111 protein-coding genes and 1 pseudogene (2 of these 112 running past the window's edge) are annotated in these 112692 nt (G+C 59.6%); 62 read left to right on the forward strand and 50 right to left on the reverse strand.

Annotated features, from left to right (window positions below; genetic code table 11):
• Window positions 1-660 carry the 5' portion of an SDR family oxidoreductase gene (locus tag BK665_RS27585; RefSeq protein WP_123409684.1) on the reverse strand. Its footprint begins 279 nt before the window's first position, so the window shows 660 of its 939 coding nt (coding positions 1-660); the start codon lies at window positions 658-660; its stop codon lies off the left edge, out of view.
• A gap of 372 nt (window positions 661-1032) precedes the next feature.
• Here BK665_RS27585 and BK665_RS27590 point away from each other — a divergent pair, with 372 nt between their 5' ends.
• The 4 genes from BK665_RS27590 (at window position 1033) to arsH (ending at window position 4102) form a co-directional block, all read left to right on the forward strand.
• The gene (locus BK665_RS27590; RefSeq protein ID WP_123409685.1) at window positions 1033-1485 is read left to right on the forward strand and encodes a winged helix-turn-helix transcriptional regulator; all 453 of its coding nucleotides are present in this window, start codon (window positions 1033-1035) and stop codon (window positions 1483-1485) included.
• A 999-nt stretch (window positions 1486-2484) separates the two neighbouring features.
• Window positions 2485-2832: a metalloregulator ArsR/SmtB family transcription factor gene (locus BK665_RS27600; RefSeq protein ID WP_123409687.1), complete on the forward strand. Its 348-nt coding sequence runs from the start codon at window positions 2485-2487 to the stop codon at window positions 2830-2832.
• A gap of 91 nt (window positions 2833-2923) precedes the next feature.
• Complete coding sequence (locus BK665_RS27605) at window positions 2924-3394, forward strand: arsenate reductase ArsC (RefSeq protein WP_123409688.1); 471 nt, start codon at window positions 2924-2926, stop codon at window positions 3392-3394.
• Window positions 3395-3403: 9 nt separating this feature from the next.
• Window positions 3404-4102 carry an arsenical resistance protein ArsH gene (gene arsH, locus BK665_RS27610; RefSeq protein WP_123409689.1) on the forward strand — a complete coding sequence of 233 codons (699 nt, stop codon included), beginning with the start codon at window positions 3404-3406 and terminating at the stop codon, window positions 4100-4102.
• A gap of 197 nt (window positions 4103-4299) precedes the next feature.
• Here arsH and BK665_RS27615 read toward each other — a convergent pair whose 3' ends face one another.
• Entirely contained in the window at window positions 4300-4710 is a 411-nt protein-coding gene (locus BK665_RS27615) for a hypothetical protein (protein WP_123409690.1), read from the reverse strand.
• A 164-nt stretch (window positions 4711-4874) separates the two neighbouring features.
• Here BK665_RS27615 and BK665_RS27620 point away from each other — a divergent pair, with 164 nt between their 5' ends.
• Entirely contained in the window at window positions 4875-5036 is a 162-nt protein-coding gene (locus BK665_RS27620; protein ID WP_123409691.1) for a DUF2986 domain-containing protein, read from the forward strand.
• 72 nt (window positions 5037-5108) lie between these two features.
• Here the strand turns inward: BK665_RS27620 and BK665_RS27625 are convergent, their stop codons facing one another.
• From BK665_RS27625 to BK665_RS27640, 4 genes are all read right to left on the reverse strand, one after another.
• Window positions 5109-6197, reverse strand: a complete 1089-nt coding sequence (locus tag BK665_RS27625; protein ID WP_123409692.1) for an SDR family oxidoreductase — start codon at window positions 6195-6197, stop codon at window positions 5109-5111.
• Between the two features lie 28 nt (window positions 6198-6225).
• Window positions 6226-6555, reverse strand: a complete 330-nt coding sequence (locus tag BK665_RS27630) for a YciI family protein (RefSeq protein ID WP_123409693.1) — start codon at window positions 6553-6555, stop codon at window positions 6226-6228.
• Between the two features lie 47 nt (window positions 6556-6602).
• Window positions 6603-7520, reverse strand: a complete 918-nt coding sequence (locus tag BK665_RS27635) for an EthD domain-containing protein (protein WP_123409694.1) — start codon at window positions 7518-7520, stop codon at window positions 6603-6605.
• Between the two features lie 138 nt (window positions 7521-7658).
• Complete coding sequence (locus tag BK665_RS27640; RefSeq protein WP_123409695.1) at window positions 7659-8408, reverse strand: SDR family NAD(P)-dependent oxidoreductase; 750 nt, start codon at window positions 8406-8408, stop codon at window positions 7659-7661.
• Window positions 8409-8624: 216 nt separating this feature from the next.
• On the opposite strand from BK665_RS27640, the gene BK665_RS27645 reads away from it, so the two are divergent.
• The 3 genes from BK665_RS27645 to BK665_RS27660 all read left to right on the forward strand — a co-directional run bounded on the left by BK665_RS27645 (window position 8625) and on the right by BK665_RS27660 (window position 11450).
• Entirely contained in the window at window positions 8625-9266 is a 642-nt protein-coding gene (locus BK665_RS27645; RefSeq protein ID WP_221179274.1) for a TetR/AcrR family transcriptional regulator, read from the forward strand.
• A complete protein-coding gene (locus tag BK665_RS27650) occupies window positions 9263-10150 on the forward strand; it encodes a hypothetical protein (protein ID WP_123409696.1) in 888 nt (295 codons plus the stop codon). Before BK665_RS27645 ends, BK665_RS27650 begins: the two co-directional genes overlap by 4 nt.
• A 373-nt stretch (window positions 10151-10523) precedes the next feature.
• Window positions 10524-11450 (forward strand): AraC family transcriptional regulator, encoded by a 927-nt coding sequence (locus BK665_RS27660; RefSeq protein ID WP_375538954.1) that lies wholly within the window; start codon window positions 10524-10526, stop codon window positions 11448-11450.
• A 496-nt stretch (window positions 11451-11946) separates the two neighbouring features.
• On the opposite strand, the gene BK665_RS27680 is transcribed toward BK665_RS27660, so the two are convergent.
• Window positions 11947-13866, reverse strand: a complete 1920-nt coding sequence (locus tag BK665_RS27680; RefSeq protein ID WP_123409699.1) for a tyrosine-protein phosphatase — start codon at window positions 13864-13866, stop codon at window positions 11947-11949.
• 195 nt (window positions 13867-14061) lie between these two features.
• Window positions 14062-14910 carry a LysR family transcriptional regulator gene (locus BK665_RS27685; protein WP_123409700.1) on the reverse strand — a complete coding sequence of 283 codons (849 nt, stop codon included), beginning with the start codon at window positions 14908-14910 and terminating at the stop codon, window positions 14062-14064.
• Between the two features lie 74 nt (window positions 14911-14984).
• Between BK665_RS27685 and BK665_RS27690 the strand changes: the two genes are divergently transcribed.
• The gene (locus BK665_RS27690; protein WP_123409701.1) at window positions 14985-15962 is read left to right on the forward strand and encodes a DMT family transporter; all 978 of its coding nucleotides are present in this window, start codon (window positions 14985-14987) and stop codon (window positions 15960-15962) included.
• On the opposite strand, the gene BK665_RS27695 is transcribed toward BK665_RS27690, so the two are convergent.
• Entirely contained in the window at window positions 15934-16368 is a 435-nt protein-coding gene (locus BK665_RS27695) for a GNAT family N-acetyltransferase (protein WP_123409702.1), read from the reverse strand. The genes BK665_RS27690 and BK665_RS27695 overlap by 29 nt on opposite strands.
• Before the next feature lie 117 nt (window positions 16369-16485).
• Here BK665_RS27695 and BK665_RS27700 point away from each other — a divergent pair, with 117 nt between their 5' ends.
• Window positions 16486-16863, forward strand: a complete 378-nt coding sequence (locus BK665_RS27700) for a hypothetical protein (protein WP_123409703.1) — start codon at window positions 16486-16488, stop codon at window positions 16861-16863.
• A 36-nt stretch (window positions 16864-16899) separates the two neighbouring features.
• On the opposite strand, the gene BK665_RS27705 is transcribed toward BK665_RS27700, so the two are convergent.
• Window positions 16900-18273, reverse strand: coding sequence for a hypothetical protein (locus BK665_RS27705; RefSeq protein WP_259699667.1), 1374 nt, complete (start codon window positions 18271-18273; stop codon window positions 16900-16902).
• A 371-nt stretch (window positions 18274-18644) separates the two neighbouring features.
• Here BK665_RS27705 and BK665_RS27710 point away from each other — a divergent pair, with 371 nt between their 5' ends.
• Complete coding sequence (locus tag BK665_RS27710) at window positions 18645-19106, forward strand: hypothetical protein (RefSeq protein WP_123409705.1); 462 nt, start codon at window positions 18645-18647, stop codon at window positions 19104-19106.
• Between the two features lie 169 nt (window positions 19107-19275).
• Complete coding sequence (proP, locus tag BK665_RS27715; protein ID WP_123409706.1) at window positions 19276-20778, forward strand: glycine betaine/L-proline transporter ProP; 1503 nt, start codon at window positions 19276-19278, stop codon at window positions 20776-20778.
• Between the two features lie 12 nt (window positions 20779-20790).
• On the opposite strand, the gene BK665_RS27720 is transcribed toward proP, so the two are convergent.
• Complete coding sequence (locus BK665_RS27720; protein WP_123409707.1) at window positions 20791-23694, reverse strand: sensor domain-containing phosphodiesterase; 2904 nt, start codon at window positions 23692-23694, stop codon at window positions 20791-20793.
• A gap of 299 nt (window positions 23695-23993) precedes the next feature.
• On the opposite strand from BK665_RS27720, the gene BK665_RS27725 reads away from it, so the two are divergent.
• From BK665_RS27725 to BK665_RS27770, 10 genes are all read left to right on the forward strand, one after another.
• Window positions 23994-26432 carry a hypothetical protein gene (locus tag BK665_RS27725; RefSeq protein ID WP_259699668.1) on the forward strand — a complete coding sequence of 813 codons (2439 nt, stop codon included), beginning with the start codon at window positions 23994-23996 and terminating at the stop codon, window positions 26430-26432.
• 143 nt (window positions 26433-26575) lie between these two features.
• On the forward strand, window positions 26576-26809 hold the full coding sequence (locus BK665_RS27730) for a hypothetical protein (protein ID WP_123409709.1): 234 nt from the start codon (window positions 26576-26578) through the stop codon (window positions 26807-26809).
• Between the two features lie 264 nt (window positions 26810-27073).
• Window positions 27074-28240, forward strand: coding sequence for a GGDEF domain-containing protein (locus tag BK665_RS27735; RefSeq protein WP_123409710.1), 1167 nt, complete (start codon window positions 27074-27076; stop codon window positions 28238-28240).
• Between the two features lie 58 nt (window positions 28241-28298).
• Window positions 28299-28793 (forward strand): PaaI family thioesterase, encoded by a 495-nt coding sequence (locus tag BK665_RS27740; protein ID WP_123409711.1) that lies wholly within the window; start codon window positions 28299-28301, stop codon window positions 28791-28793.
• Between the two features lie 106 nt (window positions 28794-28899).
• Window positions 28900-30594, forward strand: coding sequence for an amidase (locus tag BK665_RS27745; protein ID WP_123409712.1), 1695 nt, complete (start codon window positions 28900-28902; stop codon window positions 30592-30594).
• Window positions 30595-30801: 207 nt separating this feature from the next.
• On the forward strand, window positions 30802-31002 hold the full coding sequence (locus BK665_RS27750; RefSeq protein ID WP_123409713.1) for a PLD nuclease N-terminal domain-containing protein: 201 nt from the start codon (window positions 30802-30804) through the stop codon (window positions 31000-31002).
• A gap of 629 nt (window positions 31003-31631) precedes the next feature.
• Window positions 31632-31925: a fructose-bisphosphate aldolase gene (locus BK665_RS27755; RefSeq protein ID WP_123409714.1), complete on the forward strand. Its 294-nt coding sequence runs from the start codon at window positions 31632-31634 to the stop codon at window positions 31923-31925.
• A 223-nt stretch (window positions 31926-32148) separates the two neighbouring features.
• Complete coding sequence (locus BK665_RS27760; RefSeq protein WP_123409715.1) at window positions 32149-32676, forward strand: hypothetical protein; 528 nt, start codon at window positions 32149-32151, stop codon at window positions 32674-32676.
• 281 nt (window positions 32677-32957) lie between these two features.
• Window positions 32958-33458 (forward strand): Hcp family type VI secretion system effector, encoded by a 501-nt coding sequence (locus tag BK665_RS27765; protein WP_123409716.1) that lies wholly within the window; start codon window positions 32958-32960, stop codon window positions 33456-33458.
• Window positions 33445-34137 (forward strand): DUF4225 domain-containing protein, encoded by a 693-nt coding sequence (locus tag BK665_RS27770; protein WP_259699669.1) that lies wholly within the window; start codon window positions 33445-33447, stop codon window positions 34135-34137. The genes BK665_RS27765 and BK665_RS27770 overlap by 14 nt, the downstream gene beginning before the upstream one ends.
• Before the next feature lie 16 nt (window positions 34138-34153).
• On the opposite strand, the gene BK665_RS27775 is transcribed toward BK665_RS27770, so the two are convergent.
• The 5 genes from BK665_RS27775 to BK665_RS27795 all read right to left on the reverse strand — a co-directional run bounded on the left by BK665_RS27775 (window position 34154) and on the right by BK665_RS27795 (window position 40298).
• Window positions 34154-34576 (reverse strand): hypothetical protein, encoded by a 423-nt coding sequence (locus tag BK665_RS27775; protein ID WP_123409717.1) that lies wholly within the window; start codon window positions 34574-34576, stop codon window positions 34154-34156.
• A 345-nt stretch (window positions 34577-34921) separates the two neighbouring features.
• Entirely contained in the window at window positions 34922-35470 is a 549-nt protein-coding gene (locus BK665_RS27780) for a cupin domain-containing protein (RefSeq protein WP_028623608.1), read from the reverse strand.
• Window positions 35471-35895: 425 nt separating this feature from the next.
• Window positions 35896-37182: an NAD(P)/FAD-dependent oxidoreductase gene (locus BK665_RS27785; protein WP_123409718.1), complete on the reverse strand. Its 1287-nt coding sequence runs from the start codon at window positions 37180-37182 to the stop codon at window positions 35896-35898.
• Window positions 37183-37232: 50 nt separating this feature from the next.
• Entirely contained in the window at window positions 37233-38723 is a 1491-nt protein-coding gene (locus BK665_RS27790) for an aldehyde dehydrogenase (protein ID WP_123409719.1), read from the reverse strand.
• Between the two features lie 198 nt (window positions 38724-38921).
• Window positions 38922-40298 (reverse strand): glutamine synthetase family protein, encoded by a 1377-nt coding sequence (locus tag BK665_RS27795; RefSeq protein WP_123409720.1) that lies wholly within the window; start codon window positions 40296-40298, stop codon window positions 38922-38924.
• 280 nt (window positions 40299-40578) lie between these two features.
• Here BK665_RS27795 and BK665_RS27800 point away from each other — a divergent pair, with 280 nt between their 5' ends.
• From BK665_RS27800 to BK665_RS27820, 5 genes are all read left to right on the forward strand, one after another.
• A complete protein-coding gene (locus BK665_RS27800) occupies window positions 40579-41340 on the forward strand; it encodes a gamma-glutamyl-gamma-aminobutyrate hydrolase family protein (RefSeq protein ID WP_123409721.1) in 762 nt (253 codons plus the stop codon).
• Window positions 41341-41716: 376 nt separating this feature from the next.
• Window positions 41717-42859 carry a polyamine ABC transporter ATP-binding protein gene (potA, locus tag BK665_RS27805; protein WP_123409722.1) on the forward strand — a complete coding sequence of 381 codons (1143 nt, stop codon included), beginning with the start codon at window positions 41717-41719 and terminating at the stop codon, window positions 42857-42859.
• Entirely contained in the window at window positions 42856-43770 is a 915-nt protein-coding gene (locus BK665_RS27810; RefSeq protein WP_123409723.1) for an ABC transporter permease subunit, read from the forward strand. The genes potA and BK665_RS27810 overlap by 4 nt, the downstream gene beginning before the upstream one ends.
• Window positions 43767-44651, forward strand: coding sequence for an ABC transporter permease subunit (locus BK665_RS27815; RefSeq protein WP_123409724.1), 885 nt, complete (start codon window positions 43767-43769; stop codon window positions 44649-44651). Before BK665_RS27810 ends, BK665_RS27815 begins: the two co-directional genes overlap by 4 nt.
• Before the next feature lie 180 nt (window positions 44652-44831).
• Entirely contained in the window at window positions 44832-45929 is a 1098-nt protein-coding gene (locus BK665_RS27820) for a polyamine ABC transporter substrate-binding protein (RefSeq protein ID WP_123409725.1), read from the forward strand.
• 294 nt (window positions 45930-46223) lie between these two features.
• Here BK665_RS27820 and thpR read toward each other — a convergent pair whose 3' ends face one another.
• On the reverse strand, window positions 46224-46790 hold the full coding sequence (thpR, locus tag BK665_RS27825; protein ID WP_123409726.1) for an RNA 2',3'-cyclic phosphodiesterase: 567 nt from the start codon (window positions 46788-46790) through the stop codon (window positions 46224-46226).
• A gap of 60 nt (window positions 46791-46850) precedes the next feature.
• Here thpR and BK665_RS27830 point away from each other — a divergent pair, with 60 nt between their 5' ends.
• Entirely contained in the window at window positions 46851-47045 is a 195-nt protein-coding gene (locus BK665_RS27830) for a hypothetical protein (protein ID WP_123409727.1), read from the forward strand.
• A 14-nt stretch (window positions 47046-47059) separates the two neighbouring features.
• On the opposite strand, the gene BK665_RS27835 is transcribed toward BK665_RS27830, so the two are convergent.
• Window positions 47060-47413 (reverse strand): DUF1428 domain-containing protein, encoded by a 354-nt coding sequence (locus BK665_RS27835; RefSeq protein ID WP_054614290.1) that lies wholly within the window; start codon window positions 47411-47413, stop codon window positions 47060-47062.
• A gap of 2 nt (window positions 47414-47415) precedes the next feature.
• Window positions 47416-48501, reverse strand: a complete 1086-nt coding sequence (locus tag BK665_RS27840; protein WP_123409728.1) for a hypothetical protein — start codon at window positions 48499-48501, stop codon at window positions 47416-47418.
• A 454-nt stretch (window positions 48502-48955) separates the two neighbouring features.
• Here BK665_RS27840 and BK665_RS27850 point away from each other — a divergent pair, with 454 nt between their 5' ends.
• Window positions 48956-49216 (forward strand): hypothetical protein, encoded by a 261-nt coding sequence (locus BK665_RS27850; RefSeq protein ID WP_123409730.1) that lies wholly within the window; start codon window positions 48956-48958, stop codon window positions 49214-49216.
• Between the two features lie 6 nt (window positions 49217-49222).
• Here BK665_RS27850 and BK665_RS27855 read toward each other — a convergent pair whose 3' ends face one another.
• Entirely contained in the window at window positions 49223-49477 is a 255-nt protein-coding gene (locus tag BK665_RS27855) for a hypothetical protein (RefSeq protein ID WP_123409731.1), read from the reverse strand.
• A 307-nt stretch (window positions 49478-49784) separates the two neighbouring features.
• Between BK665_RS27855 and BK665_RS27860 the strand changes: the two genes are divergently transcribed.
• A complete protein-coding gene (locus tag BK665_RS27860) occupies window positions 49785-51548 on the forward strand; it encodes an L-lactate permease (protein ID WP_123409732.1) in 1764 nt (587 codons plus the stop codon).
• A gap of 330 nt (window positions 51549-51878) precedes the next feature.
• Complete coding sequence (locus tag BK665_RS27865) at window positions 51879-56021, forward strand: CheR family methyltransferase (RefSeq protein WP_123409733.1); 4143 nt, start codon at window positions 51879-51881, stop codon at window positions 56019-56021.
• A gap of 403 nt (window positions 56022-56424) precedes the next feature.
• Here BK665_RS27865 and BK665_RS27880 read toward each other — a convergent pair whose 3' ends face one another.
• The 4 genes from BK665_RS27880 to BK665_RS27895 all read right to left on the reverse strand — a co-directional run bounded on the left by BK665_RS27880 (window position 56425) and on the right by BK665_RS27895 (window position 60766).
• Window positions 56425-57003 (reverse strand): DUF4337 domain-containing protein, encoded by a 579-nt coding sequence (locus BK665_RS27880; RefSeq protein WP_123409736.1) that lies wholly within the window; start codon window positions 57001-57003, stop codon window positions 56425-56427.
• Window positions 57004-57092: 89 nt separating this feature from the next.
• On the reverse strand, window positions 57093-58109 hold the full coding sequence (locus tag BK665_RS27885) for a DUF2955 domain-containing protein (protein ID WP_123409737.1): 1017 nt from the start codon (window positions 58107-58109) through the stop codon (window positions 57093-57095).
• On the reverse strand, window positions 58099-59238 hold the full coding sequence (locus tag BK665_RS27890; protein ID WP_123409738.1) for an HlyD family secretion protein: 1140 nt from the start codon (window positions 59236-59238) through the stop codon (window positions 58099-58101). Before BK665_RS27890 ends, BK665_RS27885 begins: the two co-directional genes overlap by 11 nt.
• Complete coding sequence (locus BK665_RS27895; protein WP_123409839.1) at window positions 59231-60766, reverse strand: efflux transporter outer membrane subunit; 1536 nt, start codon at window positions 60764-60766, stop codon at window positions 59231-59233. The genes BK665_RS27890 and BK665_RS27895 overlap by 8 nt, the downstream gene beginning before the upstream one ends.
• 169 nt (window positions 60767-60935) lie before the next feature.
• Between BK665_RS27895 and BK665_RS27900 the strand changes: the two genes are divergently transcribed.
• From BK665_RS27900 to BK665_RS27950, 7 genes are all read left to right on the forward strand, one after another.
• On the forward strand, window positions 60936-61436 hold the full coding sequence (locus tag BK665_RS27900; protein WP_123409739.1) for a transporter suffix domain-containing protein: 501 nt from the start codon (window positions 60936-60938) through the stop codon (window positions 61434-61436).
• 24 nt (window positions 61437-61460) lie between these two features.
• The gene (yghX, locus tag BK665_RS27905; protein ID WP_123409740.1) at window positions 61461-62348 is read left to right on the forward strand and encodes a YghX family hydrolase; all 888 of its coding nucleotides are present in this window, start codon (window positions 61461-61463) and stop codon (window positions 62346-62348) included.
• 294 nt (window positions 62349-62642) lie between these two features.
• Window positions 62643-62831, forward strand: a complete 189-nt coding sequence (locus BK665_RS27910; RefSeq protein WP_123409741.1) for a DUF1843 domain-containing protein — start codon at window positions 62643-62645, stop codon at window positions 62829-62831.
• A 37-nt stretch (window positions 62832-62868) separates the two neighbouring features.
• Window positions 62869-63510: a DUF1842 domain-containing protein gene (locus BK665_RS27915; RefSeq protein WP_123409742.1), complete on the forward strand. Its 642-nt coding sequence runs from the start codon at window positions 62869-62871 to the stop codon at window positions 63508-63510.
• A 54-nt stretch (window positions 63511-63564) separates the two neighbouring features.
• Window positions 63565-64152: a DUF1842 domain-containing protein gene (locus BK665_RS27920; protein WP_123409743.1), complete on the forward strand. Its 588-nt coding sequence runs from the start codon at window positions 63565-63567 to the stop codon at window positions 64150-64152.
• A 102-nt stretch (window positions 64153-64254) separates the two neighbouring features.
• On the forward strand, window positions 64255-65718 hold the full coding sequence (locus tag BK665_RS27925; protein ID WP_123409744.1) for a GDL motif peptide-associated radical SAM/SPASM maturase: 1464 nt from the start codon (window positions 64255-64257) through the stop codon (window positions 65716-65718).
• A gap of 820 nt (window positions 65719-66538) precedes the next feature.
• Window positions 66539-67327 (forward strand): alpha/beta hydrolase, encoded by a 789-nt coding sequence (locus BK665_RS27950; protein ID WP_123409746.1) that lies wholly within the window; start codon window positions 66539-66541, stop codon window positions 67325-67327.
• Window positions 67328-67460: 133 nt separating this feature from the next.
• On the opposite strand, the gene BK665_RS27960 is transcribed toward BK665_RS27950, so the two are convergent.
• Complete coding sequence (locus BK665_RS27960) at window positions 67461-68090, reverse strand: Vgb family protein (RefSeq protein WP_123409748.1); 630 nt, start codon at window positions 68088-68090, stop codon at window positions 67461-67463.
• Window positions 68091-68124: 34 nt separating this feature from the next.
• Window positions 68125-69336: a winged helix-turn-helix domain-containing protein gene (locus BK665_RS27965; RefSeq protein ID WP_123409749.1), complete on the reverse strand. Its 1212-nt coding sequence runs from the start codon at window positions 69334-69336 to the stop codon at window positions 68125-68127.
• Between the two features lie 374 nt (window positions 69337-69710).
• Between BK665_RS27965 and BK665_RS27970 the strand changes: the two genes are divergently transcribed.
• Both BK665_RS27970 and BK665_RS27975 read left to right on the forward strand, forming a co-directional pair.
• Complete coding sequence (locus BK665_RS27970) at window positions 69711-70733, forward strand: AbrB family protein (RefSeq protein ID WP_123409750.1); 1023 nt, start codon at window positions 69711-69713, stop codon at window positions 70731-70733.
• A 60-nt stretch (window positions 70734-70793) separates the two neighbouring features.
• A complete protein-coding gene (locus BK665_RS27975) occupies window positions 70794-71000 on the forward strand; it encodes a hypothetical protein (protein ID WP_123409751.1) in 207 nt (68 codons plus the stop codon).
• Window positions 71001-71495: 495 nt separating this feature from the next.
• Here BK665_RS27975 and katG read toward each other — a convergent pair whose 3' ends face one another.
• Both katG and BK665_RS27985 read right to left on the reverse strand, forming a co-directional pair.
• Window positions 71496-73751 (reverse strand): catalase/peroxidase HPI, encoded by a 2256-nt coding sequence (gene katG, locus BK665_RS27980; protein WP_123409752.1) that lies wholly within the window; start codon window positions 73749-73751, stop codon window positions 71496-71498.
• Between the two features lie 359 nt (window positions 73752-74110).
• Window positions 74111-75178 carry an NAD(P)-dependent alcohol dehydrogenase gene (locus tag BK665_RS27985; RefSeq protein ID WP_123409753.1) on the reverse strand — a complete coding sequence of 356 codons (1068 nt, stop codon included), beginning with the start codon at window positions 75176-75178 and terminating at the stop codon, window positions 74111-74113.
• Between the two features lie 392 nt (window positions 75179-75570).
• On the opposite strand from BK665_RS27985, the gene BK665_RS27990 reads away from it, so the two are divergent.
• Complete coding sequence (locus tag BK665_RS27990; protein WP_185076666.1) at window positions 75571-76152, forward strand: hypothetical protein; 582 nt, start codon at window positions 75571-75573, stop codon at window positions 76150-76152.
• 159 nt (window positions 76153-76311) lie between these two features.
• Here BK665_RS27990 and mqo read toward each other — a convergent pair whose 3' ends face one another.
• Together mqo and BK665_RS28000 are read right to left on the reverse strand one after the other, a co-directional pair.
• Window positions 76312-77964: a malate dehydrogenase (quinone) gene (gene mqo / locus BK665_RS27995; RefSeq protein WP_123409754.1), complete on the reverse strand. Its 1653-nt coding sequence runs from the start codon at window positions 77962-77964 to the stop codon at window positions 76312-76314.
• A 396-nt stretch (window positions 77965-78360) separates the two neighbouring features.
• Window positions 78361-78930 carry a nucleotidyltransferase family protein gene (locus BK665_RS28000; protein WP_123409755.1) on the reverse strand — a complete coding sequence of 190 codons (570 nt, stop codon included), beginning with the start codon at window positions 78928-78930 and terminating at the stop codon, window positions 78361-78363.
• 120 nt (window positions 78931-79050) lie between these two features.
• On the opposite strand from BK665_RS28000, the gene BK665_RS28005 reads away from it, so the two are divergent.
• Window positions 79051-79482 carry a lysozyme inhibitor LprI family protein gene (locus BK665_RS28005; protein WP_123409756.1) on the forward strand — a complete coding sequence of 144 codons (432 nt, stop codon included), beginning with the start codon at window positions 79051-79053 and terminating at the stop codon, window positions 79480-79482.
• A gap of 26 nt (window positions 79483-79508) precedes the next feature.
• Here the strand turns inward: BK665_RS28005 and BK665_RS28010 are convergent, their stop codons facing one another.
• From BK665_RS28010 to BK665_RS28020, 3 genes are read right to left on the reverse strand one after another with little or no spacing between them, the layout of a single operon-like run.
• Window positions 79509-80237, reverse strand: a complete 729-nt coding sequence (locus tag BK665_RS28010; protein WP_123409757.1) for a DUF72 domain-containing protein — start codon at window positions 80235-80237, stop codon at window positions 79509-79511.
• Window positions 80234-80665, reverse strand: a complete 432-nt coding sequence (locus BK665_RS28015) for a DNA methylase (protein WP_123409758.1) — start codon at window positions 80663-80665, stop codon at window positions 80234-80236. Before BK665_RS28015 ends, BK665_RS28010 begins: the two co-directional genes overlap by 4 nt.
• Window positions 80665-80886, reverse strand: a complete 222-nt coding sequence (locus BK665_RS28020) for a hypothetical protein (protein WP_123409759.1) — start codon at window positions 80884-80886, stop codon at window positions 80665-80667. The genes BK665_RS28015 and BK665_RS28020 overlap by 1 nt, the downstream gene beginning before the upstream one ends.
• 184 nt (window positions 80887-81070) lie before the next feature.
• Here BK665_RS28020 and BK665_RS28025 point away from each other — a divergent pair, with 184 nt between their 5' ends.
• Window positions 81071-81502, forward strand: coding sequence for a nuclear transport factor 2 family protein (locus BK665_RS28025; protein WP_123409760.1), 432 nt, complete (start codon window positions 81071-81073; stop codon window positions 81500-81502).
• A 124-nt stretch (window positions 81503-81626) separates the two neighbouring features.
• Here BK665_RS28025 and BK665_RS28030 read toward each other — a convergent pair whose 3' ends face one another.
• The 3 genes and pseudogenes from BK665_RS28030 to BK665_RS35435 form a co-directional block, all read right to left on the reverse strand.
• A complete protein-coding gene (locus BK665_RS28030; RefSeq protein ID WP_123409761.1) occupies window positions 81627-82292 on the reverse strand; it encodes a polysaccharide lyase family 7 protein in 666 nt (221 codons plus the stop codon).
• A gap of 66 nt (window positions 82293-82358) precedes the next feature.
• A complete protein-coding gene (locus BK665_RS35430; RefSeq protein ID WP_375538955.1) occupies window positions 82359-83222 on the reverse strand; it encodes a methyl-accepting chemotaxis protein in 864 nt (287 codons plus the stop codon).
• A pseudogene (locus tag BK665_RS35435) lies at window positions 83217-83972 on the reverse strand (HAMP domain-containing protein); the annotation flags it as partial. The pseudogene BK665_RS35435 and the gene BK665_RS35430, both read right to left, overlap by 6 nt.
• 225 nt (window positions 83973-84197) lie before the next feature.
• Here BK665_RS35435 and BK665_RS28040 point away from each other — a divergent pair.
• Together BK665_RS28040 and BK665_RS28045 are read left to right on the forward strand one after the other, a co-directional pair.
• Window positions 84198-84512 carry a DUF2388 domain-containing protein gene (locus tag BK665_RS28040; protein WP_123409763.1) on the forward strand — a complete coding sequence of 105 codons (315 nt, stop codon included), beginning with the start codon at window positions 84198-84200 and terminating at the stop codon, window positions 84510-84512.
• 99 nt (window positions 84513-84611) lie between these two features.
• Window positions 84612-85013 carry a hypothetical protein gene (locus BK665_RS28045; protein WP_123409764.1) on the forward strand — a complete coding sequence of 134 codons (402 nt, stop codon included), beginning with the start codon at window positions 84612-84614 and terminating at the stop codon, window positions 85011-85013.
• A 104-nt stretch (window positions 85014-85117) separates the two neighbouring features.
• Here the strand turns inward: BK665_RS28045 and BK665_RS28050 are convergent, their stop codons facing one another.
• A complete protein-coding gene (locus BK665_RS28050; RefSeq protein WP_123409765.1) occupies window positions 85118-86188 on the reverse strand; it encodes a hypothetical protein in 1071 nt (356 codons plus the stop codon).
• 143 nt (window positions 86189-86331) lie between these two features.
• On the opposite strand from BK665_RS28050, the gene BK665_RS28055 reads away from it, so the two are divergent.
• Entirely contained in the window at window positions 86332-87006 is a 675-nt protein-coding gene (locus tag BK665_RS28055) for a DUF3313 domain-containing protein (RefSeq protein ID WP_123409766.1), read from the forward strand.
• A gap of 335 nt (window positions 87007-87341) precedes the next feature.
• Here the strand turns inward: BK665_RS28055 and BK665_RS28060 are convergent, their stop codons facing one another.
• The 3 genes from BK665_RS28060 to BK665_RS28070 form a co-directional block, all read right to left on the reverse strand.
• On the reverse strand, window positions 87342-87833 hold the full coding sequence (locus BK665_RS28060) for a DUF2269 family protein (protein ID WP_123409767.1): 492 nt from the start codon (window positions 87831-87833) through the stop codon (window positions 87342-87344).
• Between the two features lie 2 nt (window positions 87834-87835).
• Window positions 87836-88963, reverse strand: coding sequence for a saccharopine dehydrogenase family protein (locus tag BK665_RS28065; RefSeq protein WP_123409768.1), 1128 nt, complete (start codon window positions 88961-88963; stop codon window positions 87836-87838).
• 309 nt (window positions 88964-89272) lie between these two features.
• The gene (locus tag BK665_RS28070; RefSeq protein ID WP_123409769.1) at window positions 89273-89998 is read right to left on the reverse strand and encodes a tellurite resistance TerB family protein; all 726 of its coding nucleotides are present in this window, start codon (window positions 89996-89998) and stop codon (window positions 89273-89275) included.
• A gap of 162 nt (window positions 89999-90160) precedes the next feature.
• Between BK665_RS28070 and BK665_RS28075 the strand changes: the two genes are divergently transcribed.
• The 4 genes from BK665_RS28075 (at window position 90161) to BK665_RS28090 (ending at window position 92563) form a co-directional block, all read left to right on the forward strand.
• Complete coding sequence (locus BK665_RS28075; RefSeq protein ID WP_123409770.1) at window positions 90161-90526, forward strand: VOC family protein; 366 nt, start codon at window positions 90161-90163, stop codon at window positions 90524-90526.
• A gap of 320 nt (window positions 90527-90846) precedes the next feature.
• Entirely contained in the window at window positions 90847-91569 is a 723-nt protein-coding gene (gene pcsA, locus BK665_RS28080; RefSeq protein ID WP_123409771.1) for a phosphatidylcholine synthase, read from the forward strand.
• A gap of 5 nt (window positions 91570-91574) precedes the next feature.
• On the forward strand, window positions 91575-91961 hold the full coding sequence (locus tag BK665_RS28085) for a DUF488 domain-containing protein (protein ID WP_123409772.1): 387 nt from the start codon (window positions 91575-91577) through the stop codon (window positions 91959-91961).
• Between the two features lie 143 nt (window positions 91962-92104).
• A complete protein-coding gene (locus tag BK665_RS28090; RefSeq protein WP_123409773.1) occupies window positions 92105-92563 on the forward strand; it encodes a GNAT family N-acetyltransferase in 459 nt (152 codons plus the stop codon).
• A gap of 112 nt (window positions 92564-92675) precedes the next feature.
• Here the strand turns inward: BK665_RS28090 and BK665_RS28095 are convergent, their stop codons facing one another.
• Together BK665_RS28095 and BK665_RS28100 are read right to left on the reverse strand one after the other, a co-directional pair.
• Complete coding sequence (locus tag BK665_RS28095) at window positions 92676-93488, reverse strand: class I SAM-dependent methyltransferase (RefSeq protein ID WP_123409774.1); 813 nt, start codon at window positions 93486-93488, stop codon at window positions 92676-92678.
• A 33-nt stretch (window positions 93489-93521) separates the two neighbouring features.
• On the reverse strand, window positions 93522-93809 hold the full coding sequence (locus BK665_RS28100; RefSeq protein WP_123409775.1) for a DUF4242 domain-containing protein: 288 nt from the start codon (window positions 93807-93809) through the stop codon (window positions 93522-93524).
• A 181-nt stretch (window positions 93810-93990) separates the two neighbouring features.
• Here BK665_RS28100 and BK665_RS28105 point away from each other — a divergent pair, with 181 nt between their 5' ends.
• Window positions 93991-94989 carry an AraC family transcriptional regulator gene (locus BK665_RS28105; protein ID WP_123409776.1) on the forward strand — a complete coding sequence of 333 codons (999 nt, stop codon included), beginning with the start codon at window positions 93991-93993 and terminating at the stop codon, window positions 94987-94989.
• A 4-nt stretch (window positions 94990-94993) separates the two neighbouring features.
• Here BK665_RS28105 and BK665_RS28110 read toward each other — a convergent pair whose 3' ends face one another.
• From BK665_RS28110 to BK665_RS28120, 3 genes are read right to left on the reverse strand one after another with little or no spacing between them, the layout of a single operon-like run.
• On the reverse strand, window positions 94994-96205 hold the full coding sequence (locus BK665_RS28110; protein WP_123409777.1) for a cytochrome c biogenesis protein DipZ: 1212 nt from the start codon (window positions 96203-96205) through the stop codon (window positions 94994-94996).
• A gap of 42 nt (window positions 96206-96247) precedes the next feature.
• Window positions 96248-96502 carry a hypothetical protein gene (locus BK665_RS28115; protein WP_123409778.1) on the reverse strand — a complete coding sequence of 85 codons (255 nt, stop codon included), beginning with the start codon at window positions 96500-96502 and terminating at the stop codon, window positions 96248-96250.
• A gap of 39 nt (window positions 96503-96541) precedes the next feature.
• Window positions 96542-96805, reverse strand: coding sequence for a DUF2790 domain-containing protein (locus BK665_RS28120; RefSeq protein ID WP_123409779.1), 264 nt, complete (start codon window positions 96803-96805; stop codon window positions 96542-96544).
• Between the two features lie 296 nt (window positions 96806-97101).
• Here BK665_RS28120 and BK665_RS28125 point away from each other — a divergent pair, with 296 nt between their 5' ends.
• Entirely contained in the window at window positions 97102-97842 is a 741-nt protein-coding gene (locus tag BK665_RS28125) for a response regulator (RefSeq protein WP_123409780.1), read from the forward strand.
• Window positions 97839-99137, forward strand: coding sequence for an ATP-binding protein (locus BK665_RS28130; RefSeq protein ID WP_123409781.1), 1299 nt, complete (start codon window positions 97839-97841; stop codon window positions 99135-99137). Before BK665_RS28125 ends, BK665_RS28130 begins: the two co-directional genes overlap by 4 nt.
• A gap of 136 nt (window positions 99138-99273) precedes the next feature.
• On the opposite strand, the gene BK665_RS28135 is transcribed toward BK665_RS28130, so the two are convergent.
• From BK665_RS28135 to BK665_RS28145, 3 genes are all read right to left on the reverse strand, one after another.
• Window positions 99274-100032, reverse strand: coding sequence for an HvfC family RiPP maturation protein (locus BK665_RS28135; protein ID WP_123409782.1), 759 nt, complete (start codon window positions 100030-100032; stop codon window positions 99274-99276).
• Window positions 100025-100864, reverse strand: a complete 840-nt coding sequence (locus BK665_RS28140) for an HvfB family MNIO-type RiPP peptide maturase (RefSeq protein WP_123409783.1) — start codon at window positions 100862-100864, stop codon at window positions 100025-100027. Before BK665_RS28140 ends, BK665_RS28135 begins: the two co-directional genes overlap by 8 nt.
• A 61-nt stretch (window positions 100865-100925) precedes the next feature.
• Window positions 100926-101129, reverse strand: a complete 204-nt coding sequence (locus BK665_RS28145) for an HvfA family oxazolone/thioamide-modified RiPP metallophore (RefSeq protein ID WP_123409784.1) — start codon at window positions 101127-101129, stop codon at window positions 100926-100928.
• A gap of 456 nt (window positions 101130-101585) precedes the next feature.
• On the opposite strand from BK665_RS28145, the gene BK665_RS28150 reads away from it, so the two are divergent.
• From BK665_RS28150 to BK665_RS28165, 5 genes are all read left to right on the forward strand, one after another.
• The gene (locus BK665_RS28150; protein ID WP_123409785.1) at window positions 101586-102632 is read left to right on the forward strand and encodes a class I SAM-dependent methyltransferase; all 1047 of its coding nucleotides are present in this window, start codon (window positions 101586-101588) and stop codon (window positions 102630-102632) included.
• Window positions 102633-102757: 125 nt separating this feature from the next.
• The gene (locus tag BK665_RS28155) at window positions 102758-103600 is read left to right on the forward strand and encodes an NAD-dependent protein deacetylase (RefSeq protein ID WP_123409786.1); all 843 of its coding nucleotides are present in this window, start codon (window positions 102758-102760) and stop codon (window positions 103598-103600) included.
• 282 nt (window positions 103601-103882) lie between these two features.
• Window positions 103883-104989 carry an AAA family ATPase gene (locus tag BK665_RS28160; RefSeq protein WP_123409841.1) on the forward strand — a complete coding sequence of 369 codons (1107 nt, stop codon included), beginning with the start codon at window positions 103883-103885 and terminating at the stop codon, window positions 104987-104989.
• A gap of 3 nt (window positions 104990-104992) precedes the next feature.
• A complete protein-coding gene (locus BK665_RS34650; RefSeq protein WP_221179276.1) occupies window positions 104993-105202 on the forward strand; it encodes a hypothetical protein in 210 nt (69 codons plus the stop codon).
• A gap of 8 nt (window positions 105203-105210) precedes the next feature.
• Window positions 105211-107253: a S8 family serine peptidase gene (locus BK665_RS28165; protein ID WP_221179277.1), complete on the forward strand. Its 2043-nt coding sequence runs from the start codon at window positions 105211-105213 to the stop codon at window positions 107251-107253.
• Window positions 107254-107415: 162 nt separating this feature from the next.
• Here BK665_RS28165 and BK665_RS28170 read toward each other — a convergent pair whose 3' ends face one another.
• Window positions 107416-108306, reverse strand: a complete 891-nt coding sequence (locus tag BK665_RS28170) for a LysR family transcriptional regulator (protein ID WP_123409787.1) — start codon at window positions 108304-108306, stop codon at window positions 107416-107418.
• A 250-nt stretch (window positions 108307-108556) separates the two neighbouring features.
• On the opposite strand from BK665_RS28170, the gene BK665_RS28180 reads away from it, so the two are divergent.
• From BK665_RS28180 to BK665_RS28190, 3 genes are read left to right on the forward strand one after another with little or no spacing between them, the layout of a single operon-like run.
• A complete protein-coding gene (locus BK665_RS28180) occupies window positions 108557-109255 on the forward strand; it encodes a CoA transferase subunit A (RefSeq protein ID WP_123409789.1) in 699 nt (232 codons plus the stop codon).
• 36 nt (window positions 109256-109291) lie between these two features.
• Complete coding sequence (locus tag BK665_RS28185; RefSeq protein ID WP_123409790.1) at window positions 109292-109957, forward strand: CoA transferase subunit B; 666 nt, start codon at window positions 109292-109294, stop codon at window positions 109955-109957.
• A gap of 11 nt (window positions 109958-109968) precedes the next feature.
• The gene (locus BK665_RS28190; protein ID WP_123409791.1) at window positions 109969-111150 is read left to right on the forward strand and encodes an acetyl-CoA C-acetyltransferase; all 1182 of its coding nucleotides are present in this window, start codon (window positions 109969-109971) and stop codon (window positions 111148-111150) included.
• A 208-nt stretch (window positions 111151-111358) separates the two neighbouring features.
• Here the strand turns inward: BK665_RS28190 and BK665_RS28195 are convergent, their stop codons facing one another.
• A complete protein-coding gene (locus BK665_RS28195; protein ID WP_123409792.1) occupies window positions 111359-111961 on the reverse strand; it encodes an NADPH-dependent F420 reductase in 603 nt (200 codons plus the stop codon).
• A gap of 113 nt (window positions 111962-112074) precedes the next feature.
• Between BK665_RS28195 and BK665_RS28200 the strand changes: the two genes are divergently transcribed.
• Window positions 112075-112692 carry the 5' portion of a LysR family transcriptional regulator gene (locus BK665_RS28200; RefSeq protein ID WP_123409793.1) on the forward strand. It continues 276 nt past the right edge of the window, so 618 of the gene's 894 nt are visible here — the first part of the coding sequence; the start codon lies at window positions 112075-112077; the stop codon falls past the right edge of the window.

Below are 112692 nucleotides of genomic sequence, written 5' to 3' on the forward strand. Positions count from 1 at the left end.
CAGCGCCAGGCGGAACAAGACGGCGAGGTCACGGGCGTGCACGGCCGGCCACAGGTTCGCGCCTTCTCCCGGATAACCGATGACGCCCTTTTCCTTCGCCAGCCCGATCAACAATGGAAGGAAGGCGACATCGGTCGTGCTGTGCGCGATCGTAGGAATCCGCACGATCGACGACCGCACGCCCCGCTCTGCGAGGCCGATCACGGTGGTTTCAACGATGTTGCGAACCCGCAAGGTTCCCTTGTACGCATCGCCGCCGGGAAGTGACGGGTCTTCCTCGGTGGCGGGTCGGCCCAGGTTTTCCCACCCGGGCGCGCCGATGCTCCCCGACACGATCAGCGGCTTGCCGCTTCCAGCCAGTGCCTCGCCGTACGCGAGCATGATCTGGAGTTCCGCTGCGGCCACGGCGTCGATCCCGCCAGTGGGAAGCAGGTCTTGCCGGTGCGCGACGTGGATAACGCCCTCCGACTCCGACGCTGCCGCCTTGAGCCCGTCGAGGTCGGAAATATCCCCGCGACGCACCTTGGCGCCGAGTGCGGCCAGCGCAGCCGCGGACTTGTCGGACCGTGCCAGGCCGGTGACCTCGTGGCCGGCGGCGATGAGCTCGGGAATGATGTACGAACCGATATGGCCGGTTCCGCCAGTGACTAAAACGTGCATGTTATGGCTCCAAATAAGAGATGTGATTCGAGAAATGGCGATACGGGAAGGCCCAGTCGAGATGGCTGGCGCCGATTGAGAAGTGGGTGTGCTCGACGGAGTGGGCAATGAGGCCTAGCGGCAGCAGGCAGACGTGCGAGCCAGAAACATTGGGTCAAGGCCGCCGATCGCTGCGGCCATGTCACCTGAGCCAATAATGCTGATAGTGCTCATGCGCAGTTTCCTTGCAGGTAGGGGGTTGATCATTCCAAGGCTGCTGGTGCGATCCGGCGAACTCACTCAACGCAAGATCCATGCTGGTCGATTCACTTGCAAAAAGCAAGTTACCAATCGATTTTACTTGCGACATGCAAGCGATGCTAAGATCCAGCCATGAAAACATCTCTTAAAGAAGACTTTCGATCCCACTGCGCGGTGAACTACGGCGTGGAGATTTTCGGTGACCGATGGTCGCTCTTGATCATTCGCGACATCGTTTTTGTTGGAAAGAAAACGTATGGCGATTTCCTGAAATCGGAGGAGAGAATCGCGACCAATGTGCTTGCTTCCCGACTGGCCTTTCTTGAGGAGCAAGGCGTTCTCTCGAAGGCGCCCAGCCCCGACGACAGGCGCAAGGACTTTTACACGTTGACCGAGAAGGGCCTGGACCTCATTCCCATCGTGATCAATATTGTGCTCTGGAGCGCGAAGCATGATCCGAAGTCATACGTGCGGCGCCGCGAGGAGTTTGTTGCCCGATTAAGTCAAAACCCCATGCAGGTGAGCGAGGAAGTGAAGGCGCTGGTGCGTAATGGCGGGTGCATCTTTCCTGAGGGTGGGGGATGAACACGGGATAATGGGACAGATGTATTTTTCATGGGCGGGAAGGCTTTTTTATCGGCTACTCGCTCAAAACAAAACGCCCCAAACCAGCCGGGGCTGTTCCAGGCTGACTGGAACGCGCCGCGCACATCTTCAGGATTTTTCATTTTGGTCATGTGGGGCCAGCCGGTAGGTGGATTGCACCAACCCTGAATGAAAGCAGCGGGGGCGGCGCATCGGCCACTGCTTGTGTTGACTGAAACGCCCTCATCGCCAGCAAGCTCGCTCCCACATTTGCTTGGTGTTGTTCGCGAGATTTGAGTCTGGCACAGGTCCCCATGTGGGAGCGGGCTTGCTCGCGAAGGCGGCGGCACAGTCAAAAACACTGTCGCCTGACACACCGCTTTCGCGGGCAAGCCCGCTCCCACATTGGTTCGGTGTTGTTCGCGGAATTTGTGGCCAGCGCCCGGCCCTGTAGGAGCAAAGCTTGCTCGCGAAGGCGGCGGCACAGTCAAAAACACTGTCGCCTGCCACACCGCTTTCGCGAGCAAGCCCGCTCCCACATTGGTTCGGTGTTGTTCGCAGAATTTGTGGCCAGCGCCCGGCCCTGTAGGAGCAAAGCTTGCTCGCGAAGGCGGCGGCACAGTCAAAAACACTGTCGCCTGCCACACCGCTTTCGCGAGCAAGCCCGCTCCCACATTGGTTCGGTGTTGTTCGCGGAATTTGTGGCCAGCGCCCGGCCCTGTAGGAGCAAAGCTTGCTCGCGAAGGCGGCGGCACAGTCAAAAACACTGTCGCCTGACACACCGCTTTCGCGGGCAAGCCTCGCTCCTACACTTGTTTTACGTCGTTCACAAAATTTGCAGCCGACACCATTTCGTCTCTTTATTACCCGGATAAGGGACAGATCTATTTTTCGCGCCCCCCTTTTGCCAAATGACCAGAAGCAAACATTTGATTCTTTGCTTGCCCAATACATATGGGCATCCGTATATTCGGCCAACCATATGTACGGCAGCCCCCTATGATCACTCCCCCCGAGGTTTTCAAGAATCTGGCGGACGAGACCCGCGCCCGCGCCACCCTGCTCATCGCCAACCTGGGTGAGCTTTGTGTCTGCGAGCTGATGTGTGCCCTCGACGACAGCCAGCCGAAGATAAGTCGCCATCTCGCTCAGCTGCGCAGCAGCGGTTTGCTGCTGGATCGCCGGCAGGGTCAATGGGTTTATTACCGCCTCAATCCTGACCTGCCAGCCTGGGTACATGAGCTTTTGCAGGTCACGTTGCGGGCCAACGCCGATTGGCTGCAGAACAACACTTCCCGCCTGCTCAACATGGACGCACGCCCCATCCGTGACGCTGTCTGCTGCTGAGCCTTACGGTTCTGTTGATCAGCCTCTCGGCCCTGGCGTTGCGCCTGAGCCTGAACCCTTGATGTCCGCCCGCAGCGGCAGGAGCAAACCCATGCGAGTCCTGTTCATGTGCACCGCCAATAGTTGCCGCAGCATTCTTTCAGAAGCCATGTTCAATCACTTGGCGCCGCCCGGATTCGAAGCGGTGAGTGCCGGGAGTTTTCCCAAGGGGCAAGTGCTGCCGCGCAGTCTCACCACACTGCAGCGGGCTGGTATCTCCATCGATGGCTTGAACAGCAAGGGCAACGACGCCTTCGAAGGCAACCCGCCGGATATCGTCATTACCGTGTGTGACAAGGCGGCGGGCGAAACCTGCCCGGTGTACTTCGGCCCGGCCCTGAAATCCCATTGGGGCCTGGAAGATCCGTCTGACGTCATGGGTGACGAAGCGGCGGTTGACCTCGCCTTCCGCTCCACGCTGGCGCGCATCGAACAACGCTGCAAAGCCTTCCTCGACCTTCCCCTCAACAGCCTCAGTCGCGACCAACTCAAACACGAGATTGATCGAATCGGCACTCTCTAAGGAGGACTTATGTCAGAGCACCTGCCCAACCTCGATCCAACTCTGTTCGAAAGCCTGAAAGGGTCAATTTCGGACAATCATAAACCGCGCATTCTGTTGTTGTATGGCTCGACCCGCGAACGCTCTTTCAGCCGGTTGCTGGTAGAGGAGTCAGCGCGCCTGCTGGAGCACTTCGGTGCCGAGGTACGAATTTTCAATCCATCCGGCTTGCCACTGCCCGACGATGTCCCGGTTGAGCATCCGAAGGTGCAAGAGTTGCGCGACCTGATGCTGTGGTCGGAAGGTCAGGTCTGGTGTTCGCCAGAACGGCATGGCGCAATGTCGGCCGTGTTCAAGGCGCAGATCGACTGGATCCCCCTGGAGCTGGGGGCGGTTCGCCCGACTCAGGGCAAAACCCTGGCAGTGATGCAGGTCTGCGGCGGCTCCCAGTCCTTCAACGTGGTCAATCAACTGCGCGTGTTGGGACGCTGGATGCGTATGTTCACCATCCCCAACCAGTCCTCGGTGCCGAAGGCCTACATGGAGTTCGATGAGGCCGGCAGGATGAAGCCGTCGGCGTATTACGACCGCGTCGTCGACGTGATGGAAGAACTGGTCAAGTTCACCGTACTGCTGCGGGACCGCCAGGCATTCCTGGTGGATCGTTACTCGGAACGCAAAGAAACCGCTGAGCAGCTTACCGCCCGGGTAAACCAGCGCTCCATTTGAGATCGCCATCCATAAGAGATGGTTAACAGGATTTGTGGCCAGCGCCCGGCCCTGTAGGAGCGAAGCTTGCTCGCGAAAGCGGCGGCACAGTCAAAAACACTGTCGCCTGACACACCGCTTTCGCGAGCAAGCCTCGCTCCTACACTTGTTTTTGCGTCGTTCACAAAATTTGCATCGTCTCTTTTATTACGAAGTAATCAGAGATCGGCTTTCTTCACTGCCGGGTCGAACTTGGAGAAGGTGGTCGCGTTACTGATCACTATCTGCATCGTGGGGTTATTGGTTTGGGTGTTTATCATCTGGTTAGAGACGGCGAGGTCCGTTGCCGCGTTGCTCACACTGCCAGAGACCCGAGAATCCGACGGCCAGGTCCATATGGGGGTGATGCTGCCGCCAGCGGCGGGCATCAGTAAAATCTGACCGCCAAGAGACGAGAGCGTATTGGTCACACCGTTCACGTAGCTTCGCTGCTGGGTTGAGCAAATTACCGAGCCGGGAATCGGCGGGCTCGTCCACTCTCCCCCCGTCAACAGGGCATAGTTGACAGTAATGTCAGCAGCGCTTGCATTAAAAATTTCGACAGTAAGGGATCGTACGAACGTGCTCATCCTTGGCCTTCCATTTGATTATTCGCGCATGACATACGCGACCTCAGAGTAGTAGCAAAGGATTTTTCAACAACGTTTTTTTTGGATAACGGCACAGATCTATTAAATAAATCTGTCCCCCATTTCGGCTATCATTCGCGGGTTTTCAAGCTCGGTAGAACGTTATGAATCGCCAAAAAAAGTTACAGCAACTGTTCAAGGCCAAAGCCAAGAAGGCAAGTGCCAAACTGGCACCGCAAAAAAAGGACAAGTACATCAGCAAGGCCGACCGCTTGAAGCTGGAGGCTGAAGCCGATCAGGGCGCCGTCAGTGCCTCTGAAAGCTGATCCAGGTGGGACAACGGGACCGACCTACGACCTCCCGGTCAATAAGTCCGCCCCTTGTTTCGCTGCCAATGCTCAAGGAACGATCCGCGCCCCTCTCAATCGGCTGACCTGAAGCTTCAGGCTTTCATGGGAGTCAATGCAGTCATGAAAGCCCGCCTGCCGGATCTTGATCGTGCTCTGCACCATGTCGTAGCCAATGCCGAATATAGCGTCCAGAAACGGCCAGGCGACGACGTCCGCCCAAGCGGTTGGCCTGAGGTTGTATTTTTGGATGATGCTGCCCCACACGGGGGCCTTGTCGGCCATCTGTTCGGTCAGTGACATCGGTTGTGGCTCAGCCAGCGGTATGTCGTACAGCGAGCCCAGCTCTGGCCACAACTGACGCCAGCGAAACTGATCACCGTTTATGACATTGAAGATCTGCCCCTTGGCCGTCTCCGCCGCCAGTGCCCACACCGTGGCGCGGCCAAGAATTCCGGCATCAGTGGATTGCGTCAGGGCGTTCCAGGCTTGATGCGTGCCGGGGAAGCGCAATGGCACGTTCAGCTCGCGACAGACGGCTGCATACACGCTCATGCCATTGATCAGATTCATCGGTGACCCCAGGCTCGGACCGAAGATGGCGTCCGGTCGCAGCACTGTCCATGGCACGCTGTTTCTGGAACCCCAGTCCTTCAGAAAGTCTTCCTGATCGTAATAGAACATCGGCCCCAAAATTCTTGGGTCACTTTCTTTGGCCGGCGTTTTGTACGCCCCCAGATGCGGGCCATACGCCTTGCCTCCGCCAAACAGGACCACGTGTCTAAGCTTTGCGCCCCGAGCAATCAATGCCTCCAGCGCGTTAGCCAGCATGGCCACGTTCGGCTCAATCGCGGTGGCGTTGCTTCCCGTCTCGACATAGGAGCAGTAAACAACATCCGTCACGTCGGCCAGGCCGGTGAAAGCGTCGGCGATGGAAGACTTGCTCAGCAGGTCGACACTGACATGCGGCGGCGCCGCCCTGCCATCGATCAAACGGTCTGGCGCGGCGCGGCGACTGGCGGTCACCACGGGCCACGAGGCCGCCAGTGCGGCATCGACCACGGCGGAACCCGTCACGCCATATCCGCCCAGGATGAGAACTTTTCGATTGCCGGGGCTTTTCAACTGAGAATCAGACATACACAAGCTCCAGGCCGGGAAAAGTAAATCAGGTATGGAACGGCACCCAGAACATCTTCACTTCGACGTTCAGCATGCCGGATTTCACTGTCGGGTCGTCCGTGGCAATCCGGGTGGCTTCATTGAGATCAGCGGCCTTGAAGATGGTCATGCCGCCGTCCTCCAGCTCGCCATTGAGGCCACCGGCCTTCTTCATGAACGGGCCGCTGAGAACGGTCAGGCCTTTCTCCTGCAGTTGCATCATGTAGTTAACGTGGACCATGAACTCTGGTTGCTCGTTGTATTTCACACCCTGGACCCAGTTCGGGCCAGGCGTCTGGAAGGCGACAAAATAGTGAGGGCCATTTTCGTCAATCATGGTGTTCTACTCCAGTTGATGGGTTGTGAAGAGAAGTCCGAAATGCCTCAAACCAACGGTTCAAGCACGTTGTCGCCAAAGATCACCGACAGCAGGTCCCGGGACTTCTGGTTGACGGGTTCATTCAACGCCGCCAGGGTGCGAAACGCCGACAATCCCCGAAGGCCCACTTGCGTTGGCCGGCCAGCGAAAACCATCGTGTAGGTTTCAAAGTCAGGATAGGTCGCGAGGGCCGCGATGTACCGGTGGGTCTGGGTGCCGAGTTCAAGCATTTGCGCTGAGTGGGAGAAGTGCTTTGCCGACGCCTCATCGGCAAAGGCCAACTCAAGGTAAGCATCGTATTGCTGTTCGACAGACCGGCGATGATCGACGTTGGGAGTCGGCCAGGCCTGTTCGTCAAACTGTTCCAGAAGGTGCAGCCGGGTTTTGATCACGTCCGTATTTTGCGCCACGGCGTGAGCCCACTCGCTGCGCAGGAAGGTGCGGAACTCGTCGGCAGAGACATCTTGCGCCTGGCGCACGAATACGATCAGCCGATAGTCGCCGCTGACACCTTGGGGGGTTGGCACACCGGTGCGGTCTGTCAGTGTCTGTGCGTTGCCCGGCCCGGTGGAATACATGTAGGTGCCTTTGAGCACATTCTGCTCATCAACGACCATCTGCCCGACGGCTGCGCTGCTGACCAGTTTTTCGCGGTCTTCTGGGGTCAGGAACGTGATCTCGGCGAGGCCGACAATCGGATCGCCCTGCGCCGGTTGCTGATCAACGCCTTTGATGCCCTGAAAAAATTCCGGGAGCGGTGTGCCCAGGCGATGTTGAAAGTATTCAAACGCGCCTTCGGCACGCGCCGCCAAAACGCCGTGGATGTCGGCCCAATAGTCGTAGAACAGGTTAAGCGGGACATCGTCCCTTCGCGTAATCATGACCGAGGTCGAGAGACTGGATACGGCTTGATGGGTTTGCATGGGTGTCTCCTGAAATATTTTTTGCGCAGCCGAATGCGCTTCGGCCACCGCGAGTGTGATGAAGGGTTTAACCAGACTTGAAAAATTGAACGGGTGGAATGACTCAGTGGTGAGTCATCGCTCGATGCGTTTCACGGCTCAGGCGTTGTAGCCACCGTCAGCATCGATAAGGGCGCCAGTGATGTAGGAAGCCTGGGGGCTGGCGAGGAACAGAATCGGCGCAACCACTTCTTCAATGCGGGCAAACCGTGGGAAGCACAATGTCGCCAACAGCGGCTTGAGGGAGTCCCCGGCTTCGGCATTCATGTCTGTCTCCATCAGGCCTGCATGCACGACGTTGACCGTGATATTGCGGGGGGCAAGGTCCCGGGCAACGCCGCGGGCATAACCGTCGATGGCCGCTTTGACCGCGCCGTTATCCGACAGCCCGGCCATGCCGATGCGTGTTCCGAGGTTGGAGCCGATCATGATGATGCGACCGCTGTCGCTGATGACCCGGGACGCGGCGCGAACGGTGGCCATGAAGCCGGTCAGCGTCACCGCCCAGAAACGCTCGAAGGCATCGGCGTCGTAGTCCGGATCATCCACGGTGCCAAAAATATTGATCGAGGCATTGCTCACGAGGATGTCGAGGTGGCCAAACCGGGTCACCACATCGTCGATCAAGCGGGTGGCCGCCACACGGTCGCCCTGGTCAGCCTTGAACGCGGCGCTGCGAACACCGAGTGCTTCCAGCTCCCGTACGATGGCTTGGGCCTTGTCGGCAGAATTGACGTAACTGATCGCGACATCCGCCCCCTGCGCTGCCAGCGCCTTGGCCGTTGCAGCCCCGAGGCCTCGTGCGCCGCCCGTGACCAGAGCGACCTTGCCAGCCAATGATTGAGTCATGAACATGTTTCCTGTTTGAGAGATTGATGCGGCACTGCTCAACGTCGAACACCTGCGGGTATCGAGTGGCTGGTCACAGTGATGGTAAGGTCACCGAAAAATGGCGGTGTTTTTTAGCCCGCCGAGGCTGTTTTTCTTCGTGATTTGTTTTGGAGTGAATCCTCCTGTATTAAGAAGATAGGCCTTTCAGTAACGCAGTCAAGGATTATTGGAGTTATGACAACAGAAATGGTGGAGCCACCCAAACGCCGTCGCGGCCGACCCGTTGCGTTTGACCGCGCGCAGGCGATTCATGGCGCAATGACGCTGTTTTGGGAACGTGGCTATGAAGGGACGTCATTCGACGATTTGATCAACGCAATGGGGATCAGCCCATCGACGTTTTACAATTCGTTTGGCAACAAGGAGGCCCTTTACAAGGAGGCGACTGACTTCTATCTGACAGAATCCAGTGAATGGTTCCTCGCCGCCCTGGCCGATGCGCCGGATGCCAAAACCGCTTTCATGCACCTGATCGAAGCCACGGCTGCGCAGTTCACGCGCGACGACCTGCCGGCCGGTTGCATGATTTCTTTGGCGGGAACGCATCTGTCCCCGGCGCACGGATCGGTGCGCAGCATGATGTCCGCCCACCGAGCTTCGTCCGAGAGCGCTTTAGTGGCGCGTCTCAGGCAAGGCGTAGCGGCAGGTGATGTTGCACAAGACACTGATATTGAAGCGCTCGGGGCTTATTTCAGCGCTCTGTTCCGGGGCATGGCCGTGCAGGCCCGCGACGGTGCGTCCAGAGAGCGTGTGTTGGCGATTGGTCACCTTGGCATGCGGGCGTGGCCGGAGCCGACAAAGCCTGTCGACTTATGAGCGACGATTCCTACACGCAATACATTCGCTTTCAGACGCCCGACCCTGGCATCGCCCCACGGGAACAAGCGCCGATGCTTGCCCAGGAGCAGGCCTGGGCGTGGGAGCGTGCGGCTGGGCATCGTTTCAGTTGGATTGCGGTGTTATTGCCGCCGTTGTGCTTTGGCCCGGTTCTGCCGGGTATTTTGTTTTTAGTGGGCCTGTTGCTTTATCGATCGTTAGTCTCCCCTGAGCTGGATATCGACCAGATCGTCGGGGCCTCTTTCGGCTGGCTGGCCCTCGCGACGCTGCTGTTCATGGCCGCCTGGGGTTTACGCAATTTCCTGCGCGATACCCGCGACCCGACCAAACGTTACTGGCAATCCATGCCCGGCCAAGGGCTGGTCGAGCTTGAGCGTCATACCCTGGCATCCGGCACCAACCTGTGGTCCTCGGATTACGACCCGGACTGCAACACGATCATGCAGTGGAAAAACGACAAGCTCGAAAACGTGCAAGACAGCGGTGTATCGCAGTGGGTCGTGGCCCGGACCACGGCGGGTCAGTGGTTGGTGCTCAAGGAACAATATCCGGGCAGTTTCAGCTATGCACGGGAGGGAAAAATGCCCGCGCCGGACAAGCAACTGCAACCCGGCCAGGAAATGGCGATCGCATTTGCGCCCGGCACTAATCTGTCTCTGGGACAGCGTTTCAGCGGCGCGCCGATGCCATTGGTGAACACGTCGTATTGGCTGTCTGCCGATGAGCTCAAACGCCTGGCCGAAGTCGCCCATCACTGGACCTTTTTCCCGCCGGACCGCTACGCCGTGGTCAATCCGCAGGATGCCGAATGGGTGCAGCGGTTGGTGGACAAGGCGCAGGCGAGTGTCGAGCACCAGCCATAGAATTGCCATCGCCCCCGAACCCTGTGGGAGCGGGCTTGCTCGCGAAGGCGATGGCTCAATCAAAGTCCTTGTTGCCTGACACTCCGCTTTCGCGAGCAAGCCCGCTCCCACATGGGTCTGGTGCCGTTCGCAGAATTAGCGGTCGGTCCTGATCTCCGTGTGGGAGCAAGCCTGCTCGCGAAGGCGTCGAGCCTGACACACCGCGTTATCGTTTCGGATCGCCGCACCGCTTGACCCTACATGTCACAAACCTGTCACCCCCGCTTGATATCGTCCCCGCGCTCTCTCGCCCTGCCCCATGGCCCGACCCAAGGTATCCCTCAAGGTGTTCTCAACCTCGACCCGCCAACAAATCATCCTCCGCTCCAACGACATGCGCTGCGACGACTTCGGCGCGTTGTTTTCGAAAATGTTCGGCAACCGCTATGCCGACACGCCGCCCCCGCCGGGGCACATCATTATTGGCGGTGTGTACGGTCGGCATGAGGGCGTGAGTTTTCGGCGCATGCATTACCGGGGCGATTTCACCGTGGCGTTTCCCGATCCGGTGGATGAGATCACCTTCGTCATTCCCACTGCCGGCAAGATTGTTTTCAATCACGGGACTGAATCGGTGGGCGTTGCCCATGTGGGTTTGGCCATCGACAAGGCTGACATCCGTTCGATGCGCTTCATCGACAACCATGCGCAGCACGGGATTTCGATCAAGCGTGGGCTGATCACCGAGCGGTTGTCGACGTTGCTGGGCAAGCCGATTGTGCAGAAAGTGATTTTTGAACCCGAGGTGGACCTGAATTCTCCCGCCTTCCAGGGCATCAAGGCCTTGATCGATTTGGCCACGGGGACCGAGTTCGACTTGCTGATCAACGCCGGCACGCTGATGCCGTCGCGCCTGCGGGAGATGTTGGTGGACGCGGTGCTGGAAGCCTGGCCGCACAACTTCACCCAAGCCCTGCGCCGCCCTGCCCCGCAGATTGCGCCACGGCATGTGAAGTTGGCGGTGGAGTACATCCGGGAGCATGCGGATAATTTGATCAGCGGCACGGAGCTGGCGCGGCTGAGCAACGTCAGCCAGCGTGCGTTGCAGGATGGGTTTCGGCGGTTTGTCGGGATGTCGATTGTGGCGTATCAGCGCCAGGTGCGGTTGGAGCGGGCCTACGATGCGCTTGTAGACGACGCCGCCACCTCCGTGACCGAAGTGGCCCTGCGATATGGCTTCAGCAATGTCGGCCGGTTTTGCCAGTACTTCCAGAATGCCTACGGTGTCAGCCCGGCGGATGTCAAAAACCGTCGGCGCTGACACCGCAAAACCAATGTGGGAGCGGGCTTGCTCGCGAAGGCGTCGTGTCAGTCGACATTGATGCTGGCTGACAGTCCGCTTTCGCGAGCAAGCCCGCTCCCACAAGGGGATTGGCGCAAATCCATTGTGGGAGTGAGCCTGCTCGCGAAAGCGGTGTGTCAGGCAATGTAGTTTTTGACCGTGCCATCGCCTTCGCGAGCAGGCTCGCTCCCACAGGGGGCCGGTGTCGGGCGCACTACCCGCGAACAACACCAAACCAATGTGGGAGTGAGCTTGCTCACGATGGCGGTGTGTCAGTCGACATCAATGCTGCATGTGCCGGCCTCTTCGCGGGCAAGCCACGCTCCCACAGGGGGATTGGCGCAAAACCAATGTGGGAGCGGGCTTGCTCGCGAAGGCATCGTGTCAGTCGACATTGATACTGGCTGACAGTCCGCTTTCGCGAGCAAGCCCGCTCCCACAGGGGATGGGTGTTTGCAGGGCCATCCTGCCTCCATCAGAACAGATAGCTGGCCTTGAGCCCGCCACTGAAACCATGGCTATTGCCCCCGCCACTGGCGCCGACTTCGGCCCCCACGCTCAGCGCCCCCAGGTTGGCCATAAGGTTGACCCCACCCGTGAACTGATCGCGATTATCGAACGCCGCACGCTGTTCAATATCCAGCCCCAACAAGTGACCTTCGCTGTCGACGGTGTGATCGCCCAGCACACGCTCGTAACCCACCTCGACACCCGGCACCAGGTTCCACGCGCCCATGCCGATCGGTGCGAAAGAAGCTTTCAGGTTGGCCACGGCGCTACGACGGGTGGCCTGGATGCCATCGACATCCAGGGCCAGTTCGCTGCCCTTTTCCTGGAAGCCCGACAGGTCCAGCCGGCTGACGCGCACGCCGAGGCTCGGCTCAAGGATCATGTTACTGACCGGCATGCGATAGCCCAGCGCCAGGGTGGCGCCGGTGAGGTTGCCATGGCTGTTGCCCTTGGCTGAACCGAGTCCGCCGCCGAGGTCGCGTTTGCTGTCGTAGTCGAGCCAACCGGCGTTAACGTCCGCATCCACAAACAAGCCGCGCTCCAGACTGTCCAGCGCGTAACGTGCGCCGACGGAGAAGAACGTCAGGTCAGTATCCGCCTCGCCACCCGCCCCGCCGACGTTGCCCCGGCTGTAGCCGAAACCGGCATGGCCGCTGAGTTGTTCGGAGAAGCGCTGGGTCAGGCCGACCATCAGCCCCTGACTGTGCTCATTACTGCTGTCGGCATGGGACGAACCGTCGGTGCCCAGATAGCCCGCCAGCGCGGTGCTCCACAACCGGTATTGGCCGACCTTGAGGTCGGTGCCGCTGCTGAACGGCGCGGCGGCTTGATCAATCATCGCCCCTTGGCGCAGCAGATAACTCGCGGCATCCGCATGCACCTGCCCGCCGACGGTGGATTCGACTCCGCCGAGGGTGCCGGCATCAATGGCCGATTGCAGGTAATAGTTGTAGGCGCTGTAGGTGCCGGACAGGTTGCTGTTCTGCAATTGCTGCAACAACTGCGCACCGGCGGCGGCGTTGCCGATCAGGCCGGCCTGACCCGGAAGGCTGTTGTACTCGACCATTTTGCCGCGCAGCACGTAGAGGGTTTCCTGGGACAGACCCAGGCCTTGCTTGAGGTAGTTGTCCATGCTGCCGTACTGCGCGGCGACCTGATCCAGGCCCGCTTGCAAGTAACTGGCCTCGACCCCGAGCAACGGTGCATAGATCGCTGCCATGCTCGCCGGCATCGCCGCCAAAGTCGCCTTCATCCGCGCAGCGGTGTAGTCGTTGGTCGCCAGGTAGTTGCTCATGATCGTGGCGCTATCGACCCCGGCAATGCTCAACAACACGGCGGCGGTCCAACCGGTGCGGTCCTTGCCAGCGGTGCAATGGAACAATTGCGCGCCATCGACACTGGCCAGTTCATTGAACAACTTGGTGAACTGCCCGCGCATCCCCGCATCGCTGACGAATGCGCGGTTGGTCTGCTGCATCATGGCGATGGCATCGGCGGCGCTGGTGAATGAGACCGTGGTGATGTTCGAGCCGGACGTGGTGCTGCCGATGATGTCGATGTTCTCGTAGGTCGCGCCGGTGAGCATGGTGTCGGGGGTGCCGGCAATCTCGCTTGGCGTGCGCAGGTCGTAGACAGCCTTGATGCCGAGGCTGTTCAACGTGGCCAGGTCCGCCGCCGATGGGGTCAGCGCATTGGAGCGGTAGAACACGCCGCTGCGCATCGTGCCGTCGTTGGCGGTGGAATAGGCGGTGGTGGTGCCGGCCAGATCACGAAAATTGTCGATGCTGCGCAGGCGCGGGGTATCGAGGGGGGTGGTCTCGGCAGCCTGGGCAGCGGCGATGGACAGGCTCAAAACGGATAGCGAACACAGAAGACGTTGAAACACGGGGCAGCCTCATTGAAAACGCGTTGGGCTGCCCACTATCTGTAACGAAGTGCGACCGAATATGACAAATTGCCGTCGAGTGCAAATCCCTGCGCGATGGGTCCGTGGCGTTCGTTTTCTGTCCGTGGGACCGTTCGCGGCTGGCCGTTGACTCCGGGGCGCCAATGTACGGCAGTTCACCAAGGCGTTTTCTGACTACAACCGAAAGTACTGCTGCATCGCCTGGGCCAGCAGATTCACCGCTTCATCATCCAGGGATGACGGCGCGCGCATGAACACCACTTCATGCTCCGGTATGACCGGCAAGCCATCGAGAATCTGCATGTGCTCCGTGACCATGGCGCGGTCAATCAGGCTGATCGCCAGCCCCGCTTCCACGCACGCCTTGACCGCTTGGTTGGACGGACTTTCCAGCACCACTCGCGTCCGGCGGCCGCTCAGCTTCAGCGACTCCATCATCGCTTGCCGATAAGGGCATTGCGCCGCGTGCACGGCCAGTGGCAGCGGGTCCATCGAGGCCAGCGCTTTGCTGATCGGCCCGACCCAGACCGGGGTGGTGGCGACAAGCACTTGCGCCTCCATTTGCCCGGCGGGTTGGGCAATCACGGCAGCCTGCAATTTGCCGCGCTGAACCAGCTCGCGCAGCGCGTAGCTGGGCGCGGTCTTCAGTTCCAGTACCACGTTGGGCCATGCGGCGATGAAGGTCGGCAGGATGTCGCGGATCACATGAGTGGCGTATTCATCCGGCACACCCAGGGTAATGCGTCCCGCCAGATGGGTGCCATGCAGATCGGCCAGCACCCGGTCGTGCGTGCTCAGCAATTCGGTCGTCGACAGCAGCAGGCGCTTGCCCAGGGCGGTCAGGGAAACGGACTGATTGTCACGATTCAACAAGCGCCCGCCCGCCACCGCTTCCAGGCGCTGGATATGCACGCTCACCGCCGCCGGACTTTTATGCAACTGCTCGGCCGCCGCACTGAATTTTCCGATCCGCGCCACGGCGTGAAACGTTCGGACCAGCTCGATATCGAGGATCGCTGTCATGATTCCAACTTCGTGAAGGACTGCTGCAGTTTATTTTGATTTATTAGATTAGTCGGGTTTCGTAGCCTGTGGCAATGAACCAGCCCCTACCGATTGTCTGCCCACCACAAGCCGCACCCGATTGGCGCCGGACGATGCCCCTGCCCGTGCTCGAAGTGGCATTGCTGCTGACCTGGAGCTCAGGGTTCGTCGGCGCACGCTTCTCAATCGATTACGCCCCCGCGTTGCTGGTGGTGTTCTGGCGCTGTGTGGTGGTCACGCTCCTGCTGTTGCCCTTCGTCGCCAAGTCATTGCGCCGAGCCTCCCTGCCCACGCTGCTGAAAAATGCCGGCATCGGCCTGCTGGCCATGGCGGGTTACCTGGCCGGCGTCATCCAGGGCATCGCCCTCGGTGTACCGGCGGGCCTGGCCGCGCTGTTTGCCGACTTGTTGCCGATGGGCATGGCGTTGCTCGCAGCGGTGGTGCTCGGGCAACGATTGGCCTGGCAAGTCTGGGCCGGGCTGGTCATCGGTTTGGTCGGGGTTGTGGTGGTAACCCATGGCGCGTTGGCCTGGGGGGATGCGCCCTTATGGGCGTACGGCCTGCCATTGCTGGGCATGCTGTCGCTGGCCGTGGCGACCCTGTGGCAGAAGCGTTTGCCCGCGTCGCAATCGTTGGATCTGCTGCCCAACCTGTGGCTGCAATGCTGCGTTTCGAGTATCGCCTTCGCCATTGCCGAGGGCACTCAGGGCAGCCTCGCGCCGATCCCCAGCACCGGGTTCGCATTGAGCGTGTTGTGGACGGTGGGGTTGTCGACCCTGGGCGGGTATGGGCTCTACTGGATATGCCTGCGTCGCGCCACGGCCACCCGGGTTGCCAGCGTTTTGTACCTGAGCCCGCCGATTACCATGCTCTGGGCCTGGGCGATGTTCGACGAGCCGCTGTCGTGGCAGATGGCGCTGGGAATGCTGGTGTCCGGGATCGGGATCTGGCTGGTGGTGCGGGCCGAGGCTCGGACGGGCCAGCAGCCAAAAGCCCCCAGGGTCAAGCGTTCTCATCACCCGAGCGCGTAAACGAATACCGATCGATATCCGTCCTGAGCTGCCAACCCTGACTGCGCCAGTAATCAGCCGCCAGTGCATTGGTCTTGAAAACGTCGAGATGACATTTAAGTATCCCGTGTCGCTCAAGACTCGACAGACAGCGTTCGACCAATGCCTTGGCGATGCCTTGCCGCCGAAACTGAGGCAGCACCACCAAATGCTGCAAATACCCCCGACGCCCGTCGTGACCGCACATCACGCACCCGCCAAGCCCCGCTTCAACCTCAACGACGAAGCTCATCCCGGGGTTGCGCGCCAGGTATTTCGCGGTCGATTCACGAGAGTCGGCATCACGCAACGAGACGCCTGGCGTGCGCTTCATCAGGTCGATCACGGCATCGTAATCGTCCAGGGTCATGACACGGATATTGAACATGGGTTGAGCCCCGTTAACTCACAGAGCCGGCAGGCTAGCAGAAGCCGCAGCGTTGCTGCCATCATCGGCGGATGGCAGTGAATGCCTTCGACAGCCGCCCGCCAGGAAAGGCCAATAATGAACAATCATGCGACGCGCTACGGGCTATGGGTTTTGGCACTCTCCGCACTGAGCCAACCCGCGCAGGCCTCCACATGGCAAATTTGCAGGATGGATGTTCGCATCACTGAGGTGGTGAAACGTCCCTATCCGCAACTCCAGGCGCAGATCCTGAAAATCACTCCGGCCTCGGCCACGGTCGAATGTCCAGAGGTCGGGACGACGCTCACATTCACCCCGGAAACCACCGACTACCAGGCCCCACTCCCGCGCCGACAGTGGCCCGGGAAAGGGCAGTCGGTGCGGGTGGATTACCGGTATCTGGACGGCATCTGCAAAGGCGATGGCAATGACTATGCGTGTCGTATCAAACACTATCCGCTGGTCGATCGATAACGCTCAGTTTTACTGCGGACAACTGACCGTTCGCGATTATTGCGCCGCCTTAAGCGTGTTCACCTGAACCAAGAGCTTGGACGAATCAGAGGTTTCCACAAACAAGTCATAGGCTTCCAGATACAGGTACGTGGTCGTTGCATTCAGCCCGTTGTTGGCGAAGCACGTTACGGCGCGCGCCGTCCCTTGCAGCGAGGCGACTTTCTGTGTGGCCGGAAACGGTTCACCCACCGAACATTCGAAACGTTGCACGAACGGTTTGCCGGCGCGGTCGGTAAAGCGTTTGCTGTAAGCAATGGGATTCCCGGGTTTGAGGGTTTGCCAATTGCCATCCAGGTCAATGCCGTTGAGCGTGCTCGATTGAGCGATTTCTCCAGCGCGCTGAGCGCTGGTCGAGGCCAGTTCGATCAACCCGCGCCAGCGGATGCTCACCTGCTCGCGACCCAAGGCGCCCGTCGCTTGCTGACGCCATAAACCACGGGCCGGGCCCGGTTGCAGATACAGGTCCAATGGACTGTCCTTGATCACGGCGAGCGGCATCATGGGCGAGGACGCGCTGTACGAGAATTGCAAATGGCTGAGCGTGTGGGTGGGTTGTCCCTGGGGCAATGCGCTGACGTTTGCCAGCAGTGGTGCCGCAATCTCTGGCGTTTGCAGGGTCGGTGGCAATTTTTTCCGCTCGAGGGGTGCGGCGAGTTGCGCCAGGTTGGCGGGTTCGGCGCACACGGCCGCGATCAGACGAGTGCGTTGGTCTTTGTCCAAGGCGCTGTCCAGCGGCTGAACGGGTGGCGGCAGCAGCGCCTGGCCGTTCAGGCGATAAACCAGGCGGGTGCTGGCCTGGCGGGCCGTGCAATCGACTTCGACTCGCTCCAATTGTCGGTCGTAGGGCTTGCCTTCGGTTTCATCCAGACGGGTGCGGCCGTAGTCGATGCCCGCCCAAATCCCACGTCGAGCATTCGTGGTGCCCAGGGTGCCCGCGTCCACTAACACGCTGTCTTCACCGTCGCCCGGAAGCTGCCTCCAACTGCTGTCTTTCACCGCTTGGCACAACTGCGGGGCCATGTTCCGCGCAGAGTCTGCCGGCAGGTAATAAGCACTGGTCCATTCCTTGGCGCGACGGTACTCCATGGCCAGTTTCGCCGAATCGCAGAGGGCGAAAAGACGAACCTGGTTGGCCGGTTCGGTGCCTTGAGCCGGGACGTTCAGTGTCAGCAAGGCCGTTTGGCCGAGTTTGATCGTGGTATCCAACGGCAACGGTTGCGTTTGTATACGGGCCGTCATGGCCTGGTTCTGGACCTGATGCTCGGCAGCGACCCGCTTGTAGTAGTCGGCCATTCCATTGCCGTGCAAGGCACAACCCGACAGGGTCACAGCGAAGGCGGCGCCCGCCAGACGAGAAAGTAAATTCACAGCAAACAGCTCCTTGGCGCGCCCGCCATTCATCACGGTGGCGGGTGCGTAATTTATGGGTTAACGATGTTTAAGGTTATTGCGATGCGGCCGAGACAGTGGTTCGTTGGGCTCGACAGCCAGGCACTGTCGAGACCACTGCATTTACGGTTTTGAAGAGGGGAATTCATGGACGGTCCTTCGTCATTTTTTGAATATCAAGGCCAGTCGGATCGGCTTCACAACCAGCGCGGTCCTTTGTCTGATGCAGGCCCTATGGCATATAGTATCAATACGCCATCAACTGCGCATACCCAGGATTCGGGCAGCCATGCCCAAACCCAAACACAACAAATGCCATTGACCTTTTAGGGAAATAACAGGTTTTACTGATGAAAAAGATCTTCCTGCCGTTTGTCATTGCAGTACTCAGCCTGCAAGGTTGTGCCGAAATGCCCGCGTACTCCAACGTCGATCCCGCCAGCGCCGGTGACGAGTCGCGTTATACCGTGGTCGAAACCGATACTTATGCGGGCAGGCCCCAGCGCCACTGGGCGGATATGCAGCCGAACCTGAACATCATCAAGATCAACGACGAAAAAGTCGGCAACATCCCGTTCTCCACGTACTACTACAAGAACGACTCCCCGCAGCGTGCGGTGCTGAAGCCGGGCACTTACGTCATTCAACTGGAATACCGGTTGCCCAGTCATTTCCTGTTTGCGGACCTGAAGTTCGACGGCAAACCCGGCCAGAAAATAATGGCACGCTCAAGATACGTGGGCCTCAATCGACTGGAAGTATGGCTGGAAGATACAGCCACCGGTGATGTGGTAAGCACCCGGGAGAACTAGCCGATAAACGATAAGGAACGATAAGGGGACTGATTTATTTATCCCTTATTTATTTATCCCTAAAAAAGCCGGCGATCAGTGAATTATTCAGCGTCCCCACGTATCTGACCCAAAGAGCGCATGCCATTAAAACAAGGGCATCGACAGGATCAGGGACAGAGTAATTCGCATGAAATCAAGCAAGAAAGCCGTTAACCCCATTACCTTGAAAGACATCACCATTGTCGACGACGCGCAGATGCGCAAGGCAATCACGGCCGCTGCGCTGGGTAATGCCATGGAGTGGTTCGACTTCGGCGTTTATGGCTTTGTCGCCTATGTGCTGGGCAAGGTGTTCTTTCCCGACGCCTCGCCCAGCGTGCAAATGATCGCCGCGCTGGCGACGTTTTCGGTGCCTTTCCTGATCCGGCCCTTGGGCGGTCTGTTCTTCGGCGCACTGGGCGACAAATATGGCCGGCAGAAAGTCCTGGCGGCCACCATCGTGATCATGTCCCTGAGCACCTTCGCCATCGGGTTGATTCCATCCTATGCCTCGATTGGCATCTGGGCGCCGATCCTGCTGTTGCTGGCCAAAATGGCCCAGGGCTTCTCGGTGGGCGGCGAATACACTGGCGCCTCAATCTTCGTCGCCGAGTATGCCCCGGACCGCAAGCGTGGCTTTCTCGGGAGCTGGCTGGACTTCGGCTCAATCGCCGGTTTTGTCCTCGGCGCGGGCCTGGTGGTCTTGATTTCCGCCGTGATCGGCGAAGAAAAATTCCAGGACTGGGGCTGGCGCCTGCCGTTTTTCCTGGCCCTGCCCCTGGGCATGATCGGGCTTTACCTGCGTAACGCCCTCGAAGAGACCCCGGCCTTCCAGCAACACGTCGAAAAACTGGAACAAGGCGACCGCGAAGGCCTGGCCCGAGGCCCGAAGGTGTCCTTCAAGCAAGTCGCCACCCAGCATTGGCGCAGCCTGATGACCTGCATCGGCGTGGTGGCCGTGACCAACGTCACCTACTACATGCTGCTGACCTACATGCCGAGTTACCTCTCGCACAACCTGCACTACAGCGAAAACCGTGGGGTGCTGATCATCATCGCGATCATGGTCGGCATGTTGTTTGTGCAGCCTTTGATCGGTTTTGCCAGTGACAAGATTGGCCGCCGGCCCTTCATCCTGTTCGGCAGCATCGCGCTGTTCTGCCTGTCGATTCCGGCGTTCATGCTGATCAACAGCGGCCAGCTCGGGTTGATTTTTGCAGGCCTGCTGATCATTGCCGTCATCCTCAACTTCTTCATCGGCGTGATGGCCTCGACCCTTCCGGCGATGTTCCCCACCCACATCCGCTACAGCGCCCTGGCCGGTGCCTTCAACGTCTCGGTGCTGATCGCCGGCCTGACCCCGACCGCCGTGGCCTGGCTGGTGGAAAGCACCAACGACCTGTACATGCCGGCCTATTACCTGATGGTGATCGCCGTGGTGGGCCTGGTGACCGGCATCACCATGAAGGAAACCGCGAACAAGCCCCTGCGTGGCGCGGCCCCGGCGGCGTCGGATATTGAGGAAGCGAAAGAGTTGTTGCAGGAGCACGAAGACAATATCGAGCAGAAAATCGAAGACATCGACGCGCAAATTGCTGAACTGGAGGCCAAGCGCAAGACCCTGGTGCAACAGCACCCACGCATCAATTGACCTGACGAACCCTCAGCCCCGGCCGCCCATCAGCGGACTCGCCAGCAACGCCGCCAACCCCATCGGTTTGGCAAAGTAATAACCCTGGGCCTGCCCCGCGCCCATTTCGCGCAGCAGGTCCAGGGTCGCTTCATCCTCGACGCCTTCAGCCACCACGCTCAGGTCCAACGATTCGGCCATGCGCACAATCGCCCGGACGATCGCGCGGCTGCGGGCGCTGGCGGTCAGTTCGAGGATGAACGACTTGTCGATCTTCAAGCCGCTGAAACGGTATTGGTGCACGTAGCTCAGGGATGAAAAACCGGCGCCGAAGTCATCGAGCACTACCGACATGCCGTTGTCGGCCAGTTGCTGCATGGCCAGTCGGGCAATCGCCGGCTCGGCCACCAAGGCACCTTCGGTCAACTCCAGGCAGATCCGCGACGGTGCCACGCCGTGTCGCGCCAACAGGGCAAGTACGTCACTGGCGAAATCCGGGCGGGTCATGCTGTAGCTGGAGCAGTTGACGTGCACCGGCGGCCAATTGGCGTGCTCGGGTTGGGCGAGGATCACGGCGATGCGGGTGAGCATGTACAGGTCCAGGCGACCGATCAGGCGCAGGCCTTCGACATCCGGCAAAAACTCGCCCGGCGCGATGACCCGGCCACCCGGCTGGTGCCAGCGGATCAGCGCCTCCAGGGCCACCAGTTCGCCGCTGTCGACGCTGACAATCGGCTGGAAATACGGCAGCAATTCGTCGGTCCGCTTGAGCGCGTTACGCAACGCGCCTTCACGCTCGACCTGATCCGACACTTCACGGCGCACTTCCTGGTTGAACACCGCGTAGCTGTCGCGCCCGGCACTCTTGACCCGGTACATCGCCGCATCGGCATCACGCAGCAGGTCGGCGGGCTCGTCATGGAACTGACTGTCGGCGCTGACAATACCGATGCTGCAGGAGGAAAAAACTTCATGGCCATTGATGACAAACGGCAGGTCAAACGCCACCAGGATTCGTTCGGCGATGTCGATCACCACGTCCAGCGGCGCTTCGGGGGCGAGCACTGAAAACTCATCGCCCCCCAGGCGCGCCAGCATGTCGGTGTCGCGCAGGCAACCGCGCAGTCGCTGGGCGGCTTGCATCAACAGCAGGTCGCCGAAGTGATGACCGAGGCTGTCGTTGACCATTTTGAACCGGTCGAGGTCGATGAACATCACCGCCAGGTGCCCGCCTTCGCTGCCGAACTGCGCCCAGGCCTGGTTGAGGCGCTGTTGCAGGTAGGTGCGATTGGGTAGCCCGGTCAGTGCATCGTGGGAGTTCTCGTGTTGCAGCTTGGCGTTGGCGTGATCGAGTTCGCGGGTGCGGTTCTGCACCCGGGCTTCGAGCTTGAGGTTGGCGGCATGGATCGCTTCGGCGGCGGTGCGGCGTGACAAGGCGGTGTCGATGTGCCGCGACACGAACGTCAGCAGTTCCTGGTCGCGCAGGCTGTATCGCACCTCGGAGGTGTAGCTCTGCACCGCAAGCACGCCGCGCACCACGTCGCCATCGAACAGCGGAATGCCCAGCCAGGAATAGGATCGGTAATACACATCGGCGACTTCTATTTCGCCTTCCACGGTCAATCGTTCGGCCTCGTCAGAGTCAATCAGACACGCTCGACGCTGACGGATCACGTACTCGGTCAAACCCCGGCTGCCGCGCCGGGCTACCGGGCGGACTGTCTGGCGCTCATCGACATAGTAGGGAAAGGTCACTTCAGTGGTCGCGTCGTCGAACAGCGCAATGTAGAAGTTCTGCGCGAACAGCAAATCACCGACGATGCCATGCAAGGTTTGAAACAACTCCGCCATGTCGCCGGGTTGGCTCGACAGTTCGGCAATCTGAAATAGCGCACTCTGCAGATGTTCGGCGCGCTCGCGGTCGGCCACTTCCTGGCGCAAGGCTTGGTTGAGCTCTGAAAGCTCCAGGGTGCGACGCATCACCGTTTCTTCCAGGTCGGCCCGGTGCAGAAGCCGGTCCAGGGCCATGGCGACGTGGCGGGCCACCACCAGGAACAGCGCACGGTCTTCAGCGCTGTAAACACGAGACACTTCATAGACCTGCATCGCCAGCATGCCAAACACCTCATCCGAGGCGTTTTTCAGCGGTGCGCCCATCCAGAATTCCGGGCAGTCGCCTACGCAGTAAAACCGCCCCTCGGCCGCTGCCGCGTGAATGCCGGCGGCGTCGATCAGCAACGGCTGGCCGGTGGTCAACACCTGGGCGGTCAACGACAGATGCGAAGGGTCAAGGTATTCGTAGTTCTCGGATTCCAGGGCTTCGACATCGATGATGTCGACGTAATAGGGGTAGTCCATCTTGCCCGTGCGCGGGTCATACAGGGCGAGATAGAAGTTCTCGGCGTCGATCAGGCTGGCCAGCAGTTGGTGAACCCCCACCAGAAACACGGAGCGGTCGCGGGTGGAACTGGCCAGGTAGGTGATTTCATACAACACGCGCTGAGTAATCTGCGCCCGGGCCAGGGTATTGGCTTGCACTTCAATGCCCAGGCGCTGGGCAAACTCGGCAAGCGCCGGATCCATGGCATGGTTGATGGGCGCGAGAAGCCATCCGAGCACGCTTTCGCCCCGCCCCGTCGGCCAGCGGTGCAGGCGCCGGGTCAGGCAAAAGGTTTCAAACTCGTCATTGGCAATACTGGAAGGCCACTGCCCCTGCGGGTCGCCCTGCCCGACCAGATGCATTTGTTCGCCAGCGCGATACACCCCCCACGCGGTGGTATGAGCCCAGCGGCGCGCTGAGTCCAGCAGGTGTTCGATGGTGTCCCCGTTGCCAGCGTAGGCCATGCCGACGGTATCCAAGTTCCCTTTCAGTTGAGATGCGCCAACGTCGCGATCGTTCGATTGCCGCCGGGAGTCGATCAATGGAAGAAAACTCATCAGCCCTTCCTGAGCCAAAACTGGCCATGCTTTTTTATTGATTGCTAGCAATATGCCAGCCACCTTTCCGTTTAAAGCTTATAGCGGTTTTTTTCAATCGTTTTATTCGTTTAGTGCCAACTATGGGACGGACAACAAGTTATTCGTGCAGATGCGCCCAACCCCATGACCTGAGCAGCCCAACCCGGTCGCCACTGGATCCAATTAGTGCCAAAGTACCGAGCTTTTCAGCTTAGCCGCGTATTTGAAATCACCCACCTGATGTCGAGGTCATAGTGCCCCACTCTAGCGATCAACGTATGGACGAAAAAAGCCTGCCTCGGTTATTGCTCGATCTGCTTTGGCAACTTGCCGTGCTGTTGATCCCGATATTCCTGGTGACGGTCGTGCCGTTGCCGTTGGCCCTCGGTGTGGTCTTGGGTTGTGCGGCCCTGATGTGGCTGGCGGCGCGAGCCGGTTGGCTGCGTACCGGCCGAGGCGCGGCGCGGGTCATGACGTCGGCGGCGATAGGCTTGGGTTTTAATCTGGGCCGGGCGTTGCCGGCGTACTGGGACATCGCGGGAGCCGCGGTGGTGATGTTCTGCGGGCTGGCGTGCGTCAGTCATCTGGAACGCCGTTTTGGCCTGGCCGACACGACGAAGGCGAAGGCCAAGTCGTCGCCGCTGTCGGGTGGCCAATCTTCCGGCGGCGCCAGTGCCTGGGGTGGCGACGAGCCGCGAGTCACGCCCGAGGGCGAGCCGATCAGGGTGTTCAACTACAGCGAAATCGCCATGGGCGGGCCGGTCCTGTGCGATTACCTGCTCCCGGATGGGGTGCTGCTTCAGGGCCTTGGGGCGTCGGCGCGTTTCTCCAATGACGGGCGTTATTTCGCAGCGCCCTTGCCTTCGCGCCAGGCCTGGGGCTTGGTGGTGCTGGATCGAGAGCTGCATCAGCTCTACCACTGTTCGTGTGATGAATTCTGGGAACTGGACGCTTTTAATGGCGGCACCTTGAGTGGGCGTTACAGCCCGCTGGTCGACAATGGCGCTCGGGAAATCAGCCTGGAGCAACTGCTGGCGACGGCGGAAAAAGTCAGCCTTGTGCCGATTGCCGACCTTTGGCTTGAGCCGGGGGCCTGGCAACAATACCTAGAAGTCGAAACGCTGCGGCATACCTCCCCCGATGGCCAGCAACGCCTGGACGCCAGCCTGGTGCTGCCGACCCGTCTGCGGGACCTGCCGCAGCCTTGCGACCCGCTGCGTAACCCGGAATACCGCGTGAGCATCAACGCAGAGCCCACTGCGCTGCTGATCCGGGCCGATACCGCGATCATCTGGCATCCCGATGGCCGCGCTTTCGCTTGCCGTGCGCGGATGGCTGATGAGTCTCCCGACTACTGGCTCTGGCACCTGGACCGGGGCTGGCAAACCCTGCCTTGCCCATGGACACCTGCTGACAGCGAACCCTCGCTGGGCTGGAGCGAGCCGCTGGAGCTGGATGACCACCACCTGCGACTGTCGTCCTACTTCGACTACCCGCAGCCCGATCACGGCCGCTATGGCTACGGCTTGTACAGCATCCACAGCGACTGTGACGCGCAGATTGGCCATGCCCCGAACGGGCGGATACTCGTCGCGGAGCGGCAACTGACTCGCGTGCAATTGGCCGTGCCGCTGACCGGAGACGGACAGCGCGGCGCGACGATCGTCGAGTCATCACCCGTTCAAGGTAAAACCCGGGCGCAATTCACCTGGCAGCAGGACAACGACCAGGGGCTCGGCGGTTACACCTGCCGGATTGGCGAATGGGCAGTACCGGGTGTTTGGCAGCTCGACCATCGGGTTTCAGACGCCGGACGCTACATCGCCTTGATTCCGATCACCGCGGCTGGCCATGTGGTAGTGGCCGACGCGCAGGAGCGGCAACTGCTGAACAGCCCTGCGCTGCTGGTCGCACGATTGCTGGACTTTCGTGGCCCCACGGTGAGCGTGGCGGTGATTCGCGGTCGGCTGAACCAGGACCGCCAAAGCACCCCGCTGCAACGCTTCGATCAATCGCCACCCGAAGCGCACGACGCCGCTGACTTTTGTCAGCATCGCCCGGATTCGCGACTCTACTATGAGTGGTGCGAGCTGAACGTCAGCCCGCAAGGCCTGACCGCCCTCCCCGATTGGCGCCTGGTCAAACAACCGCAATCCGCCGTCGCCGATGGCAACTTCGTCCAACCTGCCCCGACGGATACCGATGCCGCCTGGCTGTTCGGTTGTGAAACCGAATACGCCGACAGTTGGCTGCGCGTCCAGAGCCCACGCCTGGGCGGGCATTTGCTGACGGCCTCCGGTTGCGCCATCGGCGATCTTGCGCCGTCGATGATTTGGTCCGAAGGTGCGCGCTATCTCGCCCTGACCCGACTGCATACCGACATGGACGATGAACACGGCGGCCGATCGGCATGGCAAGTCTTGCTGCTGGATGTGCAGGAGCGAACCCTACGGCGCTCACCGCAATGGCTGCACAACCGCCCCCAATTTGAAAGTTTCAAGGCTGATGCATTGAAAGTGCGTCTGTTTCTGCGCGACTGGGAGGCCGAGGATGACACAGACCGAGGCTCGATCACCGTGATCAAGTTGAGCGACCTGCTCACCCTGCCCGCCGAGGCGCTGACCCCGCACGGGGAACTCTGGCTGACCCAAGATCAACTTGGAAATGCCGAAGCATGGCAGGCACTCGACACATCGGCGTTGAGTCACTGGCGCTAGACTGAAAAGGACTGAAAAGGGGACGACTGAAAAGGGGACAGATTTATTTTCTAGTGAAATGTAAAAAGGGAACGAATTATTTGTAGAAAATAAATCTGTCCCCTTTTCAGTCCAATCACAACTTAAAAACCGCGAGGCCCGCAGTGCGAACTTTTGATCTGATCCGCGATGCCGTTTTGCCTGAATTCCGCGACCGGGTGTCCGAGTACCTGGTCGAGTACGAAACCGTGCTGCGCGAGAATGCCCCCGACTCGGAGCCCGTGCGGGCCGTCGCCCACCAGTTGCGCGGCTATTTGCGCGGGCTCAACACCACGCGAGTACTGGGCATGGCCGATTGGGAAGAGCTGGATCGGCGGATCGTGGAGTCGTGGCTGTAGCGCCGATTGCACCTGAACCAGCGCATTCGCGAGCAAGCCCGCTTCCACAGTGAGCCAGTGCCGGTCACATACCTCGCGCACGGCATCAATCTCATGTGGGAGCGGGCTTGCTCGCGAAGGCGTCGTTTCAGGCAACACAAATGTCCACTGACACCCCGCTTCGCGAGCAAGTCGCACAGCCAAACCCACAGGGACCATGGTTGGCATCGGGCCAAACGCTTACAATCGCGCTCTCTCTGTGCAACCAGTCAGGCCCGTCAGGACATGCCGCTCGACCCGCTCACGATGTTGACACTCTCGGTCGCCCTTGCCGCGGCCGCCGCGCTGTACCTGGCGATCGAATGGCGCAGTATTCGCGAGCCTTCGCTGCTGTTCTGGAGCGCCGGGTTTGCCACGATCACCGTGGGTTCGACCCTCGCCCTGCTGCGCAGCAGCGGTTTTCTGCTGATCGGTATCTGGTTCGCCAACGGCCTGCTGGTGACCGCCCATTTCCTGTTTCTGCTCGGCGTCGCACGCTTTACGCAGACGCGCCTGTCCCGTGGCTGGGCGCTGATCTTCATCGCCTGGCTGGCCATGCTGCTATTGCCGGACGGGCCGACCTGGTCGAAGGTCATGCTGCTGGTCAACTCGCTGTTGATCGCGCTGTCGACCCTGCGCGCCAGTTTCCTGCTGCGCCCCCATGGCAAGTCGTTGAGCGTGGGCGCGGTGCAGTTGCGCTATGTGCTGCTGATCCACGGCAGCTTCTATGTGGCCAAGGCACTGACCGCCGTGATTCCGGGCACGCTGATCGATCTGGCCGCGTTGCGTGGCGAGATCATCCAGATTTCCCTGGTCGAAGGGGCGATGGCGATCATGTTGATTGCCCTGTCGATGACCGGCACCGAACGCTATCGACGCGAAAAACAGATCGCCCACCTCGCCGCACGGGACCCGCTGACCGCCCTGTACAACCGCCGCGCCCTCGAAGTGCGGGCTCCGCGTCTGCTGGCGGACGTCTCGGCAACTCGCCCTGGCGCCTTGCTGCTGATCGATATCGACAACTTCAAATCGGTCAACGATTTGTACGGCCACACCGCCGGCGACCGACTGTTGATCGCGCTGAGCGAGATGATTCGCTCGGTGCTGCCCGGTGATGCACTGGCGGCCCGGCTCGGCGGCGACGAATTTGTCATCCTGCTGAACAATGCCTCAAGCGAAGCAGTGGTCAGCCTGGGCACGACCTTGCGGGGGCAGTTTCAGCAGACCGCTTCCCAGACATTCGCCACCCCCGAACCGGTGACGCTAAGCATCGGCGCCAGCCTGTTCGACCAGCCGCCCAGCGGCCTCGCGGCATTGATCGAACAAGGCGACGCCGCGCTCTACGCCTCCAAGCGTGGCGGCCGGGACAGCCTGCGTCTGGTTGATCGCACAGCACCGCTGCGCACCCTTTAATTTACGGGCAGGTTCAGCGTTAGAATCGGCCCGACCATTTGTTCAGGATGACCTCGCCATGCCCCCTATCGAAACGTCCCTGCAAGACATCGCCGCCCCCGAAGGCGTGTGCTACGGCTGCGGCGGCCGCAATCCCCATGGGCTGCACGTCAAGAGCGTGTGGGATGTGGACGGTGTGCACGTGGTCGCCCAACACATCCCCGACGCCAAATACTGCGGCTGGCCGGATCTGGTCTACGGCGGCCTGATCGCGATGCTGGTCGATTGCCACTCCAACTGGACGGCGATGGCCTATCACTACCGCGCGCAGCAGCGCGAACCGGGCAGCCTGCCGCGCATCGATTGCGTCACCGGCAACCTCGGGATCAAGTTCATCAAACCGACACCCATGGGCGTGACGCTGACGCTGCGGGCGAAAGTCGAGGGTGAGGTCGGGCGCAAGACCCGCGTCGTGTGCGAGGTCTTTGCCGGCGATGTACTCACCGCCATCGGCGACTCCGTATTCGTGCGAGTGGACACCGGGCAACTGGCAGACGCGGCGCACGGTCGTTAAGGCCATTTCACCGATGCCTCGGCGCGCCGCTTGGTGTTAAATAGCGCCCATTCGCGCCACACCGTACAACGAGAACACTCATGAACAGCCAAGTTGAGAGAACAGCATGATCGAGGTCACCGAGGTTTCCATTGCCGAGCTGCGTGCGGCGCTCGAATCGGGCCAGACCACGGCGGTTGAGCTGGTCCAGGCCTATCTGGCTCGCATCGACGCCTATGACGGCGACCTCAACGCCGTTGTCGTGCGTAACCCCGAGGCGTTGGCAGAAGCCCAAGCCAGCGACGCCCGACGCGCCAAAGGCCAGACCCTGGGGCCGCTCGATGGCATCCCCTACACTGCCAAGGACAGCTACCTGGTGAAGGGCCTGACCGCCGCCTCCGGCAGCCCGGCCTTCGCCAACCTGATCGCCTATCGCGACGCCTTCACCATCGAACGCCTGCGCGGCGCCGGGGCGATTTGCCTGGGCAAAACCAACATGCCGCCGATGGCCAATGGCGGGATGCAACGCGGGGTTTATGGCCGGGCCGAGAGCCCGTACAACGCCGACTACCTCACCGCGCCGTTCGCTTCCGGTTCCTCTAACGGGGCTGGTACGGCCACCGCCGCCAGTTTCGCCGCTTTCGGTCTGGCGGAAGAAACCTGGTCCAGCGGTCGCGGCCCGGCGTCGAACAATGGCTTGTGCGCCTACACGCCGTCCCGTGGGGTGATTTCGGTACGTGGCAACTGGCCGCTGACCCCGACCATGGACGTGGTGGTGCCGTTCGCCCGGACCATGGCTGACTTGCTTGAAGTGCTCGACGTCGTAGTCGCCGAAGACACCGACACCCGTGGCGACCTGTGGCGCCTGCAACCCTGGGTGCCGATCCCGAGCGTCGCATCGGTGCGCCCTGCGTCCTATGCCGAACTTGCCGCGAATCCACAAGCACTCGCCGGCAAACGCCTCGGCATTCCGAAGATGTACATCAATGCCGATCCCGAAGCTGGCACCTCCGAAGCACCGGGCATCGGCGGCCCAACCGGCCAACGCATCAACACCCGCGCTTCGGTGATCGAGCTGTGGAAACAGGCGCGCCAGGCACTCGAAGCGGCCGGCGCCGAAGTGATCGAAGTCGACTTCCCGCTGGTCTCCAACTGCGAAGGCGACCGCCCCGGCGCGCCGACCGTGTTCAATCGCGGCATCGTGTCCAAGGAGTTCCTGCACCATGAGTTGTGGGACCTGACGGCTTGGGCGTTTGATGATTTCTTGCAGGCGAACGGCGATCCGAAATTGAATCGTCTGGTCGATGTCGATGGCCCGCTGATCTTCCCCCACGACCCGGGCACACTCCCGAATCGCGAAGGTGACCTGGCGGCGGGCATGGATGAGTACGTGCGCATGGCCGAGCGCGGGATTACCCCGTGGGACCAGATCGCCACATTGCCGGACGGACTTCGGGGGCTTGAGCAGACTCGCCGACTCGACCTTGAACACTGGATGGACCGCCTCGGCCTCGACGCCGTGCTGTTCCCGACCGTCGCCGACGTCGGCCCGGCGGACGCGGATGTGAATCCCGCGTCGGCAGACATCGCGTGGAGCAACGGGGTTTGGGTCGCCAACGGCAACCTCGCCATCCGCCATTTGGGCGTGCCGACAGTGACAGTGCCGATGGGCGTGATGGCGGACATTGGCATGCCGGTCGGGCTGACGTTTGCGGGCCGGGCGTATGACGATTCGACGTTGCTGCGGTTGGCATCGGCGTTTGAAGCGACGGGGAGCAAGCGGCTGATTCCGCCGCGTACACCCGCGCTTACTGCTAACTAAACCCAAATCCCCTATGGGAGCGGGCTCGCTCGCGAAAGCGGTGTGTCAGTCAGCATTGATGTTGACTGATGCACCGCCTTCGCGAGCAAGCCCGCTCCCACAGGTCAACGAACCAGCCCTGCGTGCCCAGAAAGCCCTCCCCCCACAAATTTAATGAACCCTCCCCGCCGCCACCCACCTAAAGCAATGACTTTCAGGAGGTGGCTAATGCAAATCGAATACGTCTGGGTCGCACTCGCGGCAGTACTGGTGGTGATTGAATTGTGGGCGATCAACAAAGTGATCAAAAGCGGCAGCAAGGTCGACAACAAAGGCGTGTGGATCGTCGTCATCGTCTTCGTGCCCCTCATCGGCCTCATCGCCTGGGCAATGGCCGGGCCGAAACACAGCACCCATAGCGCGCAATAACCAAACCGCCGCACACTCGCTTTTTTTGTGGCGAGGGGGCTTGCCCCCGTTGGGCTGCGAAGCAGCCCCCCAGCACTTCAAAAAGCCCCGAAGATTCGGGGCTTCATCATTTCTGAACATCCCCGCAACCCACGTAGGAGCTGCCGAAGGCTGCGATCTTTGGATCTTCACGTCCGAAAACTACGTAGGAAAATACCCTTTGTGGTGAGGGACCTTATCCCCGCCGAGCAGCGAAGCACCCCCAATCCTCTGCCACCTATTTCCTCAGACATTTCCGAAGCCCCGGCGCACAAGGGTTTAACCCAGAACCCAGCAAACCCCCTTCACCACAACTGCCCAAAACGCGTCCTACACCCCGGTTGCGAGCCCAAAAATGCCCACCTATATTCGACCCGTCGCCACAGCAATTGGCGATAGGGTTTCGCAGCCCTGACCAAGATGACTACACCGTCAAATGAGAACTCTGGCAAAATTCGCCCGCGTTTCATTTCATGGCGGTTGTGCGCGGGAGACTTTCGAGTCTGCCGAGCGTGGTCTCTTCTCGGTCTGCGAACCCGCGCACAACTGCCACCCAATTGTTTCGCAGCGAAAAGGTGGCTCTTCTATTTACGCCTGTAGAGACCATCCATATGACAACTCAACACCCGCCCCGCCGCTTCACCCCCATGTCCCAATTCGCCACCGACTACCCCGTCCTCCTAATCGACAACGACGCCCCCATCCGCGAACTCCACAACTGCGTCAGCGAACGCCTGAACGCCGTCCTCAAATACCTCAACCTCATGGCCTGCACCAGCCTGCCGGACTACGCCGAAAACGACATCAACACCGTCACCAACATCGCCTTGATCCTGATCCGGGATGTGCATGATGTTTTTCGGGTGATCGAGCAGCGTGGGTTTGATACGCCACCGAATCAGTAACCCGAATCAAGTCGCAAAAAAACCGCATGTCTGCGGTTTTTTTACGTCGTCCGGAAGCTGGGCCAACAACCGACCCTGCCAATCCAGCCATGCAACCCGCGCCCCTTCCACCAATATCAACTTAATGGCACTCTGCCACCTATTTGGCATATCTCTGCGGGATTCGTTTTGCTCGAACCAGTAATCCCGCCCATTTCTCAAACCGCTACGGACAGAAACGCCCATGAAACCGCTGTACTTAAGCTCGCTACTGCTGCTAATCGCAGGTTGCTCGCCAATCCCACAATACGAAGCCCCCGCCAACGCCCCACAAGCGCAGATCCGCAGCGAAATGGACGCAATGATCAATCGTCGCAACTACCTGACCCTTAGCGCAGCGCCGACCATGGCCTGCAAGTACGGCCGATCGGTGCCCGTGACACCCGCTCGGCAACTGTTCTCGGTCTGGGGTGGCTACCCATCGACCCCCTCGAAACCCGAAGGTTTTCGAGCCATTGAAGCGGGCAAGCCGATCCATCTGTTGCTGGAGGGCGGGGCCAGCGGCAACCGCAGATGCACGGTCGATTTTGTTACCGAGTTCATGCCGGGCGCTCGCTATGTGATCAAGGGCGGCATCACCGACGGCCCTCATGTCATGAGCGGCTGCCAGATCAACATTGTCGATCTGGATTCCGGGGTTCGACTGTTTCAGGCCGAGCAGTCACCGGCCAACGGCTGTGCTCTGGATCGGCTGTCGTTGCCGATGCGTTGAGCGCGAACTGGTTGAGCGCGGGGGTCGCTAAATGTGTAATTGGGTGAAATGACGCTGGAAATAAGGTGATAGATCTTTGTTTAAATAGATCAGTCACCTTTTTTTGCTTAAAAATGAATGCACCCCGATCCTTCTGTAGGAAATTCTCCCAGTCGGCTGTAAGAAAACCCTGTTTTTCCCCAATGTTCTAACACCGAAAATAAAAGCTAATACACTCCCGGCAAAAATACCTTCGCACCCGTGGCGCGGTTTTTGAAAAGTTTAAAAAAAGGAGCTATTAAGTGGCGAATCACAGCTACATGACTGTTAATGGGAAACGACAAGGTCTAATTTCCGCTGGTTGTTCTGGGCAAAGCTCTATAGGTAACAAATGTCAATTTGGTCATGAAGACGAAATCATGGTATTGGCCTATTCCCACAACATGATTACTGGCAATGATGGCGGCGTTTCAGGTGGGCGCGGCAAGCACATGCCTATCATGATCACCAAAAATATTGATAAGTCTTCGCCATTGCTGGCTAGCGCACTTCATGCACAAGAAGAGATTGAGTGCATTATTAATCTCTACAGAACAGCCCCTACCGGCGGGCAGGATAAATATTATTCAATCCAACTGTCTGGCGCGCGCATTGCGCATATCACCCTGCAAGTTCCTCACTCTATCCATATGAACGATGCCCAACCGCAAGAGATGGTGTCCATTCGTTATCGGGATATCAGTTGGACGCATATTCAGGCAGGAACCAGTGCCTACAGCACATGGGGGAATGAAGGTGAGTGAAAAAACTTGCGATATTCACGACGTGGTTAAATCTGCATCCGACCTAGTCGCATTTGGTTGTTCTGTTGGCGCTACGCAGCTATATGATAGTTTCATGCAGATTCAATTCAGTTCTATAGTTTCTTCTTTTGCCAATGAGATCATCTTGGCCGTGGATGAAGGCATCATCAGTGCACAGCAAGGAATACAACAAATCAGAGATGAATACGCCGAATTATCGTCCAAGGCGCTTTTCTATGCCCAAAACGGTATAGGCGTTTTAGCGGGCGTTATGCAGATTCAGTCTGGCGCCTCGACAATAAAGAACACAAGAGGTATAAACACGCCCATGGGTATCCTTTATTCCGCCCACGGCGTCAATAATATTTATGAAGGCGCGGGGAATATATACAACGGGCCTAACGCACCGAGCACAGTAGGCCCGGTTCGAAAAATGTATCAGAGCCTAGCCAAGGATACTCAGGCCGGCAATATTGCCTATTACTCTGTAGACTTAGGTCTTTCAGCTTTTGGTGTCTTTAAACCCGTAAGAAAGTTTGATTCAATAGAGCTTTTCAGACACGACCCAATCAACTATGAGCGTGCTTTTCAGCAAATGGGAAGGCTGACTTTGGCCTTTGAAGCCTTGGTCGATGCAATTACGATCAAAAGTATCGGAGAAGAAACTAACTCAAAATAATCACACCTCGGCAAAATTAATCTTTACGACGCAACCTCCTAACATACAAACCAAGACTAACAAAAACCATTATAAAAATAGCCAAACTCACAACAAAAGAGAACAGTCCCTCCAGACAAAACACCTTACCTACTTCCTGAAAGATTATTGCCGCGACCAGTAAAGAACCGATGAAGACGCCAATATACACAGCACCGACAGAATGTCGCTCAACATCAACAGGGCGCCCAAGAGAAATGGCGATCAGGCTAGGAGAATAATAGCGAAAATTCAAAAACAACAAAGAAGTGAAGACAACGCTGAGTACAACCCAGTAAACACCCTCACCCAAATCCACTACTTCCTCTATCAATCCAACAAGAAAAACCGTGTACAAGACACAAACAATTACAGCTAACAAATCCGACATTAAAACCTTAAGAAAATCTCGCACCCGCATAAAATATATACACCTTAAATAATCCAAACTACGCCACCGCTGACACAGACGCAGCATAATATACAAATTTATTATAGCGTCATATTGTCATCAACAAACCAAAAAATGATACCGATCTACAATTATCGGAAAATTCTTACAAACACCTTCTTTTTATCTTACGCATGCCAAAAATTCTAAGCATAGTATCTACTAATTTTTATATAGGATATTTTTAATAAGTTAAAGTTAGACATTACGACCCAGAACTGCATTTTTCACAAAAAAATTCGACGCCTGAACAAAAGCATCGAATTTCATTAACTATCAGAAAATCTGGTTAAATTATTTCAGATGAAGTCACTGTTAAAAATTCGCCGGCGTATTCGCACTAATAATCTCCGCCTCATCCTGGCCAATATTCCTAAATCGATGCGGCAGCGTCGTCGGGAAGTAATACCCATCCCCAGCATTCAACACACTAATCTGCCCATCAACGGTGAGTTCTACCGTCCCACGCGTCACCAGCCCACACTCCTCGCCTTCCGAGTGCACGATCGGCTCTTCACCCGAACTGGCTCCAGGCGCGTACTGCTCGCGCAATAAGCGCATCTGCCGACTCGGCACGGAAGCGCCAATCAGCAGCAACCGCAGTCCATGTCGCCCGAGATCCGGCTGTTCATTCGCCCGAAACACGTATTGATGCTCACGCGGTGGCTGGTCGAAGGTGAAGAAGTCCGCCAGGGACATGGGGATGCCTTCGAGCAGTTTTTTTAGGGAGCTGACGGAGGGGCTGACGCGATTTTGTTCGATCAGGGAGATGGTGGCATTGGTGACGCCGCTACGGCGGGCCAGCTCGCGCTGGGACAGTTTGTAGCTTTCGCGTACTAATTTGAGTCGTGAGCCCGTGTCCATGACAGCCTTATGTGTGAACTACTTAAGGGGTGATGGGGGTGGATGGCGGGCGACTTTTGGCCGCGAGGAACACCGCTTCCCTGTCCCAGAAACGTGAAAGGCGGGTATTAAATCACGTTTGTTCGTGTTGCTCAGCAGGTTCGATGGGTGGTGGGGTAAAAAGGCGGGTGGGGTTGGGTTTGCTTGGGATTGTGGGGGTTGAGTTGAGGGTGATGGTGACTGGTTTGGCCTCTTCGCGAGCAAGCTTTGCTCCTACAGGGGTGGTCGCGATCGGGTACAGATTTTGTGGCAGGCCTGGATCTCCTGTGGGAGCGGGCTTGCTCGCGAAGGCGGTGGGTCAGCCACATCTTGGGTGACTGATACGCCGCTTTCGCGAGCAAGCCCGCTCCCACAGGGTTTGTGTCCTGCGGGGGATTGCGTGGTGGCTAGATACCGAACCGGTCGCGCAGTGCGTAGTACGCGGCGCCCATGGCGGTGAGGGGCGCCTGGAAGGTGCGGCCGCCGAGCATCGGCATGTGCGGCAATGATGCGAAGGCGTCGAAGCGTTCGGCGTCGCCGCGGATAATTTCGCTGATGAGTTTGCCGGCCAGGTGTGAGCAGGTGACGCCGTGGCCGCTGTAGCCTTGCATGTAGTAGGCGTTTTTCTCGATGCGGCCGAATTGCGGCATGCGTGACATGGTCAGCAGGAAGTTGCCGGTCCAGCGGTAGTCGATTTTCACGTCCTTCAGTTGCGGGAAGGTTTTGAGGATTTTCGGTTTGATCAGTTGTTCGATGTCGTCCGGTTCCCGGGCGCCGTAGACCACGCCGCCGCCGTACAGCAAGCGGTTGTCGGCGGTGAGACGGTAGTAGTCGAGCAGGTAGTTGCAGTCTTCGACGCAGTAGTTGTTTTTGATCAGGCTGCGCGCAACTTGCTCGGACAACGGTTCGGTGACGACGATTTGCGAGCCGCAGGGCATGCTTTTGCTGGTCACGCGATTGTCGAGGCCTTGCGGCAGGTAGGCGTTGCCGGCGATCAGCAGGTACTTGGCGCGGACCACGCCTTTGGCGGTGCGCACGGTGATCGGTTCGCCGTAGGTGATTTCTACCGCCGCCGATTGTTCGTAGATTTTGCCGCCCAGGCCGATGATGGCCGAGGCTTCGCCGAGGGCCAGGTTCAGTGGGTGGATGTGGCCGCCCTGCATGTCCAGCAGGCCGCCGACGTAGTTGTCGCTACCGACTTCGCGTTTGATGTCGGCGGCGTCGAGCATTTTCAGGTTTTTGTTGCCGTAGCGCTCCCAACTGCTCTTCTGCTCGGAAAGGCCTTTGAGTTGCTTTTTGTTCAGCGCGGCGAAGATGCCACCGGGCTTGTAGTCGCACTGGATGTCGTAATGCTGGATGCGCTGACGGATGATGTCGGCGCCTTCGAAGATCATGCTGCCGAGGATTTCGGCGGTCTTGTCGCCGTAGCGCTCTTCGATCACATCGACGTCGCGGCTGTAGGAGTTGACCAGTTGACCGCCGTTGCGACCGCTGGCGCCGAAGCCGACTTTGGCGGCTTCGAGCACGGTCACGCTGTAGCCCGCTTCGGCGAGGAACAGTGCCGAGGACAAACCGGTGTAGCCGGCGCCGATCACGCAGACGTCGCACTCGACCAGTTCTTCAAGCACCGGGAATTCGCCGGTGAAGTTGCGGGTGGCGGCGTAGTAGCTGTTGACATGTGTTGTTGGTTTCATACGTTTCTCCGATGGCCGCAGGCACGCCTGCGACCGCCGCTGTAAAGGTGTTAGAGCTTGATCCAGGTCGCTTTGAGTTCGGTGTATTTGTCGAACGCATGCAGCGATTTGTCCCGACCGTTACCCGACTGCTTGAACCCGCCGAACGGCGCGGTCATGTCGCCGCCGTCGTACTGGTTGATCCAGACGCTGCCGGCGCGCAAGCCGCGAGCGAAGGTGTGGGCCTTGCTCAGGTTGCTGGTCCAGACGCCGGCGGCGAGGCCGAAGATGCTGTCGTTGGCGATGGCCAGCGCTTCATCGAAGGTGTCGAAGGTGATCAGCGACAGCACCGGGCCGAAGATCTCTTCCCGGGCGATGGTCATGGCGTTGGTCACACCGTCGAAAATCGCCGGTTCCACGTACAGGCCACCGGTGCTTTCGAGGGTGCGGCTACCGCCGGCGATCAGTTGCGCGCCCTGGTCTTTGCCGACCTGGATGTAGCGCAGCACGTTGTCCAGTTGCCGTTGATCGACGAGTGCGCCGACGGTGGTGTCCGGATCGAGGGCGTGCCCCGGTTTCCAGGCTTGCAGGGCTTCCACCAGCAGTGGAATGAACTGCTCGCGAATCGAGCGTTCCACCAGCAACCGCGAGCCGGCGGTGCAGACTTCGCCCTGGTTGAAGGCAATCGCCCCCGCCGCTGCTTGTGCTGCCGCGCGCAAATCCGGCGCGTCGGCGAACACCACGTTTGGACTCTTCCCCCCAGCTTCGAGCCAAACGCGTTTCATGTTGCTTTGCCCGGCGTAGATCAGCAGTTGCTTGGCAATCGCGGTGGAGCCGGTGAAAGCCAGCACATCGACGTCCATGTGCAACGCCAGTGCCTTGCCGACGGTGTGACCATAGCCGGGCAGGACGTTGAACACACCTTTCGGGATGCCAGCATCCAGCGCCAATTGGGCGATGCGGATCGCGGTCAGTGGCGACTTTTCCGAAGGCTTGAGGATGAACGAGTTGCCGGCGGCCAGGGCCGGGGCGAACTTCCAACTGGCCATGATCAACGGGAAGTTCCACGGCACGATGGCGGCGACCACACCGGTGGGTTCACGGGTGATGAGGCCGAGTTGATCGTGGGGCGTGGCGGCGACTTCGTCGTAGATCTTGTCGATGGCTTCGGCGCTCCAGCGGATCGCGTTGGCGGTCGCCGGGATGTCGATGTTCATGGAATCGCTGATCGGCTTGCCCATGTCGAGGGTTTCAAGCAGGGCCAGTTCTTCCTGGTTCGCCAGGATCAGATCGGCGAAGCGGATCAGAATGCGTTTGCGCTCGGCCGGGGCTTGTTTGGCCCAGATGCCGGACTCGAACGTCTGCCGTGCGACGGCGACCGCCGCGTTGGCGTCGGCCTCGTCGGTACTGGCGACGTTGGCCAGGAAACGGCCGTCGACCGGGCTGATGCATTCGAAGGAATCACCGCTCAGTGCTGCGCGGTATTGCCCGTCGATAAAGGCCCGGCCTTCGATGGATAAGGACTGGAAGCGTTGTTCCCAGTCGCTGCGAGTGTTTGTCATTGTTGTGACTCGACGCAGAGGAATAAGTGATTGTTGTGGCGGTGTATCAGGGGATTGCAGGGGTGATTGGGCGGCCGTCTTCGCGGGCAAGCCTCGCTCCTACAGTCTGCGGCGTGCACATTATTTGTGCCCGACATATAACCCCTGTAGGAGCGAGGCTTGCCCGCGAAGAGGCCCTCACATCCACCACCAAATCCGTCAGACCGTGTGCAGATACCAGTTGTACTCAAGGTCCGAGATGGAGTTTTCGAACTCGGCCAGCTCGCTTTCCTTGCACGCCACGAACACGTCGATGTAGAGCGGGTCGATGTATTTGGCCATGACTTCGCTGTCGTCCAACTCGCGCAGTGCGTCGCGCAGGTTGTTCGGCAGGCTCTGTTCGTTCTGCTCGTAACTGTTGCCTTCGACCGGTGGGCCTGGCTCGATTTTGTTGGTCAAACCGTGGTGAATACCGGCCAACACCGACGCCATCAACAGGTACGGGTTGGCATCGGCGCCGGCAACACGATGCTCGATGCGCACTGAGTCCGCCGAACCGGTCGGCACACGCACCGCGACGGTACGGTTGTCGATGCCCCAGCTCGGCGAGTTCGGTACGTAGAACTGCGCGCCGAAGCGGCGGTACGAGTTGACGTTCGGGCACAGGAAGGCCATTTGCGCGGGCAGGGTCTCGAGCACACCGCCGATCGCGTGACGCAGTGCGGCGTTCTGCTCGGGATCCTCGCTGGCAAAGATGTTGTTGCCTTCTTTGTCGAGAATCGAAATGTGCACGTGCAGACCATTGCCCGCCTGACCCGGATACGGCTTGGCCATAAACGTGGTGTCCATCTCGTGGTCGTAGGCGATGTTCTTCACCAGACGCTTGAGCAACACCGCGTAGTCGCAGGCTTTGATCGGGTCGTTGACGTGATGCAGGTTGACTTCGAACTGCGCCGGGGCGCTTTCCTTGACGATGGCGTCGGCCGGGATGCCCTGCTCTTTCGCGCCTTCGAGGATGTCTTGCAGGCAATCGACGTATTCGTCGAGGTCATCGATCAAATACACCTGAGTCGACACCGGACGCTTGCCCGATACCGGCGAACGCGGAGATTGCGGACGACCGTTCACGTTGTCCTGGTCGATCAGGTAGAACTCGAGTTCGAACGCGGCACAGATCGTCAGACCCATGTCGTCGAACTTGCGCACCACATTGGCCAGCACTTCCCGTGGGTCAGCGAAAAACGGCTGGCCTTCGAGTTCGTGCATGGTCATCAGCAATTGCGCAGTTGGGCGCTTCTGCCAAGGCTCAATGCTCAGGGTGTCAGGGATGGGGTAGCAGATTCGGTCGGAGTCGCCGATGTCCAGACCCAGGCCGGTGCTTTCCACCGTTGAACCGTTGATGTCCAGGGCAAAGAGTGACGCCGGGAGGTTGATGCCTTTTTCGTAAACCTTATGAAGACTGGTGCGTTCGATGCGCTTGCCGCGCACCACACCGTTCATATCCGCAATCAGAAGGTCGACGTACAAAACCTCAGGATATTTCTTAAGGAATGCGTTTGCTTCGTTGAGTTGAACGGTACGCAGAGGGACCGACATGATGCACCTATTAGCTGTTAATTATTATGTTCACTACGGTGTTGCGAGCCCAGTCAACCCGAACGGCAAAGTGAAGTCAATAGCGAACAGTTGGCCTTTCAACCTTTATTTTCGGGCCTTTTATGGGGACGAGAGTGCCAGATAAGCCGCCAGAGCCGCGCAGATCCTCAGCATCGGACGACCGGCGTTTAGAATTTTTTACATGAGAGTTGTTAATTAAAATCAACAAGGCTAAGCTCCGGAAAAGCTCGTTCAAGTGTGAAACTTCGAGGTGATAAAAATGGCATTCAAGCCATTGATCGGCGTTACAGCGTGCGTCAAACAGATTGGCCTGCACCCCTACCACGTCAGCGGCGACAAGTACTTGCGTGCTGTCAGCGTCGCGGCTTTGGGGCTGCCAGTGGTCATTCCTTCCCTGGGCGAACTGACTGAAATCGAGGACTTGCTCGCGCAACTCGATGGTCTGTTGCTCACCGGCTCCCCGTCGAACGTGGAACCCTTCCACTATCAAGGCCCCGCCAGCGCACCCGGCACGGATCACGATCCGGCCCGGGACGCCACCACCCTTCCTTTATTGCGTGCAGCCATCGCCGCCGGTGTGCCGGTGCTGGGCATCTGTCGCGGTTTTCAGGAAATGAACGTGGCGTTTGGCGGCAGCCTGCACCAGAAGGTGCATGAACTGCCGGGCATGCTCGATCACCGTGAAGCGGACAGTCCCGAGTTGGCGGTGCAATACGCCCCGGCTCATTCGGTGACGGTGCAACCGGGTGGCGTGTTCGAAGCGCTGGAGCTGCCGGCGGAGTTCATGGTCAATTCGATTCACAGCCAGGGCATTGATCGACTGGCGCCGGGCCTGCGTTGCGAAGCGGTGGCGCCGGACGGTTTGATCGAGGCGATCTCCGTGGACCACAGCCCGACGTTTGCCGTCGGCGTGCAATGGCATCCGGAATGGCAGGTGCTTTCCAATCCTCAGTATTTAAGTATTTTCCAGGCGTTTGGCGACGCGTGCCGGCAACGGGCGGCGCTACGTAAAAAACGCTGACGACTTAATCCCTCACCCAACGATTTAACTGCCCTCGTGAACGGGCGGCTGCGCCGACGCGCGCTGCTTCTTCACGCGTAAAAAACGAAACAAGACAACAACAAGCACCACCAGGCAGCCAGGACGGCGGCGCCGAATAAGCCCGAGCGGTATGGGCCAGCGAACCAAACGCAATACCCCTGTAGGAGCGAGGCTTGCCCGCGAAAGCGGTGTGTCTGGCAATGATGATGGCGACTGACACGCCGTCTTCGCGGGCAAGCCTCGCTCCTACAAGGGACCTCGTTTGGATGGATTGGCACCGTACGACACGGGCTTGCAATCAACTATTAAGTCAGGCCGCGTTGGCCCGACGACTGAAACCTGTTGGGAGTTTCACATGGCAAATGCCTCCAGCACTTACAGGAAGGCTCTTGAAGGTCACCAGGCACCGAAAAAGGTCTTGGTGAAAATCGATCGCGTGACCAAGAAGTTCGACGAAACCACTGCCGTGGACGATGTGTCCCTGGAGATCCATCAAGGCGAAATCTTCGCCCTGCTGGGTGGTTCCGGCTCGGGCAAATCGACCCTGCTGCGCATGCTCGCCGGCTTCGAGCGCCCGACCGAAGGGCGGATCTTGCTCGACGGTGTCGACATCACCGACATGCCGCCCTACGAGCGGCCGATCAACATGATGTTCCAGTCCTACGCGCTGTTCCCGCACATGACGGTGGCGCAGAACATCGCCTTCGGCCTGAAGCAGGATCGGTTGTCCGCCAGCGAAATCGACGCCCGTGTGGAGGAGATGCTGCGCCTGGTGCACATGACCCAATACGCCAAACGCAAACCCCATCAGTTGTCCGGCGGCCAGCGTCAGCGCGTCGCCCTCGCCCGCTCCCTGGCCAAACGTCCGAAGCTGTTGCTGCTTGACGAACCCATGGGTGCGCTGGATAAAAAGCTGCGTTCGCAGATGCAACTGGAACTGGTGCAGATCATCGAACGGGTCGGCGTGACCTGCGTGATGGTGACCCACGACCAGGAAGAAGCCATGACCATGGCGGAACGCATTGCGATCATGCACCTCGGCTGGATCGCCCAGATCGGCAGCCCGGTGGACATTTACGAAGCGCCGGTCAGCCGCATGGTCTGCGAATTCATCGGCAACGTGAACGCCTTCGACGGCACCGTGGTCGAGGACCTGGAAGGTCACGCGATCATTCACAGCCCGGACCTGGAACAGAAGATTTACGTCGGTCACGGCGTCAGCACCTCAGTGCAAGACAAGTCGATCACCTACGCGATCCGCCCGGAAAAAATGCTCGTCAGCACCCTCAAGCCGGAGCAGCGCTACAACTGGTCCCAAGGCAAAGTGCATGACATCGCCTACCTCGGCGGCCACTCGGTGTTCTACGTTGAACTGCCCGGCGGCAAAGTCGTGCAGTCGTTCATGGCCAACGCCGAACGCCGGGGCGCGCGTCCGACCTGGGACGATCAGGTCTACGTGTGGTGGGAAGACGACAGCGGCGTGGTACTGCGCTCATGAAAACCTTCAATCAGCAATTCCTGAGACTGGTCCCCAGCGGGCGCAAAGTGGTGATCGGCATTCCGTTCATCTGGCTGTTCCTTTTCTTCATGCTGCCGTTTTTTCTGGTGATGAAGATCAGCTTCTCGGAAGCGGCGCTGGCGATTCCGCCGTACTCGGAGATCTACACCTTCGCCGAGCAGAAATTCCAGTTGCTGCTCAACCTCGGTAACTACTCGCTGCTGACCCAGGATGAGTTGTACATCTCGGCGTACCTCGGCTCGTTGAAAGTGGCGTTGCTCAGTACGGTGATGTGCCTGGTGATCGGTTTCCCGATGGCCTACGCGATTACCAAGGCGAAAAAGGAAACGCAAAACGTCCTGATGCTGCTGATCATGATGCCGACCTGGACCGCGATCCTGATCCGCGTCTATGCGTGGATGGGCATCCTCAGCAACAACGGTTTGCTCAACGCGTTCCTGATGTGGACCGGGCTGACCTCGGCACCGATCGAGATCCTCAACACCAACACGGCGGTGTACATCGGCGTGGTTTACGCCTACCTGCCATTTATGGTGTTGCCGCTGTACGCCAACCTGGTCAAGCACGATGAAAGCCTGTTGGAAGCCGCGTCGGACCTGGGTTCGAGCAACTTCAACAACTTCTGGAAAATCACCGTGCCGCTGGCCAAGAACGGGATCATCGCCGGTTGCATGCTGGTGTTCATTCCGGTGGTCGGCGAGTTCGTGATTCCGGAACTGCTGGGCGGCCCGGAGACGCTGATGATCGGCCGTGTGTTGTGGCAAGAGTTCTTCAATAACCGCGACTGGCCGGTGGCGTCCGCCCTGGCGGTGGTGATGCTGTTGATCCTGATTGTGCCGATTCTGCTGTTCAACCGCAGCCAGGCCAAAGAGATGGAGGCACGGGGATGAAACGCTTCGGATTTTCAAAGTTCATGCTGATTTTCGGCCTGTCGTTTATCTACTTGCCGATGCTGATCCTGGTGATCTACTCGTTCAACGCCTCGAAACTGGTGACGGTGTGGGGCGGCTGGTCGGTGAAGTGGTACGTCGGCTTGCTCGACAACACGCAACTGATGGGCTCAGTGGTGCGCTCGCTGGAGATTGCCTGCTACACCGCGATTGCAGCCGTGGCGCTGGGGACCTTGGCGGCGTTTGTGCTGACTCGCGTCACGCGCTTCAAGGGCCGCACGCTGTTCGGTGGTTTGGTGACGGCGCCGTTGGTGATGCCGGAAGTGATCACCGGTCTGTCGCTGTTGCTGCTGTTTGTGGCCATGGCGCAGTTGATCGGCTGGCCGCAGGAACGCGGTTTGGTGACGATCTGGATTGCGCACACGACGTTCTGCGCGGCGTATGTGGCGGTGGTGGTGTCGGCGCGGTTGCGTGAGCTGGACCTGTCGATTGAAGAAGCGGCGATGGATTTGGGTGCGCGGCCGTTGAAGGTGTTCTTCCTGATCACCATTCCGATGATTGCGCCATCGTTGGCGGCGGGCGGGATGATGTCCTTCGCGCTGTCGCTGGATGACCTGGTGTTGGCGAGTTTCGTCTCGGGTCCGGGGTCGACGACCTTGCCGATGGAAGTGTTCTCGGCGGTGCGTCTTGGGGTTAAACCTGAAATCAACGCCGTGGCCAGTTTGATTCTGTTGGCGGTTTCGATTGTGACCTTCATGGTTTGGTACTTCAGCCGCCGCGCCGAAGCCACCCGCAAACGCGCGATTCAGGAAGCGATGGATCAGACCGCCAACGAATCGTGGCAGCAACCTAAAAAGCAAATGGCCGGAGCCACCGCCTAATGTAGGAGCTGCCGCAGGCTGCGATCTTTTGATCTTGCTTCAAAAAATCAAAAGATCGCAGCCTCGTTTCACTCGGCAGCTCCTACAGGGGGATGGGTTCTCCTCCTTCGCCAAAGGGTTTTATGTTCATTGCAATTTTGATTTGCGTATTTGAATAAAAAAAGAAATGGAGTTGTACCGATGAAAATGTTTGGCAGGACTCTGCTGACACTGTCCTTATTGGGCGCGATCACTACCGGCGCCCAGGCCAACGACAAGGTTCTGCGCGTCTATAACTGGTCGGATTACATCGCCCCGGACACGGTCAAGAAGTTCGAAGACGAGACCGGCATCCGCGTGACCTACGATGTGTTCGACAGCAATGAAACCCTTGAGGCACGCCTGCTCGCGGGTAAATCCGGCTACGACATCGTGGTGCCGTCCAACAGTTTCCTGGCCAAGCAGGTCAAGGCTGGGGTCTATCAGACCCTGGACAAATCGAAGCTGCCGAACTGGAAAAACCTCAACCCGGTGCTGCTGAAAAACGCCTCGGCCAGCGACCCGGAAAACGCTCACGCCTTCCCGTACATGTGGGGCTCGATCGGCATCGGCTTTAACCCGGCCAAGGTCAAGGAAGTGCTCGGGGCCAACGCGCCGACCAACTCCTGGGACCTGCTGTTCAAACCGGAAAACGCAGAAAAACTCAAAGCCTGCGGCATCAGTTTCCTCGATTCGCCAACGGAAATGCTGCCGGCCGCCCTGCACTATCTGGGCTACCCGGTGAATTCCCAGGACAAGGCGCAAATCGCTGAAGCCGAAGCGCTGTTCATGAAGATTCGGCCGTCGGTGGCGTACTTCCATTCCTCGAAGTACATCTCCGACCTGGCCAACGGCAACATCTGCGTGGCCGTCGGTTATTCCGGCGACGTGTTGCAGGCCAAAGCCCGGGCCAAAGAGGCCGGCGACCTGGTGAAGATCGACTACAGCATCCCGAAGGAAGGCGCCGGCAGCTTCTACGACATGGTCGCCATCCCACGGGACGCGGCGAACGTCGACAACGCCTACCTGTTCATGAACTTCCTGATGCGCCCGGACATCATCGCCGAGATCACCAACAACATCGGCTACAGCAACGCCAACGCCGCGGCGACACCGTTGGTGGATGAAGCGATTCGTGATGATCCGGGGTCGTACCCGTCCCTGGCCGTCATGGCGACGTTGTATGCGATACCGGACATGCCGATTGGCGTGCAGCGCGTCATGACCCGAGGCTGGACCCGCGTGAAACTCGGCAAATAACCCACACTCGGCAGATCCCCTGTGGGAGCGGGCTGCTCGCGAAGACGGCGGCACATTCAGCATCAATGTGCCTGACCTATCGCTTTCGCGAGCAAGCCCGCTCCCACAGGGGTCCGGGGTGAAACACAGACTTGTGAATGACAACAACCCGCTGTGGGAGTGAGCCTGCTCGCGAAGAGGCCCTGACAGCCAACATCAATTTCAGCTTTCCTTTTACCGTTCAAGCAGCGCCTTACCACCGCTGCGTTGCTCTGCGCAGAACGGCCTCACCTGGCTCCTCGGTTAAGGTGAACTTCAGGCGCCCTCGGGCGCCTTTTTTTGGTCTGGTGATCTCAGCGGCCATTCGGCCAACGCCCGATAGTGGCCCTTGTGGGATTCGAACAGCGTGAAGTGCTCCGCCCGCAGGATAAATTCGGGCGGTGTGGAGGACTCAGGCACCGGCAATCGATAGTCGCGCATCAAGGTCAGATGCGGCCGAAATTCCTTCGGCGAATCCTCAAACCCGAACGGCAACATTGCCTGCTCCAAACCGTAGACCAGCCGCAGCAACTCCGGTGACGCCTGCTCGGTGGCGAGCACCATCACACCATGCCTGCGCCACACCTCCACTCGATCCAGCACCACCCGCAACGCCACGCCCGGCACGCGGACCTGCGCCGCCGCCGTGCAGATATCGGCTATCTGCGCCACGCTCACCGCGCCCAAAAACATCAGCGTCAGGTGAAAGTTTTCCGCCGGCACCGACCGACCGCTGCGCAGTTGCAGAGCACGGCGCCACTGCGCAATCGCCCGGCGCTGCTCGGGGGCGCAGTCCAACGCGAAAAACAGCCGTTTAAGCGGTTCATGGGATTCGTCGCTCACACCTGGCACCTCCTGGCATGCACGTTATAGTTGAACCAACCGAATCAACCGGAGGGCGCCATGCGCGAGATCATCAGCAAAGAGCCATGGTGGGCGATGCCGCCGCAGCCCGGTCAGGACGAGGCCGAGCTGGAATGGGGCTGGCTGGTTCACTATAGCGAAGGTGAGCCGCGTTTCGAGTTCGTGCGGGAGCGGCCGACGGACAACGAGATCCGCAACCGCAAGAGTTGCAGGATCACCCCGGCACATGAGTGATCCTGCGACGACCGTTACGCTTGCAACACAACGTTGAAGCCGCCAAAGACCATGCGCTGACCATCGAACGGCATCGGATTGACGTCCTGTTGCATGCGCGGGTCGACCATGACTTTCTGCATCCCGGCATCGCGGGTGGCCTTGTCGGGCCAGACGATCCAGGAAAAAATCACGGTTTCGTCTTCCTTGAGCTTCACGGCCATCGGAAACGACGTGACCTTGCCGTCGGGCACGTCATCGCCCCAGCATTCGGTGATGCTTAGGGCGCCCGCCTCTTTGAAGATTTTGGCGGCAATCTCGGCGTGCTTGATGAATTTTTCCCGGTTGGCGGTGGGGACTGCGGCGACTAAGCCATCGATGTAAGACATGGTCATTCTCCTGCTGGGGGTTGAGGGTCGATCTGCTGGTTAGTCGAACCCGGCGGGCGCCAATCGACAGCACCGCTGCCCGAACTGACCGACGGTACTTCGGCGCTCCCCGCCAGGTTGCCCTCGATTTGCGCAGCCATGTACAACGTGCCCGCCATCACCCCGGTGGTCGGGTTTTGCAGCAGTTTGGTCCAGGCTTTGTCGAAGGTGTTGCCCAGGCTGCTGCGGATCAGCGCTTCGCTGTCCGGCCGGTCGCTGGCCTGGATGATCGCGCGGATGCCCGCCACACCCACGGTGATCAGGCCTCCGGCCAATTTGCCCGCCGCCGCGGCCACGGCACTGGCGGCGCCACGGGTGGGCATTTCTGCTTCCATCCGTTGACTGGCACGCTTGGCCACCGGCGCCATGGCGGTTTCGGTTGAATCCACCCCTTTATCGCCCCCCGCCTTGTGGATCTTGTCGATCAGCGCCGCGTAGGCCGGCAGGGTGTTGAGCGGCGCGGTGTGCACCACTTGATACAGCGAAGCGTTGCGGGCCGGTGGCGGCCCGAGGGCTATCGCCGGGATTTTCTGCAGACGCCCGTTGAGTTGCGCCATCGGTATGCCGTGGCGCTGGGAAATTTTCTGCAATTCTTCCTGGAGGATGTCGACGTAGAACGCCGTGGCCAGGCCGAGGATCGCGTCGGGATCGATTTCCACCGCCACCGGCGCCAACACCCGTTGCTGGTATTGATCCAGCAGATAAGCCGCCAGGCGCTTGGCCGAGGCGTCCTGTTCGCCCTGGGAACTGATCGTGTACCAACTGACCTTCATCGACAGCCATTCCTGGGTCCAGTAACTGCTGAACCAGGGAATGAAGTTCTCTTCGGTCAATTGATAGACCCGGGTGCGCCAGTAATCCATGGCGCCATGGGCGTAGATCCTGGTCTGTTCGGTGGCCGATTGCGACGCGGCGACAATCTCCCGGTCCACCTGTTGCCAGGTGCTCGGCGACACCACCACGACCGGCGCTACATCAGGCGCACGCGTAGACGTGGCGCACCCCGCCAACACCACCACCACGGCGACGATCAGCGAACGCAGGTTCAAGATCGCGGTGTCCTACAGTCGTTGCCGGGCGAAATGCCCGGTGCTCATAAGACTATTGAGTTGAGTATAGGTGGAGGGTTTTGGCCGTTCGTCTGGAGTTTGTGCTGTGTTCTTGAGGCCGCCTTCGCGAGCAAGCCCGCTCCCACAGTGGGTCGGGGTGACAACAATCGGTGAACGACGCAAAACCCTGTGGGAGCGGGCTTGCTCGCGAAGAGGCCCGCCAGAACGATGAAAATATTTTCACCATCATTCCCGTCGATATTCACCATCGCAACGAATGCCTTCCGCAAAAATACCGTCCGGCGCAGGATCGCCCCATACCCAACCCAAACCCCGAATCGGAGGGGCACATCATGTTGATCCATCTCCTGACCTGCCTGGCCCTGACCGCCGTCACCCTGACCCTGTTTTCCCGTTTCTTCCTGGACATCGGCCAGACCGAGGAGCACTCGTCATGATCCGTATCGTCACTCTGGCCGTGAGTTTCCCGGTATTCGGCACCAACTACTATTCGCAACACGTGGTCTCGCGCAAAGAGATCGCGCTGGTGTTCGACAAACAGTTCGAAGACTTGCTGATGCCCGCAGCGGCTAATCACTTCAGCAACGAAGTGGTCGGGCTTAACGACCAGTTCCGCTTTTTGAATGATGTGCTGGTCGAGCATTTGCTGGACGCCGAACTGGCCCAACAGTCATCTCGCCAGTTCACGTTCTAACTGACGTTACTTGCCCAGGTTATGATTCATCAAACCGGGCTGTTGATTGGCGCTCTGCCATTGACGCAAGTTGTCGCAGCCCTTCACGTTGACTTCAGCCAAGTGGCTGCGGGCATCACAGGTCATTGACCACTTCTGCCGCAGCGATGGGTATTTGATGAAATCCGCGCGGGTGGGTGGTTCGCAGCCGGACAGCGTCGCAGCGCAGATCAGCATGGCGGCCAGTTTCCAGGCGGCCGGGTAGCTCACGATTGATTTCATGATGGTTGGTTTCCTGTTGAGGAAGCCCAATGCTATGAGTTGAATGGTCCTACTGGAAGAGCCACTTACATGGCATTTCATAGGGCCATTTTTTTGGACTCTGAAGACGCCTTCGCGAGCAAGCCCGCTCCCACATTTGAAATGCATTCCCCTGTGGGAGCGGGCTTGCTCGCGAAGAGGCCCGCAAAACCACCCCCCCTCACCAAGCCATGCCCCTAACAGGACAGCGGCCAAATGCCACCTATACTCCACGCAACCAACCCCGCAAAGGATCTGCGCCTCCAACAATAAAAAGCAGAGGTGGAACATGGTCTGGCAGCAAATCTACGACCCGTTCGGCAACCCGGTGATCTCGACCATCATGGCAGCAGTGCCGGTGGTGGTGATGCTGGCCTCCCTGGCGTTTTTTCATATCAAGGCGCACATGGCGGCCCTGCTGGCGCTTGCCTCCGCCTTGCTGATCGCCATCTTCGCCTTCGGCATGCCGGCAAACATGGCCGGCACGGCAGCGCTGTTCGGCGCGGCCAACGGGCTGCTGCCGATTGGCTGGATCGTGCTCAACATCATCTTTCTGCATCGACTGACTACCGAGAACGGCTCGTTCAAGGTGCTGCAGGATTCCCTTGCCCGCATCACCGACGACCGGCGCCTGCAATTGCTGCTGATTGCCTTCTGCTTCGGCGCGTTCTTTGAAGGCGCGGCCGGATTCGGCACGCCGGTGGCGGTCACCGGGGCGATTCTGATTGGCCTCGGTTTTTCGCCACTCGCCGCCTCAGGCCTGGCGCTGATCGCCAACACCGCGCCCGTGGCCTTCGGCGCCCTCGGCACGCCGATCATCACCCTGGCCAAAGTCACCGGGCTGGATGAGATGGAGCTGTCGATGATGGTCGGGCGGCAGTTGCCGTTCTTCTCGGTGCTGGTGCCGTTCTGGTTGATCTGGGCCTTTGCCGGTTGGCGCAAGATGCTGGAAATCTGGCCGGCGATTCTGGTGGCCGGGGTCAGTTTCGCCGTGCCGCAATTCATCGTGTCGAACTACCACGGACCAATGCTGGTGGATGTGATCGCCGCGTTGATTTCCATGGCCTGCCTGACCGGTTTCCTCAAGGTCTGGAAACCCGCCACCGTGCACACGTCAGCCGCCCTGTCAGGACGTGTCGACAACTCGAAAATCGACCCCGAGCACGAACAAAAACCCGAGGCCAGCGCGACGTTTGCCAGCGACGCCAAACCGGCGGTGATGCGCGCGTGGATGCCGTGGATCATCCTCACGGTGTTCGTGTTTGCCTGGGGCACCCAGGGTTTCAAGAACCTGTTCGATACCCGCGCCGTGGTCGATCCGCAAACCCATTCCGCCACCCTCGACCCGCAGGGCAAACCGTTGCGCGAGGCCAACCCGATCTTCTCCCCCGCCCTGACCTTCACCACCCTGCACCAGCAAGTCGAGAAAGTGCCGCCCGTGGTGCCAGCGCCGAAAACCGAGGATGCGATCTACAAGTTCACCTGGTTCACCGCCACTGGCAGCGGCATTTTCTTCGCGGCGATCCTCGGCGGGTTGCTGATGGGTTATTCGATTCCGCAACTGGCGCGCCAATACCTGCGAACGTTGTGGGTGGTGCGTTACTCGCTGATCACCATCGCGGCGATGCTTGCCCTGGGTTACCTCACGCGCTATTCGGGACTGGACGCGACCATGGGCCTGGCCTTCGCCGCCACGGGGATTTTCTACCCGATGTTCGGCACTCTGCTGGGCTGGCTCGGCGTGGCGCTGACCGGTTCGGACACCGCCTCCAACGTGCTGTTCGGCGGCTTGCAACGGGTGACCTCGGAACAACTGGGCATCAGCCCTGTGTTGATGGCCGCCGCCAACAGTTCTGGCGGGGTCATGGGCAAGATGGTCGACGCCCAGTCGATCGTGGTCGCCTCCACCGCCACCCGTTGGTACGGCCATGAAGGGGAAATCCTGCGCTACGTGTTCTTCCACTCCATCGTGCTGGCGATCCTGGTCGGCGGGTTGGTGACATTGCAGGCGTATGTGGCGCCGTTCACGCATATGGTGGTGGGCGGGCATTGATTCATCCCGGTTCCCTGCGCCCGCGAGCCCTATTTACCGGGCGGCAGGGAACCTTCGCTGCCGCCGCTTATCCCTTGATAATCGACTAAGCTTAAAAGACTGAGCCAGTGTGCCCGAGCGCATCAATTGGTCGACTCAGTCCCCCGAAGTAACGTCCGCCCGATTTATGTTTAGAATGCTAAATTTCTTCGCCACTTAGTGGGCGCTAGCAAATGCATGTCGCTGATTGCATTGCAGTCATAAATTCACCCTGCCGATGATTCCACGAGGCAGGCGCAAGCCTAATCATTTATGTCGCGGCGCAGGACGTCGCCTTTTCAAGGCTCAGGCATGACCACTTCATCCGACCCATCGTCCAATGTTGCCGATTCAAAGCAACACCCGCTGCACCCACTCGATTTTGGTGTGGTCGGCATTGGCGCGTCTGCCGGTGGTCTGCAAGCGATCAAACTGTTTTTCGAAAACATGCCCCAGGACAACGGCATGGCCTTCGTGATCATTCTTCACCTGTCGCCGGATCACGAAAGCATTGCCGACCGGATCATCCAGGAATCGACCCAGATGCCGGTCCTGCAGGTCACCGAAACGGTGCCCATCGAACGCAATCATGTGTATGTGATTTCCCCGGCCCATCGCCTGGCGATGAATGACGGCAATCTCGAAGTCAGTCCCTCCGACCCGCGACTGGGCCGCACCTGCGCCATCGATCTGTTCTTCCGCGACCTGGCCGATGTGCACCGTGAACGGGCGTTTTGCCTGGTGTTGTCGGGCACCGGTTCCGACGGCGCGGTGGGTTTGTCGCGCATCAAGGAACAGGGCGGCGTGACCCTGGCCCAGGCGCCGGAAGACGCCGAGTTCGACGGCATGCCCCGCGCAGCCATCGACACCCAGATGGTTGACCTGATACTGCCCGTCGTGGAAATGCCGCAAAAGCTGTTGGAGTTGTGGCGCAATGCCCAGGCCATTTCCCTGCCCGCCGCCGACGACACGGACCAGCAAACCATCGCCACGCTCGCCGAGCGCGACGCGGTGGCCTCCGAACAACTGCTGCGCGATGTGCTGATCCAGTTGCGCGCCGGCACCGGCCATGACTTCAAGCACTACAAGCGCGCCACCGTGTTGCGCCGGATCGAGCGGCGGATGCAGGTCACCGCGCAGCCGGACCTGGCTTCCTACTATCGCTATCTGTTGAGCAGCCCCGAGGAAACCAAGGCGTTGCTGGCCGACATGCTGATCGGCGTGACCAACTTCTTCCGCGACCGCGAAGCGTTCGAAGCCCTGGAGCGGGACGTGGTGCCACAACTGGTCAGCGCCGCCGTTTCGGCCCACCCGGAAAAAGAAGAAATCCGCGTCTGGTCGGCGGGCTGCTCCACGGGTGAGGAAGTCTATAGCCTGGCGATGCTGGTCAACGATCAGATGCAACTGGACGCCAGTCAGGCGTCGTTGCAGCTGTTCGCCACCGATATCGACGAGCGCGCCATCGCCGTCGGCCGCAGCGGCACGTATCCGCAGGCGATCATCACCGATGTGCCGCCGACGCGGTTGCGTCACTATTTCACCAAGGAAAACCAGCACTACCGGATTCGTAAGGAAATCCGCGAAAAAGTGCTGTTCGCCAAGCACAGCCTGTTGTCCGATCCACCGTTTTCGCACATGGATTTGATCGTCTGCCGCAATCTGCTGATCTACCTGGATCGCGAAGTACAGCGCGAAATCCTGCAGATGTTCCACTTTGCCCTGCGCCCGGGAGGCTTCCTGTTCCTGGGCACCTCCGAGAGCGCGGATGCCTGCCACGACCTGTTTGCCCCGGTCGATAAACGCAACCGGATCTTCCGGGCCAAAACGGGCGCCGGCAACAGCCGGCGTGCCCCGACCATGCCCCGTGGAGGCTATGTGCGAACCGACATTACCCGCCAGGCACCACCCAGCAGCAAGCCGCGCAAACTGTCGTTTGCCGACATCCACCAACGCGCCCTTGAACACTCCGCACCGCCAAGCATGATCGTCGACGCCAATGCCGACATCCTGCACATGAGCGAAAGCGCCGGGCGTTTCCTGCGTCATGTTGGCGGCGAGCTGTCGCGCAATTTGCTGACGTTGATCCTGCCGGATCTGCGCCTTGAGCTGCGCACCACGCTGTTCCAGGCGCAACAAGGCAGTCAGATGGCGAAGTCCCGGCCGGTGGTGATCAAGCGCGAGGAACGCAGCTATAAGGTCGGCCTTGTGGCGCATCCTTACCGCGACGAAGACTCCGACAGCGAGTTCGTGCTGGTGATGTTCGAAGAGATTGAAGTCGACGCCGCCGACGCTGCCACCGGTGATCCGCTGCACTCGGAAAACCAGGTGTTGTCCAGCCTTGAACGGGAATTGCAGCGCACCAAGTTGCAGTTGCAGGACACCATCGAACAGTCGGAAGTCTCCAGCGAAGAGCTCAAGGCTTCCAACGAAGAAATGCAGGCCATCAACGAAGAACTGCGTTCGGCTACCGAAGAGTTGGAGACCAGCAAGGAAGAGTTGCAGTCGATCAACGAAGAGTTACTGACGGTCAACTTCGAGCTGAAAACCAAAGTCGAAGAAACCGACAAGATCAACGATTACCTGACCAACCTGATCGCCTCCACCGACATTGCCACGGTGTTCGTCGACAGCAGCATGCGCATCAAATGGTTCACGCCCCGGGCCACGGATATCTTCAGCATGTTGCCGGTGGACACCGGACGCTCGCTGCTCGACATCACCCATCGCCTGGATTACGAAGACCTGGCGGGCGATGCCGCGCAGGTGTTCGAGTCGCTGAACATGATCGAGCGTGAAGTCAGCAGCACCGATAACCGTTGGTACATCGCCCGCCTGCTGCCCTACCGCTCCAGCGCCGATCACATCGACGGCACCGTGCTGACCTTCATCGACATCACCAAGCGTCATGCCGCCGAAGAAGAACTGCGCATGGGTGAAGAGCGCATGCGCCTGGTGGCCGAGAGCACCCGCGACTACGCGATCATCACCCTCGATGAACTGGGCATCATCACCACTTGGAACAAAGGCGCGGAACTGATCTTCGGCTACCGCAAAGCCGAGGCCGAAGGCGCTTATTACGACTTCATTTTCTCGCCGGAAGATCGCGCCGCCGGCGTCCCGGAAAACGAGCTGCAAACGGTGCGCACCCACGGCCGCAACGAAGACGAACGCTGGCACCTGCGCAAGGACGGCAGCCGTTTCTTCTGCAGCGGCGAAGTTACCCTGCTGCGGGGCGACAACCTGCAGGGCTACGTAAAAATCGCCCGGGACCTGACCGGGCACAAGCGCCTGCACGAAGAGCAAAACCAGCAACTGGCGGAAACTCAGAGCAGCAGCCATTTGAAGGATGAGTTTTTTGCGGTGATGTCCCACGAACTCAAGCATCCGCTGAACCTGATCCAACTCAACGCCGAACTGTTGCGACGCCTGCCAGTGATCAAAACCACGGACCCGGCGGAAAAAGCCGTCAACACCATTTGCGATGCGGTCAGCAGCCAGGCGCGGATCATTGATGATTTGCTCGATGTCGCGAGGGTGCGCACCGGCAAGCTGCGGCTCAAGCGCAGTGCCGTGGATTTGAAACCGATGTTGCAAGACGTCTATCAGGTGGTGATCAACGCTCACCCAAGCGTTGATGTGATGTTGCAACTGCCTGAAGACGGACCGTTGATGATCAATGCCGACCCGACCCGGGTCGAGCAAGTGATCTGGAACCTGGTGAACAATGCCTTGAAGTTCACCCCTTCGGGCGGCCAGATTCGCTTGATCGCCACCCGCGACGCCGGCATGGCCCGGCTCGACGTGCACGACAGTGGCGTCGGCCTGAGCGCCGAGAGCCTGCATGAGGTGTTTGACTTGTTCGGCCAAGCCGTCAATCAGCACGCGACTCACCAACGGGATGGCCTCGGGATCGGCCTGTCGTTGGTGCGGCAATTGACCGAAGCCCATGGCGGCAGTGTCGACGTCAAATCCGCCGGGCTCGGCCAGGGTTGCACCTTCACCGTGCTGCTGCCGTTGAGCCAACCCCATGACAAAGTCATGCCTTCGAACCAGACGGGTGAACAGTCCGGGCGCCTGGCGGGCCTCACCGTGCTGCTGGTGGATGATTCTCGGGAAGTCCTCAATACGATGAAAATGCTGCTGGAAATGGAAGACGCCCACGTCATCGCTTTCGCCGAACCACGCCAGGCCCTGGAAGCGGCCCAGACTGGCCAATATGACGTGGTGGTCTCCGACGTCGGCATGCCAGGCATGAGCGGCCACGACTTGATGCGCGCCTTGCGAGAACTGCCGCACATCAAGCAAGTGCCGGCGATTGCCTTGACCGGTTACGGCGCAGAAATCGACATCGAGAAATCCCGCAAATCCGGGTTCGACCGGCACCTGGGCAAACCGGTGTCCTACGACGCGCTGATCGAAACCATTGAAGAACTGCGGCAATCGCGCACGGACTGAGTTAACAGGTACATCACAAATCCCTGTGGGAGCGGGCTTGCTCGCGAAGGCGGTGTACCAGTCAATATCTGTGTTGGCTGACACGACGCCTTCGCGAGCAAGCTCGCTCCCACAGGGGGATGGTGGTGTTCACAGAACCTGCGTCCGACATCGATCAACTGTGGGAGCGAGCTTGCTCGCGAAAGCGTCGTGTCAGCCAGCATCAATGTTGACTGGCAAACCGCTTTCGCGAGCAGGCTCGCTCCCACAAGGGTTTAGCGTCGTACACCCAATCGGCAAACATCCTCGGACTCCCTGTGGGAGCGGGCTTGCTCGCGAAGGCGTCGTGTCAGACGATGCAAATGTCGACTGATCCACCGCTTTCGCGAGCAAGCCCGCTCCCACAGTTGATCGGGTGTGTCTGTTACAGATGCAACCACGCCAGTGTCCCCAACACCACGCTCACGCCGGCGGCGGTGTAGGCGACTCGCTTGAGCCATTCCTTGCGCGTCAGCAAGGTAATCGCTGCCAGGGAAATGGCAATCTGGATCGCAGTCATCGCTTGGGCCCAGCGGTGGTGCTGGTGTAAGGCCTGTTCTGACTTTTCATCCCAGACCCGAACCTCTTCCTCCAGCGCTTCGGCTTTTTTACGCACCACTTCCTTTTCCTTTTTGTAGCGCTCGGCTTCGGCGGCGTAGTGCGTGGCGTCGAGGCCGGGGATGTGGGTCGCCAGTTCGGAGAGGTTCTGGCGGCTGGATTTGGCCTGGTAGTAATTCCACTGGTTGGACGCTTCGGTTTTCTCGATGGCGGCGTTGTTCTTGTCCATCGCCGCTTCGCTTTCCGTGGACCCGGCCTGATAGCTGAGCAAGGCGCCGATGGTCGCCATGATCGCCGTCATCACTGCAATTTTGCTGGCGAAGTTATCGCCGCTGCCATGGCTGTGATGGGTGACGTGTTCGACATGATGTTCGTGGGGGCTGGGGACTTCGAACGCTTCAGACATGGCTTTGACTTCAGGGGTTGGACAGGTGGCGAAGTGTAAGGGCCGGCCTGGGCAAAAGTGCTCCCATTGGCTAATCGTTCAGCCACGGTTCAGGCTGGCTGCACTCGGCGCTGTTCCAGCAGATGAACCATCAGCCAGGCGTACAACGTCACCGCGATAAACAGCCCCATGCGCACGGCGAATGCGCTGTAGACATCCTTGCCGGCGGCGCTGTCCTGCACCGACTGACCCAGCAGGATAATCAGCGTGATCAGGGTGTTGAGCCAGAACCCCGGCGAGAACCGGGTCGGGCTCAGCGCATACAGTTTGCGCGCCAGCACCAGGCCGATCAGCAGCATCCACAGGAAGAACATCCACAGGTGCACGAACAGGCTCAGGGCACACCAGAACAGGATCGCCAGCACACCCCCGAGCAGCGTCGAGCCCAACAACTCGCGCCCGGCATGGCGCGCCGTGGTGGTGGAACTCTGCTGACCGAGACTGACGGCCTTGAGGATGATCGGCAGGTAGCTCGCCGGATCGATCAGCGCCAACAGAAACGCCGGCACCACGATCAACGTGGCCCGCAGCGCGACCCGATCGACCTCTTCGGCCGCCAGCCTCGGCGCGACAGGCGACGGCGGCGCATTGACCGGCTCGGGAAACAGCCCATGACTCACAGTCACCCCCATCACCGCCAGCAACAACCCTTTGACCAACGCACCGATGACCAACAGCGCCAACTCGAAACTGGCCGTGCCGGCCGCCGAAATCATGGTCAGGCCGATCACCAGGAAGGTCACGATCAGGTTGTTACCGCCGCGCAAGCCAAAGCGAAACACCAGGAACAATCCGAGGCCAATCAGCAGCAAGCCACTGACCGGGTAATGGCCCAGCAACGGAATCAACAACAGCCCGATGCCCGTGGTCAGCGCCGCCACCAGCGCCAGCACCACCCCGGCCTTGAGCGGCAACGGCCGATTGAGGGTGGCGAGGAACAACAGCGCCAGCACCGGCGCGAGAAAGGGAATTGGCAACGCCAGGCCGAAACTGGCGGCCAGGCACAGCGCCGTGCCCGTGGCCAGGCGTAACGCACGCTGGTCCCGAAACGTGCGCTCAGTAGGCATACGACAGCCAGCTCATCACACTGAAAAACAACCGGCCAAGGGGATTCAACGGATTGCCCGACGCCGGAAATGCCATCACCTCGGCCTGCCCGCCAGCACGGATGGCACGGCTGTCTCGCAGCAGGTTCACCGCATCCTCATCGAACTCGATCACCACCGGAAAACGCTGGGCCGGGCGCAGCCAGTCGCGGCTGTTCTGCACGCTCGGCAAACTGCCCGGCTGGGTGCTCGGGCCGACGCTGACGCCGTAACCGACACTGCGCACGCGCCCTTGGAACACCTCTCCCGGCAACGCATCGAGGACGATCGCCACCGGCGTGTCGGGTTTGATCAGGCCCAGGTTGTTCTCGGTCATGTCGGCGGTGATCCACACGTCATGGATCGCGATCAGGGTCATCACCGGGCTGCCGGCGGCGGCAAACTGGCCGACGTCGGTGCGCAGGTCGGTGATCAACCCGGCGGAGCGCGCACCGATGCGCGTGTTGGCCAGGTCCAGTTCGGCTTTCGACAACGCCGTCGCGGCGCTGCGCATCTGCGCGTTCTCCGCATCGCTGCCGCCCTCCTGCTCCTTGGCCCGTTGCACTTCCGCCTCGGCTGCGGCGACCTGGCTGGAAGCCTGTTCGAGGGTAGCCCGGGACACTTCCAACAGACGCACCGACACCGTGCCTTTATCGGCGCGGTACAAGCCTTCCAGCCGCTGGCTGTCCTGCCGCGCCCGGGTTTCATTGGCCTGGGCCGAGCGCAACCCGGCTTGCGCCGAGGCGATGCCGGCAGTGCTGGCGCCGATCTGGCGGCGGGTCGATTCCAGGTCGGCCCGGGCGCGGTCCACGGCGATTTGATACGGCTGCGGATCGACCTCAAACAGAATGTCACCGGCCCGGACATCCTGATTGTTGCGCACGTTCACGCGAGTCACCCGCCCCGCCACCTCCGCCGCCACCGGAATCACAAACGCCCCGACCCGCGCCTGTTGCGTGTATGGCGTATAGCGGTCGGCCAGCAAATACCAGGCGAGGCTGATAAGGATCAGCAGCAACACCCACTTGATGCCTTTTTTCGCCGGATCAGCGGCGGGCACGGGTGCCTTGGCAGCAGGGGTGTCGACAGCGGGCGGCGCGGTTTCACTCATGCGTGTTCACCTTGTCGGATTGGGGAAAGACCGGCTGCGTGACGGCGGCTTCATCGAGCAGTCCGTCCCAGTCCGTGCGGTTTTCCATTTGCTTGCGGGTGGCGTGGTCGAGAATCGGTTGCGCGGCGTACCAGCCACCGCCGAGGGCCTTGTACAGGGCGATCAGGTTGCTCACGGCATTGCTGCGGCTGACCAGGTAATTGTCCTGTTGTTCGAGCAGCGCCCGTTGCGCATCCAGCACCCGCTGAAAGTCGGAAAACCCTTCGCTGTATTGCGCACGGGCCAACACCAGCGAACGCTGGGCCGCCACTTGCGCCTGGCGCAGGATGCGTTCGCGCTCCAGGGACTGGCTCAAGCCGTTGGCGGCATCGTCGGCCTCGCGGGCCGCCTGACGCACGGTGTCGCGATAAGTCTCGATCAGTTGCTGCAAGCGCGCATCCTGGACCCGCACGTTGTTGCTGATCTGACCGTGATCGAACAGGTTCCAGCGCAGGCTCGGGCCGCCGACAAAATCCAGATTGTTCGGCCTGCCGCCCACGGAAGTGGCGGTCCAGGAAATGCTGCCAAGCAAGGTCAGGGACGGGTAGAAATCACTGACCGCCACACCGATCAGCGCCGACTGGGCGGCGACGTTCAACTCGGCAGCGCGCACATCCGGGCGACGCAGCAGCAGGTTGGCCGGCACGTCCTGCAACACGGCGCGGTCCAGCAGCGGGATCAGTTCTTCATTGGCCGTCACCTGCGCCAGCGTGCCCGGCGCCTGCCCCGTCAGCACCGCCAGGGCATTGCGGGTGCGATGCAACTGATCTTCGAGGCTGGGGATGCTGGCCAGGGTGCCGAGGTATTGAGTCTCGGCCTGTTGCAGGTCGAGTTCGGCGGTCTGGCCGCTGGTGAACAACTTGCGGGTGATCTCCAGGCTGCGCTTCTGTTGCCGCGTGTTGTCCCGGGCCACGCGCAACCGCGCTTCGGTGGTGCGCATCGAGAAGTACGTGTCGGCCACTTGGGCGCGCAGCAGCACCAGCACGTCTTCGTAGTTGGCCTGGGCGGCGAAGTAGCTGGCATCGGCGGACTCGATGGCCCGGCTGAAACGGCCCCAGAAATCCAGCTCCCAGCCGACGTCGAAGCCTTCGCTGAATTGCCAGAAATTGCTGTTCCTGGGATTGCTGCCGCTGTATTGACGGCGCTCGGCGTAGAGCAAATCGACATTGGCCTGCTGCAGTTGCGGATAACGCGCCGCCTGGGCGATGCCCAATTGCGCCCGCGCTTCCATGACCCGCAGGCCGGCGATTTTCAGGCTGGAGTTGTGCGCGTCGGCGTCAGTGATCAATTGGTCGAGCACCGGGTCGTTGAACACTTGCCACCATTGGCGCAGATCCGGGTTCTCGCCGCGCTCGCTGGCCTGTTCCAGGGCCGGCGTGCTCCAGTGTTTGACCCACTCCTCGCCCGGTGGCTGGAAGTCCGGGCCCACGCGCGCGCAACCGCTGAAGCCGAGCACCAGCAGCAAGAGCGGCCCCGACCGGGTCAGCATGGCGGCACGTGAATGCATAGGTTATTTCCCGGCCAAGGAAGATGACTGGAGCATAGACGCCCCATCGAAAGCCGGGCAGTGCAAAACGCCGACTCGTTCGCATCCCCGTGACAGCTGCTACGCTTTTCAAGTGCCGTCAACACCGCCATCCCTCGAGAAGGTAACCGTCATGACCACCCAACCCCATTCCGCCGGCTGGCGCTTCAAACTGGGCATCGTCATTTTGTGCGTGATGCTGGGCTCGTGGCTGATGGTGCCGCTGGCGGCGGCTGTCGGGGTGCCGGGCTCCAAAGTGGCGGCGCTGACGGGAGTGCTGTTTATCAGTAACAAGGTGCTGCTAATCCTGGTCATTGCGGTGATGGGCAAGGCCGGGTTCCAGCAGTTGAAACGCAGTGTGTTCGGCTACGTCACTTCGCTGGCGCCCAGTGCCGATACGGAAGTGGGCCCGGTTCGGCATCGCATCGGCCTGGTGATGTTTTGCCTGCCGCTGATCTGCGCCTTCCTCGAACCCTACGTCGACAGCATCTGGCCGGGGTTGCGGCCCAATCTTTGGCAGTTGCAACTGCTCGGGGATCTGATGCTGATCGGCAGTTTTTTTGTGTTGGGGGGCAACTTCTGGGACAAGGTGCGGGCGTTGTTCATCCGCACCGCCAGGGTGGCCAATGCCTAGGTGCAATCAACAGGAAACCGGCCAATGACCCGTTTGACCGCGAAAGACTTCGCCCCCGAGTTGCTGGAACTCTATGACTACTACGTCCACGGCCAGATCAACCGCCGGGAGTTTCTTGACCGGGCGGCGTTGTTCGCCCTCGGCGGCTTGACCGCGTCCGCCCTGCTCGCCGCCCTGAGCCCGAATTACGCCCTGGCCGAGCAAGTGGAATTCACCGATCCGGACATCCTCGCCGAGTACATCACCTACCCTTCGCCCAAGGGCAACGGCCAGGTGCGCGGCTATCTGGTGCGCCCGGCAAAAGCCACGGGTAAGGTGCCGGCGGTGGTGGTCGTGCATGAAAACCGCGGGCTCAACCCTTACATCGAGGACGTCGCCCGGCGCGTGGCCAAGGCCGGTTTCATCGCCCTCGCCCCGGATGGCCTGACCTCGGTGGGCGGCTATCCCGGCAACGATGACAAGGGCCGGGAGCTGCAAATGACCGTCGACCCGGAAAAACTCATGAATGATTTTTTCGCCGCCATCGAATGGCTGATGAGTCACGCCGCGAGCACCGGCAAAGTCGGCATCACCGGTTTCTGTTATGGCGGTGGCGTGGTCAATGCCGCCGCCGTGGCCTATCCGGAATTGGCAGCGGCGGTGTCGTTTTATGGTCGCCAGCCCAAGAGCAAAGACGTGCCCCGGATCAAGGCACCGCTGATGCTGCACTACGGCGAACTCGACACCCGCATCAACGAAGGCTGGCCGGCGTTCGAACAGGCATTGAAAGCGGCGGGCAAGACCTATGAAGCCTACATCTACCCCGGCGTAAACCATGGCTTTCATAACGACTCCACGCCCAGATACGACGAAGTTGCGGCAAAGCTCGCATGGGGCCGGACCCTGGACTGGTTCAAGCGTTATTTGGCGTAGTAAACATATAGCCGTTGGCACTGCTGCTTAGAGCGGAATAATGCATAGCCGGCTCATAATTAATTGGCGATAAAGACGAGTTCCATTTATGAGAAACAGGCTCGCTACATTAATGCTGATCGCCAATCTTAATAAGCAAACGGAGCATCCCAGGCACTTCGCTATTAGCAAATAGCGTATTAAAAATTTAACAGGCAAAGTGCCTGCATTGAGGATTGCATATTCAAAGACTCCTGCTTAACTGCAAAAACTGCTGATCAAGCAGTATTTGCAAACACCACGGAAGGAGTCGCTATGAGCCATTCTTCGTCTCATCCCATCCCCCCGTACGGGGCCGCCATCCATGACGCGATCACGGAAGGCAATCTGCAACAAATGAAGGCGCTGCTAAAACAACGCGACGCCTCCAAGACCGAAACCAAGGCACTTCAGACGGCCTACGAAAAACTGGCCAAGGAAGTTTCGCGCCAGGAAAAACACTAGTTCTGTTTTCCCCCTTATTGCAATGGAGGCAATATCCATGTCTGGTTCTAATCAACAACCGGTTGGCTTGTTCCCGCTCGCCTACCGCATTGGTACTTCGGCACCGGGTGCACAAACCCTGGCGCTTAATCTGCTGGTGTTTACCCCTGAAGAAACAGTCAGCGGTACAGCAAACATTACTCAGGCAATCAATCCGCCATTGGATCTGGATTCCGATGTCTGGGGCGAATACACCTACCTCACCGTCATGTCGCCGGGGGTCAGCAAAATCCTGATCACCGCCCAGGGCAATCAGGGTGGTCCAGGCTCCAATTCCATCGTGAACTTCAAGATTCAACTGGTGGTGGGCACCGACTGGAAAGCCGGGATCGCCAACTATCAATACTTCGATGGCCAGCGCTGGGTCGAGGTCAACAATGTGCCTGCGCATCTGAGCGAAGCTGTGCGCTCCAGCGCCTTCCCGCCCCTGGAGCCCGGCCCGGTGATTACGCCACAGGCCCCTTATCCGCACATCATGCCGCTGTATGCCGCGCCGATTCAGAGCGCCATTGCCAGCGGTGACCTGGCGCAGATGAAAAACCTCGCGAGCCTGGCCAGGCAACAACTGGATCAGCAACCACAACTGCAAACTGCACTGGAAGCCGCCAAGGGCGAAATCAGCCGGCTGGAACGCCGCTGACCCGGTCACCGCAGGTGCCTGGATTGTCCTGAAAACAACTAAGGGAGTTACACCATGTCAATCGGACTTTTTCACACTCGCCTCACCGTCAGCAATCATCTGCTCGGCGCGCCGGTCCTGACCCTCGACTTGCTGGTGGATACGGTTAAAAAGAAAGTCAGCGGGGTTGCCAGCATTTACCAAAGCACTTGGCCGCCACTCAACTTCCGCGCCCGGGTCTGGGGTGAATACTCGGAGGCCAAACTGGTGCCGACGGCCGAGAGCCACATCATCCTCACCCTCGATGGCAGCCCTAGCGGCCCGCTCAGCCAGATCGCCCAGACCTTCGGTTTGAGGGGCATTCTCGGCGCGGACTGGGCCAGTGGTTTTGTCGACTACAAGTATCAGGAAGGTGGCACCTGGCATGCGGTCAAACACGCCGCCGTCAGCCAGGCCCCGATCACCCTTCAGCCGATCCCCGAGCATCCGCATCACGCTCAACCGCTCTACGCCGTCGCGGTCCAGCAGGCGCAAGCCAGCGGTGATCTGGCGCAGTTGAAATCGGTGGTGAGCCAGGCTGAACAGCAACTGGCCCACAGCGGCGCCCTGCGCGGTGCGCTGGAGCAGTTGACCGCCGAGATTGCCCGTCTGGAAGCCCGTTAACCGGTCCGCTATCGATGAGTCATCTGTGGCGAGGGAGCTCACTTCCTCGCCACACTTTCGATGGATTCGTGCCGCGCACAAGGCTGTGCGCAAGGATTTCCCATGTCAGACCATCGCCCTGCCCGCTACCTCAGTGAAACCGACCTCAAGCGCTACGTACCGGTGCATGTGGTGTGGGAAATCACCCTGGCTTGCGACCTCAAATGTTTGCATTGCGGCTCCCGCGCCGGCCATCGCCGACCCGATGAATTGAACACCCAAGAATGCCTGGACGTCATCGATTCCCTGGCGGCCCTCGGCACCCGCGAGATCACTTTGATCGGCGGCGAAGCCTATCTGCGCAAGGACTGGACCCGATTGATCCAGGCCATCCACGACCACGGCATGTACTGCGCGATCCAGACCGGCGGCCGCAACCTGACCCCAGCGAAAATGCAGGCGGCAGTGGATGCCGGGCTCAATGGCGTCGGCGTTTCCCTGGACGGATTGGCGCCGCTGCATGACGCAGTGCGCAATGTCGCAGGTTCGTTCGACAAAGCCGTGGACACTCTGCGCCGGGCCAAACAGGCCGGGATGGCGGTGAGCGTCAACACCCAGATCGGCGCCGCGACCCTGCCCGATTTGCCGCAGCTGATGGACCTGATCATCGACCTCGGCGCCACCCACTGGCAGATTCAGTTGACCGTCGCCATGGGCAATGCCGTCGATCATCCGGAGCTGTTGCTGCAACCCTACCAACTGCTGGAAGTGATGCCGCTGCTCGCACGTCTGTACCGCGAAGGCGTGGATCGCGGCTTGCTGATGAACGTCGGCAACAACATCGGTTACTACGGCCCGTACGAGCACATGTGGCGTGGCTTCGGCGACGAACGCGTGCACTGGAGCGGCTGTGCCGCCGGGCAAACGGTGCTGGCGCTGGAGGCCGACGGCACGGTGAAAGGCTGCCCGTCCCTGGCCACCGTCGGCTTCTCCGGCGGCAATGTGCGCAACATGAGCCTGCACGACATCTGGCACTACAGCGAAGGCATGCACTTCGGCCGCCTGCGCTCGGTCGACGACCTGTGGGGCTACTGCCGCGGCTGCTATTACAACGACGTCTGCCGGGGTGGCTGCACCTGGACTTCACATTCCCTGCTCGGCAAACCGGGCAACAACCCCTACTGCCATTACCGCGCACTGGACCTGCACAAACGCGGGCTGCGCGAACGTATCGTCAAACTTGAGGATGCGGCGCAGAAGTCGTTTGCAGTGGGGCGTTTTGACCTGATCACCGAGCGAATCGAGACCGGTGAAATGGTCAGCAGCGTCAACGACAGTGGGCAGGTGATCAAACTGGCGTGGGCCAATCAAGGGCAGAAATCACCGGATGAAGGGCGAATTCCGACGCAACTGGCGTTGTGTCGCGGCTGTTTGCAGTACATCTATAAACACGAAGTCACCTGCCCCCACTGCGCCGCCGACGTGGCCGCCGCCGAAGCCGGGCACCAGGCCGATCGGGCGCGGCAGCAAGGGATCATGGATACGCTGACCGGGCTGCTGGGGTTGCCGCAGAGTACGTTGATGTAGCGGGAGTGGGCTTGCAGCCAACATGTATGCTGAATGTGCCGACCTCTTCGCGAGCAAGCTCGCTCCCACATTGTCCGGGGCTGATCGTCAGATTTATGCCCACCGCAAATCCCCTGTGGGAGCGAGCTTGCTCGCGAAGAGGCCGGCACATCCAGCATCGGCTGTGGCTGACACTCCGCTTTCGCGAGCAAGCTCGCTCCCACTTTGTCCGGGGCTGATCGTCAGATTTATGCCCACCGCAAATCCCCTGTGGGAGCGAGCCTGCTCGCGAAGAGGCCGGCACATTCAACAGGGATGTCGGCTGACACTCCGCTTTCGCGAGCAAGCTCGCTCCCACTTTGTCCGGGGCTGATGGTCAGATTTTATGCCCACCGCAAATCCCCTGTGGGAGCGAGCTTGCTCGCGAAGAGGTCGGCACATTCAACAGGGATGTCGGCTGACACTCCGCTTTCGCGAGCAAGCTCGCTCCCACATTGTCCAGGGCTGATCGTCAGATTTATGCCCACCGCAAATCCCCTGTGGGAGCGAGCCTGCTCGCGATGAGGCTGGCACATCCAACAGGGATGTCGGCTGACACTCCGCTTTCGCGAGCAAGCTCGCTCCCACATTGTCCGGGGCTGATCGTCAGATTTATGCCCACCGCAAATCCCCTGTGGGAGCGAGATTGCTCGCGAAGAGGCCGGCACATTCAACAGGGATGTCGGCTGACACTCCGCTTTCGCGAGCAAGCTCGCGCCTACAGGTGGGCCTGTGGTGGTTGGTGTTTGCGGCTAGACTCGACAGTGATCAGCGACCACCGTCGTCAACCCCCGAGCCGTCAATGTCACTCAGAAATATCAGCCGAATGCCACGAATCCTGGTGTACATCCTCGTAGCCGTTGCGGCTCTTTACCTGCTGCTCTGCGTGGCGCTGTTCGTGTTTCAGCGCGCGTTGATTTACTTCCCGCAACCCAGCGCCATCGCCACTCCCGACACGGTGCTCAAGCTGTCGGTGGCGGATGCGGATTTGCAGGTATCCATCCGGCCGCACAACGGTCCCAAGGCGTTGATCTACTTCGGCGGCAATGCCGAGGACGTCTCGCGCAACCTGCCTGACTTTTCCCAGGCCTTCCCCGATCAAGCAATCTATCTGATGCACTACCGGGGCTTCGGTGGCAGTACCGGGTCGCCGTCCGAAGAGGCGATCGCCCGGGATGCCCTGGACTTGTTCGACCGGGTCTACGCCGAACACCCGCAGGTGGCAGTGGTCGGCCGCAGCCTCGGCACCGGCGTTGCGATCCGCCTCGCCAGCCAACGTCCGGCGACGCGGCTGATCCTCATCACGCCCTACAACAGCGTTCTGGAAATCGCTGCGCGCCAGTACCAGATGTTTCCGGTGAAGTGGTTGTTGAAGGACACCTTTGATTCGGGCCAATACGCTGCGCATATCAGCGTGCCGACGCTGTTGATCGCGGCGGAACATGACGACGTGATTCCGCGTTCCAGCACGGTGCGGCTGTATGGGCAGTTTATTCAGGGAGTGGCGACGATGAAGGTGATTGCCGGTGCGGGGCACAATTCGATTTCTGAAAGCCCTGATTATTTGAAGTTGATTGGGAGTGGCTTGTAACTGTTAGATCTTGGTTGTCTGATCCGGCCCCTTCGCGAGCAAGCCCGCTCCCACAGGGAAATGCATTCCAATGTGGGAGCGGGCTTGCTCGCGAAGAGGCCCGGACAGTCTCTGCAAAATTATCGATAGAAACTCATTTCGGCCGCCGCACCACCCGCACCTTGCCACTCCCGCCACCCCCGCAAAAAAACTGATCGCCCCCATCGGACTCAAGCCCGGAAACGCCCACACCCGCCGGCATTTTCACGCTTTCCAGCACTTCGCCCGTGGCCGGATCAACCCGGCGCAACTCGCTCTCATCCCCTTCCCACGTGCCATGCCACAGCGCGCCTTCAACCCAGGTCACGCCGGTGACAAATCGGTTGGACTCGACAGTGCGCAAGATCGCGCCGGTTTCGGGATCAATCTGATGAATCTTGCGGTCACGGTATTCGCCGACCCACAGCGCGCCTTCGGCCCAGGTCAGCCCGGAGTCGCTGTTGCCCGGCGCGGGGATGGAGTGGAGCACGCGGCCGGTCTTGGGGTCGATTTTCTGGATGCGGTCGGCGGCGATCTGGTACAGGTGCTCGCCATCGAACGCGGTGCCGGCGTCGGCGATGACGTCGATGCTGCGCAGGGTCCGGCCGCTGGCAGGGTCCAGGGCATTGAGTTTTTCGCCGCTGGCGAACCACACATGCTGGCCGTCCCAGCTCACGCCATGCACGGCATCGACCCCGGTAAAGGGTCCATATTCACGGATGATTTCGGCTGCTGAGTGTTTCATGAGGTATTCCTCGTCTTGGGTTGGTTACGTGAGCCTAATCACTGGGCAGCGGCGCCGTGAGTAACAAAGTCGTCGCGAAACCCGGCACCGGAGGGGTCATCCAGCGCCGCGCCCGTCCACGCCCGAACGACTGCACCTTGCCCTCGGTCGCCAGCGTATCGAGCGCCCGTTGTACCGTGCGCTGACTGCTGCCCAGGGCCAACGCCAGGGCGGAACTGGACCAGGATTCACCGTCAGCGAGGAAGGCAAACACGGCGGCGTATTTCTCTTCGACGGGTTGCGCCAGTAGCACAACATCCTGCGCGACCAACTCAAAGCCCCGTGGCGTGGCGGTCACGCCGGCCAAGGGTTCCAGCGCCGAACGCAGGCGCCCGACTTCGACGCGCAACCGGGCGCGATGGGACTCATCGCTGAGCTTCAGGCGAAAGGCGCGAGCGATCAGCATTTCTCTCGACACGTCCGCCGGCCAGGCTTCGGCCAATGCCCGAACGAGGGCAAATAGCACCGGGCGCGTGGCCAGGGAAACCGACATCCCGGCACCGCGCACGGCATAGCGGCAAGCGTCCACCACCAGCGAGGTCGAGGCGAGTAACGCCTCGACCTCTTCCAGCAGCAATGGACGCGCCTGGCCGTGGGCGATCAACCGCGCAACCGGCGTGTTCAGTACCAGAATCGCGTGTTCGACTTCAGCGGATAACGCGGGGATCGCGGCAAATCGGGCGGCTTCTTCCGCTCGGGTCAACGCTGCCCGCGCACTCTGCGATTGCAGACGACGCATGGCGATCCCGGCCACCACCAATTCATGCACCGCACGCAAGGCTGGCGGCAACGGTGCGGGGTCGAGTCCGGCGAGGGTGTGCTGCGCCTCATCCAGTTGCCCGATCAGCAGCAGTCGGCGTATTGCCAGATAGCGCGCATGGGCGGCGTTGACGACATCACCGTGGGCCTCAAGCGTCACCCGCGCCGCATCGAGGGCCTTCACCGGCCAGCCCAGATCCCGCGAGGCCAACGCGATCTCGGCCTCGGCCACCACACACCGCGCCCGCGCCAACGTTTCTTTCGGCGCGAAAGCCTTTGCCGCCCGCTGTACCAGCGCCCGAGCCCGCACCAGATCACCGAGCTGGGCCATGGCGATACCGCGTAGCGCGAGGGCCGCCGCATCGTTGCGCAGGGCGATCCGGTTCAGCGCACCGAGGGGATCACCCGCCGCCAGCGCTCGCGCCGCCGCAGTGATCAGCGAGTCCATCTGAATCGCGCCACATCTGTCACTCCCATCGTCCGAGGTCCCGAGTTGAGTCTATCCCACGCTGACTGACCTCGAAGGGAGGCAAGCATGATGAACCGGAATGAAATGGGGTCTTGGTGGCGGCTTGATGAGTACAACTGATCAGAAATTTGTGCTGGCTGTGCCGCCGTCTTCGCGAGCAAGCCCGCTCCCACAGGGGAACGCATTTCAATTGTGGGAGCGGGCTTGCTCGCGAAGAGGCCCTAAAACCCAGCAAAAAATTCAGTCACATACCTGCCGAGTGCAGCGCCTTTGTGCTTGACGCTGCACGCCATTAAATGGGAGAACGTGCATGGCTTGAAACATTGGGTAACATCTGAACTCAAGGAAGACTCATGAAAACCCTACTGTGTTTGCTGATCGCCACCGGCGTCGGCGCGGCACTGCAATATGCCGGCGTGCCCCATGGCCTGTTGCTCGGCTCGATACTTGTGACTGCGCTGATCGTCAGCAATCTGGACTTCGCGCCTACCCTGCCCTTGGGCCTGGGCTACGTACAAGTGGTGCTGGGGATTGCCACCGGCCTGATGTTCAAGGCCTGGGACAGCCACACCGCCGCCGCCCTGTTGCCCAGCCTGGGCTTTCTGTTCATGTGCCTGGCCGTGCAGATCACCGTCGCCGGTTTCTGGCTGCTCAAGGTCTCGGGCTGGAACCTCAAAGACTCGCTGCTGGCCGTCTACCCCGGCGCCCTCGCCGCCGTGTTCGACTTGCTGGAGTCGGAGCGTGCGTCCGGCAAAGTCATCGTCGTGCACCTGGTGCGATTGCTGTCGATCACCGTGCTGGTCAGTTTTCTTATCCCCGCGCAGACCAACCTGATCGTCGTCGAAGACACCCCGCTGCTCACCGGCACACTGGTGACCGTGCTGTCGCTGATCGCCCTGTGCATCGGCATCGGCCGCGTATTGCTGCGCATCGGCGTCCCGGCCCCGTTCATGCTCACCGCCATCGTCGCCACCGGCGTCTACGTCAAGACCGGCTTGCTGCCTGACTTCCAGATGCCGCCCTGGAGCGTCAACTTCGCCACGGTCATCCTCGGCACGCTGATCGGCTCGAAATTCAAGGACATCTCCCTCGCCGACCTCATACGCCACGGCCGCTCGGGAGTGATGTCCGTCTCCCTGATGGTCCTCATCGCCGCCGCATTCGCCGGCCTCGCCTCACGCGTATTGGGCAGCGACCCGCTGTCGTTGTGGCTGGCCTACATGCCCGGCGCCATCGAAACCATCGCCATCGTCGCCTTCAGTGGCGGGCTCAACGTGGTCTTCATCCTGACCCACCACCTGGTGCGCATGGTCATGCTGCACTTCGCCCCGGCGGTACTCGTCCAGGCGCGGCGCTGGCGCGAGAGTGAACTGTAGAAAACTCGAACTCCCGCGATATCAGCACCTCCAATGATTAGGTCAACGGAGGTATGCGAAATGAACGATGAATCGAAAGCAACACCCACTGATGCCTCGGGCAAACCGGTGAATGTGGTTGAGCGGGATCTTGAGGATCGGGACGACGACACCCGGGGCGTGGATGAAGCGATTACGCCCTCTTCAACCCGGGTTAAAGAGCAAGAGGCGGAGGAGTTGCAGAAGAAGGTTGATGAGATTGAGCGCAAAGTGGCGGATGGGAATTAGCCCTGCCGCAGGCTGCAATCATTTGATCTTGAAGATGTAAAAAGGCCCGCCAACCATCACCGGTCCTGCGGGCTTTTTTATCCTCACACCGGAGAAATCGTGGCGAGGGCTCCAATCAAAATGGTCAGCACCAGAAACCCACCCAGGAAAATCGCCATTCTAGCCATAAGGCCTCCTACCACTTGAGTTTGCGGCGCAACAGGCGCGGTGAGAGGTGTTCCTCTCAGGGCGGCCGGGCCGGTGCGGCATTGTGGGCCTGGGGCTGATCTCGTTACAGAGGCAGGTGGCGCGGGAAAATGCGGATCAGACGTTGTTCACCTGTAGGAGCAAAGCTTGCTCGCGAAGGCGGTGGGGTAGCCACTATCAATGTCGACTGACACGACGTCTTCGCGAGCAAGCCCGCTCCCACAGGTCCTGCGTCTCCATTGGCAACTATTGGGAGCAAAAAAAGCCCGCTGATCGTCGCCGAGTCAGCGGGCTTTTTGCCGCTTTACCTCACTTCAAATCAAACCGATCAAGGTTCATTACCTTGACCCACGCCGCCACAAAGTCCTTCACAAACCGTTCCTTCGCATCACTGCTGGCGTACACCTCCGCCAACGCCCGCAGTTGTGCATTTGAGCCGAAGACCAGATCAACCCGGGTCGCCGTCCATTTCGCGGCGCCGGTTTTGCGATCCCGTCCTTCAAACTCTTCCTGGGCCTCCGACGTCGGCTTCCATTCCACGCCCATGTCCAGCAGGTTGGTGAAGAAGTCGTTGGTCAAGGCCTCTGGTCGTTGGGTGAAGACGCCATGTTTGGTCTGGCCGACGTTGGTGTTGAGCACGCGCAGGCCGCCGATCAGCACGGTCATTTCTGGCGCGGTGAGGGTAAGCAGTTGCGCCTTGTCGATCAGCAGCGCCTCGGCCGTTACGCGGTAGCGGGTTTTGAGGTAGTTGCGGAAGCCATCGGCGATGGGTTCGAGGAAGCCGAACGATTCCACATCCGTCTGCTCTTGCGATGCGTCTGCCCGTCCCGGCGTGAACGGCACTGTGATGCTGTGGCCGGCATTTTTCGCCGCTTGCTCGACGCCAACATTGCCGGCCAGCACGATCAGGTCGGCCAGGGAGATTTTCTTGCCGCCGCTGTTGAACTCGTTGCGGATGCTTTCGAGTTTCCCCAGCACATTGGCCAATTGTTCAGGCTGGTTGGCTTGCCATGATTTCTGCGGTTCAAGGCGCAGGCGTCCACCGTTGGCGCCGCCGCGTTTGTCGGAGCCACGGAAAGTGGACGCCGCCGCCCACGCGGTGGAGACCAGTTGCGAGACGCTCAGGCCCGACGCCGCCAGTTTGCCCTTGAGTGCGGCGATGTCGCTGTCGTTGACCAGTGCATGGTCGACGTCAGGAATCGGGTCTTGCCAGAGCAGTTCTTCGGCGGGCATTTCCGGGCCGAGGTAGCGCGACAGCGGGCCCATGTCGCGGTGGATCAACTTGAACCAGGCGCGGGCGAAGGCGTCGGCAAGTTGGTCGGGGTTTTCGAGGAAGCGCCGGGAAATCGGCTCGTAGATCGGGTCGAAGCGCAGGGCCAGGTCCGAGGTCAGCATGGTCGGATTGCGCCGCTTCGACGGATCGAAAGCATCCGGAATGATCCCCGCACCCGCGCCGTTTTTTGGCGTCCACTGGTGCGCGCCGGCCGGGCTTTTGGTCAGCTCCCATTCGAAGCCGAACAGGTTTTCCAGGTAATTGTTGCTCCACTTGGTCGGCGTGGTGGTCCAGGTCACCTCCAGGCCGCTGGTGATGGTGTCCGGCCCTTTACCGGTGCCGAAACTGTTCTTCCAGCCCAAGCCTTGCTGTTCGAGGCCTGCGGCTTCAGGTTCTGCCCCGACATTATCCGCAGGCCCGGCACCGTGAGTTTTACCGAAGGCGTGGCCGCCGGCGATCAACGCCACGGTTTCTTCGTCATTCATGGCCATGCGACCGAAGGTTTCGCGGATGTCGATGGCGGATCTGACCGGGTCTGGCTCACCTTCCGGCCCTTCGGGGTTGACGTAGATCAGGCCCATTTGCACGGCGGCCAACGGGTTTTCCAGATTGCGGCCGTGGTCGGTGCGGCTGTCCTCATTTCTTCCGGGCTCGGCCACGAGTGGAACATCGCCGGGCGCTTGCACGGGTTTTTGCGCTTTGTCGTAGCGGGTGTCGCCGCCCAGCCATTTGTTTTCCGAGCCCCAGTACACGTCTTCGTCCGGTTCCCAAACGTCAGCGCGACCGCCGGAATAACCGAAGGTCTTGAAGCCCATGGACTCCAGCGCCACGTTGCCGGTGAGCACAATCAGGTCGGCCCAGGAAATGTTCTGGCCATACTTCTGCTTGATCGGCCAGAGCAGCCGTCGCGCCTTGTCGAGGCTGACGTTATCCGGCCAACTGTTGAGCGGCGCGAACCGCTGCTGGCCGGACCCCGCCCCGCCACGACCATCGCCCGTGCGGTAGGTGCCGGCGGCGTGCCAGGCCATGCGGATAAAAAACGGCCCGTAGTGACCAAAGTCCGCCGGCCACCAGTCTTGCGAGTCGGTCATCAGCGCATTCAAATCCGCTTTCAGCGCCGCAAAATCCAGTTTCTTGAACGCCTCGGCATAGTCAAAGCCCTCGTCCAGGGGATCGGACAGGGACGAGTGCTGGTGCAGGATCTTCAGGTTCAGTTGGTTCGGCCACCAGTCGCGGTTCGTCGTGCCACCGCCAGCGGCGTGATTGAACGGGCATTTCGATTCAGTTGCCATGTGATAGCTACCTTTGGTCGTGTTCATCCAGCTACCCGGCCCGGCTTGGGCCAGCAATAGCAATGAGCGAAATCAAAGACATAGGCTGCTGGGCCAGGCAGTTCGATCAACTGCCCATTGTGGCCACACGGGAATTCCAGAAATTGGCGACCGATTCGCCAGCACGCGGGCCCACGGCAAGCCTGTGACTCTTTCTTATCTCTTTCATCAGGTGTTGAGCGGCCAGCATGCGCCAGCGCAACGGTAAGACTAGACCGTCTGGGGAGGACTGCTAATAGCGGCAGTGTTGGGGCGTGATAGGGAGAATCTTTTGCGGGGCGGCTGAAATGCCCCTCGGGTCAGGCCCGAGGGGCGATTCATCAGGCAGCGTTGGCTTCTTTCTTCAGGCTGTTCATATCGATCACAAAGCGATATTTCACATCGCCCTTCAACATCCGGCCATACGCTTCGTTGATGTCCTGAATGTTGATCATCTCGATATCCGAAACGATCCCATGCTTGGCACAGAAATCCAGCATCTCCTGGGTTTCCTGAATCCCGCCAATCAACGAACCGGCCAGACTGCGGCGCTTGAAGATCAGGTTAAACACCGAAGGCGACGGATGCGGACTGTCCGGCGCACCGACCAGCGTCATCGTGCCATCGCGCTTGAGCAGATTGAGGAAGGCGTCCAGATCATGCGGCGCCGCGACGGTGTTGAGGATGAAATCCAGGGTATTGGCAAACTTGGCCATCTCATCCGGATTCTTCGACACCACCACCTCATCAGCGCCCAGACGCAGCCCATCTTCACGCTTATTCGGCGACGTAGTGAACAACACCACATGCGCGCCCATGGCATGGGCAATCTTCACCGCCATATGCCCCAGCCCACCGAGACCGACCACACCGACTTTCTTGCCAGGGCCGACTTTCCAATGGTGCAACGGCGAATAAGTCGTGATGCCCGCACACAACAACGGCGCGACGGCGGCCAGATTGGCGTCGTCATGGGAAATGCGCAGGACGAATTTCTCCTTGACCACAATATTGTCCGAGTAACCGCCGAACGTGTTCTCGCCACCAAACACAGGGCCGTTGTAAGTACCGGTGAAGCCGCTCTCACAATATTGCTCTTCACCTTCCGCGCACGACGCACAGTGTTGGCAACTGTCGACCATGCAACCAACGCCGGCCAAATCGCCCACCTTGAACTTGCTGACATTCGCGCCAACAGCGGTCACGCGGCCGACAATTTCATGGCCCGGCACCGACGGATACAAGGTGTTGTGCCACTCGTTTTTTACCGTGTGCAAGTCGGAATGGCACACGCCGCAATAAAGAATATCGATCTGCACATCATCCGCGCCCGGGGCGCGACGTTCGAAGGTGAAAGGCTTGAGCGAGTCCTTGGCGCCTTGCGCGGCATAGCTGTAAGTCTTGGTCATTGCGATCGCCTTTTCAGTCGGGATGTTGAATATAAGAGGAGTAGCTTAGGTGCTGAATCGTTCAAGTGGATGACAGTGAGGGCTGGTTTGATGGTGGGTCGTCAAGCGAGTTTGGCGGCTGGATTGCACCGTGGTGCGGATAGGGTAAGGCCTGGGCGGGTGTGGACGATGGCTCTATTCTGCTGAATTATTGCCTAATCCCGCTGACCTGATGCAGCAGCTTCGGCTCGACAAAAGTAATGGCGCATTAGTAGCATGCATGCCCAGGCTTGGCCCCAAGCCCGAGGCAGTGCATGACGTAAAAAGTCGCGCAGAACCCTGAAGAAAGAAAAGGCGTAATACACGCCCGGTCATTTTTGTGCTCAGCCGTTTATGGATAGGAAGCCCTACGCATGGAAGAGCAGGTCGTCGGTTACTCTCTGCCGGAGTTGAAGTCTGTTTTCGCCGAGCCTTTGTCACCCCTCATCCGGGCTATGGCTGACTATCCGCAAGTGGTGTCTTTAGAGGGTATCGGTGTCTCAGCCTATTACTCCGCTTTTTTAGCCACAGACGATGACGCTGTTGAATTTGAGGCGCTCGTCGAATCGAATTTCCGTTTCGTCGCTGAAAAGCCTTTCAACGGCCTTCCCGTAAAGCTCTATTCAGACACCCGAAAAAACGAGCACCTGATCTACTTCAAATCCGATGCGGAATTTAACGCCACAACGATTCGTATGGTGACGAATAGCGTCGACTTTCTGAGCGTCATTCAGAATGTGAAGTTAGCCGTTCCGCCACCGTGGATAGCGTTTGCGGGTTACAAGCCTTCTTGGTGGGGTGGTGCTATGGAAGGTGCTCAGGGGTATTACAACGATAACTACTTCCTTCCCTTCTTCACTCGATTGAGCAGTTCAGAAAGACAGCAGTACTACGCAAAATTCCACGCTTCGGATGAGTGGATCAAGAGTTTGGAGTTGATGTACGACGGTGAATGACAGCGCTTTGGGTCTGCTTCGCAGCCCAGCGGGAGCAAGCTCCCTCGCCACAGGTATTTGCTAAGTTCAGATGTGCGTTATCTACGAGAGCTGTATTACCGCCACAAAAAAACCCACTGACCGTGACCGATCAGTGGGCTTCTCAAATACAGCTTTTACTTACAAAGCCATATCACTAGCAGCATTTGCCTTCGGAGCCTTGCCGGCATCAGCAGGCGCCGGAGCAGCAACCGGTGCCGTCAACTGCGGGATCGCCGGCGGCGGGGTCAGTTGCAACACTTTTGCAGTGTAAGCCCACTCCTCAGCCACTTTGGCCGGATCGTTGTTCAGTTGAGTGCCATAGCTCGGCACGATCTGATGCAGCTTTTCCTGCCAGGCCGGCGATGCAACCTGATCCTTGAAGACCTTTTGCAGCACGGTCAGCATGATCGGCGCAGCGGTCGATGCACCTGGCGATGCGCCCAGCAGGCCGGCGATAGAGCCGTCAGCGGAGGCAACGATTTCAGTACCCAGTTTCAGTACGCCACCGGCCGCTTCATCACGCTTGATGATTTGCACGCGTTGGCCGGCTTGCCACAGGCGCCAGTCTTCGGCTTTGGCGTTCGGGAAGTATTCTTTCAGGGCGTTCAGGCGGTCTTCGTCGGACAGCATGAGTTGGCCAGCAAGGTACTCAACCAGTGGGTATTCCTTGATGCCGACTTTGGTCATCGGCCAGATGTTGTGGGTGGTGGTGCTGGTCAGCAGGTCCAGGTACGAACCTTCCTTCAGGAACTTGGTGCTGAAGGTCGCGAATGGGCCAAACAGGATGACGCGTTTGCCATCCAGGACGCGGGTGTCCAGGTGCGGAACGGACATTGGCGGTGCGCCGACGGAGGCTTTGCCGTAGGCCTTGGCCAGGTGTTGTTCGGCGATGGCCGGGTTGTCGGTCACGAGGAACGAACCACCGACCGGGAAGCCTGCGTATTCCTTGGCTTCAGGAATGCCGGACTTTTGCAGCAGGTGCAGTGCACCGCCGCCGGCGCCGATGAAGACGAACTTGGCGTCGGTTTCGGTTTTGGTGCCGTCTTTCAGGTTTTTGTAGCTGACGCGCCAGGTGCCGTCTGCGTTCTTGGTGATGTCCTGCACTTCGCTGGACAGTTTCAAGTCGAACTTAGGCGTGGTTTGCAGGTGGGCAACGAACTGGCGGGTGATTTCGCCGAAGTTGACGTCGGTGCCGATCGGGGTCCAGGTGGCCGCGATTTTCTGGTTCGGGTCACGCCCTTCCATCATCAGCGGGACCCACTTCTTGATCACAGCCGGGTCTTCGGAGTACTGCATGCCGGCGAACAGCGGGCTCGCTTGCAGGGCTTCATAGCGTTTTTTCAGGAACTTGATGTTGTCATCGCCCCACACGAAGCTCATGTGCGGTGTGGAGTTGATGAACGAACGTGGGTTCTTCAGCACGCCTTGCTGAACCTGCCACGACCAGAACTGGCGGGAGATCTGGAACGCTTCGTTGATTTCAACGGCTTTCGGGATCGACACCTTGCCGTTTTCGTCTTCCGGGGTGTAGTTCAGCTCAGCCAGGGCGGAGTGGCCCGTACCAGCGTTGTTCCAGCCGTTGGAGCTTTCCAGGGCGACGCCGTCGAGGCGCTCGACCATTTCCATCGACATGTCCGGTTGCAGCTCGTTGAGCCAAACACCCAGGGTCGCGCTCATGATGCCGCCGCCAATGAGCAGCACATCGACTTTCTTTGCCTCTTCCGCGTGAACGGACGTGATCCCCATCGACAAAGCCAGCCCCAGCAGGGCCGTGTTGAGTTTCTTAAGCATCTGTAGCACCTATGATAAAACGCCATCCGCCCTTCCATCCCAACCGCGAAGGCCCCTGGTTCACGCCATGCAGGCAGCATGTCGCGGGTTCCCGCACATCAGGATTGGAGGGTGGGCACACAAGGCCGACGTGTCCATCGACCTCAGTTTATATGTCCCTACTGAACTGACTTCTTATCATTATTGGCTTCAGCTACTTGAGCGACATTGATTCTGTTTGCACACCTCGAAGGCATGCGAACTGAATGGGTCAAAGCAAGTTGCGGCGAAGAATATCACGACACGGCAAACCCGCGCGTCTGTTCGCGACTTGGTGGTCTGGGTTTGGGTCTGGATGTATTGCCGGTGGTTGGCGAAATGAGATGGACGATGGCACCCGTACACCCCGCCCGGCCGCTAAATGCCCTCGAGATCGAGGATCGTCAACCAGGGCCAGCGCGCCTGATAAGAGCAGGCCTTTTGCGCAAACAGATCCGGTTGATAATTGACCGGGTTGATGCGCAACAGGCCCTGCTCGATATCCGCCAACCCATAAGGCGCATAAACCTCCCCGGTGAAGACATCCATAGCGATGCACGTACCGGCAATCAAGTAGCGATCAACGCCATCCTTCGCCGATTGCAGCCGAGGATAAGGCTTGCCGAACCGTTGTGCGTACCACAAGTGAACCCGGGCCTGATTTTTGATTTCGATATTCACGTCCAGGTCTTGGAAGAGCTGCTGGGCAATTTGAATGACTTCATTCTCGGCCTCCCAGGACATGTCCTCATCGAAGTAGAAGATGTCGTAATCCTTCACGCCCCAGGCGGGCGGAAGGTTTGACTGTTGATTCCATACGGCCTGAAACAGACAACCCGCGGTCAGCAGGCACTGACTGAGGCCAAGTGCAGGTAAACGTCGGGCTATCTCGGCGTTGGCCGGGTTAGTCATTGCGATATTGATCAGTGTTTCGGTAGTCAGTGTCATGTTTTTTCCTTGATACGAAGCCATCCCTGGGAGTGACGATACCGTGCGCATCACTGAATTCGCTACAAACGGCGCCAGACCGTTAAAGTGACGCCCCCGCACACCTGAGAACGATGAACCATGGATGGCCTTCACCCCGGCACTGAGCCGAAAACGATTCACCACTACCGCTCATTGCTTGTTCCAGCCCTGTTTTTCGCGCTGTGCACCACCACGCAAGCAAGCAACATCTGCCCTGCCGCCACCTATGAAGGCGAGATGTACGATTGCTTGCAACAGCAACTCGAAGCATCCGATCAGGCGCTGAACGCTGCTTACAAAACCTTGATTGCGCGGTACAAAGACAATGGTATTTCCGGGAAGCCCCCCACTCAGGATCAGATGCTGAAAAAGGCTCAGTTGGCCTGGATTGCTTTGCGAGATGCGAGTTGCGACTTCGAGACTTACGAATCAAGGGAAGGCAGTGGTTTTGGCACGATCCATACCTTCTGCCTGCTGGAGCAGACGCAAAAGCGGGTTGAGTATTTAAATGGATTGGTTGGCGCGCCTTGAATCAATCGGAGATCGGGCGATCTTCATCAACCTGATGGTTCCAGCAACGCCCGCAAACTCAACGCATTCCCCACCGCAAACCCGCTCGCGGTGTTATCAAAAATGCACCAGGTCTCGGCACCCTCTTCCATCGAACTGCGCATTCGCTGGGCCAACACCTGCAATCGACCCACGTCATAGTCGCTGTAGTAAATCCGTGGCGAGCCATGCAGCCGCCAATAACGCACCCCGGACCAGCCGCCTGGCGTGGTGCCTCCGGTGATTGGCGAGGGATCGGCGGCGACTCGCCCGATGCGGTGTTCGATCAGTAAACCGCTGGCCGCGCGCCAGGTTTCATGGCGGGGTTCGAGCACCACGGTGCCTGCATAACGTTGCCGCAGGATGCGGAAAAATTCGCTGGCTATCGCGGCGTCATAGGCCAGCGACGGGGGCAATTGAATCAACAGGCAACCCAGCTTTTCGCCCAACTTCAGGCATTGGGCAAGAAATTCGTCGAGCAAGCCCTCGCAGTGCTGCAAACGCTGCACATGGGTAATGAGCTTGGGCAGCTTGACCGAAAATCGAAACGCCGACGGCACCGATTGCGCCCAGCGCAGATAGGTTTGGGGTTGATGCGGGCGATAGAACGAGCTGTTAACTTCCACGGCTGGCAGCTGCGTCGCATAGCGTTGCAGATGAGTGCCGGTGTCGGGAAACAACGGCCAATATTCCCGTGGCAAGCTCCAGCCTGCGCAGCCAATGTAGAGCGGACTCAATAGAGCACCGCCGCCGCGTCACGCATAAAGATTTCGATGGTTTTCGGCCCCACACCTTCGAACTCGCCGAGGCGTTTTTCGAAGGCCTGGCGATCTTCGCTGGCGCTATGAATGGCGCCGATTTTACCGGCGTATTCATCACTGAGCATTTTGCCCAAGTGGCGCAGGCGCTCGGCCGTGGTTTCGTCGTAACGTACGTAATGGGCTTCGCCGAGCATGGCCACCAGCTCCCGATGGGTACAACCCGCCAGTTTGCGTGCGGTGTCGCGGCTGTGTTTTTCAACAATCACCCGATAAGCCTGGGCGGCGATGTCCGCCTGGATGCGCTTGCCCATCAGGAAGCTGGCGACAAACCATTTGAACAAGGCGCTTTCATCGCCCTTCTTCAGGTGGATGCCCAGGTCGCGGGCGCTGATCGTTTTGCTCATCAGGTTCCACCGCCGATGCCTTGGATCGAATTGGCAAACGCCACCCCCGCTTCGCGCACCAGCACCCGCCACTCCGCGCCGTTAATCAGCCCTTTGCGTTCCATCTCATCTGCCGCTTTTAGCAGTTCGTCGTAGTGCTCTTCGCTGTCCATGCGGATTTCCGGTTGGCGCAGCAGTTTGTACCAGGCGGCCAAGGCGTCCCGTTTCGGATCATCGTTCATGGTAGGGCTCCCAAGGGTCGTTTTCCCTTGGAAGGGTTGCGCTTGAGGGCCGTTCCTCGTGCCCGACAAATGGCGGCGAGCGCCCGCAACAAGGCTCTATTAGCGCCGGAAAAAACCTGATAGGTTGTACGACGACTGATGAATGCAGTCAGTATCGACCACCCACAACAACAAGGAAACACCCATGCAAAAAGCCAAATTAGTGATCGGTTTTCTCTGCCTTTTCAGCGGCTACGTCGCCGCCGCCCCGGCCACCGCCGAAAAAGACGTGGCGCAAGCCGTCGACCATCTGACCCAAGCCATGCTGCACAAGGACATTCCCGAGCTGCAAAAGTTGACGGCGGCCAAGCTGAGCTACGGGCATTCGAGCGGTAAGGTGCAGGACAAGAAAGAATTTATTGCCGACATCGAAACCGGTAAAAGCGCGTTCAAGACCCTGGAGATGCAGAAGCAGACCATCACTCTGCTGGGCGATACAGCGCTGGTGCGCAACCACTTCTCGGCCCAGGCGCTCAATGGCACGGAAGTGGTGCCGACCGAGATTGAGAACTTCCAGATTTGGCAGAAACAGGGTGGGAAGTGGTTGTTGATTGGGCGTCAGGCGTTTCGTATCTAACCGCTGGAATAAGAGTTGTCTGGACCGACGCCTTCGCGAGCAAGCCCGCTCCCACAGGGGACCGCATTCCATGTGGGAGCGGGCTTGCTCGCGAAGAGGCCCTCACAGACACCTCAATCTTCAATCAGGGCCGGGTATGCGCCACATCCAGTTGACTGAACGTCACCTGCCCTCCTTCATTTTTATAGCCGGCGTTGTCCAGCGCATACACACCGGCCTTGAAGTACAGCTGCTTATTCTTCCAGCTGGAACTGATTTGCTTGCCCCAGCTATAACCCTGGGAACTGACATTCAAATAACCGGCAGAACTGAATCGAACTTCGTAAGAAAATGGCTTGCCCAGCGCGATGTCCCTGGCGATCACGACGGTGATGTCTTCACTGCCCGGTTTCAGTCGATAGTTGGCAATCACGTTGCCTTTCTTGCTGAGTGCGTCGTACTGGTATTCGACTTTCAGCAATGGACCTTTGTCTTGGTAGATATGGATTTGCCCAATCACGATCCTCCCCGTTGAAGGCACTTGATTGACCTTTAACACGGCTTTAAGTCGGTGATCGCCTTCGGGATAAGTCCAGTTGCGCAGCGTCCCGTCGCTCAAGGTTTCACGCAGTTCGCTGCGGGGGAATTCTGATTCTGCGGTGCTGGACCCGGTGACGGGAGCCCAGAAAAAAAGGTTATCGCCGGATCGAAAATACGTGTCGGAATAGCCATCCACCAGTCGCGGCGTATCGATGACTTTGGCGGGCGTCCCTACAGGGATCGTCAGGTTCCAGGTTGCCAAATCAATCATTTCAACTCTCCTTGGGGGCGACAGTACCCTACAGCACTCAGGCCTGTTGCCCCGCAAGGAAAGCGTTTAAAGCCTGAAGCGATCCACCGACTGCGACAACTGCCCCGCCAGCGACGACAACTCATCCGTGGTCGACGCCGTGCGGCCGATGACCTTGCTGTTGTCCTCGGACATGCCGGCAATCATCTCCACCTGATGGGCGATTTCGTTGCTGGCCAGGCTCTGTTCGCCGATGGTGCGACTGATGTCGTTGACCAGTTGCGTGGTGTTCAACGTGGCTTCGAGGATTTCGCGGATGGCGCGCTCGACGTCGGCGGTCACGGCCATGCCTTTGTCGACCTGGGCCACGCCGGCCTCCATGCTGGTGACCGCCTCCCGGGTGCTTTGCTGGATGCGCGCGACCATGGCGGCGATTTCCTGGGTGGAGGCGCTGGTGCGTCCCGCCAGGCTGCGGACTTCGTCGGCGACCACGGCAAACCCACGGCCCTGCTCACCGGCCCGGGCCGCCTCAATCGCGGCGTTGAGCGCCAGCAGGTTGGTCTGGTCAGCAATGCCCTTGATCACCTGGATGATGCTGAAAATCCCCTCGGAGTCTTTGTCCAGGGTCCGAATCACCTCGGCCGATTGCTGCGCCGAGCGGGCGATGCCATCCATGTCACGGACCACTTGATGAATCACCTTGCCGCCGTCCTTGGCCAGCGCCTCGGCCTGATTGGCCATGTCCAGCGCACGGTCGGCATGGCGGGTGATTTCCTCGATGCTGGCGGTCATTTCACTGGCAGCGGCGGCCATGGTGCTGGCGGCGACGCTTTGCTGCTGGCTGCTGCCGGCGACTTCGTGGCAGCCATTGCTCAACTGCTGGCTCATGCCACTGACGCCGTGGGCATTGCTGCGCACCACTTCGATCATGCCGCGCAGGTCGCGCTGCATGGTCGCCAAGGTGCGGATCAACGTGCTGGCTTCGTCGGTGCCGGTGGGCTCGATGATCGGTTCACTGAGGTTGCCATGGGCGATGCTGTCGGCGATGCGACTGGCGGAGCGCAGCGGCCCCATGATGCTCAGGATCACCCAACGACCCTGGGCCAGCAGCAACAACAGGCTGGCGACGAGCACGCTGCCCAGGGCAATGTTGGCATGATTGATGGCTTGCTGAGTGCCTTGGCTGGCATGTTGGGTGTTGGTTTCGATCAGCTCGCTCAGCGCCGACATGTCACCTTCGAGCTGGGTGAACACCGCGTTGAACGAACTCAGTTGCTGCTGCGCGGCCTCGGGATTTTCCAGGGCCAGGCCGACGATGCGTTCGGCGGCGCTGATGTAGGTGTCGAGGCTCGGCTTGACCTTGTTCAGACCGGCCATAATGGTGGCATTGACGGGCAGCTTGAGGTTCTCCCCCACCACCTCGCGAAAACGCGTCGCGTGTTCCGCGATGGAACTGCGCACCTCTTCCTTGCTGCTGGTGCTTTTGCCCAGGCCCACCAACAACGCCGAGAGCACGTCGGCGCGCAGGGCGTCGTGCATCATGTCCGCTTCCAGGTGATTACGCAGGGCAGCCATGCTGACCTCGCTGTCATTCACCGCCTGGGCCATCTGGGCGTTTCCCAGGTAACTGACCAGGCTCATGATCGACGCCGTGAGCAGGCCCGTACCAATCAACAGAAGTAACCGAAGTTTTATGGACACTTGTTGTTCCCCTGCTGGACGCTGCGAAAGGTAGTTCTGAAGAGGCTATCGACCCCATCCTGTGGTTATTTAAGCCTATTTCCATAAGCCCGTCGGTTTAAGACCAGCGGTCGCGCCATCGGGGTCGTGGCCATTTGCCGGGGGGCATGGAACTCCTGAGCTGCGCCGCACCTCCTAAGTAATGTGTTACTTCCTTTTCGCTTTACGCTGTTGGAGGACGACGCCATGCGCCGCATGTTACTCATTACTTCTCTGATGTTATGCCTGCCCATCGGGTCAGCCCTGGCCGTCAGCGGCAAGGATGTCGCGACCTCGGCAGGGGTTTCCGCGTCCCTGTATTCGACGTTCAAAGACCACAAAATGGTGATTCCGGCCCGGGATGACGTGTCGGCGTTTGTCGCCAGTGACGGCGCGATTCGCGGGGTCTACATGGAGGCGGTGTTGCAGCAGATCCGCCAGGACAACCCCGGCCTCAATGCCAGCGACGCGGACCTGGCCAACGCGATCCTCGTGCAGTACGAAGGTCCGGCCGCTCACTGATCCGCGTCAGCGACAAGGGCAGGCTGAAAGGAATGCCTGCCCTTGGAGCACGCACACCCCTATGGGCAAAACCGCTCACGGGCCTCTATGATTGAGCCCATGACGACTACGGCCCCGATCCGCTCACCCTGCCCGCCCGGCGCCTGCATCTGCGGGCGTGACCCGTTGCTGGAAACTCCCGGCGCGGATGTGCGCATCCTGTTTCTCACCCGCCAGGAAGAAAAGCGCCTGCTGGAACGTCTGGAAAACCTGCAAAGCCTCGCCGACCTTGAACGCATGCAATTGCTGATGCACAAGCAGTTGGGCATTCGCGTGGAGATCGTGCCGAGTTTCAATGAAGTGCGGACCATGCGCGGCATCGGCATTCAAATCGAAGAACAGCCCGGCCTGTGCCGCAAGACCCGCACCGCCATCCCCGCCGCCATCCGCCGCAGCCTGGAAAAGTGCCCGCAGATTGCCTACGAGCTGCTTAACGCCAACGACTTGTTGCGCGATGCCTGAGTGTTTCTGGCGCCAGCCAGGTGCGCAATCGAAAACAGGTGCCAATCCGTGACAGGAGGTGGCTGATTTGCGCACACAAACCACTTCAACAATCCATCTTCCGACTAGCGAGCACTAAGCTTCCAACACCCCGAATACCGCTCGCACACCTGGTACTGCCGATCCATCTGCGCCATCCGATCCAGGTGGTGGTTGATGGTGTCGACCAGCACGCTTTTCTGCGCCTGGAAGTAGTACAGCGCCATCGACTTGTACTCTTCAAACGCGGCCTTGTTGGCAGGCTTGGCCGATTTGTCCTCGGGCTTTGCCCAGTCTTCCAGCTGTTTATCGTCGAGACGTTGCAGGCGCAGGCGGTATTCATCGGTGTAGCGCTTGAGCGTCTCGGCCTTGTTTTGCGCGGCTTCGTTGTCGAAGGCGATCAGATTCTGGCGATACAGCGCCCAATAGTCGTCCGGCAGGGTAAAGCCAAGTTTGCCCTGGCGTTCGGCAATCAGTTTGTCGAGTTTTTCCGGGGTCGAGCGGTCGGCGGCGTCCTTGGTCGGGTCGGGCTTCATCACCGGAATCACCGAACTGTCGATGATCTGGTTGATCCAGGTCACTCGCTGAGGCGTATCCGGCAGCGGGTCCGGCAGTTTCACAAATAACGGGTTACGCCCGTTACAGGCCGCCAGCCCCTTGTGCTCGATGACTAACGGTGTGCGGACATCCTTGCCATCGACCCGCGCCACCCGTTGCAGCAATGTGGTGCACTGACGGTTACCGGAACTGAACGTCAATTCATATTCGGCGTTGCGCTCAGGCTTGAGGGTGAATGCGCCGCCACAAACGGAGTAGCCGACCTGGGTGTTGATGCGCAGGTACGCCTCCTGGTCGGGCTTGAGTTTGATTTCCAGATAGCCCCGGGCATCGGCGGGCGGGGCGACGCTCATACCGACCCGGCGCGGGGTGTCACCCAGGAACAGGTTGTTGAGCATGCCGGTGGTCTGACCGTCGCAATGCTGCGCGTCGAAGTAGCTGAGGCTGGCATTGTCGGTATTGGCCACAAAGCGCAGCTTGGCCGCATCCGGCTCGGTGGCGTCGGTGTAGTTACCGTTGACGCTGCAACCGCTGAGCAGCGCGGCCAGCAGCGTGACGCTGGCGATGGCGCGAATCGAATTGAACTGGGACACCGACATGCATCGTCCTTGAACGCTTTTAGCGTAGTGGAAAAGCGCGAAATGCTACTGAAAGGCCACTACTGTGTCCATCCCATGCTCCGGCGTTTTTGAACTACCGTTATCAAAAAAATAACGACTACCCCCACGGAGCACCCACCACCATGAACCTGTCCCGAAACCTGTTAATCGGCGCCGCGCTGGCCAGCCTGTTGTTGGGCGGTTGTACCTCCAAAGTCACCGATAAGGAGCAGTACTCGGGCTTCCTGCCCAACTACAACAACCTTCAGGAAGTGACCACCCCCAGTGGCGAGAAAGCCATGCGCTGGGTCAGCCCGTCGTGGAATCCCAACGCCTACGACACCGTGGCGTTCATGAAGCTGGAGCTGTATCCGGCGCCGAAGCCCAACGAACGGGTCGACCAGCGCACCCTGGAAGAATTGCAGACCTATATGACCAACAGCGCCAAGGGTGTGCTTGGCCAGAAATACCGCGTGGTGCCCAGCGCCAAAAAGGCTCCGGCGGGCTCGAAAACCCTGGTGGTACGGGCGGCGATCACCGGCGTCACCGCATCCAACGAAGGCATGCAATGGTATGAGGTGGTGCCGGTCGCCGCGGTGGTTGGCGGGGTGAGTGCCGCTTCCGGCCATCGCAGCCAGGACACGACGCTTTTCCTGGAAGCCGAACTGGTGGACGCCAGCAACAACCAGATCATGGCCAAAGTCGTGCGCAAGGTATTTGGCGAGCAACTGAAGAACTCGAGCCAGAAGATCACCACCAATGACTTCAAAGCGGCCATCAACAAATTGACGGCGGATTTGCAGGCGTTTATCCGCTGATCAGGTAGACCGAGTCATCGTTCTTCGCGAGCAAGCCCGCTCCCACAGGGGACCGCATTCCATTGTGGGAGCGAGCCTGCTCGCGAAAGCGGTATGTCAGCCAGCAACAATATCGACTGTGCCGGCCTCTTCGCGAGCAAGCCCGCTCCCACAGGGGACCGCATTCCATTGTGGGAGCGAGCCTGCTCGCGAAGGCGGTATGTCAGCCAGCATCAATATCGACTGTGCCGGCCTCTTCGCGAGCAGGCCCGCTCCCACAGGGGACCGCATTCCATTGTGGGAGCGGGCTTGCTCGCGAAGGCGGTATGTCAGAACAGAAAATGGTCTGTCTTCCCCTATCCCACCATCGCCACCCACTGCCCCGGTGTCATCCGGGTGACCATGATCAGCACAATCACAAACATCCCGAGAAACCCGAGCACCCCCATCCAGAACCACTTTTGATAGATGGCGTGATACTCATCAGCCAGTCCCTGCCCCGTCTCGACCGCACTCAACGCCAACCCGTGCAAACGCTTTTGCAGCACCAGCACCGGCAACCACAGCGCCCCGGTGCAGAGGAAGATCACCAGCGCCGTCAGTACCCATTCGGTGGTCAGGGGCAGCCCGCTGAGTTTCACCAGGCCATACCCGGTGAGGATTTGCAGGAAGCCGGCCGGCGTGGTGATCCAGGTGTCGAACCGCACCACCATCCGTGCCACATGGGCGATCACCAGCGGGTTGGCGGTGCGGCTGGCGGCGATCAGGTACAGGTAGGAACCCATGCCGAAACCGAACAGGAAAATCGCGGCGATGATGTGGGCGTATTTGAGGCCGAGGTAGAGCATGTTCAGCCCTGCCCGTCGGAAAAGCGCACGGACAGTTGCAAGTTGTCCGGGTCGTTGATCGCGGCCATGTATTCGTCGACGCTGACTTCACCCACGCAAGGCCGAGCGCCGGGTTCAGGCACATAGCCCTGGAGCATTTTCGCCGCGAGGGCAACGGCCGCGCAGCTGGGGATCTGCGGGCCTTTGTCGTTGAACGCGGTGAGTTGCACGGTCATGGACAGCGGCTGGTCGTCCAGGCCAAGCCCCTCGACGTCGATGTACATCGCACTTTTGCCGTCGCCAAAACCTTCGAACCACAGGCCCCAACGGTGCAACCGCGCGGCCCAGGGTGCGAAGTCGCGCACCAGCCCCCGGCGCAGGGCCTCGGCCAGCAGATAATTGGCCACGCCGCCGAGCTTGAGCCCCGCGCCAGCCTTGAAGCGCAAGGTGTGGGCGCCGTAGCGGGCGGCGAAGATATCCATGTCCGGCACATCGACGTTGGCCAGCACTCGCGTGCCCATCAGCGGCATCTTGCGCAGGGTCAGGTCTTGCCAGCCCGGTACTTCGTGTACCCGGCCGTCCTTCAGTTGCTTGATCGGTTTGCCGGCGTAGGCCAACACCCCGGCAACGGTGGACAGCCCTGGCATCTTGGCCGAGGAGGAAATGCCGTGTTCGATGGTGTCGATGCGCTTAAACCGTGAGCGGTGCTGGTCGATGATCGCGGACGACAGCGTCGGCACCGAGCTGCACCCGCTGAGCACCGCCACGCCCGCGTTTTTGGCCCTGGTGTCCAGCACGCCGATGCCGTTGACGAAGGTGCGGCAGTCCGCCAGGTCGCAGTAATTCACCTTGGCGTCGATGCACGCCTCGGCCACCGCATAGGACTGTCCCTGGAACGGGCCGCCGGTGTGGACCACCAGTTGAACGCCGAGCGTATCCAGGGCCGACTTGAAACCGGCGCCCATGGCATCACCGCACCAGCCTTCACAGGTCTTGCCGGACAGCGCTTTCAACGCCTCGACCTGGGCCGACAACTTGCGCGGGTCGCGCCCGGAGATCACCAGGTCAATCCCCGGCATCAGCGCCAGATGCCGGCACACAATACTGCCGAAATTTCCGTAGCCGCCGATCACCAATACCTTGAGTGTCATGTGTTGCTTCCCTGAATCATCTTTGCGACCGAGGCGCGATTCTAAGGGATCGAGTGAGTGGGCAGGAGGGGATTTTTCGGCAGGTAGTGCGCGTTATCGTTCTTCGCGAGCAAGCCCGCTCCCACAGGGGACCGCATTCCACTGTGGGAGCGGGCTTGCTCGCGAAGGCGGAGTGTCAGCCAACATCAATATTGGATGTGCCGGCCCCTTCGCGAGCAGGCTCGCTCCCACAAGGAACTGCATTCCACTGTGGGAGCGGGCTTGCTCGCGAAGGCGGCCTGTCTGTCGCCGCAGGGTCTGAGTCGGGCGCTAAACCGCGCCACCCTTGGCCTGCTGTTCCAGATGCACCTGCAACTGCGGATCAATCTTCAGCGCCGCCGCCAGTTCATCCAGGTAGTTGCGCTCGGCGTCTTGCTGGTCGTCCACCACCATCACGCTGGCCAGGTACATTTCCGCGGCGATGGCCGGGTTGGTGGCGGACCTGGCGACATCAGCGGCATCCAGTGGCCGGGCGACTTCGTCGTCGAGCCATTGCTGCAACTGCGGATCGTCGGTATGGCGACCGATTTCAGTGCTGATCATCTGTTTCTCAGTGTCGTCGATCCGGCCGTCAGCCTTGGCCGCGGCGATCAAGGCGCGCAACACGGCGTGGCTGTGGTCCTCGACTTCCGGGCCGGACAGCAGGTCCACGGTGCGCGGTGCCTGTTGCGGAGCAGAAGCCTGATTGCGTTGCCAGGTTTGATAGGCCTGGAATGCCATCATCCCGAGGGACGCCAGCGCCGCGTATTGGTTGCCGCCGGAAGATCGGGTCCGGGTCGAGCCACCCAACGGTGAACCACCGCCCAGCAAACCACCCAGCAAGCCCCCCAGCCCACCGCCACCGCCACTCGACCCGGCGCCACCGCCCAGCAGACCGCCGAGCAATCCGCCGAGACCGCCCAAACCTCCCTGGGACGGCACAGCACCGCCGCCCTGCTGCGACATCGAGCCCTGGCCGGCCCGCAAAAGTTGTTCGAGCAAATCGCTGGTGTTCATGACGACGTCCTCTATTAGGAGTTGTTCAAAGAAGCTTGATGCCGTCACGCAACAATAGTCCCGGCGGGCAATAGCGCCAGCGCCGTTTGGCCGACTCACACTACTGACAGAAACTGACAGTGCCTGCTCTTATGCTGCACCGACTTACCACGGAGCAGTCCCATGATCACGCCTCGCTACCTGTTGCTTTTCGTCGAAAACCCCGCCGTCAGCGCACGGTTCTATGAATTCCTGCTGGACCTCAAACCCGTGGAAGAATCCCAGACCTTCGCCCTGTTCGTGCTGGAGGGCGGCTACAAACTGGGGCTGTGGTCGCGGCACACCGCGGAACCGGCGGTGGCGATGACCGGCGGCGGCATGGAGCTGGCGTTCCCGGTGGAGTCCGCTGAAGAAGTCGATGCGCTATTCGGCCAATGGTCGAGCCTGGGCCTGAGCATCCTGCAACCACCCACCGACCTGGATTTCGGCCGCACCTTTGTGGCGCTTGACCCGGATGACCATCGGCTGCGAGTGTTCTACCCCCGCTGAGTGATCTTCAAAACTCACACTGCCCCTGTGGGAGCGGGCTTGCTCGCGAAGAGGCCGGCACATTCAACATTGATGTTGGCTGACACCCCGCCTTCGCGAGCAAGCCCGCTCCCACAGGGTTTTAGGGTGGCCGAGACGCCAATCCCGGCCACCAGCCATGCAAATTTCTCCGAAGTATTTTTTTGCGGGACAGCTAAGATTCATAGATGGTGAACCTTAACCCCGCTTTTCCGGTCGATACCTGCAACCCGACCCGGTTTGCCGACGCCCCCAATAGAAGGGTGCTGACTGGCTTGCTTCACTTTTTGGAGAACGCCCCCGTGATATCGACCTTACACATTGCCAGGCTCAAAGCATGGGGCGCCCATGGTTTTACCGCGACCGGCGTGGTCACTGCCTTTCTGGCCACCCTCGCCCTGCTGGAAAACCAGGCCACCCACTGCCTGCTGTGGCTGGGCGTGGCGCTGATCGTCGACGGCCTCGACGGTGCACTGGCGCGCAAGGTCAATGTGCAATCGGTGCTGCCGAGTTTCGACGGCTCGATCCTCGATCTGGTCATCGACTACCTGACCTACGTGTTCATCCCGGCGCTGTTCATCTACCGCTACATTCCGTTGCCGGACTACACATTGCTGCTGACCGTGTCGCTGATCCTGGTCTCGTCACTGTTCTGCTTTTGCAACGTCAACATGAAAAGCAAGGACAACTACTTCCAGGGCTTCCCCGCCGCGTGGAACGTGGTCGCGTTGTGCCTCTATATCATCGGCCCGTCGCCGTGGATCACGCTGCTCACCGTCATCGGTCTGGCCCTGCTGACCGTGACCCGGATGAAATTCCTCCACCCGTTCCGCGTGCGCCGGTTCATGCCGATCAACATCGCCGTGACCGCTATCTGGTTGCTGTGCAGTCTGTCGCTGGTGGTCAACCACCCGGTAATCAACCCGATGGTGATGGGCCTTTGGCTGCTGATGTCGGCGTACTTCCTGGGTATCTGCATCTGGCGCACGGCAATGGAGTGGTTTGACGGCTCGCGCCACAAGTAACTGCCATGGCCATCCGCATCGTCAGGCTCGGCTCACCGCGCACGCCCGATGAAGGCCTGCGCATCGGTACGGTACGCCGCCCGCCTCGGGGTGTACCAAAAGCCGAGTTTGCCAGCCGTGATTTCTATGACGTCTGGCAACCGCTGCTGTCCCCCAGCCCGGAACTGGTGGCCGAAGCCAAAGCGGCTGAAGATGCCAAAGCCTGGGACCTCTTCAAGCGCAAGTTCAAGGCTGAGATGAACCAGCCTGCGCCCAGCCACTTGCTGGATCTGTTGGCGGCGTTGTCCCATCAAACGGCATTGGCGGTGGGGTGTTATTGCGAGGAAGAGGCGCATTGTCACCGCTCGGTATTGCGCGAACTGCTGCAAGTGCGGGGCGCCCAAATAATCTAGGCACCGACGCTCTTTGTAGGAGCAAAGCTTGCTCGCGATGGCGTCCTTACCGTCATTTTGCTATTGAATTTACTGCCGCCTTCGCGAGCAAGCTTTGCTCCTACAGTGATTGTGGTGTGCCAGTCACAAGGAGAGGTGACAACGTGAATAGCCAGGTCCGACGCGCTACCCCGCAAGACGCTACCGCCATCAGCCAGGTCATCCTCCAGTCCCTGCGCCAATCCAACGCCCAGGACTACCCGCCCGATGTCATTGCGCAGGTCGAGAAAAGCTTTTCAGTCGATTCCATTCTCACGTTGATGAGTCAACGCCAGGTGTTCGTGGCGACCATTGATCGTCAGGTCGTCGCCACCGCCAGCCTCGATCACGACGTTATCCGCAGCGTATTCGTTCATCCTGAGCATCAAGGCGTCGGACTCGGCAGACAACTCATGGCAACCCTCGAATCCATCGCCCGCGACGCCGATATCAAAGTCTTGCGCGTGCCCGCTTCCATTACCGCTGAAGGCTTTTACTTAAGGCTGGGCTTTCGAAAAGTCCGCGATGAATTCCATGGCGCCGAGCGCACGATCGTCATGGAGAAAGGTTTGAGACCGGATTAACTGTGGGAGCGAGCTTGCTCGCGATGGCAGTGCACCAGTCAATATAAATGCTGAATGACACTCCGCCTTCGCGAGCAAGCCCGCTCCCACATTGGCGCTGTGTTGCCAGTTTTCAACGCCGTGTGATCACCACCTCCAGGTACTCACTCGGCACCACCAGCGACGACTCTCCTGCCCGGTTCATGTTGTTCAGCAGCGCGGTGAAGTCCTTTTCCAGGGCCGCGGCGCCGTCCGCTGGCAGTACGGCAAAGGCCTTGTGCACCGGGCCATACCAGTTGCGGAAGATGTCGATGAAGTGTGCGGCCGAGCGGTAGCGGAAGTTGAAGGTTCGGCGCGTGACCTGGGTCAGGAAATCGTGGTCGTCGAAGTGGGTGTGCAACCAGGCTTCATTGCCCCAGTTCGACGGCGGTTGGGCCCCGGCAGGGGGTGGCAGGTGCTGGCCGAGGGTTTTGAACATCTGGCCGACAAACCCTTCCGGCGTCCAGTTGGCCAGGCCGATGCGCCCACCCGGGCGGCAGACCCTTGCCAGTTCGCTCGCAGCCTTGGCCTGGTCCGGCGCGAACATTACGCCGAAGGTCGACAGCACCGCGTCGTAACTCGCATCGTCGAACGGCAGCGCTTCGGCATCGGCCACCTGGAAAATCACCTCCAGCCGTTCGGCACGGGCGCGGTCTTCACCGCGTTCGAGCAACGCCGCCACATAGTCGGTGGAGGTGACGAGACAGCCTCGGCGGGCCGCAGCAAGCGTGGCATTGCCGTTACCGGCGGCGACGTCCAGCACCTGCTCGTCGCAGCGCAGGTCGCAGGCCTCGGCCAGTTGCTCGCCGACAATCTGCAACGTGGTGCCGATCACGGCGTAGTCGCCACTGGCCCAGGCGGCCATCTGACGGTTTTTCAGGGCAGTAAGATCAATAGGTGTACTCATCAAGTGTGGCTCCCTCGCGGGTTGGAACACGGATCAGGCGCTGACGGAGGATTCCGCCGTGGTGGGATCGATGATGTTCATCACCCGTGACACGCTGTTGGCCGGAAAGCCGCCCTGCCTGGCATGTTCCCGGATCAGCTCTTCGTTGGGCGCGATGTACACGCAATAGATCTTGTCGCCGGTGACGTAACTTTGCAGCCACTGGACATCCGGTCCCAACTCGCGCAACACCCGGCAGGATTTCTGCGAGATGGCTTTCAAATCCCGATCCGACAGTGCTCCGGCGCCGGGGATTTCCCGCTCTATGACGAACTTCGGCATGGCAACCTCTCTTTTCTTGTTATCGGTACAGGGCCGGCAGTGACCCCGTGCATCAACTATCGCGCCAGCGCGGGCCTGCGTCCTGCCCGATCGTCGGCCAACACTGTCCGATCGTCCGGAGGTTTCACGCGGCGCGACGAAGGGCTCACACTCAAAAGATCCGTCCCTACGAGAAATCACCATGGACGCCCTCTCGCAAACCCTGCGCGTGGTCCATCTGGTCGGCGCGATTTTCATTAACGCCCGTTTCACTGCGCCCTGGTGCTACCAGTCGCCAAGCGCCGACACCGCCGCGCCATTCCTGGAGCCCGGCGCCGAGCGAGTGGTGATATTCCACTTGATCACCGAAGGCGAATGCTATGTCGAACTCGGCGACGATCCACCGCTGCTGCTCAACGCCGGCGATGTGGTGGTTTTTCCCCAGGGCGATGCCCATCGCATGTGTTCGACCCCGGGCGTTCCGCCGGCCAAGGGTTCGCGGCTGGACGTGGTGCTGGCGCGTCGTCCGCGGCAATTGAGTTATGGCGGTGGCGGCGCCGTCACGCGTCTGGTCTGCGGTTATTTGGCGTGCGATACGCGGTTGGCGGGCATGCTGCTGACGGGGTTGCCGGCGGTGATCCGGGTCAATGTGCGCGGTTCCAATGCCGGTATGTGGCTCGAATCCTCGGTGCGCTACGCCCTGGCCGAGGCGCGATCGCCCAGGCCGGGTGGCGAAGGTGTGCTGGCGAAACTGGCCGAGGTGCTGTTCATCGAGGTGTTGCGCCTGTACATGAACGAACAGGCCGAAGGTCGCACCGGTTGGCTGGCCGGCGTCGGCGACCGGATCGTTGGCGGCGCCCTCAACGCACTGCACAAGAACCCCGGTCATTGCTGGACCCTGGAAGAACTGGCACGCACCGCCTGCACCTCAAGATCGGTCCTCGCCGAACGCTTCCAGCAACTGGTGGGCATCTCGCCGATGCAGTACCTGACCCAATGGCGGATGCTGCTGGCGGCCAACCTGTTACGCCGAAGCAACACCTCATTGGCGCGGATCGCCGAGGAAGTGGGTTACCAGACCGACACGGCATTCAGCCGCGCCTTTCGCCGCGAATTTGGAGCGCCACCGGCGGCATGGCGGCGTCATCAGGGTGAAAAAACAATGGCCCACGGGTCCGAAACCTGTGAGCCATTGCGTTGAAGCCTTACGCTGCCGGCGCTTTGGCCTCTTGCAGCAGTTGCTGGATCATCTGCTCCTGGGTGTCGTAGCGACCCTCGCCAAAGTGGGTGTAGCGCACCTGGCCCTTGGCGTCGATCAGGTAGTGGGCGGGCCAATACTGGTTGTCGAAGTTGCGCCAGATTGCGTAGTTGTTGTCGATGGCCACCGGGTAGGTGATGCCGAGTTTTTTCACTTGGTCTTTCACGTTATCGATGATGCGCTCAAAGCCATATTCCGGGGTGTGCACGCCAATCACCACCAGACCGTCCTTCTCGTATTTCTTCGCCCAGTCCTTCACGTACGGCAGGGTGTGCTGGCAGTTGATGCAGTCGTAGGTCCAGAAGTCGATCAGCACCACTTTGCCTTTCAGGGATTCGCTGGTCAGGGCCGGCGAGTTCAGCCATTCCACGGCTCCGTTGAGGGATGGCATGGCGCCTTGGGCGTTGTCCATCGACGTGTCGGCCTTGACCTTGCTGACGAAGTAATCGACCACTTTCGGCACGTTTTCCAATACGCCTTTCTCAATGCTGCTGACGCCTTCGGACGAGGTGCCGGCCAGCAGGGTTTTGTCAGCACCGGTGGAGATCACCGCCGCCGCTGCCAACACCGCAACACCCGCCCCACGGCGCAACCAACCGGTGACCGGGATCGACGCTTTCAAGCGATTGACCAGGCCGCGACCGGCGAAGATCAAAGTGCCCAGGGACAACGCACTGCCCAGGCCGTAAGCCACCAGCAACAGGCTGGTTTGTGCGTTGGCGCCTTGCAGCATGGCGCCGGTGAGAATCACGCCGAGGATCGGCCCGGCGCACGGCGCCCAGAGCAGACCGGTGGCGACGCCAATCATCAGCGAACTGAGCGGGCCGGACATTTTGCGGGTGTTGGGGTCCAGGCGATTGCCCAGCACCACGAACGGACGCGCCAGCCAGCCGCCGATTCGGGCGGAAATCAGCGACAGGGCGAACAGCACCATCACGATCAACGCCACGTGGCGACCGGTGTTGTTGGCCTGCACCACCCATTCGCTGCTGACCACCGCCAGGCTGGAGATCAGGGCGAAGGTCAGGACCATGCCGCCGAGGGTCAGCAGGATCGAAGAGCGAGTGCGCTCGACACCGGCAAACAGGAACGGCACAACCGGGAGGATGCAAGGGCTGAGGACGGTGAGAATGCCGCCGAGGAATGCGATGAGGAACATGGGGGTTACCTTTGAAATCGGATTGGGGGGCACCACACCAGGTCAAGCCGTCTGGCTCTCCAGAACTTGCCCTTGGGGCGTATGGCTGGCACCGTTCTCAGTCACCAATTGCCCCTGGGGCGTGCGGCTGTAGCCGTCCTCGGCGAGGAAACCATTGCCATCCTTCTGCGCCACCGGCGTCAGTTGAAAGCACGTCGTACTGCCACAGCTATTCTGTTCAACCGCCCCATTGGCATGGGCAGCGGCGCCGGCAACGGAGAAGGCAATGGCGGTCAAATAGCGGCTTACGTTGTTCATGATGTTCTTCCTGTTTCAAAGTGGGATTGAGAGAGCGGCTCAGTTACCGTCATGGCAGTCATCGGAAAACTTGCTGTAGTCCAGGGCGTGGGTTTTGCCCTGGGAATCCAGATAGGTGAGCCGGGCATTTACAATCCCGCAGGAAGGTCCGCTGTCCTGGGTCAGCGACACCACTTTCTGGATGTCCAGATGCGTGCCGTAGGTGTAGGTTTGCGGGGTGACATCGGCTTCGGCTCGGGCCGACAAGGTGCAGATGTTCAGGGCGGCAAACAGGCAAGCGGCGTAGATGGCTTTGGTGTTCATGGTGGTTCCCTCAAGGCTTCGATAATTGGTTGGTCCGAGGCGGGTTGGTGTGCCTCGATGGAACCTATTAAAAGCCTGGGAGGTATCCCGTCTGTGTCGGGAAAAGCCTTGAGTAAATCGTTACGTATCAAAGTCGCCGCTTGATACACAGCGATACAAAATCCCTGAAAACTCATGTTTTTGCTTCGGCGTGTATCCGTCCATGCGCCAGATACACTGCAATACAAAGGGCAGCAGGCGAACGGGCCAAGGCTCGATAGACTGCGCGACAATCCACCTATCAGAGGTTTGCGTCAATGGAACATGTCGATCACATTCTCATCGTCGACGACGACCGCGAAATTCGCGAACTGGTAGGCAACTACCTGAAGAAAAACGGCCTGCGCACCACGGTGGTGGCGGATGGGCGGCAGATGCGCGCATTTCTGGAAACCACGCCGGTGGACCTGATCGTGCTCGACATCATGATGCCGGGGGACGATGGCCTGCTGCTGTGCCGCGAGTTGCGCGCCGGCAAACACAAAGCCACGCCGGTGCTGATGCTGACCGCACGCAACGACGAGACCGATCGCATCATCGGCCTGGAAATGGGCGCCGACGATTACCTGGTCAAGCCCTTCGCCGCCCGTGAACTGCTCGCTCGGATCAACGCCGTACTGCGCCGCACCCGCATGCTGCCGCCGAACCTGGTGGTTACCGAAAGCGGTCGCCTGCTGGCGTTCGGGCGCTGGCGCCTGGACACCTCGGCCCGGCACCTGCTCGACACCGACGGCACCATGGTCGCCCTCAGCGGCGCGGAATACCGCTTGCTGCGGGTGTTCCTCGATCATCCACAACGGGTGCTCAACCGCGATCAGTTGCTGAACCTGACCCAGGGCCGCGACGCCGACCTGTTCGACCGCTCCATCGATTTGCTGGTGAGCCGCTTGCGCCAGCGCCTGCTCGACGATGCCCGGGAGCCGGCCTATATCAAGACCGTGCGCAGCGAGGGTTACGTGTTCTCCCTGCCGGTGGAAGTGCTGGGTGCCTCTTCATGAAACTGCATTGGCCGCGCACCCTGGCTTCACGCCTGTCGCTGATTTTTTTGATCGGTTTGATCCTCGCCCAGGCGCTGTCCTTCGGCGCGCAGTATTACGAGCGCTACGAAAGCGCGAAAAACACCATGCTCGGCAATCTGGAAACCGATGTGTCGACGTCCATCGCCATCCTCGACCGCTTGCCCGCTGAAGAACGCCCAGGCTGGCTGCAGCAACTGGAACGGCGCAATTACCGCTATTTGCTGGACGCCGGCTCGCCGGGCACCGCCATGCATGACACGCCCATCGCGGTGACGTCGATCAAGGACGCCATCGGCAAGGATTACCCGATGACCGTGACCGACATCCCCGGCCCGCAGAAGCATTTTCAGGTGCACCTGAAACTGGCGGACGGCAGCCCGGTGACCATCGATGTGCGTCCGGCCATGGTGCCGTTGTCGCCATGGCTGCCTATCGTATTGCTGGGCCAATTGGCGCTGATGCTCGCCTGCACCTGGCTGGCCGTGCGCATCGCCATCCGCCCCCTCACCCGCCTCGCCACGGCGGTGGAAACCCTGGACCCCAACACCCACGCAGTGCACCTGGACGAAAAAGGCCCGACCGAAGTCGCCTACGCCGCCCGGGCGTTCAATGCCATGCAGGCGCGGATTGCGGCTTATTTGAAAGAACGCATGCAACTGTTGGCGGCGATTTCCCACGACCTGCAAACCCCGATCACCCGCATGAAATTGCGCGCCGAATTCATGGACGACTCCAGCGAGAAGGACAAACTGTGGAATGACCTGGGTGAGATGGAACATCTGGTGCGCGAAGGCGTGGCCTATGCCCGCAGCGTTCATGGTGCGACTGAGGAAAGTCGGCGCACGGATCTGGATTCGTTTCTCGACAGCCTGGTGTTCGATTACCAGGACATGGGCAAAGACGTGCAACTGAGCGGCAAAACCGCTGCCGTCATCGACACCCGCCCCCACGCCCTGCGCCGGGTGCTGGTGAACCTGACCGACAACGCCCTGAAATTCGCCGGCGCCGCTGAATTGCAGGTGCAAGCGAAGGCTGATGGCAGCTTGTCAGTGAGCGTCATGGACCGTGGGCCGGGGATTGCCGAGGAAGAACTCAAGCACGTGATGGAACCGTTCTATCGCGTAGAAAACTCCCGCAACCGCAGCACCGGCGGCACCGGATTGGGATTGGCCATCGCACAACAATTGGCCCTGGCGATTGGCGGGTCATTGACCTTGAGCAACCGAGAAGGCGGCGGCCTATGCGCAGAACTCAAGTTGCCAGCAGCCCGATAACCACCACACTCCCCGTAGGAGCGAGGCTTGCCCGCGAAGAGGCCGGCACAGCCAACATCAATGTCCGCTGACACTCCGCCTTCGCGAGCAAGCCCGCTCCCACAGGGATACCGGTCGTTTTTTGGGGGGGGTGCGTTTAAGCCAGGACGCCGAGCACGCCTTCTGAATGCATCTGGCGCAGTAACGCCAGTCCGTTCTCCATAAATTCCTGCGATCCAGCCGCGCCGGCCTCTTGCGACAGGCCTTCCAACTGCGCCCGGCCATCCAGCAGCGCAAACTCTTCAATCCGCTGCAACAACCGCCACGCCAACGGGCTCAGTTCGGAGAATTTCACACTCCAGTCTTCAGTCCGTCGAACCAGCAACAAGGTTGGCTGATCCGGCACAGCCTCAGGCTGGTAATCCGGCCCCAGCAAATGCACCGGCCAGCCGTACGCCAATGGCCAGGCCAGCGGTGAAACCTGTAGCGGCCGCGCCAGCAGCAACGCCGGATCGCTGCTCGGCAACGGTTCGTCATCACTCTGTTGCAACGCCATTTCAACCCACTCGTAATGCGCCAGTTCGACCATGAACGCGGGCCAAATTCCGTCATCCAAGCCCTGGGACCCAGCAGCGAGAAACTCGATAAACTCCTTGGCGATCTCACCGAATTTCGGCGTCTGTGCGCGATTGTCCCGCAGGAAGATCCGCACCAGTGAGCGCCAATCCTCATCCCCCAGAATCTTCACCAGCACCGGGAACGTGCCGCTGAGCAACAACGACAGATTGTTGAACACCAGGTCCCGATAAACCTGCACCCGCCCGGCATCCATCTCGGCCGGCGGTGCGCAGTGTTCGGGGTCGCGCAGATACCGGGTCAGGGCATCCTGCTGTTGATGCAACGAAGGCTTATCCACGGTTTACCTCCACGCTCTGCAAACGGCGAATGGTCTGCAACTCGGCCACCAATTCCGAAAACGCCGGGAAGTTGAAGTCACGCTCCAACAGCGTCGGTTGCGCGCCAAACCGGGCGTAGGCCTCGGCCAGCAACGACCACACCACCGGTTTCACCGAGGCCCCATGGGTGTCGATTTTCAAGGTATCGGACTCATCGAAATGCCCCGCCACATGCATCGCCACCACGCGCCCGGAATCGATACCCGCCAGAAATGCCTGCGGATCAAACCCGTGGTTGATCGAATTCACGTACACATTGTTAACGTCCAGCAACAGGTCGCAATCGGCTTCGCGCAGCACGGCGTTGGTGAAGGTCAGTTCGTCCATGTCCTGCCGGGGCGCGGCGTAGTAGGAGACGTTTTCCACCGCCAGCCGCCGGCCAAGGATGTCCTGGGCCTGACGAATACGCGCGGCCACGTGATGTACCGCTTCTTCGGTGAACGGCAGCGGCAGCAGGTCATAAAGATGCCCGTCATCGCTGCAATAACTCAGGTGCTCGCTGTACAGCGGCACGTTGTAGTGATCGAGAAAAATCCGCACTTCCTGCAAAAACCCGACGTCCAGCGGCGCCGACCCGCCCAGGGACAGGGACAAGCCGTGACAGGACAGCGGATAGCGCTCGGCCAGGTCACGCAGCGCCGCGCCATGGGCGCCGCCAATGCCGATCCAGTTTTCCGGGGCCACTTCCAGAAAGTCGAAACTGCCGGCCGGTGCGACCTGAAGGTCTTTCATTAAACCGCGACGCAGGCCGAGCCCGACGCTGGCCTTGGTGGATAAATCAGAGGTCTGCATGATGTCGATCTCGTCCGGTGGAAAAGAGCGGTAGCGCCTCGCGGCGCCCCGACCAAGCGTCTCAGGACTCGGTGGCGCTGCCGCACTTGCCTTCGCCACACTTGCCTTCCGCGGAGTCCTTGGCCGTGTCGGCAGAGGCCTGGGCCTGGCTGTAACCCGACGCCAGGTCGGTCATGGTCAACGCCGAGGCGGCGGTGGACAGGCCCAGACCGCCCACCAGGGCCAGACCGATGGCCAGGGACGAAACTTTAGTGAAATTGAACATGGGTGAAACTCCTGCGACGGGTAAACGGTGAACCGGTTTCTGGCGTTGAGGGCTCAGCGCCAGCCGGTAGTCAGAGTTAATCGCGGGGGTGTATCGGGACTGTGTTCGGTGGTGGGTGGTGTTGGTGAATTCTGTATCGAGAGGGCGCCTGGATACACTGTGATACCAACGCCGCCCCCTGTAGGAGCGAGGCTTGCCCGCGAAGAGGCCGGCCCAGCCAGCATTGATGTCGGCTGACACTGCGCCTTCGCGGGCAAGCCTCGCTCCTACATGGAATGGTGTCGTCAGGGCATGTAGCTTTCGTCGCCCCGCGCCGCAGTGCACGGCGCCCGAACTAGACTTAACGCACGCAGGACGAGGGTCATCGTCCTGTCCATTCCCACGACCACCGCCCAGGGGTGCATGCCTCGACCCACCCGGCCTCTGGACCGTGATCCTGCCACAGGAGCACACGTGATGGACGAGGCCAGACTCAACGATTTCATGGGCCAACTGGTCAACGACATGGGCGGCGCGGCGATGCTGGCCAATGTCATTCTCGGCGAAGAACTGGGCCTGTACCGGGCCATGGCCGACAGTCAGCCAATCAGCCCCGAAACCCTCGCCGCCAAGACCGGTTGCCACCCTCGCCTGCTGCGCGAATGGCTCAGCGCCCACGCCGCTTCCGGTTACATGGAGCACAAGGACGGCCAGTTCCGCCTGCCCGAAGAACAAGCCCTGGCCTTGGCCATCGAAGACTCACCGGTGTACATCGCCGGTGGTATCGGCGTGGTCGCCTCGTTTTTCCATGACAAGGACAAACTGATCAGCGCCTTCCGCGGCAACGGCGCCCTGCCCTGGGGCGAACACCATCCGTGCATGTTCAGCGGCACGGAACGCTTCTTCCGCCCGGGCTACAGGGCGCACCTGGTGGCCGAATGGTTGCCGGCACTCGAAGGCGTGGTGGCCAAACTGGAGGCCGGCGCCAAAGTCGCGGACATCGGCTGCGGCCACGGCGCCTCGACGGTGATCATGGCCCAGGCGTTCCCGGATTCGCGGTTCGTCGGCTTCGACTACCACGCCCCCTCTGTCACGGTGGCCACGCAACGGGCCGAAGCCGGAGGCGTGTCTGGACGGGCGCGGTTCTTCCAGGGCACGGCAAAAAGCTACCCCGGCACCGACTATGACCTGGTCTGCTATTTCGACTGCCTGCACGACATGGGCGACCCGGTGGGCGCGGCGCGGCACGCCTACGATTCGCTGAAACCGGACGGCACGGTCCTGCTGGTGGAGCCTTACGCCAACGATGCCCTCGACGACAACATCACCCCGGTGGGACGTCTGTTCTACGCGGCCTCGACCTTTATCTGCACGCCCAACTCACTGTCCCAGGAAGTCGGCCTCGGCCTCGGCGCCCAGGCCGGTGAGGCGCGGTTGCGCAAGGTGTTCACCGAGGCCGGGTTCAAGCATTTCCGCCGGGCCACGGAAACGCCGTTCAACCTGATTCTTGAAGCGCGGAAATAATTGTGGGAGCAAGGCTTGCCCGCGATGGCGTTCTTGATATCGCCATCGCGGGCAAGCCTTGCTCCTACAGGGTGATCGGCAAATGCTACTCTGCGAACACTCAAGGCCTTCCCGGAGTGTTGAACATGCTCGACAGCCCCATCCGCGAACAACTCGACCGACTTCAGCAGTTAATGGCCGACCAGCCGTTCGCGGTCCTGACCGGCGCCGGGATCAGCACGCCGTCGGGCATTCCGGACTACCGCGACAACCAGGGCGTACGCCGTGGCCGGCAACCGATGATGTACCAGGAATTCCTCGCCGCCGCCGAATCCCGACGCCGTTACTGGGCGCGGGCGATGCTCGGTTGGCCGCGAGTGCGCCTGGCCAGTCCCAACGCGGCCCATGAAGCGCTGGCCAGTTTGCAGAGTGCACGGCAGATCGGCGGGCTGATCACGCAGAACGTCGACACCCTGCACGACCAGGCCGGCAGCCACGACGTGATCGAACTCCACGGCAGCCTGCACCGGGTGCTGTGCCTGGATTGCGGCCAGCGCAGCGAACGGGACGCGATCCAGCACCTGATGGAAACCCAGAACCCGTACCTGGCCGGCGTGGATGCGATGCAGGCGCCGGATGGCGACACCCTGCTCGACCCGGCGTTCGAAGCACGGTTCCAGGTGCCGCACTGCCCGCACTGCGGCGAAGAACGGATGAAACCGGACGTAGTGTTTTTTGGCGAGAACGTCGCACAGGTGACGGCGGCCAGGGCCATGGCGGCGGTTGAGCAAGCGGCGGGGTTGCTGGTGGTGGGGTCGTCGTTGATGGCGTATTCGGCGTTCAGGTTGTGTCGGGCGGTGGTGGATCAGGGGAAACCGTTGATTGCGATTAATCTGGGCAAGACCCGGGCGGATGACATTTTGCAGATGAAGATCGAGGCGTCTTGCGAACAGCTGTTACCCCTGCTGACACAACGCCTATCCCGATGATTGTTCCCATACCTCGCTTAAGAATGGCGCAGGGGCGTTACATTTGCGATCAATCTGAGCAAGACACCAGCGAATGGAATCATGTGCGTAGATTGAGATCGCCTGCGGACAGATACTCCATCGATGATTTTTTGTCCCTAGCCGCTTCACATCTTTCGTTCGCCCACCAAAAAACGTATTTTGGTTAACATTTTCTTCACTTTCATTGACGAAACCATTAAAACGCTTAACACTCACGCACATTGAGTGCCCTATGGGTGGGTAATGGAGGTAGAAGTGAATATGCAGGTCGAACAAACAGATATTATTGCTTTGATAGAAGCATCACTGGAAGCAAACTATTCTGATGTTCGTGCCATTAGCAACCGCATCGCAAAAAGCATTAGCGTCCAAGATGTTGAGTTCGCAAAAAAAATAAAATCGATTTTGCGACGAAAGGGAGTTCCACTAAGAAGTTCCGGGTACATGGAAAATCTGCCCGTTGATGCCAAGTCTAGAATGGCGCTTGTAGAAGAACATCAGTGGCCAGTCAGTCCTCTTTTTCTAAATAAAGATGCGAAATGCGTTTTTGATACGTTCATCACCGATATCGTAAACATTGATCGCTTGATCAGCCACGGTTTAGCTGGGCGTCTCAACATGCTTTTGTCTGGACCACCAGGCACTGGAAAAACGCTGATTGCGGGACATTTGGCTGCGCAACTAAACAGACCGCTATATGTTGTGCGCTTAGACTCCGTCATTTCTTCAATGCTAGGAGACACCGCCAAAAACCTTCGCCAAATTTTTGAGTACGTACCTACAAAAAATGGAATTTTGTTTCTTGACGAAGTAGATGCTGTAGCAAAACTCAGAGATGACAATCACGAAGTAGGAGAGTTAAAAAGGGTTGTAAACACTCTAATACAAGGATTGGACTCCTTAGATGATCATACTATCGTGATTGCAGCTACTAACCACTCGGGCCTTCTAGACCCCGCAATCTGGCGTAGATTCCCATACAAAATCAAGTTCAACCTTCCTGAACTAGAAATTCGCAGCGAACTTTGGCACCACTTCCTTTTCATGGACAATGGAAATGAACAGACAGCCAAAGTACTTGCTGAACTTTCGGAAGGGTTAAGTGGTGCTGACATTGAGAGTATATCCATAGGCGCACGTCGTAAAAGTATACTTTTGAACTGTGAGATAAATATTGGATCGGTGATTAAGGCAGTAATCTCTAGCTCACCCGGAAACGCTGAACTTCCATCTGGAGCTGAGTTAGACAATGCAGAGAAAAAAGACATAGCCTGCATGCTAAATTCAAAACATGGTGTCAGCAAAGTAGATCTAGCAAAAATACTGGCCGTAAGCCGCCAAACCATAGCGAGCTATTTGAAGGAATAAATCATGCCTAGCGGAAAAGGAAATTCTTTGCTCAATCCCGTCTTATCTTTTTTGAGAGCGCCTTCGCCCTCGGCAGTTACCGGCGGCGGAAAAAGTGCGAAAGGGATAGTAAATTCAAGATTAGCTCAGCAACGCACTTTATTATCTTCAAGCTTCGAAGGTATATTTAATCAGAAGAACAATATCAAGGCACACGCTAGTAAACACACTTAATTGCACGAATGTTTGATGATTCACACGCACCTTCCTGGACACCTAAAGATATATTCAGCAGTGAATTTGGCTGTAGAATTGTTGCGACTGCCTTTGACGGATATCTTATTGAGGCAAACATTGACAGCCTTGAACTCATGGCAAAACACATAAAAACAGCCACTTCTATTGTGGATAAAGTAGATATATCGAGAATACAATCAGTCAAATTATTTGATGCTAGCGAAACACTACGAAATAAAAATATCGACGGCCTTTGGATTGATGACGCCTCAGGAACACCGCACCAATTTGTATTCTGGCTACTCCCATTCACTGATGCAACTGCAAGACAATCTGTTGCTCGCGAAATTCTTGAGCTTTACATTGAGAAAAAAATAATATTTGGCGATGAAAGCTTCGCAAATCCTTTCAATAGAGATCGTCCAACTAGAACAACTCAATCAGGTCATCCTATCGACGGGAGTCTTGTAAGAATTCTTGAGACTTACATTAAAACCGGGACTGCTTCCTTCTCTGCTGAAATCAAAAGCCTAGATGACTTAAAGTATATAGCAGCGTCCGGTTCTGCTTACCGAATCGAACCAGTTTCGCGAATTCTCTCGAATTCAACACCTCCCGGTGATGGTAAGGAACCTACTATTCCGACCAGAGGAATTAGTAATCTACCGGTAGTTGTAATTGTAGATGGCGGCAACTCGGCCAGAAGCTACAAACCCTTAGAAGTATGGTCTGCGCCACCACTGGTTGATGATTTTTCAGCAAACCAAATCCACGGAAACCAGATCACATCGCTAGTATGTCAAGGTCATGCGTGGAATAATAATTTAATTCTTCCTGAACTAGCATGCCGTTTTGTCACAGCTCAAGCGATTACGAAAAGTGGAGTTTCAAAGCAACCGACTCAAGATCAGTTTCTTGACTACCTCCGAGAGGTTGCAAAAGAAACAAAAGATCTATCTAAGGTTTGGAATCTATCTTTCAATGAAATGTTACCATCCTCAAATCCGGATGAGATCAGTTTTCTAGGACACGAAATAAATAAAATATCACGCGAATTCGGCATCTTACCGATCATATCTATAGGAAATAAATCAGGAACCGGTGCCTCGCTGCTCTGCCCTCCAGCCGATTGTGAGGCCGCGATAACAGTAAGCGGTCGAGTAGCAAGCCCTACTGGTGAACCGAGTACAGGATGCCCCGTCAGCTTAAGAGGACCGGCTCCTGGCGGAATGAAAAAACCCGACCTGTCTTGGTTTTCGCACCTCCGAATGATTGGTGGAGTGACAAATACTGGAACGAGCTACAGTGCTGCATTAATGTCCTCACTGGCCTCTCACACATTTCTAAACCTAAAAAGCCCTACTCCAGACTTGGTTAGAGCTCTGCTAATAAACGGCGCAGAAAGAACGATACATAGTAACGATCTAGGCTGGGGAACTCCATGGTCTCCTGACAGTCTTCCTTGGCTTTGTAAAGATGGAACAGTCACTCTAGCGTGGGTATCAAGATTAAAACCTGGGGTAGCGTATTACTGGAATGAAATCCCAGTTCCCGCTGAAATGATCGTAGACGGCAAATTAAAAGGGAAAGCATCCCTAACTGCCATCATCAAACCTGTTGTATCAGAGCTTGGTGGGGCCAACTACTTCTCTACGAGATTACAAGTTGCGCTACAAGCGACTTCAACATCTGGAAAAACAATAAACCTATTAGGCTCTATGAAAGAGTCCAAGGACAAGGAAGTTGACGCACGAAGCGAATTAGCAAAATGGAGCCCGATTCGTCGTCACGCGTCCCCTTTTTCGGGAAAATCAATGGATATGAATTCGTTGCGACTTCATGCCCGAATATACACTCGAGATCTTTACCAATTTCAATTAAACAGCCATCACGATCTCGCAGAACAAGAAGTTGCATTTGTGCTTAGCTTTGAAGGAGCCGTAGAGGGGTCCAGTATATACAACACGATGACAAGCCGCCTCGGGACATCGGTAGAAAGCGCTATTATTGAACAAAGCATCGACGTACATGTAGGGGGAAACAGTTAACAACACAATGAAGATGCAGTAGCAAGGACGCTACTCACCCCCAACCAAAACACACAAAATCTTAGCCCCCAAAAAGTGCAACATGCTTCACAATCAGCATAAAAAATACGTATACATCAACAAAATAAAGACCCTTAAATATTTGTACTATATTAATAGGAGCTAGCGAGTATAGAGACTCTCTCCTTTTAGAATATCAAACAACGCCTGCGCCGCCGCCGACAGTTCATGCCCCGGTTTGGTCAGCACGCCAATCGCCCGCTCCACCACCGGGTCGCGCAAGGTGAGGCAGTGCGCCCCCAGTTCCTGCATCTGCCGCACGCACAGCGCCGGCACCGCGCTCACGCCCAGACCACTGGCGACCATCCGCCCCACCGTCGCCAGTTGATGGCTTTCAAACTCCACCGGCAACTTCATGCCCCGGGCCTGCAGGTGTTCTTCGAGCATCACCCGTACCGTGGACGGTCGTTGCAAGGTGATGAACGGCTCCTTCAACAAGGTCTGCCAATCGATATCGTCCCGTTGCGCCAGCGCTGAATCATGGGGCACCACCGCGACAAACCGGTCGATGTACAACGGCGTAAACTCCAGCGACGTGCTGTGGGCCGGTTCGAACGACACGCCGAGTTCCACTTGTCGGTCGCGGACCATTTCCAGTACCTGCTCGTTGATCACGTCGTTCACCGTGACGTTGACTTTCGGGTAGCGCGCGCGGAAGGTCTTGAGGATGGGCGGCAGCAGGTTGCCGGCAAACGACGGCATCGCCGCAACGGTCACGCGACCACGTTGCAGGGTGAAGCGCTGGCGCAGTTCGTCTTCGGCGTTGTCCCAGTCAGCAATCAGGCGCCGGGCCAGCGGCACCAGGGATTCACCTTCAGGCGTCAGCGCAACGTTGCGCGTGTTGCGGCTGAACAGGCGCCCACCCAGGCCTTCTTCCAGGGCCTTGATGGTCAGGCTCAGCGCCGATTGCGACAGGTGCAACCGCTCGCAGGCCACGGCGAAACTCAGGCTCTGGGCCACGGCCAGGAAGGCGCGGATTTGCTTGACGGTCATCTCGCTTCGCTCCGGTTGCGTAGGAGCTGCCGCAGGCTGCGATCTTTTGATCTTGATTTTCGGCGGTTTGAAGATCACAAAAGATCAAAGTCAAAAGATCGCAGCCTTCGGCAGCTCCTACAGGGGGGTTGATTGGTGAGTTTTATCTATCAATCAACCTTAAAAATCAACTTAACAAATGAATATGCCAGCGCGACACTCCTTCCCACTACGGCTAGCCAGCCGCCCATAAAGAATAAAAGAGGTGCATATGGCAGGTTTCGACAAGCGCGTGAGTTCCTACGAGGAAGCCCTTGCAGGTCTTGAAGACGGCATGACCGTGATCGCCGGCGGCTTTGGCCTGTGCGGCATCCCGGAAAACCTCATCGCCGAGATCAAGCGCAAAGGCACCCGCGACCTCACCGTGGTTTCCAACAATTGCGGCGTCGACGGTTTCGGCCTCGGCGTGCTGTTGGTAGACCGGCAAATTCGCAAAGTGGTGGCCTCCTACGTCGGCGAGAACAAACTGTTCGAAGAGCAACTGCTCAGCGGCGTCATCGAAGTCGACCTGACCCCCCAAGGCACCCTCGCCGAAAAAATGCGCGCAGGGGGTGCCGGCATCCCGGCCTTCTTTACCGCCACCGGCGTTGGCACCCCGGTCGCCGAAGGCAAGGAAGTGCGTGAATTCCACGGTCGCAAGTACCTGATGGAAGAGTCCATCACCGGCGACTTCGCCATCGTCAAAGGCTGGAAAGCCGACCATTTCGGCAACGTCATCTATCGCCACACCGCCCAGAACTTCAACCCGCTGGCCGCCACCGCCGGCAAGATCACCGTGGTCGAAGTCGAAGAAATCGTCGAACCCGGCGAGCTGGACCCGTCGCAGATCCACACCCCTGGCATCTACGTCGACCGGATTATTTGCGGCACGTTCGAGAAGCGCATCGAACAGCGCACCGTGCGTAAGTGATCCCCTGCCCCCGGACCGAATGAAGGAATAACAACAATGGCACTTTCCCGCGAACAAATGGCTCAACGCGTCGCCCGCGAAATGCAGGACGGCTACTACGTGAACCTGGGCATCGGCATCCCGACCCTGGTCGCCAACTACATCCCCGAAGGCATGGAAGTCATGCTGCAGTCGGAAAACGGCCTGCTCGGCATGGGTCCGTTTCCTACGGAAGAAACCATCGATGCCGACATGATCAACGCCGGCAAACAAACCGTGACCGCACGGATCGGCGCGTCGATTTTTTCCTCGGCCGAGTCCTTCGCGATGATCCGTGGTGGCCACGTCGACCTGACCGTTCTCGGCGCCTTTGAAGTGGATGTGCAAGGCAACATCGCTTCGTGGATGATCCCCGGCAAACTGGTCAAGGGCATGGGCGGCGCCATGGACCTGGTGGCCGGCGCAGACAACATCATCGTGATCATGACCCACGCGTCGAAGGACGGTGAGTCCAAGCTGCTGTCCCAATGCAGCCTGCCGCTGACCGGCGCCGGGTGCATCAAGCGTGTGCTGACCGACCTCGCCTATCTGGAAATCCAGGACGGCGCGTTCATTCTCAAAGAACGTGCGCCGGGTGTGAGCGTCGAAGAAATTGTCGCCAAGACCGCCGGTAAACTGATCGTGCCGGATCACGTGCCGGAAATGCAGTTCGCTGCCCAGTGAGGAATCATTCCATGCAAGACGTCGTTATTGTTGCCGCCACCCGTACCGCGATTGGCAGTTTCCAGGGTGCGTTGGCCGGTGTGTCCGCCGTTGACCTGGGCGCTGCGGTGATCCGTCAGTTGCTGGCGCAAACCGGGCTCGACCCGGCGCAGGTCGATGAAGTGATCATGGGCCAGGTACTGACTGCCGGCGCCGGGCAGAACCCTGCGCGCCAGTCGGCAATCAAGGCTGGCCTGCCGTTCACCGTGCCAGCCATGACCCTGAACAAAGTCTGCGGTTCGGGCCTCAAAGCCCTGCACCTGGCGACCCAGGCAATTCGCTGCGGCGATGCCGAGGTGATCATCGCCGGTGGTCAGGAAAACATGAGCCTGTCCAACTACGTGATGCCCGGTGCGCGCACCGGTCTGCGCATGGGTCACGCACAAATCGTCGACACCATGATCAGCGATGGCCTGTGGGATGCGTTCAACGATTACCACATGGGCATCACCGCCGAGAACCTGGCCGAGAAGTACAGCCTGACTCGCGAACAACAGGACGCCTTCGCAGCGGCCTCCCAGCAAAAAGCCACGGCCGCCATCGAAGCCGGGCGTTTTGTCGATGAAATCACGCCGATCCTGATCCCCCAGCGCAAGGGCGATCCATTGTCCTTCGCCACCGACGAACAGCCACGGGCCGGCACCACCGCTGAGTCCCTGGGCAAACTGAAACCGGCCTTCAAGAAGGACGGTTCGGTGACTGCCGGTAACGCTTCGTCGCTGAACGACGGTGCCGCTGCGGTGATCCTGATGAGCGCCGACAAAGCCAAGGCCCTGGGCCTGCCGGTATTGGCCAAAATCGCGGCCTACGCCAACGCAGGCGTGGACCCGGCGATCATGGGCATCGGCCCGGTATCGGCCACTCGCCGCTGCCTGTCCAAGGCTGGCTGGTCCATCGACCAACTGGACCTGATCGAAGCCAACGAAGCCTTCGCCGCGCAATCTCTGGCCGTGGCCAAGGACCTGGAATGGGACCTGGACAAGGTCAACGTCAACGGCGGTGCCATCGCTTTGGGCCACCCGATCGGTGCCTCGGGTTGCCGGGTGCTGGTGACCCTGCTGCATGAAATGATCAAGCGTGACGCCAAAAAAGGCCTCGCCACCCTCTGCATCGGTGGTGGTCAAGGCGTGGCACTGGCGATCGAACGGGCTTAAAGCGTTCAACAGACAGTGCGGGGACCCACGAATATCCGTTCGCTGTCTGGCAACACCCCCGGTGCGATTCACATCGCACCGGGTCATACCCATACGCTCCCCCCGTAGGAGCTGCCGAAGGCTGCGATCTTTTGATCTTGCTTTTTAAGATCAAGATCAAAAGATCGCAGCCTTCGGCAGCTCCTACGCGGGGCGCTGCGGTGTGGCGTTAGCCAAACTTCACCAGGTTCAACGTCGGCAACGGCCCGCCCGGGAACTGCGCCAGCCGCGCTCCGACACTCAGCGCGCCAAGATCAATCCCAAAGAACCCCAACTGCTCGATCAGCTCACTGACCTGCCCTTTCGCCTCAGCATCATCGCCCGAGAGAAACAGCACACGCTTGCCACCCTCCGCCGCCGGATCGCTCTCCAGCAACCGCGCCGCCAGGTGATTGAATGCCTTCACTACCCGCGCCCCTGGCACCCATTCGGCGAACACTTCGCTGGAGGTGCGGCCCTGCAAATCCACCGCTTTGAACGCAGGCGCCTCAATCGAGTTGTTGGCGTCGAGGACGATGCGCCCGGCGAAATCCGGCAGCCCGGCCAGTGCCGTGGGCAATTTCGACCAGTTGACCGCGACCAGCACAATGTCTTGCGCCGCCGCTTCTTCGCGGGTGCCGGCACGGGCGGTCGGCCCGAGTTCCTGCACCAGCGCCGTCAGGGTGTGCGGCCCGCGGCTGTTGGCGATGACCAGTTCAATGCCCTGGCGGGACAAGGCCCGGGCGAAGGCTGAGCCGATGGCGCCGGCGCCGATGATTCCGATAGTGCTCATGGTTATTCACTCCAAGTGGGTTGTCGTTGAGGTGAATACTGCGCTTGCCATTAGCACTTGATTAGCCGGTAATGGCTTGAATGATCTTCAAGCATTGCTATCAGGTGCCTGTCATGGAAACCCTCGCCAACCTCGAATCCTTTGTCCGCAGCGCCGAAACCGGCAGCTTTTCCGCCGCTGCGCGATTACTGGCGCTGACACCGGCGGCGGTCAGTCGCAACGTGGCGATGCTGGAGCGCAATATCGGGGTGCGGTTGTTCCAGCGTTCCACGCGCAAACTGTCCCTGACCGAGGCCGGGGAGCGTTTTCTGGCGAGTATCAGCGGCAATCTTGAGGGCTTGCAGGCAGCGATCAGTGCCGTGAGCAGTGATCGTGGCGAGCCGGCGGGTGTGCTCAAGGTCAGCCTGGCGCCGACCTTTGGCATCGGCCATGTGTTGCCGCTACTGCCGGCGTTCCTGGCGCGCTATCCCTTGATCCGGCCGGAATGGCATTTCGAGAATCGCCAGGTGGACCTGATTGCCGAAGGCTATGACGCGGCCATCGGTGGGGGTTTTGAACTGACACCCGGGGTCATCTCGCGCAAATTGGCGGCGGCGGATATCGTCGCCGTGGCCTCACCGGCCTACCTCGCCGGACGCCCCCTGCCCGTCACCCCGGCGGACTTGCTCAACCACACAGGCATCGTGATGCGCGGCATTCGCACCGGGCGGATTCGTCAGTGGGTGATGCGC

The sequence above is a fragment of the Pseudomonas frederiksbergensis genome, from assembly GCF_003732665.1.
In the GTDB taxonomy this organism is placed as follows: domain Bacteria; phylum Pseudomonadota; class Gammaproteobacteria; order Pseudomonadales; family Pseudomonadaceae; genus Aquipseudomonas; species Aquipseudomonas frederiksbergensis_G.

What these genes read in the sequence shown, in the direction of transcription:
- BK665_RS27855 (WP_123409731.1), bottom strand. Translation starts at nt 49,477, where the DNA reads ATGAAATCAATCGTGAGCTACCCGGCCGCCTGGAAACTGGCCGCCATG.
- BK665_RS27830 (WP_123409727.1), top strand. Translation starts at nt 46,851, where the DNA reads ATGCGCGAGATCATCAGCAAAGAGCCATGGTGGGCGATGCCGCCGCAG.
- BK665_RS27785 (WP_123409718.1), bottom strand. Translation starts at nt 37,182, where the DNA reads ATGAAACCAACAACACATGTCAACAGCTACTACGCCGCCACCCGCAAC.
- BK665_RS28170 (WP_123409787.1), bottom strand. Translation starts at nt 108,306, where the DNA reads ATGACCGTCAAGCAAATCCGCGCCTTCCTGGCCGTGGCCCAGAGCCTG.
- BK665_RS28195 (WP_123409792.1), bottom strand. Translation starts at nt 111,961, where the DNA reads ATGAGCACTATCGGAATCATCGGCGCCGGCGCCATCGGCTCAGCCTTC.
- yghX (WP_123409740.1), top strand. Translation starts at nt 61,461, where the DNA reads ATGACCCGTTTGACCGCGAAAGACTTCGCCCCCGAGTTGCTGGAACTC.
- BK665_RS27925 (WP_123409744.1), top strand. Translation starts at nt 64,255, where the DNA reads ATGTCAGACCATCGCCCTGCCCGCTACCTCAGTGAAACCGACCTCAAG.
- BK665_RS27960 (WP_123409748.1), bottom strand. Translation starts at nt 68,090, where the DNA reads ATGAAACACTCAGCAGCCGAAATCATCCGTGAATATGGACCCTTTACC.
- BK665_RS27820 (WP_123409725.1), top strand. Translation starts at nt 44,832, where the DNA reads ATGAAAATGTTTGGCAGGACTCTGCTGACACTGTCCTTATTGGGCGCG.
- BK665_RS27650 (WP_123409696.1), top strand. Translation starts at nt 9,263, where the DNA reads ATGAGCGACGATTCCTACACGCAATACATTCGCTTTCAGACGCCCGAC.
- BK665_RS28190 (WP_123409791.1), top strand. Translation starts at nt 109,969, where the DNA reads ATGCAAGACGTCGTTATTGTTGCCGCCACCCGTACCGCGATTGGCAGT.
- BK665_RS27720 (WP_123409707.1), bottom strand. Translation starts at nt 23,694, where the DNA reads ATGAGTTTTCTTCCATTGATCGACTCCCGGCGGCAATCGAACGATCGC.
- BK665_RS27750 (WP_123409713.1), top strand. Translation starts at nt 30,802, where the DNA reads ATGCAAATCGAATACGTCTGGGTCGCACTCGCGGCAGTACTGGTGGTG.
- proP (WP_123409706.1), top strand. Translation starts at nt 19,276, where the DNA reads ATGAAATCAAGCAAGAAAGCCGTTAACCCCATTACCTTGAAAGACATC.
- BK665_RS27790 (WP_123409719.1), bottom strand. Translation starts at nt 38,723, where the DNA reads ATGACAAACACTCGCAGCGACTGGGAACAACGCTTCCAGTCCTTATCC.
- BK665_RS27850 (WP_123409730.1), top strand. Translation starts at nt 48,956, where the DNA reads ATGATCCGTATCGTCACTCTGGCCGTGAGTTTCCCGGTATTCGGCACC.
- BK665_RS28030 (WP_123409761.1), bottom strand. Translation starts at nt 82,292, where the DNA reads ATGATTGATTTGGCAACCTGGAACCTGACGATCCCTGTAGGGACGCCC.
- BK665_RS28100 (WP_123409775.1), bottom strand. Translation starts at nt 93,809, where the DNA reads ATGCCGAAGTTCGTCATAGAGCGGGAAATCCCCGGCGCCGGAGCACTG.
- BK665_RS28130 (WP_123409781.1), top strand. Translation starts at nt 97,839, where the DNA reads ATGAAACTGCATTGGCCGCGCACCCTGGCTTCACGCCTGTCGCTGATT.
- potA (WP_123409722.1), top strand. Translation starts at nt 41,717, where the DNA reads ATGGCAAATGCCTCCAGCACTTACAGGAAGGCTCTTGAAGGTCACCAG.
- BK665_RS28110 (WP_123409777.1), bottom strand. Translation starts at nt 96,205, where the DNA reads ATGTTCCTCATCGCATTCCTCGGCGGCATTCTCACCGTCCTCAGCCCT.
- BK665_RS27755 (WP_123409714.1), top strand. Translation starts at nt 31,632, where the DNA reads ATGACAACTCAACACCCGCCCCGCCGCTTCACCCCCATGTCCCAATTC.
- BK665_RS27975 (WP_123409751.1), top strand. Translation starts at nt 70,794, where the DNA reads ATGAACGATGAATCGAAAGCAACACCCACTGATGCCTCGGGCAAACCG.
- BK665_RS27600 (WP_123409687.1), top strand. Translation starts at nt 2,485, where the DNA reads ATGATCACTCCCCCCGAGGTTTTCAAGAATCTGGCGGACGAGACCCGC.
- BK665_RS28070 (WP_123409769.1), bottom strand. Translation starts at nt 89,998, where the DNA reads ATGAACACCAGCGATTTGCTCGAACAACTTTTGCGGGCCGGCCAGGGC.
- BK665_RS27745 (WP_123409712.1), top strand. Translation starts at nt 28,900, where the DNA reads ATGATCGAGGTCACCGAGGTTTCCATTGCCGAGCTGCGTGCGGCGCTC.
- BK665_RS27990 (WP_185076666.1), top strand. Translation starts at nt 75,571, where the DNA reads ATGGAAGAGCAGGTCGTCGGTTACTCTCTGCCGGAGTTGAAGTCTGTT.
- BK665_RS27660 (WP_375538954.1), top strand. Translation starts at nt 10,524, where the DNA reads ATGCGCTGCGACGACTTCGGCGCGTTGTTTTCGAAAATGTTCGGCAAC.
- BK665_RS28065 (WP_123409768.1), bottom strand. Translation starts at nt 88,963, where the DNA reads ATGACACTCAAGGTATTGGTGATCGGCGGCTACGGAAATTTCGGCAGT.
- BK665_RS27815 (WP_123409724.1), top strand. Translation starts at nt 43,767, where the DNA reads ATGAAACGCTTCGGATTTTCAAAGTTCATGCTGATTTTCGGCCTGTCG.
- BK665_RS28145 (WP_123409784.1), bottom strand. Translation starts at nt 101,129, where the DNA reads ATGTTCAATTTCACTAAAGTTTCGTCCCTGGCCATCGGTCTGGCCCTG.
- BK665_RS27685 (WP_123409700.1), bottom strand. Translation starts at nt 14,910, where the DNA reads ATGACAGCGATCCTCGATATCGAGCTGGTCCGAACGTTTCACGCCGTG.
- BK665_RS28025 (WP_123409760.1), top strand. Translation starts at nt 81,071, where the DNA reads ATGCAAAAAGCCAAATTAGTGATCGGTTTTCTCTGCCTTTTCAGCGGC.
- BK665_RS27775 (WP_123409717.1), bottom strand. Translation starts at nt 34,576, where the DNA reads ATGCGGGTGCGAGATTTTCTTAAGGTTTTAATGTCGGATTTGTTAGCT.
- BK665_RS28020 (WP_123409759.1), bottom strand. Translation starts at nt 80,886, where the DNA reads ATGAACGATGATCCGAAACGGGACGCCTTGGCCGCCTGGTACAAACTG.
- BK665_RS27900 (WP_123409739.1), top strand. Translation starts at nt 60,936, where the DNA reads ATGACCACCCAACCCCATTCCGCCGGCTGGCGCTTCAAACTGGGCATC.
- BK665_RS27885 (WP_123409737.1), bottom strand. Translation starts at nt 58,109, where the DNA reads ATGCCTACTGAGCGCACGTTTCGGGACCAGCGTGCGTTACGCCTGGCC.
- BK665_RS28180 (WP_123409789.1), top strand. Translation starts at nt 108,557, where the DNA reads ATGGCAGGTTTCGACAAGCGCGTGAGTTCCTACGAGGAAGCCCTTGCA.
- BK665_RS28185 (WP_123409790.1), top strand. Translation starts at nt 109,292, where the DNA reads ATGGCACTTTCCCGCGAACAAATGGCTCAACGCGTCGCCCGCGAAATG.
- BK665_RS27780 (WP_028623608.1), bottom strand. Translation starts at nt 35,470, where the DNA reads ATGGACACGGGCTCACGACTCAAATTAGTACGCGAAAGCTACAAACTG.
- BK665_RS27770 (WP_259699669.1), top strand. Translation starts at nt 33,445, where the DNA reads ATGAAGGTGAGTGAAAAAACTTGCGATATTCACGACGTGGTTAAATCT.
- BK665_RS35430 (WP_375538955.1), bottom strand. Translation starts at nt 83,222, where the DNA reads ATGCAGCGCGACCTGCGCGGCATGATCGAAGTGGTGCGCAGCAATGCC.
- BK665_RS28055 (WP_123409766.1), top strand. Translation starts at nt 86,332, where the DNA reads ATGAACCTGTCCCGAAACCTGTTAATCGGCGCCGCGCTGGCCAGCCTG.
- BK665_RS27810 (WP_123409723.1), top strand. Translation starts at nt 42,856, where the DNA reads ATGAAAACCTTCAATCAGCAATTCCTGAGACTGGTCCCCAGCGGGCGC.
- BK665_RS28105 (WP_123409776.1), top strand. Translation starts at nt 93,991, where the DNA reads ATGGACGCCCTCTCGCAAACCCTGCGCGTGGTCCATCTGGTCGGCGCG.
- BK665_RS27735 (WP_123409710.1), top strand. Translation starts at nt 27,074, where the DNA reads ATGCCGCTCGACCCGCTCACGATGTTGACACTCTCGGTCGCCCTTGCC.
- BK665_RS27620 (WP_123409691.1), top strand. Translation starts at nt 4,875, where the DNA reads ATGAATCGCCAAAAAAAGTTACAGCAACTGTTCAAGGCCAAAGCCAAG.
- BK665_RS27835 (WP_054614290.1), bottom strand. Translation starts at nt 47,413, where the DNA reads ATGTCTTACATCGATGGCTTAGTCGCCGCAGTCCCCACCGCCAACCGG.
- BK665_RS27700 (WP_123409703.1), top strand. Translation starts at nt 16,486, where the DNA reads ATGAACAATCATGCGACGCGCTACGGGCTATGGGTTTTGGCACTCTCC.
- BK665_RS27695 (WP_123409702.1), bottom strand. Translation starts at nt 16,368, where the DNA reads ATGTTCAATATCCGTGTCATGACCCTGGACGATTACGATGCCGTGATC.
- BK665_RS28165 (WP_221179277.1), top strand. Translation starts at nt 105,211, where the DNA reads ATGTTTGATGATTCACACGCACCTTCCTGGACACCTAAAGATATATTC.
- BK665_RS28140 (WP_123409783.1), bottom strand. Translation starts at nt 100,864, where the DNA reads ATGCAGACCTCTGATTTATCCACCAAGGCCAGCGTCGGGCTCGGCCTG.
- BK665_RS27950 (WP_123409746.1), top strand. Translation starts at nt 66,539, where the DNA reads ATGTCACTCAGAAATATCAGCCGAATGCCACGAATCCTGGTGTACATC.
- BK665_RS34650 (WP_221179276.1), top strand. Translation starts at nt 104,993, where the DNA reads ATGCCTAGCGGAAAAGGAAATTCTTTGCTCAATCCCGTCTTATCTTTT.
- BK665_RS28155 (WP_123409786.1), top strand. Translation starts at nt 102,758, where the DNA reads ATGCTCGACAGCCCCATCCGCGAACAACTCGACCGACTTCAGCAGTTA.
- BK665_RS28095 (WP_123409774.1), bottom strand. Translation starts at nt 93,488, where the DNA reads ATGAGTACACCTATTGATCTTACTGCCCTGAAAAACCGTCAGATGGCC.
- BK665_RS27725 (WP_259699668.1), top strand. Translation starts at nt 23,994, where the DNA reads ATGGACGAAAAAAGCCTGCCTCGGTTATTGCTCGATCTGCTTTGGCAA.
- BK665_RS27800 (WP_123409721.1), top strand. Translation starts at nt 40,579, where the DNA reads ATGGCATTCAAGCCATTGATCGGCGTTACAGCGTGCGTCAAACAGATT.
- BK665_RS28120 (WP_123409779.1), bottom strand. Translation starts at nt 96,805, where the DNA reads ATGAACACCAAAGCCATCTACGCCGCTTGCCTGTTTGCCGCCCTGAAC.
- BK665_RS27635 (WP_123409694.1), bottom strand. Translation starts at nt 7,520, where the DNA reads ATGCAAACCCATCAAGCCGTATCCAGTCTCTCGACCTCGGTCATGATT.
- BK665_RS27760 (WP_123409715.1), top strand. Translation starts at nt 32,149, where the DNA reads ATGAAACCGCTGTACTTAAGCTCGCTACTGCTGCTAATCGCAGGTTGC.
- BK665_RS28075 (WP_123409770.1), top strand. Translation starts at nt 90,161, where the DNA reads ATGATCACGCCTCGCTACCTGTTGCTTTTCGTCGAAAACCCCGCCGTC.
- BK665_RS27970 (WP_123409750.1), top strand. Translation starts at nt 69,711, where the DNA reads ATGAAAACCCTACTGTGTTTGCTGATCGCCACCGGCGTCGGCGCGGCA.
- BK665_RS27985 (WP_123409753.1), bottom strand. Translation starts at nt 75,178, where the DNA reads ATGACCAAGACTTACAGCTATGCCGCGCAAGGCGCCAAGGACTCGCTC.
- BK665_RS27640 (WP_123409695.1), bottom strand. Translation starts at nt 8,408, where the DNA reads ATGACTCAATCATTGGCTGGCAAGGTCGCTCTGGTCACGGGCGGCGCA.
- BK665_RS28115 (WP_123409778.1), bottom strand. Translation starts at nt 96,502, where the DNA reads ATGAACAACGTAAGCCGCTATTTGACCGCCATTGCCTTCTCCGTTGCC.
- BK665_RS27895 (WP_123409839.1), bottom strand. Translation starts at nt 60,766, where the DNA reads ATGCTGACCCGGTCGGGGCCGCTCTTGCTGCTGGTGCTCGGCTTCAGC.
- mqo (WP_123409754.1), bottom strand. Translation starts at nt 77,964, where the DNA reads ATGCTTAAGAAACTCAACACGGCCCTGCTGGGGCTGGCTTTGTCGATG.
- BK665_RS28045 (WP_123409764.1), top strand. Translation starts at nt 84,612, where the DNA reads ATGACGACTACGGCCCCGATCCGCTCACCCTGCCCGCCCGGCGCCTGC.
- BK665_RS28005 (WP_123409756.1), top strand. Translation starts at nt 79,051, where the DNA reads ATGGATGGCCTTCACCCCGGCACTGAGCCGAAAACGATTCACCACTAC.
- BK665_RS27915 (WP_123409742.1), top strand. Translation starts at nt 62,869, where the DNA reads ATGTCTGGTTCTAATCAACAACCGGTTGGCTTGTTCCCGCTCGCCTAC.
- BK665_RS28150 (WP_123409785.1), top strand. Translation starts at nt 101,586, where the DNA reads ATGGACGAGGCCAGACTCAACGATTTCATGGGCCAACTGGTCAACGAC.
- BK665_RS27860 (WP_123409732.1), top strand. Translation starts at nt 49,785, where the DNA reads ATGGTCTGGCAGCAAATCTACGACCCGTTCGGCAACCCGGTGATCTCG.
- BK665_RS27890 (WP_123409738.1), bottom strand. Translation starts at nt 59,238, where the DNA reads ATGAGTGAAACCGCGCCGCCCGCTGTCGACACCCCTGCTGCCAAGGCA.
- BK665_RS27710 (WP_123409705.1), top strand. Translation starts at nt 18,645, where the DNA reads ATGAAAAAGATCTTCCTGCCGTTTGTCATTGCAGTACTCAGCCTGCAA.
- BK665_RS28125 (WP_123409780.1), top strand. Translation starts at nt 97,102, where the DNA reads ATGGAACATGTCGATCACATTCTCATCGTCGACGACGACCGCGAAATT.
- arsH (WP_123409689.1), top strand. Translation starts at nt 3,404, where the DNA reads ATGTCAGAGCACCTGCCCAACCTCGATCCAACTCTGTTCGAAAGCCTG.
- BK665_RS27605 (WP_123409688.1), top strand. Translation starts at nt 2,924, where the DNA reads ATGCGAGTCCTGTTCATGTGCACCGCCAATAGTTGCCGCAGCATTCTT.
- BK665_RS28050 (WP_123409765.1), bottom strand. Translation starts at nt 86,188, where the DNA reads ATGTCGGTGTCCCAGTTCAATTCGATTCGCGCCATCGCCAGCGTCACG.
- BK665_RS27625 (WP_123409692.1), bottom strand. Translation starts at nt 6,197, where the DNA reads ATGTCTGATTCTCAGTTGAAAAGCCCCGGCAATCGAAAAGTTCTCATC.
- BK665_RS27615 (WP_123409690.1), bottom strand. Translation starts at nt 4,710, where the DNA reads ATGAGCACGTTCGTACGATCCCTTACTGTCGAAATTTTTAATGCAAGC.
- BK665_RS28000 (WP_123409755.1), bottom strand. Translation starts at nt 78,930, where the DNA reads ATGACACTGACTACCGAAACACTGATCAATATCGCAATGACTAACCCG.
- BK665_RS27645 (WP_221179274.1), top strand. Translation starts at nt 8,625, where the DNA reads ATGACAACAGAAATGGTGGAGCCACCCAAACGCCGTCGCGGCCGACCC.
- BK665_RS27880 (WP_123409736.1), bottom strand. Translation starts at nt 57,003, where the DNA reads ATGTCTGAAGCGTTCGAAGTCCCCAGCCCCCACGAACATCATGTCGAA.
- BK665_RS28160 (WP_123409841.1), top strand. Translation starts at nt 103,883, where the DNA reads ATGCAGGTCGAACAAACAGATATTATTGCTTTGATAGAAGCATCACTG.
- BK665_RS27630 (WP_123409693.1), bottom strand. Translation starts at nt 6,555, where the DNA reads ATGATTGACGAAAATGGCCCTCACTATTTTGTCGCCTTCCAGACGCCT.
- BK665_RS27920 (WP_123409743.1), top strand. Translation starts at nt 63,565, where the DNA reads ATGTCAATCGGACTTTTTCACACTCGCCTCACCGTCAGCAATCATCTG.
- BK665_RS28085 (WP_123409772.1), top strand. Translation starts at nt 91,575, where the DNA reads ATGGCCATCCGCATCGTCAGGCTCGGCTCACCGCGCACGCCCGATGAA.
- BK665_RS27910 (WP_123409741.1), top strand. Translation starts at nt 62,643, where the DNA reads ATGAGCCATTCTTCGTCTCATCCCATCCCCCCGTACGGGGCCGCCATC.
- BK665_RS27740 (WP_123409711.1), top strand. Translation starts at nt 28,299, where the DNA reads ATGCCCCCTATCGAAACGTCCCTGCAAGACATCGCCGCCCCCGAAGGC.
- katG (WP_123409752.1), bottom strand. Translation starts at nt 73,751, where the DNA reads ATGGCAACTGAATCGAAATGCCCGTTCAATCACGCCGCTGGCGGTGGC.
- BK665_RS27865 (WP_123409733.1), top strand. Translation starts at nt 51,879, where the DNA reads ATGACCACTTCATCCGACCCATCGTCCAATGTTGCCGATTCAAAGCAA.
- BK665_RS28015 (WP_123409758.1), bottom strand. Translation starts at nt 80,665, where the DNA reads ATGAGCAAAACGATCAGCGCCCGCGACCTGGGCATCCACCTGAAGAAG.
- BK665_RS27590 (WP_123409685.1), top strand. Translation starts at nt 1,033, where the DNA reads ATGAAAACATCTCTTAAAGAAGACTTTCGATCCCACTGCGCGGTGAAC.
- BK665_RS28060 (WP_123409767.1), bottom strand. Translation starts at nt 87,833, where the DNA reads ATGCTCTACCTCGGCCTCAAATACGCCCACATCATCGCCGCGATTTTC.
- BK665_RS27690 (WP_123409701.1), top strand. Translation starts at nt 14,985, where the DNA reads ATGAACCAGCCCCTACCGATTGTCTGCCCACCACAAGCCGCACCCGAT.
- BK665_RS28040 (WP_123409763.1), top strand. Translation starts at nt 84,198, where the DNA reads ATGCGCCGCATGTTACTCATTACTTCTCTGATGTTATGCCTGCCCATC.
- BK665_RS27965 (WP_123409749.1), bottom strand. Translation starts at nt 69,336, where the DNA reads ATGGACTCGCTGATCACTGCGGCGGCGCGAGCGCTGGCGGCGGGTGAT.
- BK665_RS27795 (WP_123409720.1), bottom strand. Translation starts at nt 40,298, where the DNA reads ATGTCGGTCCCTCTGCGTACCGTTCAACTCAACGAAGCAAACGCATTC.